Source organism: Bradyrhizobium sp. 160 (genome assembly GCF_023073735.1).
In the GTDB taxonomy this organism is placed as follows: domain Bacteria; phylum Pseudomonadota; class Alphaproteobacteria; order Rhizobiales; family Xanthobacteraceae; genus Bradyrhizobium.
This window is the reverse complement of sequence record NZ_JADPKD010000036.1, coordinates 1-112,724: the sequence shown is the minus strand read 5'-3', so window position 1 is coordinate 112,724 and position 112,724 is coordinate 1. Positions and strand designations below refer to the sequence as shown.

112 protein-coding genes, 1 tRNA gene and 7 pseudogenes (1 of these 120 running past the window's edge) are annotated in these 112,724 nt (G+C 61.4%); 58 read left to right on the top strand and 62 right to left on the bottom strand.

Going from position 1 to position 112,724, the window contains the following annotated elements:
• Positions 1-149: the 5' portion of an ABCB family ABC transporter ATP-binding protein/permease gene (locus tag IVA98_RS16710; RefSeq protein WP_247295698.1), read on the bottom strand. 1,810 nt of this gene lie to the left of the window's left edge; 149 of the gene's 1,959 nt are visible here — the first part of the coding sequence; its start codon is at positions 147-149; its stop codon lies off the left edge, out of view.
• Between the two features lie 201 nt (positions 150-350).
• Here IVA98_RS16710 and IVA98_RS16705 point away from each other — a divergent pair, with 201 nt between their 5' ends.
• A complete protein-coding gene (locus IVA98_RS16705; protein WP_247276820.1) occupies positions 351-956 on the top strand; it encodes an LOG family protein in 606 nt (201 codons plus the stop codon).
• A 3-nt stretch (positions 957-959) separates the two neighbouring features.
• Here the strand turns inward: IVA98_RS16705 and IVA98_RS16700 are convergent, their stop codons facing one another.
• The 4 genes from IVA98_RS16700 to cysS all read right to left on the bottom strand — a co-directional run bounded on the left by IVA98_RS16700 (position 960) and on the right by cysS (position 5,054).
• Positions 960-1,337 (bottom strand): VOC family protein, encoded by a 378-nt coding sequence (locus tag IVA98_RS16700; RefSeq protein ID WP_247295701.1) that lies wholly within the window; start codon positions 1,335-1,337, stop codon positions 960-962.
• A gap of 129 nt (positions 1,338-1,466) precedes the next feature.
• Positions 1,467-3,065, bottom strand: coding sequence for a citramalate synthase (gene cimA / locus IVA98_RS16695; protein WP_247295704.1), 1,599 nt, complete (start codon positions 3,063-3,065; stop codon positions 1,467-1,469).
• The gene (locus IVA98_RS16690; RefSeq protein ID WP_247295707.1) at positions 3,062-3,553 is read right to left on the bottom strand and encodes a GNAT family N-acetyltransferase; all 492 of its coding nucleotides are present in this window, start codon (positions 3,551-3,553) and stop codon (positions 3,062-3,064) included. Before IVA98_RS16690 ends, cimA begins: the two co-directional genes overlap by 4 nt.
• Positions 3,554-3,668: 115 nt before the next feature.
• Complete coding sequence (cysS, locus tag IVA98_RS16685; RefSeq protein ID WP_247335974.1) at positions 3,669-5,054, bottom strand: cysteine--tRNA ligase; 1,386 nt, start codon at positions 5,052-5,054, stop codon at positions 3,669-3,671.
• Positions 5,055-5,343: 289 nt separating this feature from the next.
• Here cysS and IVA98_RS16680 point away from each other — a divergent pair.
• Positions 5,344-5,606, top strand: a pseudogene (locus IVA98_RS16680) (hypothetical protein).
• 147 nt (positions 5,607-5,753) lie between these two features.
• Positions 5,754-6,941 carry a DUF2865 domain-containing protein gene (locus tag IVA98_RS16675; protein WP_247295711.1) on the top strand — a complete coding sequence of 396 codons (1,188 nt, stop codon included), beginning with the start codon at positions 5,754-5,756 and terminating at the stop codon, positions 6,939-6,941.
• A 91-nt stretch (positions 6,942-7,032) separates the two neighbouring features.
• On the opposite strand, the gene IVA98_RS16670 is transcribed toward IVA98_RS16675, so the two are convergent.
• The 9 genes from IVA98_RS16670 to IVA98_RS16630 all read right to left on the bottom strand — a co-directional run bounded on the left by IVA98_RS16670 (position 7,033) and on the right by IVA98_RS16630 (position 14,168).
• Positions 7,033-8,790 (bottom strand): NAD+ synthase, encoded by a 1,758-nt coding sequence (locus tag IVA98_RS16670; RefSeq protein WP_247295712.1) that lies wholly within the window; start codon positions 8,788-8,790, stop codon positions 7,033-7,035.
• Between the two features lie 23 nt (positions 8,791-8,813).
• Complete coding sequence (locus IVA98_RS16665; protein ID WP_247276807.1) at positions 8,814-9,167, bottom strand: diacylglycerol kinase; 354 nt, start codon at positions 9,165-9,167, stop codon at positions 8,814-8,816.
• Between the two features lie 4 nt (positions 9,168-9,171).
• Positions 9,172-10,560 carry a class II 3-deoxy-7-phosphoheptulonate synthase gene (locus IVA98_RS16660; protein WP_247276806.1) on the bottom strand — a complete coding sequence of 463 codons (1,389 nt, stop codon included), beginning with the start codon at positions 10,558-10,560 and terminating at the stop codon, positions 9,172-9,174.
• A 273-nt stretch (positions 10,561-10,833) separates the two neighbouring features.
• Positions 10,834-11,097 carry a hypothetical protein gene (locus tag IVA98_RS16655; protein WP_247295715.1) on the bottom strand — a complete coding sequence of 88 codons (264 nt, stop codon included), beginning with the start codon at positions 11,095-11,097 and terminating at the stop codon, positions 10,834-10,836.
• A gap of 204 nt (positions 11,098-11,301) precedes the next feature.
• Positions 11,302-11,886: a TIGR00645 family protein gene (locus IVA98_RS16650; protein ID WP_247295717.1), complete on the bottom strand. Its 585-nt coding sequence runs from the start codon at positions 11,884-11,886 to the stop codon at positions 11,302-11,304.
• A gap of 32 nt (positions 11,887-11,918) precedes the next feature.
• A complete protein-coding gene (locus IVA98_RS16645) occupies positions 11,919-12,554 on the bottom strand; it encodes a TerC family protein (RefSeq protein ID WP_247295719.1) in 636 nt (211 codons plus the stop codon).
• The gene (locus tag IVA98_RS16640; protein ID WP_247295721.1) at positions 12,551-12,913 is read right to left on the bottom strand and encodes a hypothetical protein; all 363 of its coding nucleotides are present in this window, start codon (positions 12,911-12,913) and stop codon (positions 12,551-12,553) included. The genes IVA98_RS16645 and IVA98_RS16640 overlap by 4 nt, the downstream gene beginning before the upstream one ends.
• A gap of 2 nt (positions 12,914-12,915) precedes the next feature.
• Positions 12,916-13,383, bottom strand: a complete 468-nt coding sequence (locus IVA98_RS16635; RefSeq protein ID WP_247335972.1) for a tellurite resistance TerB family protein — start codon at positions 13,381-13,383, stop codon at positions 12,916-12,918.
• A 404-nt stretch (positions 13,384-13,787) separates the two neighbouring features.
• The gene (locus IVA98_RS16630; RefSeq protein WP_247355222.1) at positions 13,788-14,168 is read right to left on the bottom strand and encodes a nuclear transport factor 2 family protein; all 381 of its coding nucleotides are present in this window, start codon (positions 14,166-14,168) and stop codon (positions 13,788-13,790) included.
• A gap of 131 nt (positions 14,169-14,299) precedes the next feature.
• Here IVA98_RS16630 and IVA98_RS16625 point away from each other — a divergent pair, with 131 nt between their 5' ends.
• From IVA98_RS16625 to IVA98_RS16615, 3 genes are all read left to right on the top strand, one after another.
• A complete protein-coding gene (locus IVA98_RS16625) occupies positions 14,300-15,127 on the top strand; it encodes a class II glutamine amidotransferase (protein WP_247335970.1) in 828 nt (275 codons plus the stop codon).
• Between the two features lie 20 nt (positions 15,128-15,147).
• The gene (locus IVA98_RS16620; protein ID WP_247295728.1) at positions 15,148-16,374 is read left to right on the top strand and encodes a carboxylate-amine ligase; all 1,227 of its coding nucleotides are present in this window, start codon (positions 15,148-15,150) and stop codon (positions 16,372-16,374) included.
• A gap of 61 nt (positions 16,375-16,435) precedes the next feature.
• Positions 16,436-16,621 carry a hypothetical protein gene (locus IVA98_RS16615; protein ID WP_247295729.1) on the top strand — a complete coding sequence of 62 codons (186 nt, stop codon included), beginning with the start codon at positions 16,436-16,438 and terminating at the stop codon, positions 16,619-16,621.
• On the opposite strand, the gene IVA98_RS16610 is transcribed toward IVA98_RS16615, so the two are convergent.
• From IVA98_RS16610 to rpiA, 4 genes are all read right to left on the bottom strand, one after another.
• A complete protein-coding gene (locus tag IVA98_RS16610) occupies positions 16,606-16,947 on the bottom strand; it encodes a hypothetical protein (protein WP_247295731.1) in 342 nt (113 codons plus the stop codon). The genes IVA98_RS16615 and IVA98_RS16610 overlap by 16 nt on opposite strands.
• A gap of 86 nt (positions 16,948-17,033) precedes the next feature.
• Positions 17,034-18,422, bottom strand: a complete 1,389-nt coding sequence (gene gor / locus IVA98_RS16605; RefSeq protein WP_247295733.1) for a glutathione-disulfide reductase — start codon at positions 18,420-18,422, stop codon at positions 17,034-17,036.
• Between the two features lie 126 nt (positions 18,423-18,548).
• Positions 18,549-19,088: a DUF2059 domain-containing protein gene (locus IVA98_RS16600; RefSeq protein WP_247355221.1), complete on the bottom strand. Its 540-nt coding sequence runs from the start codon at positions 19,086-19,088 to the stop codon at positions 18,549-18,551.
• Positions 19,089-19,090: 2 nt separating this feature from the next.
• Positions 19,091-19,804 carry a ribose-5-phosphate isomerase RpiA gene (rpiA, locus tag IVA98_RS16595; protein WP_247295737.1) on the bottom strand — a complete coding sequence of 238 codons (714 nt, stop codon included), beginning with the start codon at positions 19,802-19,804 and terminating at the stop codon, positions 19,091-19,093.
• A 166-nt stretch (positions 19,805-19,970) separates the two neighbouring features.
• On the opposite strand from rpiA, the gene IVA98_RS16590 reads away from it, so the two are divergent.
• From IVA98_RS16590 to IVA98_RS16575, 4 genes are all read left to right on the top strand, one after another.
• A complete protein-coding gene (locus IVA98_RS16590) occupies positions 19,971-20,663 on the top strand; it encodes an HAD-IA family hydrolase (protein WP_247295814.1) in 693 nt (230 codons plus the stop codon).
• Between the two features lie 367 nt (positions 20,664-21,030).
• Positions 21,031-22,083, top strand: a complete 1,053-nt coding sequence (gene moaA / locus IVA98_RS16585; protein WP_247295739.1) for a GTP 3',8-cyclase MoaA — start codon at positions 21,031-21,033, stop codon at positions 22,081-22,083.
• Positions 22,084-22,254: 171 nt separating this feature from the next.
• On the top strand, positions 22,255-22,836 hold the full coding sequence (locus IVA98_RS16580) for a TRAP transporter small permease subunit (protein WP_247295741.1): 582 nt from the start codon (positions 22,255-22,257) through the stop codon (positions 22,834-22,836).
• A gap of 26 nt (positions 22,837-22,862) precedes the next feature.
• On the top strand, positions 22,863-24,518 hold the full coding sequence (locus IVA98_RS16575; RefSeq protein ID WP_247295743.1) for a TRAP transporter large permease: 1,656 nt from the start codon (positions 22,863-22,865) through the stop codon (positions 24,516-24,518).
• A gap of 69 nt (positions 24,519-24,587) precedes the next feature.
• Here the strand turns inward: IVA98_RS16575 and IVA98_RS16570 are convergent, their stop codons facing one another.
• From IVA98_RS16570 to IVA98_RS16540, 7 genes are all read right to left on the bottom strand, one after another.
• Complete coding sequence (locus IVA98_RS16570; protein WP_247295744.1) at positions 24,588-25,928, bottom strand: sensor histidine kinase; 1,341 nt, start codon at positions 25,926-25,928, stop codon at positions 24,588-24,590.
• On the bottom strand, positions 25,929-26,603 hold the full coding sequence (locus tag IVA98_RS16565; RefSeq protein WP_247295747.1) for a response regulator transcription factor: 675 nt from the start codon (positions 26,601-26,603) through the stop codon (positions 25,929-25,931).
• Positions 26,604-26,842: 239 nt separating this feature from the next.
• Positions 26,843-26,983 carry a hypothetical protein gene (locus IVA98_RS16560; RefSeq protein WP_247295825.1) on the bottom strand — a complete coding sequence of 47 codons (141 nt, stop codon included), beginning with the start codon at positions 26,981-26,983 and terminating at the stop codon, positions 26,843-26,845.
• Positions 26,984-27,270: 287 nt separating this feature from the next.
• Positions 27,271-27,597, bottom strand: coding sequence for a hypothetical protein (locus IVA98_RS16555; protein ID WP_247295749.1), 327 nt, complete (start codon positions 27,595-27,597; stop codon positions 27,271-27,273).
• Between the two features lie 64 nt (positions 27,598-27,661).
• Complete coding sequence (locus IVA98_RS16550; protein ID WP_247295750.1) at positions 27,662-28,024, bottom strand: SPW repeat protein; 363 nt, start codon at positions 28,022-28,024, stop codon at positions 27,662-27,664.
• A 92-nt stretch (positions 28,025-28,116) separates the two neighbouring features.
• Positions 28,117-28,602: an Hsp20/alpha crystallin family protein gene (locus IVA98_RS16545; RefSeq protein WP_247295752.1), complete on the bottom strand. Its 486-nt coding sequence runs from the start codon at positions 28,600-28,602 to the stop codon at positions 28,117-28,119.
• Between the two features lie 99 nt (positions 28,603-28,701).
• Positions 28,702-29,154 (bottom strand): Hsp20 family protein, encoded by a 453-nt coding sequence (locus tag IVA98_RS16540; protein ID WP_247355220.1) that lies wholly within the window; start codon positions 29,152-29,154, stop codon positions 28,702-28,704.
• Positions 29,155-29,753: 599 nt separating this feature from the next.
• Here IVA98_RS16540 and IVA98_RS16535 point away from each other — a divergent pair.
• From IVA98_RS16535 to IVA98_RS16515, 5 genes are all read left to right on the top strand, one after another.
• A complete protein-coding gene (locus IVA98_RS16535; RefSeq protein ID WP_247355219.1) occupies positions 29,754-30,083 on the top strand; it encodes a sigma factor-like helix-turn-helix DNA-binding protein in 330 nt (109 codons plus the stop codon).
• 55 nt (positions 30,084-30,138) lie between these two features.
• Entirely contained in the window at positions 30,139-31,254 is a 1,116-nt protein-coding gene (locus IVA98_RS16530; RefSeq protein ID WP_247295758.1) for a glycosyltransferase family 4 protein, read from the top strand.
• Between the two features lie 214 nt (positions 31,255-31,468).
• Complete coding sequence (gene groES / locus IVA98_RS16525; protein ID WP_247295761.1) at positions 31,469-31,783, top strand: co-chaperone GroES; 315 nt, start codon at positions 31,469-31,471, stop codon at positions 31,781-31,783.
• Positions 31,784-31,821: 38 nt separating this feature from the next.
• The gene (gene groL, locus IVA98_RS16520; RefSeq protein WP_247295763.1) at positions 31,822-33,441 is read left to right on the top strand and encodes a chaperonin GroEL; all 1,620 of its coding nucleotides are present in this window, start codon (positions 31,822-31,824) and stop codon (positions 33,439-33,441) included.
• A 189-nt stretch (positions 33,442-33,630) separates the two neighbouring features.
• Positions 33,631-33,975 carry a hypothetical protein gene (locus IVA98_RS16515; protein ID WP_247295766.1) on the top strand — a complete coding sequence of 115 codons (345 nt, stop codon included), beginning with the start codon at positions 33,631-33,633 and terminating at the stop codon, positions 33,973-33,975.
• A gap of 228 nt (positions 33,976-34,203) precedes the next feature.
• Here the strand turns inward: IVA98_RS16515 and IVA98_RS16510 are convergent, their stop codons facing one another.
• The 5 genes from IVA98_RS16510 to IVA98_RS16490 form a co-directional block, all read right to left on the bottom strand.
• Complete coding sequence (locus IVA98_RS16510) at positions 34,204-34,569, bottom strand: YunG family protein (RefSeq protein WP_247295769.1); 366 nt, start codon at positions 34,567-34,569, stop codon at positions 34,204-34,206.
• A 386-nt stretch (positions 34,570-34,955) separates the two neighbouring features.
• On the bottom strand, positions 34,956-36,044 hold the full coding sequence (locus IVA98_RS16505; protein ID WP_247295771.1) for a TRAP transporter substrate-binding protein: 1,089 nt from the start codon (positions 36,042-36,044) through the stop codon (positions 34,956-34,958).
• A 163-nt stretch (positions 36,045-36,207) separates the two neighbouring features.
• Complete coding sequence (locus IVA98_RS16500; protein ID WP_247295773.1) at positions 36,208-37,296, bottom strand: TRAP transporter substrate-binding protein; 1,089 nt, start codon at positions 37,294-37,296, stop codon at positions 36,208-36,210.
• Positions 37,297-37,501: 205 nt separating this feature from the next.
• Complete coding sequence (locus tag IVA98_RS16495; protein WP_247281409.1) at positions 37,502-38,638, bottom strand: Mrp/NBP35 family ATP-binding protein; 1,137 nt, start codon at positions 38,636-38,638, stop codon at positions 37,502-37,504.
• A gap of 52 nt (positions 38,639-38,690) precedes the next feature.
• Positions 38,691-39,128: a VOC family protein gene (locus IVA98_RS16490; RefSeq protein WP_247281429.1), complete on the bottom strand. Its 438-nt coding sequence runs from the start codon at positions 39,126-39,128 to the stop codon at positions 38,691-38,693.
• 197 nt (positions 39,129-39,325) lie between these two features.
• Here IVA98_RS16490 and IVA98_RS16485 point away from each other — a divergent pair, with 197 nt between their 5' ends.
• From IVA98_RS16485 to IVA98_RS16465, 5 genes are all read left to right on the top strand, one after another.
• Positions 39,326-40,198, top strand: a complete 873-nt coding sequence (locus tag IVA98_RS16485; RefSeq protein ID WP_247335957.1) for an NAD(P)-dependent oxidoreductase — start codon at positions 39,326-39,328, stop codon at positions 40,196-40,198.
• A 120-nt stretch (positions 40,199-40,318) separates the two neighbouring features.
• Complete coding sequence (gene nhaD, locus IVA98_RS16480) at positions 40,319-41,599, top strand: sodium:proton antiporter NhaD (protein WP_247295777.1); 1,281 nt, start codon at positions 40,319-40,321, stop codon at positions 41,597-41,599.
• Between the two features lie 170 nt (positions 41,600-41,769).
• On the top strand, positions 41,770-43,365 hold the full coding sequence (locus tag IVA98_RS16475) for a sensor histidine kinase (RefSeq protein ID WP_247355218.1): 1,596 nt from the start codon (positions 41,770-41,772) through the stop codon (positions 43,363-43,365).
• Positions 43,366-43,409: 44 nt separating this feature from the next.
• The gene (locus IVA98_RS16470; protein WP_247295781.1) at positions 43,410-43,613 is read left to right on the top strand and encodes a DUF1289 domain-containing protein; all 204 of its coding nucleotides are present in this window, start codon (positions 43,410-43,412) and stop codon (positions 43,611-43,613) included.
• Between the two features lie 28 nt (positions 43,614-43,641).
• Positions 43,642-44,196, top strand: a complete 555-nt coding sequence (locus IVA98_RS16465; RefSeq protein WP_247295783.1) for a TIGR02281 family clan AA aspartic protease — start codon at positions 43,642-43,644, stop codon at positions 44,194-44,196.
• A gap of 6 nt (positions 44,197-44,202) precedes the next feature.
• On the opposite strand, the gene dusA is transcribed toward IVA98_RS16465, so the two are convergent.
• Complete coding sequence (gene dusA, locus IVA98_RS16460; RefSeq protein WP_256466506.1) at positions 44,203-45,210, bottom strand: tRNA dihydrouridine(20/20a) synthase DusA; 1,008 nt, start codon at positions 45,208-45,210, stop codon at positions 44,203-44,205.
• A 134-nt stretch (positions 45,211-45,344) separates the two neighbouring features.
• Here dusA and IVA98_RS16455 point away from each other — a divergent pair, with 134 nt between their 5' ends.
• Positions 45,345-46,499, top strand: coding sequence for a tyrosine-type recombinase/integrase (locus IVA98_RS16455; protein ID WP_247335952.1), 1,155 nt, complete (start codon positions 45,345-45,347; stop codon positions 46,497-46,499).
• A gap of 467 nt (positions 46,500-46,966) precedes the next feature.
• On the opposite strand, the gene IVA98_RS16450 is transcribed toward IVA98_RS16455, so the two are convergent.
• A complete protein-coding gene (locus IVA98_RS16450; protein WP_247355229.1) occupies positions 46,967-47,608 on the bottom strand; it encodes a T6SS phospholipase effector Tle1-like catalytic domain-containing protein in 642 nt (213 codons plus the stop codon).
• The gene (locus IVA98_RS37255) at positions 47,571-48,209 is read right to left on the bottom strand and encodes a phospholipase effector Tle1 domain-containing protein (RefSeq protein WP_247355217.1); all 639 of its coding nucleotides are present in this window, start codon (positions 48,207-48,209) and stop codon (positions 47,571-47,573) included. The genes IVA98_RS16450 and IVA98_RS37255 overlap by 38 nt, the downstream gene beginning before the upstream one ends.
• A 225-nt stretch (positions 48,210-48,434) precedes the next feature.
• Between IVA98_RS37255 and IVA98_RS16440 the strand changes: the two genes are divergently transcribed.
• From IVA98_RS16440 to IVA98_RS16430, 3 genes are all read left to right on the top strand, one after another.
• The gene (locus tag IVA98_RS16440; RefSeq protein WP_247335947.1) at positions 48,435-48,752 is read left to right on the top strand and encodes an ArsR/SmtB family transcription factor; all 318 of its coding nucleotides are present in this window, start codon (positions 48,435-48,437) and stop codon (positions 48,750-48,752) included.
• Positions 48,749-49,234 carry an SRPBCC family protein gene (locus IVA98_RS16435; RefSeq protein WP_247355216.1) on the top strand — a complete coding sequence of 162 codons (486 nt, stop codon included), beginning with the start codon at positions 48,749-48,751 and terminating at the stop codon, positions 49,232-49,234. The genes IVA98_RS16440 and IVA98_RS16435 overlap by 4 nt, the downstream gene beginning before the upstream one ends.
• A 96-nt stretch (positions 49,235-49,330) precedes the next feature.
• Complete coding sequence (locus tag IVA98_RS16430; RefSeq protein WP_247355215.1) at positions 49,331-49,813, top strand: MAPEG family protein; 483 nt, start codon at positions 49,331-49,333, stop codon at positions 49,811-49,813.
• 629 nt (positions 49,814-50,442) lie between these two features.
• Here IVA98_RS16430 and IVA98_RS16425 read toward each other — a convergent pair.
• A complete protein-coding gene (locus IVA98_RS16425) occupies positions 50,443-50,940 on the bottom strand; it encodes a YkgB family protein (protein ID WP_247335941.1) in 498 nt (165 codons plus the stop codon).
• 263 nt (positions 50,941-51,203) lie between these two features.
• Positions 51,204-53,189 carry a BTAD domain-containing putative transcriptional regulator gene (locus IVA98_RS16420; RefSeq protein WP_247355214.1) on the bottom strand — a complete coding sequence of 662 codons (1,986 nt, stop codon included), beginning with the start codon at positions 53,187-53,189 and terminating at the stop codon, positions 51,204-51,206.
• Between the two features lie 237 nt (positions 53,190-53,426).
• Between IVA98_RS16420 and IVA98_RS16415 the strand changes: the two genes are divergently transcribed.
• From IVA98_RS16415 to IVA98_RS16395, 5 genes are read left to right on the top strand one after another with little or no spacing between them, the layout of a single operon-like run.
• Positions 53,427-54,014 (top strand): TMEM175 family protein, encoded by a 588-nt coding sequence (locus IVA98_RS16415; RefSeq protein ID WP_247355213.1) that lies wholly within the window; start codon positions 53,427-53,429, stop codon positions 54,012-54,014.
• Positions 53,980-54,873 carry an alpha/beta fold hydrolase gene (locus tag IVA98_RS16410; RefSeq protein WP_247355212.1) on the top strand — a complete coding sequence of 298 codons (894 nt, stop codon included), beginning with the start codon at positions 53,980-53,982 and terminating at the stop codon, positions 54,871-54,873. Before IVA98_RS16415 ends, IVA98_RS16410 begins: the two co-directional genes overlap by 35 nt.
• Positions 54,874-54,882: 9 nt before the next feature.
• Positions 54,883-55,746: a DUF427 domain-containing protein gene (locus IVA98_RS16405; RefSeq protein ID WP_247355211.1), complete on the top strand. Its 864-nt coding sequence runs from the start codon at positions 54,883-54,885 to the stop codon at positions 55,744-55,746.
• 54 nt (positions 55,747-55,800) lie between these two features.
• A complete protein-coding gene (locus tag IVA98_RS16400; protein ID WP_247355210.1) occupies positions 55,801-57,564 on the top strand; it encodes an MOSC and FAD-binding oxidoreductase domain-containing protein in 1,764 nt (587 codons plus the stop codon).
• A 17-nt stretch (positions 57,565-57,581) separates the two neighbouring features.
• Positions 57,582-58,037 (top strand): VOC family protein, encoded by a 456-nt coding sequence (locus IVA98_RS16395; protein WP_247335928.1) that lies wholly within the window; start codon positions 57,582-57,584, stop codon positions 58,035-58,037.
• Between the two features lie 749 nt (positions 58,038-58,786).
• Here the strand turns inward: IVA98_RS16395 and IVA98_RS16390 are convergent.
• Entirely contained in the window at positions 58,787-59,524 is a 738-nt protein-coding gene (locus tag IVA98_RS16390; protein ID WP_247335925.1) for an IclR family transcriptional regulator, read from the bottom strand.
• Between the two features lie 440 nt (positions 59,525-59,964).
• Here IVA98_RS16390 and IVA98_RS16385 point away from each other — a divergent pair, with 440 nt between their 5' ends.
• From IVA98_RS16385 to IVA98_RS37665, 6 genes and pseudogenes are all read left to right on the top strand, one after another.
• Entirely contained in the window at positions 59,965-60,810 is an 846-nt protein-coding gene (locus IVA98_RS16385; RefSeq protein ID WP_247355209.1) for an amidohydrolase family protein, read from the top strand.
• 16 nt (positions 60,811-60,826) lie between these two features.
• Complete coding sequence (locus IVA98_RS16380) at positions 60,827-62,038, top strand: CaiB/BaiF CoA transferase family protein (protein ID WP_247355208.1); 1,212 nt, start codon at positions 60,827-60,829, stop codon at positions 62,036-62,038.
• Positions 62,039-62,089: 51 nt separating this feature from the next.
• Positions 62,090-63,262, top strand: coding sequence for an NADH:flavin oxidoreductase/NADH oxidase (locus tag IVA98_RS16375; RefSeq protein ID WP_247335916.1), 1,173 nt, complete (start codon positions 62,090-62,092; stop codon positions 63,260-63,262).
• A gap of 69 nt (positions 63,263-63,331) precedes the next feature.
• Positions 63,332-64,543 (top strand): ABC transporter substrate-binding protein, encoded by a 1,212-nt coding sequence (locus IVA98_RS16370; RefSeq protein WP_247355207.1) that lies wholly within the window; start codon positions 63,332-63,334, stop codon positions 64,541-64,543.
• A gap of 177 nt (positions 64,544-64,720) precedes the next feature.
• Complete coding sequence (locus IVA98_RS16365; RefSeq protein WP_247355206.1) at positions 64,721-65,890, top strand: NADH:flavin oxidoreductase/NADH oxidase; 1,170 nt, start codon at positions 64,721-64,723, stop codon at positions 65,888-65,890.
• A 105-nt stretch (positions 65,891-65,995) separates the two neighbouring features.
• Positions 65,996-66,307 (top strand): annotated as a pseudogene (locus IVA98_RS37665) (hotdog family protein); the annotation flags it as partial.
• Positions 66,308-66,433: 126 nt separating this feature from the next.
• On the opposite strand, the gene IVA98_RS16355 reads toward IVA98_RS37665, so the two are convergent.
• The 5 genes from IVA98_RS16355 to IVA98_RS16335 form a co-directional block, all read right to left on the bottom strand.
• Complete coding sequence (locus IVA98_RS16355) at positions 66,434-68,371, bottom strand: B12-binding domain-containing radical SAM protein (RefSeq protein ID WP_247355204.1); 1,938 nt, start codon at positions 68,369-68,371, stop codon at positions 66,434-66,436.
• A gap of 15 nt (positions 68,372-68,386) precedes the next feature.
• A complete protein-coding gene (locus tag IVA98_RS16350) occupies positions 68,387-69,166 on the bottom strand; it encodes a class I SAM-dependent methyltransferase (protein ID WP_247355203.1) in 780 nt (259 codons plus the stop codon).
• 580 nt (positions 69,167-69,746) lie between these two features.
• Positions 69,747-70,982, bottom strand: a complete 1,236-nt coding sequence (locus IVA98_RS16345) for a type II toxin-antitoxin system HipA family toxin (RefSeq protein WP_247355202.1) — start codon at positions 70,980-70,982, stop codon at positions 69,747-69,749.
• Positions 70,975-71,559, bottom strand: a complete 585-nt coding sequence (gene relB, locus IVA98_RS16340) for a type II toxin-antitoxin system RelB family anti-toxin (protein ID WP_247355201.1) — start codon at positions 71,557-71,559, stop codon at positions 70,975-70,977. The genes IVA98_RS16345 and relB (IVA98_RS16340) overlap by 8 nt, the downstream gene beginning before the upstream one ends.
• Before the next feature lie 127 nt (positions 71,560-71,686).
• Positions 71,687-71,764: transfer RNA gene (locus IVA98_RS16335), tRNA-Pro, on the bottom strand.
• 111 nt (positions 71,765-71,875) lie between these two features.
• Between IVA98_RS16335 and IVA98_RS16330 the strand changes: the two genes are divergently transcribed.
• Positions 71,876-72,319 carry a hypothetical protein gene (locus tag IVA98_RS16330; RefSeq protein WP_247355200.1) on the top strand — a complete coding sequence of 148 codons (444 nt, stop codon included), beginning with the start codon at positions 71,876-71,878 and terminating at the stop codon, positions 72,317-72,319.
• Here the strand turns inward: IVA98_RS16330 and IVA98_RS16325 are convergent, their stop codons facing one another.
• Complete coding sequence (locus IVA98_RS16325) at positions 72,320-72,463, bottom strand: HNH endonuclease (protein ID WP_247355199.1); 144 nt, start codon at positions 72,461-72,463, stop codon at positions 72,320-72,322.
• A gap of 668 nt (positions 72,464-73,131) precedes the next feature.
• Here IVA98_RS16325 and IVA98_RS36970 point away from each other — a divergent pair.
• Both IVA98_RS36970 and IVA98_RS16320 read left to right on the top strand, forming a co-directional pair.
• Entirely contained in the window at positions 73,132-73,254 is a 123-nt protein-coding gene (locus tag IVA98_RS36970) for a hypothetical protein (RefSeq protein ID WP_256467090.1), read from the top strand.
• 502 nt (positions 73,255-73,756) lie between these two features.
• Entirely contained in the window at positions 73,757-73,972 is a 216-nt protein-coding gene (locus IVA98_RS16320) for a hypothetical protein (protein WP_247295791.1), read from the top strand.
• Positions 73,973-73,990: 18 nt separating this feature from the next.
• On the opposite strand, the gene IVA98_RS16315 is transcribed toward IVA98_RS16320, so the two are convergent.
• From IVA98_RS16315 to IVA98_RS16305, 3 genes are all read right to left on the bottom strand, one after another.
• Positions 73,991-74,245, bottom strand: coding sequence for a PilZ domain-containing protein (locus IVA98_RS16315; protein ID WP_247337002.1), 255 nt, complete (start codon positions 74,243-74,245; stop codon positions 73,991-73,993).
• Positions 74,245-74,562 carry a PilZ domain-containing protein gene (locus IVA98_RS16310; protein ID WP_247295795.1) on the bottom strand — a complete coding sequence of 106 codons (318 nt, stop codon included), beginning with the start codon at positions 74,560-74,562 and terminating at the stop codon, positions 74,245-74,247. Before IVA98_RS16310 ends, IVA98_RS16315 begins: the two co-directional genes overlap by 1 nt.
• 899 nt (positions 74,563-75,461) lie before the next feature.
• Positions 75,462-75,785 (bottom strand): low affinity iron permease family protein, encoded by a 324-nt coding sequence (locus IVA98_RS16305; protein ID WP_247295818.1) that lies wholly within the window; start codon positions 75,783-75,785, stop codon positions 75,462-75,464.
• Positions 75,786-76,951: 1,166 nt separating this feature from the next.
• Between IVA98_RS16305 and IVA98_RS16300 the strand changes: the two genes are divergently transcribed.
• Together IVA98_RS16300 and glgX are read left to right on the top strand one after the other, a co-directional pair.
• Complete coding sequence (locus IVA98_RS16300) at positions 76,952-77,233, top strand: DUF3606 domain-containing protein (protein WP_247295797.1); 282 nt, start codon at positions 76,952-76,954, stop codon at positions 77,231-77,233.
• 23 nt (positions 77,234-77,256) lie between these two features.
• Complete coding sequence (glgX, locus tag IVA98_RS16295) at positions 77,257-79,494, top strand: glycogen debranching protein GlgX (RefSeq protein ID WP_247295799.1); 2,238 nt, start codon at positions 77,257-77,259, stop codon at positions 79,492-79,494.
• Between the two features lie 24 nt (positions 79,495-79,518).
• Here the strand turns inward: glgX and IVA98_RS37660 are convergent.
• The 7 genes and pseudogenes from IVA98_RS37660 to IVA98_RS16265 all read right to left on the bottom strand — a co-directional run.
• Positions 79,519-79,734 (bottom strand): annotated as a pseudogene (locus tag IVA98_RS37660) (NADH-quinone oxidoreductase subunit D-related protein); the annotation flags it as partial.
• Positions 79,691-79,927, bottom strand: a complete 237-nt coding sequence (locus IVA98_RS37655) for an NADH-quinone oxidoreductase subunit D-related protein (RefSeq protein ID WP_524536382.1) — start codon at positions 79,925-79,927, stop codon at positions 79,691-79,693. The gene IVA98_RS37655 and the pseudogene IVA98_RS37660, both read right to left, overlap by 44 nt.
• Positions 79,928-80,119: 192 nt before the next feature.
• Complete coding sequence (locus IVA98_RS16285; protein ID WP_247295820.1) at positions 80,120-80,353, bottom strand: tautomerase family protein; 234 nt, start codon at positions 80,351-80,353, stop codon at positions 80,120-80,122.
• A gap of 47 nt (positions 80,354-80,400) precedes the next feature.
• Positions 80,401-81,111 carry an SDR family NAD(P)-dependent oxidoreductase gene (locus tag IVA98_RS16280; RefSeq protein ID WP_247337008.1) on the bottom strand — a complete coding sequence of 237 codons (711 nt, stop codon included), beginning with the start codon at positions 81,109-81,111 and terminating at the stop codon, positions 80,401-80,403.
• A gap of 57 nt (positions 81,112-81,168) precedes the next feature.
• On the bottom strand, positions 81,169-81,759 hold the full coding sequence (locus tag IVA98_RS16275) for an NADPH-dependent FMN reductase (protein WP_247337031.1): 591 nt from the start codon (positions 81,757-81,759) through the stop codon (positions 81,169-81,171).
• Positions 81,760-81,846: 87 nt separating this feature from the next.
• Entirely contained in the window at positions 81,847-82,512 is a 666-nt protein-coding gene (locus IVA98_RS16270) for a VOC family protein (protein ID WP_247295804.1), read from the bottom strand.
• 40 nt (positions 82,513-82,552) lie between these two features.
• Positions 82,553-82,777, bottom strand: a complete 225-nt coding sequence (locus IVA98_RS16265) for a hypothetical protein (protein WP_247295806.1) — start codon at positions 82,775-82,777, stop codon at positions 82,553-82,555.
• A gap of 285 nt (positions 82,778-83,062) precedes the next feature.
• On the opposite strand from IVA98_RS16265, the gene IVA98_RS16260 reads away from it, so the two are divergent.
• The 4 genes from IVA98_RS16260 (at position 83,063) to IVA98_RS16245 (ending at position 87,359) form a co-directional block, all read left to right on the top strand.
• Positions 83,063-83,911 (top strand): enoyl-CoA hydratase/isomerase family protein, encoded by an 849-nt coding sequence (locus tag IVA98_RS16260; protein ID WP_247337012.1) that lies wholly within the window; start codon positions 83,063-83,065, stop codon positions 83,909-83,911.
• Between the two features lie 72 nt (positions 83,912-83,983).
• Positions 83,984-84,454 carry a (2Fe-2S)-binding protein gene (locus IVA98_RS16255; RefSeq protein WP_247295823.1) on the top strand — a complete coding sequence of 157 codons (471 nt, stop codon included), beginning with the start codon at positions 83,984-83,986 and terminating at the stop codon, positions 84,452-84,454.
• Between the two features lie 3 nt (positions 84,455-84,457).
• A complete protein-coding gene (locus IVA98_RS16250; protein WP_247295807.1) occupies positions 84,458-86,626 on the top strand; it encodes a xanthine dehydrogenase family protein molybdopterin-binding subunit in 2,169 nt (722 codons plus the stop codon).
• A 13-nt stretch (positions 86,627-86,639) separates the two neighbouring features.
• Complete coding sequence (locus tag IVA98_RS16245) at positions 86,640-87,359, top strand: hypothetical protein (RefSeq protein WP_247355198.1); 720 nt, start codon at positions 86,640-86,642, stop codon at positions 87,357-87,359.
• Here the strand turns inward: IVA98_RS16245 and IVA98_RS16240 are convergent.
• Positions 87,278-90,259, bottom strand: coding sequence for an ATP-binding protein (locus IVA98_RS16240; protein WP_346657721.1), 2,982 nt, complete (start codon positions 90,257-90,259; stop codon positions 87,278-87,280). The two genes, IVA98_RS16245 and IVA98_RS16240, sit on opposite strands and share 82 nt — an antisense overlap.
• Positions 90,260-90,594: 335 nt before the next feature.
• Between IVA98_RS16240 and IVA98_RS16235 the strand changes: the two are divergent.
• The 7 genes and pseudogenes from IVA98_RS16235 to IVA98_RS16205 all read left to right on the top strand — a co-directional run bounded on the left by IVA98_RS16235 (position 90,595) and on the right by IVA98_RS16205 (position 98,903).
• Positions 90,595-91,913, top strand: a pseudogene (locus tag IVA98_RS16235) (alpha/beta fold hydrolase).
• A gap of 39 nt (positions 91,914-91,952) precedes the next feature.
• Positions 91,953-92,363 (top strand): cupin domain-containing protein, encoded by a 411-nt coding sequence (locus IVA98_RS16230; protein WP_247337021.1) that lies wholly within the window; start codon positions 91,953-91,955, stop codon positions 92,361-92,363.
• Positions 92,364-92,856: 493 nt separating this feature from the next.
• Positions 92,857-93,963 (top strand): HlyD family secretion protein, encoded by a 1,107-nt coding sequence (locus IVA98_RS16225; RefSeq protein ID WP_247355197.1) that lies wholly within the window; start codon positions 92,857-92,859, stop codon positions 93,961-93,963.
• The gene (locus IVA98_RS16220; protein WP_247355196.1) at positions 93,960-95,567 is read left to right on the top strand and encodes a DHA2 family efflux MFS transporter permease subunit; all 1,608 of its coding nucleotides are present in this window, start codon (positions 93,960-93,962) and stop codon (positions 95,565-95,567) included. Before IVA98_RS16225 ends, IVA98_RS16220 begins: the two co-directional genes overlap by 4 nt.
• Positions 95,568-95,841: 274 nt before the next feature.
• Positions 95,842-96,798, top strand: a complete 957-nt coding sequence (locus IVA98_RS16215) for an alpha/beta fold hydrolase (protein WP_524536383.1) — start codon at positions 95,842-95,844, stop codon at positions 96,796-96,798.
• Between the two features lie 377 nt (positions 96,799-97,175).
• Positions 97,176-98,234, top strand: coding sequence for an alpha/beta fold hydrolase (locus IVA98_RS16210; RefSeq protein WP_247300650.1), 1,059 nt, complete (start codon positions 97,176-97,178; stop codon positions 98,232-98,234).
• 54 nt (positions 98,235-98,288) lie between these two features.
• Positions 98,289-98,903 carry a hypothetical protein gene (locus IVA98_RS16205; RefSeq protein ID WP_247355195.1) on the top strand — a complete coding sequence of 205 codons (615 nt, stop codon included), beginning with the start codon at positions 98,289-98,291 and terminating at the stop codon, positions 98,901-98,903.
• Positions 98,904-99,074: 171 nt separating this feature from the next.
• Here IVA98_RS16205 and IVA98_RS16200 read toward each other — a convergent pair whose 3' ends face one another.
• The 6 genes from IVA98_RS16200 to IVA98_RS16175 form a co-directional block, all read right to left on the bottom strand.
• Entirely contained in the window at positions 99,075-99,860 is a 786-nt protein-coding gene (locus tag IVA98_RS16200) for an ABC transporter permease (protein ID WP_247300646.1), read from the bottom strand.
• Positions 99,857-100,669: an ABC transporter permease gene (locus tag IVA98_RS16195; RefSeq protein WP_247355228.1), complete on the bottom strand. Its 813-nt coding sequence runs from the start codon at positions 100,667-100,669 to the stop codon at positions 99,857-99,859. The genes IVA98_RS16200 and IVA98_RS16195 overlap by 4 nt, the downstream gene beginning before the upstream one ends.
• Before the next feature lie 69 nt (positions 100,670-100,738).
• Complete coding sequence (locus tag IVA98_RS16190; RefSeq protein WP_247300644.1) at positions 100,739-101,785, bottom strand: ABC transporter substrate-binding protein; 1,047 nt, start codon at positions 101,783-101,785, stop codon at positions 100,739-100,741.
• Between the two features lie 22 nt (positions 101,786-101,807).
• Positions 101,808-103,115 carry an NAD(P)/FAD-dependent oxidoreductase gene (locus IVA98_RS16185; protein ID WP_247300642.1) on the bottom strand — a complete coding sequence of 436 codons (1,308 nt, stop codon included), beginning with the start codon at positions 103,113-103,115 and terminating at the stop codon, positions 101,808-101,810.
• 14 nt (positions 103,116-103,129) lie between these two features.
• Positions 103,130-103,846 (bottom strand): HAD family hydrolase, encoded by a 717-nt coding sequence (locus IVA98_RS16180; protein WP_247355194.1) that lies wholly within the window; start codon positions 103,844-103,846, stop codon positions 103,130-103,132.
• 36 nt (positions 103,847-103,882) lie between these two features.
• Complete coding sequence (locus IVA98_RS16175) at positions 103,883-104,965, bottom strand: ABC transporter ATP-binding protein (RefSeq protein ID WP_247355193.1); 1,083 nt, start codon at positions 104,963-104,965, stop codon at positions 103,883-103,885.
• A gap of 209 nt (positions 104,966-105,174) precedes the next feature.
• On the opposite strand from IVA98_RS16175, the gene IVA98_RS16170 reads away from it, so the two are divergent.
• Both IVA98_RS16170 and IVA98_RS16165 read left to right on the top strand, forming a co-directional pair.
• Complete coding sequence (locus tag IVA98_RS16170; protein WP_247300636.1) at positions 105,175-106,131, top strand: LysR family transcriptional regulator; 957 nt, start codon at positions 105,175-105,177, stop codon at positions 106,129-106,131.
• A 43-nt stretch (positions 106,132-106,174) separates the two neighbouring features.
• Positions 106,175-106,465, top strand: coding sequence for an FAD-binding oxidoreductase (locus IVA98_RS16165; protein WP_247300635.1), 291 nt, complete (start codon positions 106,175-106,177; stop codon positions 106,463-106,465).
• 342 nt (positions 106,466-106,807) lie between these two features.
• Here IVA98_RS16165 and IVA98_RS16160 read toward each other — a convergent pair.
• Positions 106,808-106,995: pseudogene (locus IVA98_RS16160) on the bottom strand (D-amino-acid oxidase); the annotation flags it as partial.
• A gap of 817 nt (positions 106,996-107,812) precedes the next feature.
• On the opposite strand from IVA98_RS16160, the gene IVA98_RS16155 reads away from it, so the two are divergent.
• From IVA98_RS16155 to IVA98_RS37650, 3 genes and pseudogenes are all read left to right on the top strand, one after another.
• Entirely contained in the window at positions 107,813-108,313 is a 501-nt protein-coding gene (locus IVA98_RS16155) for a hypothetical protein (protein ID WP_247355192.1), read from the top strand.
• Between the two features lie 855 nt (positions 108,314-109,168).
• Positions 109,169-109,498 (top strand): annotated as a pseudogene (locus tag IVA98_RS16150) (integrase core domain-containing protein); the annotation flags it as partial.
• Positions 109,499-109,501: 3 nt separating this feature from the next.
• The gene (locus tag IVA98_RS37650; protein WP_524536381.1) at positions 109,502-109,720 is read left to right on the top strand and encodes a DUF3768 domain-containing protein; all 219 of its coding nucleotides are present in this window, start codon (positions 109,502-109,504) and stop codon (positions 109,718-109,720) included.
• A gap of 8 nt (positions 109,721-109,728) precedes the next feature.
• Here IVA98_RS37650 and relB (IVA98_RS16145) read toward each other — a convergent pair whose 3' ends face one another.
• Positions 109,729-109,932, bottom strand: a complete 204-nt coding sequence (gene relB, locus IVA98_RS16145; RefSeq protein ID WP_247300630.1) for a type II toxin-antitoxin system RelB family anti-toxin — start codon at positions 109,930-109,932, stop codon at positions 109,729-109,731.
• Between the two features lie 142 nt (positions 109,933-110,074).
• Here relB (IVA98_RS16145) and IVA98_RS16140 point away from each other — a divergent pair, with 142 nt between their 5' ends.
• A complete protein-coding gene (locus IVA98_RS16140) occupies positions 110,075-111,019 on the top strand; it encodes a dienelactone hydrolase family protein (RefSeq protein ID WP_247300628.1) in 945 nt (314 codons plus the stop codon).
• 60 nt (positions 111,020-111,079) lie between these two features.
• Entirely contained in the window at positions 111,080-111,985 is a 906-nt protein-coding gene (locus IVA98_RS16135) for a dienelactone hydrolase family protein (protein ID WP_247355191.1), read from the top strand.
• Positions 111,986-112,575: 590 nt separating this feature from the next.
• Here the strand turns inward: IVA98_RS16135 and IVA98_RS16130 are convergent.
• Positions 112,576-112,724, bottom strand: a pseudogene (locus IVA98_RS16130) (IS3 family transposase); the annotation flags it as partial.

Sequence of the window (112,724 nt, the reverse complement as noted above, 5' to 3'; positions counted from 1 at the left end):
ACCACCCGCATCTTCAGGTCGAAGCGGTCGCCCGGCCAGATATAGGGCCACAGATGCGCCAGCGTGCCCATCAGCGTGGCCCGCTCCAGCCGTTCCCCCGCGGGAGGATCAGGAACGTCGGCTCCGTCGAACGATTGAGGTTGGTCCATCAAAAAGCCTGAAAGCCCGCCGGATGCGGGCGGCGTTACGATTTTCGATTTTCGCCCGTCATATAGAGCCTTCCCGATGCCAGCGCACCCCGCCAGATGGCGAATCTTCGATTGTTTGTCGCTATTTGCCGGTAGATTTGCGGGAGTCCCGAATCACCGATTGGACTTGACGCCTCTTCGCTGCAATGCATCATGGCACCAATGAGCACAATCAAAACCGTCTGTGTCTATTGCGGCTCCGGCCCCGGAACCAATCCCAACTTTACCGAAGGTGCCAAGGCATTCGGCAAGGCGCTCGCCGAGAACAACATCCGCCTGGTCTATGGCGGCGGCTCGCTTGGCCTGATGGGCGCGGTCGCGACCTCCGTGCTGGATCACGGCGGCACCGTCACCGGCATCATCCCCGACTTCCTGCGGCTGCGCGAGAACGCGCTGACGCGAGTGCAGGAGATGATCGTCACCCCCGACATGCATGAGCGCAAGCGGCTGATGTTCGAACGCTCCGATGCCTTCGTGGCGCTGCCGGGCGGCGTCGGCACGCTGGAGGAGCTGGTCGAGCAGATGACCTGGAAGCAGCTCGGTCGTCACGCCAAGCCGGTGCTGCTCGCCAACATCGACAATTTCTGGGAGCCGCTGTTCTCGCTCTTGTCGCATATGCGCCAGACCGAGTTCATCCGCGCCGGCCTGTCGATCGACATCCTCAAAGCCGATCGCGTCGAGGATATTCTACCGAAGCTGAAGGCAGCCGCCGCCCAGGTCGCCGAGGCGGAAAAGCAGATGGCTCCGGAAGTGGCACGCCGGCTGTAAGGATTACGCGCTCGGAAACGTCACCGCCTCGATGCGATTGCCGTCGGGATCGCTCACGAACGCCGCATAATAGCGCACGCGATCGTGGGGGCGAAAGCCCGGCGCGCCATCGGAGGCACCGCCGGCGGACAGCGCGGCGGCGTGAAACGCATCGACCTCATCAGTCGTCTTCGCCCGCAGGCAGATGTGCACGCCGCTCTCCGGCGGGACGTGCGGCATGCCCTCGCGCAAGTTGATCCAGAACTCCGGATAGGCCTTGCCGAAGCCGACCGTCCGCGGCCGCGTCACGAGGCGCGTGAGGCCGAGCGCGGATAGCGCGGCCTCGTAGAATTTTGCGGCGCGATCGAGATCGCTGACGCCGACGGAAATGTGGTCAATCATTGGTCGCTCCCCCTCTCCGCTATCATTCCGGGCACGCGAAGCGTGAACCCGGAATCTCGAGATTCTCAGGTGCGCAATTGCGCACCTTAGTTCGGCCCTGCGGACCGCCCCGGAATGACTCCCTGATAGCTACGCCGGCGCCCCCGACTTCACCAGCTTGTAGATCACCGAATCCATCAGCGCCTGGAACGAAGCGTCAATGATGTTCGGAGACACGCCGACCGTAGTCCAGCTATCGCCGTTCTCGTCCTCGCTTTCGATCAGGACGCGCGTGACCGCACCGGTGCCGCCGTTCAGGATACGCACGCGATAGTCGATCAGTTTCAAGCCCTCGATGTAGGTCTGGTACTTGCCGAGATCCTTTCGCAAGGCGACGTCGAGGGCGTTGACGGGACCGTTACCCTCGGCGGCTGAAATCAGGCGCTCGCCGGCGACGTCGACCTTGACCACAGCCAAAGCGACGGTGACGCGCTCGCCATGCGAATTGTAGCGCTGCTCGACATTGACGTCGAACTGCTCGACTTCGAAATAGTGCGGCACCTTCCCGAGCGTCCGGCGCGCCAGGAGCTCGAACGAGGCGTTTGCGGATTCGTAGGCGTAGCCCGCCGCCTCGCGCGCCTTCAATTCCTCGACCAGGCGCGTCAGCTTCGGATCGCTCTTCTCGTAAGGAATGCCGGCGCGGTCGAGCTCGGCAATGACGTTGGAGCGTCCGGCCTGGTCGGAGACCAGCACCTTGCGGTGGTTGCCGACCAATTCCGGCAGGACGTGCTCGTAAGTCTGTGGATCCTTCAGCACGGCGGAGGCGTGAATGCCGGTCTTGGTGACGAAGGCGCTCTCGCCGACATAGGCCGCATGCCGGTTCGGCACGCGATTGAGCATGTCGTCGAGCGTGCGCGAGACCTTGACCAGCGTTGCCAGCTTCTCGGCTGTGACGCCGATCTCGAAGGCGTCGGCAAAGCCCTTCTTCAACCTCAGCGTCGGGATTAGCGAGCAGAGATTGGCGTTGCCGCAGCGCTCGCCAAGGCCATTCAGCGTGCCCTGGATCTGCCGTGCGCCGGCGCGCACCGCAGCGAGCGAGTTGGCCACCGCCTGCTCGGTGTCGTTATGGGCATGGATGCCGACGTGATCGCCGGGGATGTGCTTCGTCACTTCGGTGACGATGTCCTCGACCTCGTCAGGCATGGTTCCGCCATTGGTGTCGCACAGCACCACCCAGCGCGCGCCGGCCTCATAGGCGGCCTTGGCGCAGGCGAGCGCGAACGCCGCGTCTTCCTTGTAGCCGTCGAAGAAGTGCTCGCAGTCGAGCATCACCTCGCGGCCGGCGGCATTCGCGGCCGCGACGCTGTCGCGAATCGAGGCGAGGTTTTCCTCCTTCGTCGTCTCCAGCGCAACGCGCACCTGATAGGCCGATGACTTCGCCACGAAGCAGATCGCGTCGGCCTTTGCTTCCAGCAGCCCGGCCACACCAGGGTCGTTGGAGATCGAGCGCCCGGCCCGCCGCGTCATGCCGAAGGCGGTAAAGCGCGCATGATTAAGCTTGGGCTTGGTCGCAAAGAATTCGCTATCGAGCGGATTGGCGCCGGGATAGCCGCCCTCGACATAATCGATGCCGAGATCATCGAGCATCGCCGCGATGACTTGCTTGTCGGCCAGCGTGAAATCGACGCCGTTGGTCTGCGCGCCGTCGCGCAGCGTGGTGTCGAACAGATAGAGACGCTCCTTGCTCATTGCGGCGCTCCGAGCGTCTTCTTCATGGTGGTGTTGGCGAGCCACTCGTCATTGATGGCGACGCTGTTGCGCTGCTGGGCGGTGTAGCCGCGCTTGGCGAAGAAGCCCTGTGCGGTGTCGCTGGCATCGACCGACAGGCTCGTCGCACCGCGACCGCCGGCAAGCTTCTCCAGCGCATCGACCAGCATGGTCGCAACGCCCTGCCCGCTCACTCCGGGATGCACATAGAGCATGCGGATATGATCGTTGCCGCGCAGCGAGGCGAAACCGATGGGCGAGCCTTCCAGCGTCGCGACCAGGGTCAGGTCGGCGGCGAGCCCCTTGCCGAACTCTTCGCTTTCCGCCGTCTCCATCCAGGCCTGCTGCTGCGCCTCGCTATAATCGTCGCCGGTCAGCTCCTCGATGCTGGCGGTGAAGATCGCGGCGAGCACCGGCACATCATCAGGCAGGAAGGGCCTAAGTGCGGGCTTTGGCAAAGTCTGTCCCATCGTCCTCACCACATCCCATAGAGTTTCAGCACGATCGCCACGGCCGCGCCGAGCAGTGCGATCTTCAGCGCGATGTAGTAGAGCCAGTGCCGCGGAAAAGGCGTGTCGGGCCGCTTCATCGCTTAAGCTTCCAGGTAGTCGTGCCGTCTTTGTGATCCACGAGTTCGATTCCCATCGCGGCAAGCTCATTTCGAATACGATCGGACTCCCCAAAGTCCTTACGGCGACGGGCGGCCGTCCGTTCCGCGATGAGGCGTTCGACTTCCTTCGCATCGATGCCGCTCGCCTGTTGCTTGCGGCCTTCCCATTGCGCAGCGCTCTCGGAGAGAAAACCGAGCAGCCGCAACGATCCCGCCAAGCCGTTCACGTCGCTGCCGCGCAAGCCGTGCAGCGCCGCGATCGCAAGGGACGTGTTGAGGTCGTCCAGCAGCGGCTCGACCACGGATGCTGCCGGCCTGCCGGGTTCGACGTCGGCCGCAACGCGATACCAGTCGTCGAGCGTCTTGGCGCTCTCCTCCAGCGACTTCATGGTCCAGTCGATCGGCGAGCGGTAATGCGTCTTCAGCATGTTCAGACGCAGCACCTCACCCGGCCAATCCGCCAGCAGCTCATGGATGGTGATGAAGTTGCCGAGACTCTTCGACATCTTCTCACTCTCGACCTGCAGGAAGCCGTTATGCATCCAGTAGTTCGCCATGCGCTGCTGGTGGAAGGCGCAGCAGGTCTGCGCGACCTCGTTCTCGTGATGCGGGAACACGAGATCGATACCGCCGCCATGGATGTCGAAATGCTCGCCGAGATGCTTCCAGGCCATTGCCGAGCACTCGATGTGCCAGCCCGGGCGTCCCTGCGCGGCGATGCCCGCCGGCGATGGCCATGACGGCTCGCCCGGCTTTGACGGCTTCCACAGCACGAAGTCGGTGTTGCCCTTCTTGTAGGGCGCGACATCGACGCGGGCGCCGGCGACCATCTCGTCCAGCGAGCGATTGGACAGCGCGCCGTAGCGCGGCAGGCCGGCATTGGCCGCGTTCATTGCCTGCGGCGAGAACAGCACATGATCCTCAGCGACATAGGCAAAGCCGCCGGCGACGAGCTTTTCGATGATCTCGCGCATCTCGCCGATATGCTCGGTCGCGCGCGGCTCGACGCTCGGTCGAAGCGCGCCCAGCGCATCGACGTCGGCATGAAACTGCCGGCCCGTCTCCTCAGTGACCTTGCGGATCGCCTCGTTCAGCGGCAGGCCGGGAAAATCCCGCGCGGCGCGGTCGTTGATCTTGTCGTCGACGTCGGTGATGTTGCGGACATATTTGACATGCGCCTCGCCATAGAGATGGCGCAGCAGCCGAAACAGCACGTCGAACACGATCACGGGTCGCGCATTGCCGATATGGGCGAAGTCATAGACGGTCGGTCCGCAGACATACATGCGCACGTTGTTCGCATCGAGCGGTACAAAGGTCCGCTTTTCCCGGCTCAGCGTATCGTAGAGGCGCAATTCCATATGGATACCCGTCGGCTGTTGGCCGGGCGTCCAAGGCTCTCAATGTTTTTGAGAAAAGACGGCTCCAGCCAGCGAATCGCTAGCTCGTAATCTCGCGGCAAATGGCGCAAATGGCGAGGAGACCGTTCATGCGGCCACATATGGGCTATGAGGCGGCTCCGCGTCAAGAGAGCCGCGAAAACGCCGCTTTATCTCCGCAAAGCGCGCGCCTCGCCCTGCTGGTTCATGATCCTTAACCACTTGAGCCCATTCTGGAACTGGCGGTTCCATTTTTCTCACGGGTATTTTCATGCGATCCTTGCTCGCGCTGATTTTGTGCGCCGCCACCCTTACGGCAGCCAGCGCTTACGCCGAGACGCGCGTCTTCATCATTGTCAACCAGGCGGACGGCTATGGGATCGCGCGCACCTATTGCCAGTCACGGGATTTTGCCCAGGCCTCGGCCTATCGCCGGGTCGATCCCGACGAAATTACCGGCTCCGTCCCAAATCCGGCGCAAACTGCTCCCATGGCCGTTGCGACGAATATGTCGCAATCACCTGCCAGCGCTGAATTCGCTCGGAACTGGCGGGCCTTAGGCCCAATCTTTGGCCCCTGAAACGACGTGACGATGCCGCAGGAAGCGGCTATGGGAGGGCGCGCTTCGGCCCTCAAGTCACTTCGGTTTCCCAAGTCACATTGGGCCGTGACCTCGCTAGAATGGCGGATATGCCTGAATTGTTGTCCCTGCCCCGTGCCCGCTTCCTCCTTGTCTGCACCGTGCTCTTGAGCACGGTCGTGCTCGCCACCGGCGCTTTCGCGCAGGTCGGCCCTCCGGGACCGCCGCCTCAGCCCGGCCAGAACGGGCTCGGCTCTAATCCGATGTGCGTGCGGCTGGAAGGCCAGCTCGCCGCACTCGACCGCGGCGGCGGTGGTGACCCCGCGCGCGAAGAGCAGATCCGCCGCTACCAGGATTCCCAGACCCGCCAGCAGGCCGAGCTCGATCGCGTCACCATGCAGGCCAAGCGCATGGGCTGCGATTCCTCCGGCTTCTTCTCCCTGTTCAGCGGCCAATCCGCGCAATGCGGCCCGGTCAACACCCAGATCCAGCAGATGCGCGCCAATCTGGATCAGATCACTGGCAATCTCGAGCGCCTGCGCGGCGGTGGCCCGGGAGGCTTCAGCCCCGAGCGCGACAATCAGCGCCGCTCGGTGCTGGCGGCGCTGGCGCAGAACAATTGCGGCCCGCAATATGCCAACGCGGCGCAGTCGCAAGGCGGCGGCAACTTCCTCAGCAATCTGTTTGGCGGCAATAACGCGGGCAATCCGCAAGCCGTTCCGCCCGCCGATCTCGGCCCGCAATCCGGCACCTTTCGCACCGTGTGCGTGCGCACTTGCGACGGCGCCTATTTCCCGATCTCGTTTGCGACCGTGCCGGCGCGCTTTCCCGACGACGAGAAAACCTGCAAGGCGCTGTGCCCGGCCGCGGAAGCCGTGCTCTACACCCATCGCAATCCCGGCGAAGACATGAACTCGGCGGTCTCGATCGGCGGCCAGCCCTACACGGCGCTGCCGACAGCGTTCAAGTTCCGCAGCGAGTTCAACCCATCCTGCTCCTGCAAGGCCGCAGGCCAGACCTGGGCGGACGCGTTGAAATCGGCGGACGACAAGGCCGCAGTCGAGCAGCAGGGCGACATCATCGTCACCGAAGAGAGCGCCAGGAAGATGCAGCAGCAGCGGCTCAACAAGGGCACGCCCGCGAATGCCAAGAAGGGCGCAGCTTCGGCGCCGACGACGGCCAATACGCCGGCCACGACGCCGCCGGCAGATACCCCCACCACCGCTAACTCCGAGAACAAGCCGATCCGTTCAGTCGGCCCGACCTTCCTGCCGCAGCAGCAGAAGTAGTCACAAACTCAACTGTCATGCATCCGCCTTCGCGGATGATAACAGCGTGTTATGTGGGGAGAGCGTTCGTCCATCCGGCCGAGCTAGGTTCCTACCCCTCGAACGCGTCGATAGACGCCTTGCTGCCGCGCGTCACCAGCGCCTCATCTGCCGCCGGCAACGGCTCGCCCTTGTCGCGGAATCTGTTCGTGATGGGATAACGGCGATCGCGGCCGAAATACCGGGCCGTCACCTTCACGCCGGGCGCGGCCTGGCGGCGCTTGTATTCGGCGACGTTGAGAAGATGGTCGATGCGGGTGACCGTCTCGCGGTCAAAGCCGGCTGCGATGATGTGATCAAGTGGCTCCTCGCGTTCGACCAGACGTTCCAGGACGGCATCGAGCACATCGTAGGGCGGCAGCGAGTCCTCATCACGCTGGTTCTCGCGCAATTCCGCGGTCGGCGGGCGCGTGATGATATCCGGCGGAATGACCTCCCCGGCCGGTCCGAGCGCGCCCTCCGGCTTCCAGGAATTGCGCAGTGTCGCCAGCCGAAACACCTGCGTCTTATAGATGTCCTTGATCGGATTGAAGCCGCCGTTCATGTCGCCATAGAGCGTGGCGTAGCCGACCGACATTTCCGACTTGTTGCCTGTCGTCACCACCATCAAGCCGGTTTTGTTGGAGATCGCCATCAAGAGCGTGCCGCGGGTGCGGGCCTGAAGATTTTCCTCGGTGATATCTGGCGGCAGATTCTTGAAGAGGCCGGACAGGATGGTCTCGAACCCGTTCACCGCTTCGGCGATCGGCAAAACCTCGTAGCGGATGCCGAGATGGCCCGCGAGCTCGCCGGCATCCGCAATCGAGTGTGGTGCCGTGTAGCGATAAGGCAGCATCACGCCATGCACCTGATCGGCGCCGAGCGCATCGACCGCGATCGCCGCACACAGCGCGGAATCGATGCCGCCGGAAATGCCGAGCAGCACGCCCGGAAAGCCGTTCTTGGCGACGTAATCGCGGAGGCCCAGCACGCAGGCGGCATAATCGGCCTTGTCGCCCTCGGGCTGCTCGGCGATCGGCCCGGTGCAGCGCCAGTCGTCACCATTCCTGGTGAAGCGCAGCGTGACCATGCTCTCCTCGAACGCCGGTAATTGCGCCGCAAGCGAGAGGTCGCCATTGAGCGCGAAGGACGCTCCGTCGAACACGAGCTCGTCCTGCCCGCAGATCTGATTCAGATAGACCAGCGGCAGGCCGCTTTCGGTGACGCGCGCCACGGCGACCGACAGGCGAACGTCATTCTTGTCGCGGGCGTAAGGCGAGCCGTTCGGCACCAGGATGATCTCGGCGCCAGTCTCCGCCAGCGTCTCGACCAGGTTTTCGTAGTCCTCGGACTCTTCCAGCCAGATGTCCTCGCAGATCGGCACCCCGATGCGCACGCCACGCACGGTCACGGGTCCTGCTGCGGGTCCCCGCGCAAACAGTCGCTTCTCATCGAACACGCCGTAGTTCGGCAGATTGCACTTGAAGCGTAAGCCGGAGACACGGCCGCCATCGAGCAGCGCACAGGCATTGTAAAGCCTGCCCTCCTCGACCCAGGGCGTGCCGACCAGCATCGCCGGACCACCGTCCGCGGTCTCGCGCGCGAGGCTTTCGATCGCGGCGCGGCAGGCGGCCTGGAACGCCGGCTTCTGCACCAGGTCCTCCGGAGGATAGCCGGCGATGAACAATTCCGGAAACAGCACGAGGTCGGCACCGTCGGCGGCGGCTCGCGCGCGCGCCGAGCGTGCCTTCGCAGCATTGCCCTCGATGTCGCCCACGGTCGGATTGAGCTGGGCGAGCGTGACCGCGAATGCGTTGAGACGTTCGGTCATGGACCGCCCTTGTTCGATCGTCGCTAGACGAAACCCAATCGCTCGATGAGCGCAAAGATCCAGAACGCGCCGGCCATCAGCAGCGCAACGCCGACGGCGGCCGAGCCCATGTCCTTGACCCGGCCGATCTGCTTGTCGTGGTCCATGGTCAGGCGGTCGGCGAGTTTTTCGATTGCGGTGTTGAGCAGCTCGACGACCAGCACGAAGGCGACTGCACAGACCAGCTCGACCGCGCGCATCGCGGTCGCGCCGATGAACCAGGCCAGCGGCAGCGACAGGAGGAGCACAAAGATCTCCTCGCGGACGGCCTGCTCCGAGCGGAACGCAAAGGCCAGACCGTTCCGGGAATTGATCGTCGCCTTCCAAATTCGCAGCAAGGTTCTAGAGCCCCGCTGCGGCGGGCATCGGCCTGGCTTTGCCGGCGCGTTCCTGCTTCAGCAGCTCGGCAATCAGGAAAGCCATGTCGATGGATTGCTCAGCATTGAGACGTGGATCGCAGACCGTGTGGTAGCGGTCGTTGAGATCCTCGTCGGTGATGGCGCGGGCGCCGCCGAGGCATTCGGTGACGTCCTGGCCCGTCATCTCCAGGTGCACGCCGCCGGCATGGGTGCCTTCCGCGGCGTGGACCGCAAAGAACGACTTCACCTCGGATAGGATGCGGTCGAACGGGCGGGTCTTGTAGCCCGACGTCGAGGTGATGGTGTTGCCGTGCATGGGATCGCAGGACCAGACCACCACCCTGCCCTCGCGTTGCACGGCGCGGATCATGTTGGGCAGATGCTCGCCGATCTTGTCGGAGCCGAAGCGGCCGATCAGCGTCAGCCGGCCCGGCTCGTTGTCGGGGTTGAGCACGTCGATCAGCTTCAGCAGTTCGTCGGGCTTGAGTGACGGGCCGCATTTGAGCCCGATCGGGTTCTTGATGCCGCGGAAATACTCGATATGCCCGTGATCGAGCTGGCGGGTGCGGTCACCAATCCAGATCATGTGGCCCGAGGTCGCGTACCAGTCGCCGGTGGTGGAATCGACGCGGGTCAGGGCCTGCTCGTAGCCGAGCAGCAGCGCCTCGTGGCTGGTGTAGAAATCCGTGGCGCGCAGCTCGGGATGGCTTTCGAGATCGAGGCCGCAGGCGCGCATAAAGTTGAGCGCGTCCGAGATGCGGTCGGCCAATTCCTTGTAGCGGCGGGACTGCGGGCTATCCTTGAGGAAGCCGAGCATCCATTGATGCACGCTGCCGAGATTGGCGAAACCGCCGGTGGCGAAGGCGCGGAGCAGGTTCAGCGTCGCGGCCGACTGGCGGTAGGCCATCAGCTGGCGCTGCGGGTCCGGCACGCGCGCTTCCTTGGTGAAGGCGATGTCGTTGACGATGTCGCCGCGATAGCTCGGGAGCTCGACGCCGTTCACCTTTTCCGTCGGCGACGACCGCGGCTTGGCGAACTGGCCGGCGATGCGGCCGACCTTCACCACGGGGACGGCGCCGGCGTAAGTCAGCACCACCGCCATCTGGAGCAGCACGCGGAAAAAGTCGCGGATGTTGTTGGCGCCGTGCTCGGCAAAGCTCTCAGCGCAGTCGCCGCCCTGGAGCAGGAAGGCCTCGCCGGCCGCAACCCGTGCCAACGCCTTCTTCAGATTGCGCGCTTCGCCGGCAAATACCAGCGGCGGAAAGGTCGCAAGCTGCGCCTCGACGTCGGCCAAGGCCTTGGCGTCAGGATAGTCGGGCACCTGTAGCACCGGCTTGCTGCGCCAGGACTCGGGCGTCCACCGCTCGGACATCGCAATCTCTCCGTGAAGCAAAAAGCGCAACCTGATCTGTGGGTTGCGAGGGCCGCCTTATACACAGGCTGGTCTCGTCCCGCCAGTTGTAAATCCATTCCGCATTGCAAACCCTTGCGGGCAAAGTCGAATTCGCAATTGCTAGGAAACGGTCGGCGATCAAACCGGAGGTGTTGACGGTCAAGCCATTCGACGTCGGCGCCACCGCCCCGATCACCGCGATAAGGTGTGGGGCGGCGTCGCGGACTGGACCCAGACCCAGGGGGAATGACGTCAGCGAATGATCGTCGTCAGAGACGAGTAACGCCTGTTCAGCCTGGCTTCGCCCGGCGCGAATTGCGCAAATGCGTCGCTAACACGCACCGCCGGCGGCGTATCGCTAGAAAAGCGAAATTCCTTCGGCCGCGGCGCGTAGAAACTGGTGCGGAAATAGGCGTCGTCGAAGCGTGCCTCGCCGACCCCGAACAATGCGTCGCAGAGAAGCAGGAGCGCGTACACTCCTGCCGCTGCGGCGACGATCTCCCTGAGAATAGACATGCGGATGCCCTGCCCTTTTGCCGGGGAGGATGCACGCTGGTTCCAAAGTCGAGGTTTAAAGCCGCGCGCTTCTTGTTCGCAGGGTTTGCCGCTGCTGTGCGGATTGCAGGCAATTTTATCGATCCGGAAAAGGGAGCCCGCCCGGCCAAGCGACCAGGCGGGCCCAAGCTTGGCCGCTCGGGAGGTATCGGACGGCCGGATTCCTCAGCCGTGGCTTGCCTCCTTGCGATGGCCGCTCTCGCTGAGGCGATCGACCCAGGCGATGCCGATCGCCGAGATGATGAAAGTCAGGTGGATCAGCACCTGCCACATCACGCCGCTTTCGGTGAAATTGCTGCGCGTCGTGCCGAGATTGCCCGCCTCGATGAAGGTCCTGAGCAGAGAAATCGAGGAGATGCCGATGATCGCCATCGCCAGCTTGATCTTGAGCACGCTGGCATTGACGTGACTGAGCCATTCCGGCTCGTCGGGATGCCCAGTCAGGTTCAGGCGGGAGACGAAGGTCTCGTAGCCGCCGACGATCACCATCACCAGCAGATTCGAGATCATCACGACGTCGATCAGCCCGAGCACGACCAGCATGATCTGTTGCTCGCTGGCGTCGAACGAGTGCAGGACCAGGTGCCAGAGCTCTTTGAGGAACAGCAGCACATAAACGCCCTGCGCGATGATCAGGCCGACATAGAGCGGCACTTGCAACCAGCGCGAACCAAAGATGAGCTGCGCAAACGGGCCGATCTGCGGCCCCTCCGCGGCATGCGCCGAAGCTGCTTTCGGTTCAGACGTCATTGATCACTCCGGATTGCAAATGGGAACGCGCCTCACAGACTCGCGATGACAGGCGCGAGCTCGAGCGAGCCCCGATAGATCATCTCGAAGGCGACGTAAACGATGATGGCGAGACCGACATAGGCGATCCAGCGCTGCTTCTGCAGCACGCGGCCGAGCAGGTCGGCGGCAACGCCCATCATCGCCACCGACAATAATAGGCCGAAGGCAAGGATGTAGGGGTGCTCGCGCGCGGCGCCCGCAACCGCGAGCACGTTGTCGAGCGACATCGAGACGTCGGCGGCGACGATCTGCAAGGCCGCCTGGCCGAAGGTCTTATGCGGCGCAGGTGCTCCGGCGCCGCCGCCATGCTCGAACGCGAGCTGGCGCGAATGCGCGGACTGCTCGCGCAGCTCGCGCCACATCTTCCAGCAGACCCACAGCAACAGCACGCCGCCGGCGAGCAGGAGGCCGATCACCTGCAGGAGCTGGGTCGCAACGCCGGCGAAGACGATGCGGAGCGCCGTGGCGGCGACAATGCCGACGACGATGGCGCGCCGGCGCTGTTCGGCCGGCAGTCCCGCCGCGGCAAGACCGATGACGACGGCGTTGTCTCCGGCCAGCACGAGGTCGATCAGGATGACCTGAAACAGCGCGGTCAGAGCATCGGCGGTGATGAATTCTGTCATGATCGATCGTTTTTCGGTACAGACGGATCGAGCCAGTGCGGTTTCTTGCGTTCAACCCAATCCAGGACCTTGGCGCGCGAGGAGCGCAGCAGCGGCACGTCTTCCGCCAGCAATGCAAGACCGAGCGGCAGCATCCAGACGCCGAGCACCGGCAGAAAGGAGAGCACGCCGCCGACAATGAGCAGCAGGCCCGAGGGAATCCTGATCCAGCGGCTGGACGGCTTGAGCAGATAGGTGACGGCGTCGCCCATGCGCGGCGGCAAGCGATGGACGAGCTTGTCGAGGCGCGGGTCGCCGCCGGCCAACTGGCTGGCGGGGCCCGTGGCCCCATTCGTAGGCTCGTCCGAAGCTGCGCTCATGCTCACTCCTCTGCCGCCACGGGCTGTTGAGCGCGCGCAGCACCCGATGCGACCTGCTTTGCACGCGGCAGGGCCAGCGTCAGCAGGCGCAACAGTTTGATCGCCTGCACCTCATGCGGATGCACGTCCTCGTCGGCAGCGGCGACCCGCTCCGACAACTCCATCAGATGCGACGACAGCGGCATGTCCGAGACCGGCCGCAGCGTATCGATCACGACGTTTGCAAAATCCGGCTCCTCGAGTCGCTCCGCGAGTGTGTCGAACATCGCAAATAGCCTTTCATCCTCGATATGAGGTGCCAATCCGCGATCGCGAATGAAGCGAATCACCTCGTCGCGCTCGACCGGCGAAACGCGCCGGTCGGCCACGGCGACGAGCGCGCCGGCAATGACCAGCGCCGCCGCAGCCTGCTCGTTCAGGCTGGACGGATCGGCGATCTCGATCGGATTTGAATGCTTGGCGTCAGACATCGTTGCTCCCTAAGCTTGCGAAATGGCCGCACGGAGCTGCGATGGAACGACTGGTCGGAGAGAACCGAAGAAGGCCCGACGATCGGCCGATCCATCGCATTCGCGCGGGACAGGTCATCCGACATCACGAGGTTTGCCGACATGGTCGGCGTCCTCGCCAGAGGGGCCCGGATTCTTGTTCCTCTCAGACATAAAGACGGGGCTGTCGGAATCAAGGCGATACGGCTGCGACCAGCCGCCGCATTGGGTTCCATATGGCCATGGAAGCGGGCTGGAGTCGATCTTTCGTGGCTCGCCAAGTGATGCAATGCGCTACGCGGTCACACACCTCAGGGCGACGGTGTCGGGTTGGCGCTCGTTGCATAGCGAGCCAGCATGAATGGATGCACCTGGCGAAGTGCTCTTCATCCTACCCGCTCGACGAGATGCGCACGCGAGGGCGACGGCTCGAACCTGTCACCAAAATACTGCGTTTCGTGCGCCACCAGGCCTTCGCGGAATTCCATGATACTCACGACGTAGGATGGCACCCCATCATAGCTCAGGACGAATTCGCTCACCCAGAAATCGCCTCCACCGGCAATCCGCCGGACCGTGAATCGCTTCCTGTTCGGCTGCGCGAATCGACTCTCCTGAATGTTCCTACCACCGCGGATGCGCTCGCCGGACTGCGGATAGTCGAGCACGGCATCCTCGCAGTAAATGTCATGCTCCGCCTCGAAATCGCTCGCGTCCGAAGCATCCCAATGGCGCTTGAGCGCGGCTAGCTTGGCTCGATCATTCATCTCGATCTCCATCGATTTTCTCGCATCCTAGCAACGAAGCCGGCCTTCGTCGCGCTCCCGACATCACCGGGAACCATGAGGGAGTCAGAGCTGTTGGTGCAGCTCAAGACATATCCCCGAGAGGATCCCTCATGTGCCGCTGGATCGCATACCGGGGCGAGACCACGTCCTTCGAGCCCTACGTCACCGAGCCCGAGCATTCGCTGGTCGCGCAGAGCATCCGCTCACTTCAGTCGACGGCGGGCTCGAACGGTGACGGCTTTGGCCTCGGCTGGTACGGCGAGCATCCGGAGCCAGGTCTTTATCGCGAGACGCGCCCGGCCTGGTCGGACGAGAACCTGCGCTATCTCTGCCGCCATCTGCGCTCGCATTTGTTCTTCGCGCATGTGCGCGCGGCCACCGGCACGGCCGTGACGCGGCAGAATTGCCATCCCTTCGCCTGCGGCCAATGGATGTTCATACACAATGGATTCGTCGGGAGCTGGAATCGGCTGCGGCGCAAGGTCGAGGCATTGATTCCCGATGCATATTACCCATCGCGGCTGGGCACGACCGACTCGGAAGCCGTATTCCTCGCCATGATGGGCGCGGGTCTGGATAGCGATCCGCTCGGCGCAACTCACCGCGTGCTGCAAGCTCTCGTCAGTCTCGTCAACGAAGGCCACCTGCGCGAACGGCTGCGCTTCACCAGCGCGATCGCCAACGGCCACGATCTCTACGCGTTCCGGGTTGCGGTCAACGACGCCGCGAACACGCTGTATTTCCGCGAGGCCGGCGGCCAGGTCGTCGTCGTGTCGGAGCCGTTCGACAAGGATGAGGATTGGGCCGAAGTGCCGCCGAATCACACGCTGATCGCGCGCGCGTCCGAAAGCGTGAAGATTGTTCCGTTCACTCTTGCAATTACGGGTGAGTGCGAGGCGGAACCCGTCCCGTCCAGAAGGATTGTTGCCGGCAGGTAATACCTCGGCCGGGTGGGATGATGACATTTGCTTCAGACGTTTTGAAACTGCTGCGGCTCGATCCGTCCGACGACAGGCAGCACTTCGTCATTCGCTCCGCCGGCGGAGGCGGCAAGGCGGCGGAATATTCGTTCGGCATCGAGGAGGAATATTTCCTCGCCGATCGTCGCAGCCTGGAGGTCGCGATCGAGACTCCCAACGAGCTGTTCGAATCGGCGAATTGGTCGACCGGCGGCCAGGCGATGCGGGAAATGCTGCAATCCCAACTCGAGGTCGCGACCAACATTCACGTCGAGGTCAATGACGCGCGCGAAGAGCTCCGCTTCCTGCGCCGCGAGGTCGCAAACGTCGCCGCGCAATACGGCTTCGTGATCATGGCCTGCGGCACGCATCCGACCGCGGTCTGGCGCATGTCGCAGCCAAGTCCGAAGCCACGCTACGAGGAGATGATCGAGGATTTGCGCAGCATCGGCCACCGCAACATGATGTGCGGCATGCATGTGCACGTCCAGCTGCCAGATCCCGAGAAGCGCATGGCGGTGATGCGGGCGATGCTGCCGCATCTGCCGCTGTTCATCGCGCTCTCCGCCTCGTCGCCATTCTGGAATTCGCACAAGACTGGACTAAAGGGCTACCGGCTCGCCGCCTACTCCGAGCTGCCGCGCACCGGCCTGCCCGAACTGTTCGAAAGCAAGCAGGACTTCGACGACTATGTCGGCGCGTTGCAGCGCTCTGGCGTGATTCCCGACGAGAGCCACATCTGGTGGGCGATGCGACCCGCGATGCGGCACCCGACCCTCGAGCTGCGCGCGCCCGACACCTGCACCTTCATCGACGACGCCGTCGCAATCGCCTCGCTCTATCGCTGCCTGACGCGGCACCTCTACCTGCGGCCCCACCTGTCGAAGGAGGTCACCGCGGTCGAACGCGCGATTGCGGTCGAAAACAAATGGCGCGCCCAGCGCTACGGCACCGATTGCATCTTCGCCTCCAAGGACGGGCCCGTTACGATCTCGGAGCTGCTCTCCCGCGTGATCGACGACATCGCCGGGGACGCAGCGGCACTGAACTGCGCCGCGGAGGTCGAGCACTGTCGGACCATCGTTGCGCGCGGCAGCTCCGCAGAATTCCAGCTTCGCGCCTATCGCGAACATGCCGAGGACATCGGGGCAGTCTCGCGCTGGATCGCAGCCTCGACCATCTCAGGTACGAGCGCTCCGATTGGCAGCGTTCCTGCTCCGTCATAACGCCCGCGCAAGCTTCGGCAACGAAATGTCGTCCTGAATTCGGGCATCGTGGAGGAACCTCATGAAACGCATCACGTCTTGCTCCGGCTGCGGCCATGGACTTGTCCCGATGCTTTCGGCCAAGGGCCGCGCGGAATTCAGCTGCCTCTGGTGCGAAGGCATCGACGTGCGAACGATGGACATGGCGAAGTGGGCGGACAGCCCGTCCGGCAAGCCTGAGCGGGCTGCCCGTCAGTCGCTCGAATGAGCGGTCGCCCCGTTCCGGTCAGATCCTCGCCGCCACGCGTTGCGGCGGAATATTGCCGGCTCCGGGAGGCGATCAGCCGATGATTTTCGCGGCTGCCGGCGCCGCCGGAGATAGAGGCAGTTGACGAGGATCGGCTCGTCATCGCCGAGCGTTGCACGCTCCTTGACGAGCAGGCTCATGACCGAACGCATCTTGAGGATTTCCTGCGCGATGAAGCTGCAGTCCTCGTCCCGATCGACCTGCTCACGCATGATGGACTCGGCCTCGAGCATGCTGACCCGCAGCGCTCGAATGGTTCTGCGGATTTCGTTGACACGGTTGTCCATCGCTGCCTCCCTGACGGTCGCAGCATAAGAACAAAACGTGAACAGACCGTCAAGGCCTCACAGGCCGAGACCTCACAGTCGAAAGGCTACTCCGCCGCCTGGCGCACGTGGCGTGCGGTCGGCGTGCGCATGGTAACGAGCTCTTCGGCCGCGGTCGGGTGCAGCGCGATCGTCGCATCGAAATCGGCCTTGGTCGCCTTCATCTTCACAGCGATCGCGACCGCCTGGATGATCTCGGCGGCGGCATCGCCGACGATGTGGCAGCCCAGCACGCGCTCGGTCGCCCCGTCGACGACGAGCTTCATCAGCACGCGGGTGTCGCGGCCCGACATCGTCGCCTTGATGGGGCGGAACGTCGTCTTGTAGATGTCGACGTGGCTGTACTGCGCCCGTGCCTCCGTCTCGGTGAGGCCGACGGTGCCGACCTCTGGCTGCGAGAACACGGCGGTCGGGATATTGGCATGATCGACCCTGACCTCGCGCTTGCCGAACACGGTGTCGGCAAAGGCGTGGCCCTCGCGGATCGCTACCGGCGTCAGGTTGAAGCGGTGGGTAACGTCGCCGATCGCATAGATGCTGTTGACCGAGCTCTTCGAGAAACCATCCACCGCTATGCCGCCATTGTTCGGATTGATGGCGACGCCGGCGTTCTCAAGACCGAGATTGGCCACCGCAGGATGGCGGCCGATCGCGAACATGACCTGATCGGAGGCGAGGCTCGACCCGTTCGACAGATGCGTGGTGAACTCCTCGCCGTGCCGATCGACCTTGGCCACGGTGCAGCCGGTGAGGATGGTGATGCCCTGCTTCTCCATCTCGGCGCGAACGTGGGTCCGAACATCCTCGTCAAAACCGCGAAGGATGTTGTCGCCGCGATAGATCACCGTGACGTCCGAGCCGAAGCCGGCGAAGATCCCGGCGAATTCCAGCGCGATGTAGCCGCCGCCCTGAATCACGATCCGCTTCGGCAACTTTTTCAGATGGAACGCCTCGTTGGAGGAGATCACGTGCTCGATGCCGGGTATCGTCGCGCCATGGTTTGGCGCCCCGCCGGTGGCGATCAGGATGTACTTCGCCGTGATCTTGCGGTCGTTCTCGAGCAGGCGGACAGTGTGCTCATCCTCGATCACCGCCCGGCTCTTGACGATCTGCGCACCCGACTTCTCGACATTGGCCGTGTAGGCCGCCTCGAGCCGCGCAATCTCCTTGTCCTTGTTGGCGATCAGCGTCGGCCAGTCGAAGGTGGCTGGCGGGACTGTCCAGCCGAAGCCGGCGGCGTCCTCGAGCTCGTGACGAAAATGCGAGCCGATCACGAACAGCTTCTTCGGCACGCAGCCGCGGATCACGCAGGTGCCGCCCATGCGGTACTCTTCGGCGATCATCACTCGGGCGCCGTAACCAGCCGCGATGCGGGCGGCCCGCACGCCGCCCGAGCCGCCACCGATGACAAAGAGGTCGACGTCGAATTCAGCCATTGTCCACTCCGACCTCTTTCAGAGCATGTTCCGGAAAAGTGTGGAGCGGTTTTCCGAAAAGATCTTGCTCAAATAACAACCTGGAGCGCGATGACGCGCTTTAGGACTCCTATCAGATAGGTGCGCTCAGATCTCCTTGCCACGCTTGCGCATCTCGGCGCGGAAGGCTCCCATCACTGTCTCGGAGAAGTTCTGGGCCCAGGAATTCATGAAGGCCATGCTGAGGCCGATGGCGCGCGGCTCGGCCTCGATCAGCTTCTTGCCGAGCGGCGACCTGTAGAAGGTGACGAGGTCCTTGAGCTCCTGCTCGGTGAACTCGCTGGCATAGATCTGCGCCATGCCTTCGCCGATTTCGTTCTGGCGGCCGTTGAGCTGCTGGGCGACGATCGGCGCGACCTCGTTGAGGTCCTTCTGGTAGCTGAGATTCTGCTGGATCAGCGCGATCTTGGTCTTCTCGACGAGGCCGGGCACGGCGCCGCTGTACATCGCAGTCGCGTTCTTGATCTGCAAAATCTCCTTGGCCGCCGCAATCGCCGCAGGCGAGGCTTTCGGCTGGGCCGGCGCGGCGGCCTTTGGCGCAGCCTGCTGGGCCATTGCCGGGGCGCCTGAAAGGGCCAGTCCCACGGCCAGGGTCGCAGCCGGCAAGAATTTCAACACGATCTTCATTCCTAGTCTCCTTTCGGCTTGCGCCGTTCAATCACGCGGATTCCCTCGCCGCCCGCCAAAACGGCCGAGCCGGCCAAGCCGATGAACAACCCATGTTCGACCACGCCCGGAATCGCGCTCAACGCTTTGGCGAGACCGGATGGATCCATAATACGTCCGAGCTGGGCATCGACGATCCAGTGGCCGCCATCGGTGACGAAAACGTGGCCGTCTTTGGCCTTGCGGACCGCCATCTGCCCGGAAACGCCGCATTCGGAAAACGCCGTCTCGATCGCGCGACGCGTTGCCCCAAGCCCGAACGGGATGACCTCGACCGGCAGCGGAAAGCGGCCGAGCGTCGGCACCCATTTGCTCTCGTCGGCAATCACGATCATGCGATCCGACGCAGCCGCCACGATCTTCTCCCGCAGCAGCGCCCCGCCGCCGCCCTTGATGAGGTTGAGCTCGGGATCGATCTCGTCGGCGCCGTCGACGGTGATGTCGAGATGGTCGATCTCGTCGAGCGTGGTCAGCGGCACGCCGCAACGCTCGGCGTCCGAGCGCGTCGCTTCCGAGGTCGGTACGCCGATCACCTTGAGCCCGGCGGCGACGCGCTCGCCGAGCAGCTCGACGAAATGTTTTGCGGTCGAGCCGGTGCCGAGCCCGAGCTGCATGCCGTCACGCACCTCCTCGAGGGCGCGCGCGGCCGCCTGCCGCTTTAACTGGTCCATGTTCACGTTTGCGCCCGCCTTGGATCGAGAATGTGCCGCCGGGTGTGGCCGGTTGCGGCGGCCTATGTAGCCTCGTTTTTTCCCGGAGAACAGGGTCTGGGATCGGGTCTATAAGCGGATCTTATGGTCCCGCCCCTTGCTTCGGTACGACCGGGCCGGTAGCGCTTCGCTCATGACCTACCCTCACACCATCGTCTTCGATCTCGACGGCACGCTTGTGGATACGGCGCCCGACCTGATCACAGCGCTGAATCACGTCCTCGACCGCGAAGGGCTGCCGCCGGTGCCGATGGCCTCGGCCCGCAACATGATCGGCGCCGGGGCCCGCAAGCTGATCGAGCGGGGCCTCGAGGCCGAGGGGCGCACTGTCACCACCGCCGACATGGACCGAATGACGGCGGATTTCATCGCCTATTACGCCGACCATATCGCGGTGGAATCCCGCCCCTTCGAGGGACTCGAGGCCGCGCTCGACCATTTTGCCGCCCAAGGCCACCGCCTCGCGGTCTGCACCAACAAGCTGGAATGGCTGTCGAAGCGGCTTTTGGACCAGCTCGACCTCAGCCGCCGCTTCGCGGCGATCTGCGGCGCGGACACGTTCGGCGTCCAGAAGCCGGACCCGACCATTTTCCGCGAGACCGTGGCGCGCGCCGGCGGGGAGGTCAAAGCCTCCATCATGGTCGGTGATGCCGGAACCGACGTTGGCGTGGCCCGGCGGGCCGGGGTGCCCGTGATCGGGGTCAGCTTCGGCTATACGGACGTGCCGATCGCCGAACTGAAGCCGGACCGGCTGATCCATCACATGCGCGACCTGCCCGCCGCAGCGCGCAGCCTGATGACCGCCAAGGCTCCAGCAAACCAATGATTAATCTCAGTTATTCCCGATAACCCTATGTGATCGACGCGCAGTCCGCGGTTGCCTGCCCAAGCGGCACTCGTTAGGTCCGGCTGGGCGATATAGCGGTTCCATCACCGCGCCAAATCCGGGGTTTGCAGAGCTTCAGCCGGCCACTCCGCCCAAACCGGGTCCGTAAGCCGCAGCGGCCGAAGAAGCCGAAACCGGCGGCAGCCGCAGCCCGGCGGATGCCGCACGGGCCGCGTCCCCCCGAGCCAAGCGCGGGAGGCGCTGACCTATCGAACCCGATTGTCCTTTGCCTCTCCGATGCTTAGATTGCTTCAGAGCACCGCTGAAGCGTCGGTGCGCGAGTTGCCCGAAGTACAAGGCCTCCCGTATGAACGGATCTTCCGCCAGTCCCGCCGCCACAGCGAGCCCCCTCGCCGCGCTGTCGAGCCCCATGACCGATCCGTTCGGGCGGACTATCAGCTATTTGCGCGTGTCCGTGACCGACCGTTGCGATTTGCGCTGCTTCTATTGCATGTCAGAGGACATGACGTTCCTGCCCAAGGCTGACCTGCTGACGCTGGAGGAACTCGACCGGCTCTGTTCGGCCTTCATCGCCAAGGGCGTGAAGAAGCTGCGGCTCACCGGCGGCGAGCCCTTGGTCCGCCGCAACGTGATGATGCTGGTGCGCTCGTTGTCGCGGCATCTTTCCAGCGGCGCCTTGAATGAGCTGACGCTGACCACCAACGGCACCCAGCTTGCGAAGCATGCGCGGGAGCTCGCCGATTGCGGCGTCCGCCGCATCAACGTCTCGCTCGACACGCTCGATCCCCGGAAGTTTCGCGAGATCACCCGTTGGGGCGAGATCGACAAGGTTCTGGAAGGCATCGAAGCCGCCCGCGCCGCAGGGCTCAGCGTGAAGATCAACGCGGTGGCCCTGAAGAACCTCAACGAGGACGAGCTCCCCGATCTGATGCGCTGGGCCCATGGCAAGGGCATGGGCCTGACGCTGATCGAGGTCATGCCGATGGGCGAGATCGGCTCGGGCCGGATCGACCAATATCTGCCGCTGTCCCTGGTGCGCGCGCGTCTCGCCCAGCAATTCACACTGACAGACCTAGCCGAGAGCACGGGCGGACCCGCGCGCTATGTCAGCGTCGCCGAGACCGGCGGCAAGCTCGGCTTCATCACACCAATGACCCATAATTTCTGCGAATCCTGCAACCGGGTGCGCATCACCTGCACCGGAACGCTGCACACCTGCCTCGGCCACGAGGATGCTTCCGATTTGCGCAAACCTCTGCGTGCATCGAACGAGGATGTGCTGCTTGCGGATGCGATCGATCGTGCCATCGGGCTCAAGCCCAAGGGCCACGATTTCATCATCGACCGTCGCCACAACCGTCCCAGTGTCTCCAGGCATATGAGCGTCACCGGCGGGTAGTCCTTAACCTGCCGCGGGTGTTATTCCCCTTAACTATCAACAAACTTCCAATTGACTGGCGGCACGCCCGCTGGTTTGGTGCGGCTGCCTCATGCCTGCGCGGCGAGACAAGCCACGCGCCAACTCGGCGCAGTCAAGACGGCCGGGGCACAATCGGGGGAGGACCTATCGTTGCAAGCGCTCCTAAAGTTGAGCAGCAGGATTGACGCGTTCACGCGCTGGACGGGCAAGCGCCTGGCATGGCTGATCGTGCTCGCCGTCATCATCTCGGCGGTCAACGCCGTCATCCGCAAGACCTTCGATACGTCCTCCAATTCGTGGCTCGAGCTGCAATGGGTGCTGTTCAGCATCGTCTTCCTGCTCTGCTCGTCATGGACGCTGCTCGACAACGAGCACATCCGCATCGATATCGTGAACAACGCATTGCCGAAGACGGCCCGCAACGTGATCGACGTGATCGGTCACTTGTTCTTCCTCATTCCGCTGTGCATCGTGATGATCATCACCGGCGTGCCGTTCTTCCAGCGCTCCTTCCACATCAACGAGCAATCTGGCAATGCCGGCGGCCTGCCGCAATGGCCCGCCAAAGCCCTGATCATGATCGGGTTCGCTCTCCTGCTCGTGCAAGGCATCTCCGAGCTGATCAAGCGGATTGCGGTGATGCGCGGACTGATGCCCGATCCGCATGAATCCCAGGTGTCGGCGCTCGAGGCGGAAGTCGAGCATCTCGTCGAAGCGATCGAGAAGAAGTAGCCGTTGGCGACGGTTTAGGGGGAATCATGACCGCGTTTATCATCGCCAATATGGCGCCTATCATGTTCGCGTCGCTGGTCGTCGTGCTGCTGCTCGGCTATCCCGCGGCATTCTCGCTCGGCGCCGTCGGCCTGTTCTACGCCATTATCGGCGTGCAGCTCGGCCAATTCCACCCCGACTTCCTCCAGGCCCTGCCGGAGCGGGTCTACGGCGTGATGAACAACGACACGCTGCTCGCCATTCCGTTCTTCACCTTCATGGGCCTGGTGCTGGAGCGGTCGGGCATGGCCGAGGACCTGCTCGACACCATCGGCCAATTGTTCGGCACCATCCGCGGCGGACTTGCCTACGCGGTGGTATTCGTCGGCGCGCTTTTGGCCGCGACGACCGGCGTGGTCGCCGCCTCGGTGATTTCGATGGGGCTGATTTCGCTGCCGATCATGCTGCGCTACGGCTATGACCGCCGGGTAGCGACCGGCGTCATCGCCGCGTCAGGCACGCTCGCCCAGATCATTCCGCCCTCGCTCGTCCTGATCGTGATGGCCGACCAGCTCGGCAAGTCCGTCGGCGACATGTACGAAGGCGCCTTCATCCCGGGCCTCGTGCTCGCCGCTCTCTACGCCGGTTATGCCTTCCTCGTCAGCATGATCTTCCCGAAGGCCGTGCCGGGCCTGCCGAAGGAGGCCATCGGCTTCCGCGAGGAGGACGGCAGCCGCGGCCTGGTCTCGCTCGGCATGCTGTTCCTCGCGAGCTGTGTGTTCGGATGGTTCATGATGCGCAATTCGAGCACGCATGGCGCCGACTACGTCGTGCTGAGCATGTTCTACGGTATCATCTTCGCCTTCGCCGTCGCCGTGCTGAACTGGGTCATCGACAAGCTCACCGGCTTCCGTTTCCTCTCGAAGATGGCGCAGCAGACCACCTTCGTCATGGTGCCGCCCCTGTTCCTAATCTTCCTGGTGCTGGGTACGATCTTCATCGGCATCGCGACGCCGACCGAAGGCGGCGCGATGGGTGCCGCCGGCGCCCTCATCCTCGGTGCCGCAAAGCGGCGGCTGAGCTGGGACCTGATCCGGCAGGCCACGGAATCGACCGCCAAGCTGTCGGCCTTTGTTGTGTTCATCCTGGTCGGCGCCCGCGTGTTCTCGCTCACCTTCTACGGCGTCAACGGGCATGTCTGGGTCGAGCACCTGCTCACCTCCCTGCCCGGCGGCCAGGTCGGCTTCCTGATCTTCGTCAACGCGTTCGTGTTCGTGCTGGCCTTCTTCCTCGACTTCTTCGAGCTCGCTTTCATCGTGATCCCGCTGCTCGGACCTGCGGCCGAGCATCTGGGCATCGACCTGATCTGGTTCGGCGTCATCCTCGGCGTCAACATGCAGACCTCGTTCATGCATCCGCCGTTCGGCTTTGCGCTGTTCTATCTGCGATCGGTCGCGCCGAAGGATCGATATACTGATCGCGTGACCGGCAAGCGAATGGAGCCTGTCACCACGGGCCAGATCTATTGGGGGGCGGTGCCATTCGTCGTGATTCAGATGATCATGGTGGGTCTGGTGATCGCGTTCCCCTCGATGGTGATGCACTACAAGGGCGTGCAATCGAACATCGACCCCAGCACGATCAAGATCGAAGTGCCGCAGATCGACTTGCCGCCGCTCGATCTCGGTCCGCCGCAAAAGTAGCGCAGGAGGGCGCGACTGCCCTCCTACCCTCCTCTAAAGGGACTCTAAAGGGGCGAGCGAAGCGTCAGCTCACTTGCCCGCCAACCTGAATCGTAGCGTGAACTCCGCGCCGCCGCCGGGAAGGTTCTCCACCGCGACGGTCGCGGCGTGATCGTCCGCGACGCCGCGCACGATCGAGAGCCCCAGGCCTGCACCGTCGCTGCGCTGGCGGTCACGGCGCCAGAAGCGCTGGAAGATCAGCTCGCGCTCGGCCTCCGCGATGCCGGGACCGCGATCGCGCACCCGCACTGAGCCGTCCTCGCCCACCTCGACCTCGACGGCGGTGTCCCTCGCCGTGAACTTGATGGCGTTTTCGGCGAGGTTGAAGATTGCACGCTGAAGCATCTCCGAATTGCCGTGGATCATGACCGGTGCGTCGCTGCCCCGCAGGGCGATGTCCTTGTGCTGCGCGATCGCGAACGGGGCGATCGAACCGACCACCTCGGCACAGACGGCGCGCAAGTCAGCGGTCTCGCCGGGGTCGAGCACCAGCGTGTCGAGCTCGGCGATCTCCAGCAGCTGGGCGACGATGCGGCTCATGGCTTCGATGTCGGCATGCAGCGCCTCACGTGCCGCGCCGTCACCAAGCGTCTCGATCCGCGCGCGCAGGATCGTGAGCGGCGTACGCAGTTGGTGAGCCGCGTCGGCCGTGAACTGCCGCTGTACCCGAAAGCCGTCCTCGAGGCGGTCGAGCGCCTGGTTCACTGCCGTGACGAGCGGCATGATCTCGCGCGGGATCTGCTTCGTCGGCAGGCGGATGTCGGTGCGCGCCGGGCCGATATTGCTGGCCTCCTCCGATGCCTTCCACAACGGCGCGATCGCACGGCGGAAGATGATGATGTCGGTTGCGAGCAGGACCAGAAGGACCGGGATGGTGATCCACCCGACCCGTCGGAAGAAGTTCGAGACGATGTCGTCGATGATGACGTCGCGATGCGCGAGATCCTCGGCGACCTGGATGCGCAGCGTCTTGCCGTCGATCACCCGGGTGACGCCGGCGCCGGAAATCGTCTCGGGTGGCCGAGGAGCCGCCGCTGCGGCCCGCCGATGCGAGGAAAACAACAGCCGGCCTTCGCCATCGCGAATGTCGTACTGATAGCGGCCGTAGGCGTCCGAATAGAGCCCGCGCAGACTGTCGGGCAGGTTGAACGTCAGCGAACCGTCCGGCTGGGCGACGATGCGCTCCGCCAGCACCTCGGCCTGGGCGCGCATGCCGTCGTGGTGCAACTGGTCGATCTCGGAATTGAGCAGCCAGAACAGCACCAGCGGCAGGACGATCGCGACCATCGCGACCGCCACGATGTGCAGGAAGACGATCCGCCAGATCAGCGATTTGAACGTGAGCGATCTGACGTGCCCTTCGGCAGCCACCTATTTTTCCTCGGCCATGAGATAGCCGACGCCGCGGATGGTGTGGATCACCACCTTGGCGCCGTGTTCGCTGAGCTGCTTGCGCAGCCTGGAGACATAGACCTCGACCGCGTTGGAGGCGACCTCGCCTTCGAGCCCGAAGATGTGATCTTCGACGTTCTTCTTCGGCACCACCCGGCCCTGCCGGCGCAACAGGATCTCCAACACGGACGTCTCGCGCGCGGAGATGATCCGCGGCTGGTCGTCGACGAAGATCTGGCGGCTCTCGGTGTCGTAGACCAGATTGGCAAGACGCAGCGAGCGGCCGAGCAGCTGGCCCGGCCGGCGCAGGATTGCCTCCAGCCGCGCCACCAGCTCCTCCATCGCGAATGGTTTTGTGAGATAGTCGTCGGCGCCACTGCGCAGGCCCGTGACGCGGTCTTGCACGCCGCCGCGCGCGGTCAACACCAGGACCGGCAGCGGCTCCATCTTGAGGCGCAGCTCGCGCAGCACCGCCAGGCCGTCGCCGTCTGGCAGGCCGAGATCGAGGATCATCGCGGCATAGCTGACGCTGCTCACAGCCTCGCGCGCCTCGGCTGCGCTGCCGACGATGTCGCTCTCATACCCGGCAGCCGCCAGCCCGCCGGCCACGAGCCGCGACAGCTCGGCATTGTCCTCGACGATCAGAAGGCGCATCAAATTCCCGCCGAATGTTCCGGTGTCACCGCACGGCTCGCGCCGCATCTGCGTTCTTTTCCAGCATTCGCGGCGCTGCGGCCAGCGAAAAAGCACCGGGGCGGCGGGTCGGCCTTCTGTCAGGTTCGCGTAAGCTTCGATGACCGGTCCTTTCTCTCAGACCAAAGGATGAACTTCTTGAGCAGGCCTATGAAAACCGAAAGCGAACTCATCGCCATGGCGAATCCCGAGTTGAAGGTTCATGCCGACTGTCCCGATGGAATGACCATTTCGATCTCGGCGATGGCAGTCCAGAGCCGGCCGGTCCAGGTCGCCAGGACAACGCCGGCAAGTCTCGCCAGCACATGAGGGCCTTCAACGACGAAGTTCAGATCCCGCAATTGGGCCTGCGGCCGGTATGTTTATTGAGCGGTCCTTTGCGCGGCCTTCTCAATCCTTCTGGAAGAGAACAATCATCCTGGGGACCATCGTGTCCCGAGGCCCCGGGCGGCGCCTTCTGCGCGACGATCGGCGGACGTGGTTGCTGCAGCGCATCCTCGTTCACTGTGCTGAGTGAACGGCTTTTCTCGCGCAAGCCGCCGGCGAACAGGCTCCTTGCCCAAGAGACTATTCCTGCGAAGGACGTGTATTTTGGCCAACCCTCCATGATCAGCACGCGCAATCGTCTTCAGGCAGCGGTCTGCTTCCGCGCGGCCTCCATTCTTCGGAATAGCTCCAGCCACCGCTGCTCTTTCGGAGAGAGCGGTAGCTCGGAATGTCGCCAAGCCGGCTTGCCATCCAGCGGAAGCTGAGCATCCAAAAGTTCGAATTCGGTCGTCTCCTCAGGGGTAAGGCCTGCAAGGACCCGGCGACGCTTCTTATCGAGCGTGTACAAGCGCGAGGTCAGCACGATCTCTCCGCTTGGCGCAAACGTCGACGGAGAAACTATTGGCGTGTTCCCTTTCACTGCAGCACCATCATCGTTCATCTCGCGGGCAACAAGCTTGGCCAGCAAAATGGCGCACTCGCGCAGGTCAGTTGCGAAGGGAGGCTGGCCGCAGCCTCCCCTCACCGAGCATTCACGCTGTCACACGTGGATGACCCTGATGCAGTTGCCAGACTCGGAGAGCCGCAACAGCGGCGACGAGGATTCCGGCGATGACGTGGAGCGGTGCCACCGTTGCCTTGGCCGAGAAGTGCAGCACCCAGGGTGACACGGCGACCCAAACGCCGGCGGCCAGAGCTATCCACTCCTGCCATTCGGCGAACATCGCCAGCGCCGCCACGGCCAGCGCAGCGATCAAGATGCCGCTCAACCAAGCATTCCAGTTAGTGGGACTTTCAGCGGCGAACCCGAAGGCCCACGGCGAGATGAACAAGCCGAGGCCGATCACAAGGTTGACCCCATCGGCGATCATGTCCTTTTTCCAGATGGTGTTCATGTTGCAACTCCTTACATTGGCTCCTTTCCCTCACTCTCTTTGCACAGGCCAGTCCGGCGACGTGCGAAAGCGAACTCCCGCCCGTCCCGCGGTTACTTGCCGTTGATGGCGATCCGTTTCACCTTTTGCTGCGCGGTCGGTAACTTCGGCAGCGTCACGGCGAGCACGCCATTCTTGAAAGACGCCTCGATCTTGTCCTGATCGACATCGTCGACCGGGACGGAGCGCTCGAAGCGTCCGTAGTAGCGTTCGCTGAAGCGGCGCTCCTTGTCTTCGGTCTCGCTCCTTTTTTCGCCGCTGATGGTCAACAGACCGCCCCTCAGTTCGACGTTGACGTCCTTCTCCTCGAGACCGGGAAGCTCGGCGAGGACCTTGACTTCCTTCTCCGTCTCATTGACTTCGATGTTCGGCCATCCGGTCGCTTGGGAGCCAAACGGAGTGACGTCGAACGTGCGGAACGCATCATCGAACAGCCGATTCATCTCGCGATGAAGCGCGAGGAACGGATTGGCTTCGCTGCGGTGCGGACTCAGATCGCGAGAGCCGCTATTCCGGGGAATGAGATCACGTAGTGGCATAGCTTTCCTCCTTCGTGTTTTCTTCATGCTCACTTGACAAAATTCGGCCGCGCGCGGCCACGCCGCGCAGGCGGTTTCGACGGCCCGAACGGAACTCCGTCAGGCGGTCTGCTTTCCTTCGATTTGCTGGTTGTCGTTGCCGGCGACTTCGATCGCGATACGACGTGGCTTCATCGCCTCCGGGATTTCCCGAACCAGAGCGATCTTCAGCATGCCGTTTTCGAACGTCGCATCCTTGACCTGGACATAGTCCGCCAGGTTGAAAACGCGGCGGAACGGCCGCAGGGAGATTCCCTGGTACAGGTAGTCTTGATCACCTTTGCTGGGCTTGCGCCCCTCAACCGTAAGCGTCGATTGCTCGGCGGTGATGGTGATCTCCTCGGGACTGAAGCCTGCCAGTGCCAGCGTGATCCGGTACTGGTTCTCACCGATACGCGCGATGTCGTACGGCGGATAATTGTCGTCCGCATTCGTCGCGTTATTGACGAGGTCGAACAGACGATCGAAGCCGACGCTCGAGCGCCAGAACGGGGGCATTTCGTAAGTTCTCATAACCACATCCTCCTTGGAGCAACATGGATAGGAGCAACGCCGGTTTTCCGACGGCCTTGACCGGACCCTGAGGGCGTCCGGCGCCACACATGTGGCAACCAAGAGCTAGAACGGCGCCGATCGTTTTCAAGAGCGCCATGCGCCCTCGAATTGTATTTTTGCCGTCCCGACCTCGGCTTCGGTAGATTGTTGTATTCGCATCAGCCGCCGCTGCAGATGGCCACCTTCGCGCTTGCGCCACCAGCCCCATGCTTGGCCGGCCCACACCTTTGGAGTCGGCACGGGAGCTCCGTAAATCGAGGCCGTTAAGGCCATTGTCGGATTCACCGCCTGCATTTCCCTGCTCACACGGGCCCGGCGCGGCTGTTATTTCTCGAAGGAACAATTCGGAAGATACGACATTTTGTGAGCGCCGCCGGCATGGCGCGCCTGGGCGCCGCTTCTGGGCCCAGGCGCATGCTGGGGGAGCTCACCCGCTTTGCTCCGAGGAGGAATTGGAAAATGAGCACCCTGTCAGTCCGATCGAGTCTGCCCGCCACCTGCTCCGGAGCAGGTCGAATATCACCGACAAAAAAGTAGCCTCGCGCGAGGTCGTCGAGATGAACGGCTGGATACGGGGTGATACTTCGCTCAACCTGCCCACGACGCGGGAGCACGGGGCCGAGCAAATCGAGGACTGGCTGATCGATCCGGCGCCCGACCCGAAGAGGCTGCTGTCGGAGGCGGAGGATCGTAGCGGGGTAAGAAGCGCACCGGAGGACGCGCTCGCTCTCCTTGACCTCGGTGAGCGCCATATCGTCGGGGCGCGATTCCTGGCCGAACAGCCGAAGACCCTGGCGGAGCTTGCCGGCACTTTCGGCGTATCGCGCGAGCGGGTCCGCTCGCGCACTGCAAAAGGTCAGGAGCGCGATGCGCTCCCGTTTGGATGATCTGCGCGCCGTCCCGATCGGGCCTGGCGCAGCGGTTAATCGCGGAGGGAAGAAGATGAAGATTGCGCAGATTGCCCCGCTGTTCGAGAGCGTCCCGCCCCGGCTTTATGGGGGAACGGAGCGGGTGGTTTCGTGGCTGACCGAGGAGCTGGTGCGACAGGGTCACCAAGTGACGCTGTTTGCGAGTCAGGACTCCATTACCTCGGCCGAGCTCGTTCCCTGCACCACTCGTGCGCTGCGCCTCGATCCCGACGTGCAAGATGCTATTCCCCATCAGATGGTCATGCTCGACAAGGTGCGCGAGCGCGCGGATGAGTTCGACATCCTGCACTTCCACACCGACTATCTGCATTTTCCGCTGTTCCGGTCCGAACGCGGCCGGACGCTGACAACGTTGCACGGCCGGCAGGATCTGCTGGACCATATGCCGTTCTACCGCCGATTTTCCGACATGCCGCTGGTTTCGATTTCGAACGCGCAACGGGCGCCGCTCTCAGGCGCGAACTTCGTGGCGACGGTGTACCACGGCCTTCCGCTCGATCTGCACACCCCCAGCTTCAGCCCGAAAGGCGGCTATCTCGCGTTTCTCGGCCGCATCTCACCGGAGAAACGTCCCGACCGCGCTATTGCAGTTGCGCGGGCGGCGGGGCTTCCGCTCAAGATAGCTGCCAAGGTCGACAAGGCCGATGAAGCCTATTTTCGCGGTGTCATCGCGCCGATGCTGAACGAGTCGGGAATCGAGTTCATCGGCGAGATCAATGAGAGCGCCAAAAGCGAATTTCTCGGCAATGCGGCAGCGCTGCTCTTCCCGATCGACTGGCCGGAGCCTTTCGGTCTGGTCATGATCGAAGCCATGGCCTGCGCCACGCCGGTGCTCGCCTTCCGTTGCGGATCGGTCCCGGAAATCGTCGACGACGGACTGACCGGCCGTATCGTGTCCGACGTCGATGAGGCGGTGCGGGCCATTCCCGGATTGCTGGCACTCGACCGCAAAGCCATCCGCGCCCGGTTCGAGGGACGTTTCTCGTCCGCCCGCATGGCGACGGAGTATACCAGGATCTACCAGAGGATGCTTCGCAGCCTTACCGCCAACTCCGGCTATCGGCACTCGCTGCGCGTTCGGCCGACCTCCACGGACACCGCTCCGGGAGCGCCGCCCACGGCCGCGTAAAAGGATAATTGAAGGGGCGGACCTGCGGCACTGCGGAAAGCCGGCAAGGGCGCCGCTCCGTCCCGCCGTGCACGGCAAGTCGTCGCCGGCGGTGTCGAAAAATTTTCGTAGCCCCTCTTGACCTCATCTTTGCCGCGCCTAGGTCGATTTTGCCGGACGGCCGGTTGCGGCCCCCGGTTCTTATGACATCGCTGAATTGTAGGGGAGGATGTGCATGCATTTCCGTCCATTGCATGATCGCGTGCTGGTGCGACGCATCGATGCCGAGGAGAGGACCGCCGGCGGCATCATCATTCCGGACACGGCGAAGGAAAAGCCGCAGGAGGGCGAGGTGATCGCCGCCGGGCCGGGTGGCCGCAACGAACAGGGCCAGTTGGTGCCGCTCGACGTGAAGGTCGGCGACCGGGTGCTGTTCGGCAAATGGTCCGGCACGGAGGTGAAGATCGACGGCAAAGAACTTCTCATCATGAAGGAAAGCGATCTACTGGGCGTGATCGAGAAGGCCGCCGCGACGAAGAAGGCCGCGTGAAGCGCTGACACTCATTGAACGGCAAAGGAGAGAACGTCATGGCTGCCAAGGACGTCAAATTCTCGACGGAAGCCCGCGACCGCATGCTGCGCGGCGTCGATACGCTGGCAAACGCTGTCAAGGTGACGCTCGGACCGAAAGGCCGCAACGTGGTGCTGGAGAAATCGTTCGGGGCGCCGCGCATCACCAAGGACGGTGTCACCGTGGCCAAGGAGATCGAGCTCGAAGACAAGTTCGAGAACATGGGCGCGCAGATGGTGCGCGAGGTGGCGTCGAAGACCAGCGACGTCGCCGGCGACGGTACGACGACTGCGACCGTGCTGGCGCAATCGATCGTCAAGGAAGGCGCCAAGTCGGTTGCAGCGGGTATGAACCCGATGGACCTCAAGCGCGGCATCGACCTCGCAGTCGAGGCGATCGTCAAGGACCTCCAATCGCACGCCAAGAAGGTCACGGCGAACGACGAGATCGCCCAGGTCGCGACGATCTCCGCGAATGGCGACACTGAGATCGGCCGCTTCCTCGCCGAGGCCATGAAGAAGGTCGGCAACGAAGGCGTCATCACCGTGGAGGAGGCAAAGAGCCTCAACACGGAGTTGGAGGTGGTAGAGGGCATGCAGTTCGATCGCGGCTATGTGTCGCCCTATTTCGTCACCAATGCCGAAAAGATGCGGGCGGAGCTCGAAGACCCGTACATCCTGATCCACGAGAAGAAGCTGTCCGCACTGCAATCGATGCTGCCGCTGCTCGAGTCGGTGGCGCAGTCGGGCAAGCCGCTGCTGATCATCGCCGAAGACATCGAAGGCGAGGCGCTGGCGACGCTGGTCGTGAACAAGCTGCGCGGCGGGCTCAAGATCGCAGCCGTCAAGGCGCCGGGCTTCGGCGATCGCCGCAAGGCAATGCTGGAGGACATCGCGATCCTCACCGGCGGCACGATGATCGCCGAAGATCTCGGCATCAAGCTCGAGAACGTCACGCTGAACATGCTCGGCCGGGCCAAGAAGGTGGTAATTGACAAGGAGAACACGACCATCGTCAATGGCGCCGGCGCCAAGAAGGACATCGAGGCGCGCGTTGCCCAGATCAAGCTGCAGATCGAGGAGACCACCTCGGACTACGATCGCGAGAAGTTGCAGGAGCGGCTTGCCAAGCTCGCGGGCGGCGTGGCCGTAATCCGGGTCGGCGGTGCCACTGAAGTCGAGGTCAAGGAGCGCAAGGATCGCGTCGACGACGCGATGCATGCGACGCGCGCTGCGGTGGAAGAAGGCATCCTGCCGGGCGGCGGAGTGGCGCTGTTGCGGGCGCTCAAGGCGCTTGAACGCGTCAAGACCGCCAACGCCGACCAAAAGGCCGGCGTCGACATCGTGCGCCGGGCGATCCAGATGCCAGCCCGCCAGATCGTCGAGAATGCTGGCGAGGACGGTTCGCTGGTGGTCGGCAGGCTGATCGAAAACGGCGACTACAATTGGGGCTTTAACGCCGCGACTGGCGAGTACCAGGATCTGGTGCGGGCCGGCGTGATCGACCCGGCCAAGGTGGTTCGCACAGCCCTGCAGGATGCCGCGTCTATCGCCGCCCTTCTGATCACCACCGAAGCGCTCGTCGCCGAGAAACCAAAGAAGGTGGAAGCCCCAGCCGCGCCGCAGATGGACTTCTAACTTAGCAAGTAACGGACCCACGTCTCGACCAGGAAAGGAGACATCGACGTACGAGGAGCGGTCAGATGAGCAGAGATCGTCAGCAAAGGCTGCGTAGAAACGGAGCGGCGGCCGTGCACTGGCTGATGTTCACCCTCAGCTGCGCCACGATCGCCTGGATCAGTCTTTTTCGAACGATAGGAGGATGAGATGATCAGCGATCACATCATTATCTCCGCTCGGGCGGAGAAATCCCGCGTAGTGCTCGCGCAACGCCTGGCCCGCCGGATACTCACGGCGTCGATCGCTGCGATCCTCCTGCTGCCGTCGCTGGCGGCTTGGGGAATGGATCGTATGCCGGGCAAACCCCTTCCGGCCGACGCGTTCGAAAGGAAGATCGCGCTCCCACCGATTCCTCATCTTGAGTCGATGCCATGGATGAAGTGGAACGCTGGCGTGAATACCAGGGTCGATAGCTTGATGACGGCGGATACGCCTTCATCCTGGTTCATGCTGGCGCCGCGCGAGCTTCCGGCACCGTCGTTCGGCTCTTGAACCCGAACATCCCCGGCGTCGGTGAACTCCGCGCCTGAGATCGCTTGCAGCCTCGATGCTTAGATCGGTGGCTGCAGCGGCGTGAAACTCCGCCTCGCGGGAGGGAGCCTCGTGCTTGCCTTGGGCCCCCGAGAACCCTCCGCGGTATTGTCGCCTTATCCTCGAAGCCGGCGTTCTCGGGCTCGATTGGCTCATGCCCAGCGCAGAGGACGCGGCAGGCGTTGTTCGCTAAGGCATTGAACCCTTGCCTCGCTTGGCATGATGTTCCTGAAATGCTGTTCTGAGTTCCGCTAGTTCGTCGTTTGTTGCACCAAGCTCCGCTTCCGCACGACTTGCCAACAAATCCAGGTAAACGATCGGCCGATCGAACTGGCTCGCCGTGAAGTCGTACCTCACGCCTTCGATCCGGTTGTAAAAATGGTCCGCGGCAGGCAGCGGTGTCCTCAGCAACTGGCCGCCGAACAGTTCATGAATGAGCAGCGCAGTGACATTGCATTGCCCGGCCGCCGGATTGTCCGCGGTCCATTGGCTGGCTGTCGATGACGACCATGCCTTTCGCAGTGCGTCTTGAACTTCATCGGGATCAAAGCTCATGGCCATTCCCCCCAGATCGGCGCGAACCCAAATTTCGGATTATACGATTTTCGCTTTTTGCCACTGTTTTGCCCGACGAGTCAAGCGGGCTCCGTAATTCACAGAATCGGAACAGCAAAACGAATCCGTCGCTCGGCATCCCTAGCGCTAGTTTCGCGCCCAAAATCGCGGCGCGGACGCCAGCTGCCCGCCGATCGTCTCATCCCGCTAATTAGCTCGACATATCAGCCTATTGGCAGCACCGACAGGCAATCCCGCTATCACCCCTCGTCTACTGTGCATGGGGTTGTTTTCGCTGTTTTTGTTTTGGACGTGCTTCGGAACGCCGCAACAACAACGCCCCGGAGCCTTCCGCTCCGGGGCGTTGCAGGCAACACGTGGCGTGATCAGCTCTGGGAGCGCCGGGCCATGAAGATGTCGTAGCCGACCTCGGCGACCTGGAACCAGGCGTAGCCGTCGCTCGTGAACTTGGCGAGGGAATCGTGGACCTTCTTGAAGTTGGCGTTGGTGACGCCGACCTCGGCGTGCAGCTCCTTGGCGGCCTTATGGCAGGCGTCCATGATCGGCGGCGAGAAGGCGTGCAGCTTGGCTCCGCCGGCGAGCAGCTTCTTCAGCGCCAGCGGATTGGCGGTGTCGTAGCGCGCCATCATGTAGTTGTTGGCGTAGTGGCCGGCCTGCTCCAGCACGCTCTGGTAATATTTCGGCAGCGCGTTCCACTTGTCGAGATTGACGAAGGCCAGCAGCATCGGTCCGCCTTCCCACCAGCCGGGATAGTAGTAATGCGGCGCGATCTTGTAGAAGCCGAGCTTCTCGTCGTCATAGGGGCCGACCCATTCGGCGCCGTCGATGGTGCCCTTCTCCAGCGCGGGATAGATGTCGCCGCCGGCGAGCTGCTGCGGCACCACGCCGAGCTTCTGGAGCACGCGTCCGGCAAAGCCGCCAATGCGGAATTTCATGCCCTTGAGATCGTCGGGCGTGTTGACCTCTTTCCTGAACCAGCCGCCCATCTGGCAGCCGGTGTTGCCCGCGAGCAGCGAGATGACGTTGTAGTTCTTGTAGAACTCGTTGAGGACGTCGCGCCCGCCGCCCTGCATGTACCAGGCCTGGTTGATGCGCATGTTGGGACCGAACGGCACGGCTGAGCCGAAGGTGAAGGTCGGATCCTTGCCGAAATAGTAGTAGGACGCGGTGTGGCCGATCTCGCAGGTGCCGTTCTGCACGGCATCGAGCACCTGGAGACCCGGCACGATCTCGCCGGCGGCGAAGATCTGGATCTGGAATTTGTTGTCGGTCGCTTCAGCGACCATCTTGCACATCATCTCGGCGCCGCCAAACAGCGTGTCGAGCGATTTCGGCCAGCTCGTCGGCATGCGCCATTTGATTTCCGGCATCGACTGCGCGATCGCAGGCGCGGCGAGCGTGGCGGCACCGGCCGCACTAAGTCCCGTGACCTTGATGAAGTCTCTTCTCTTCATGATTTCCTACCCTGATGGATCTGATTGTGGGCCTTCTTGTCGAGGCTTGGGGACAGCATGGAACATCGCCGGGCCGAATGCCATCCCGATCGCACTGCGGCAAAGAAAAAGCCCGGCCTCGCGAGCGAGGCCGGGCGATCCGTCTTACGACTTAAGCCGTAGATCAGCCGCGCGTGCGGGAGCGGATCATGAAGCTGTCGTAGGTATATTCGGCGACCTGCCACCACAGATATTCGTCGGAGCGATAGGCCTGCATGGCGTCGATCGACTTCTTGAAGTCGGGGTTCTTGGCCGAGACTTCCGCCCAAAGCTCGTTGGTCGCCTTGAGGCAGGCTTCCAGCACCTCGTTGGTGAAGGGACGAAGCTGGGTGCCGCCGGCGACGAGACGCTTCAGCGCCGATGGGTTCTGCATGTCGTAACGCGCGGCCATCCAGGTGTTGGCATTGGCCGTCGCGTTGGTGAGGATCGCCTGATAGTTCTTCGGCAGCGCATTCCACTTTTCCAGGTTGGCGAAGGCGTGGACGGTCGGACCACCTTCCCAGAAACCCGGATAATAGTAGTACTTGGCGACCTTGGCGAAGCCGAGCTTCTCGTCATCGTAGGGACCGACCCACTCGGCCGCGTCGATGGTGCCCTTCTCCAATGCCGGGTAGATGTCGCCGCCAGCGAGCTGCTGCGGCACCACGCCGACCTTCTGGAGCACCTGCCCGGCAATGCCGCCGATGCGCATCTTCAGGCCGGAGAGGTCGGCAACCGTCTTGATCTCCTTGCGGAACCAGCCGCCCATTTGGGTGCCGGTGTTGCCGCAGGGGAAGCCGACCACGTTCGACTTCTTGAAGAACTCGTTGGCGAGTTCGTTGCCGCCGCCCTGATAGAGCCACGAATTCTGTTGGCGCGCATTGAGGCCGAACGGCACCGAGGCGAAGATCGCGAAGGTCGGATCCTTGCCGACATAGTAGTAGGACACGGTATGGCACATCTCCACCGTGCCGCTGGAGGTCGCATCGAGCGCCTGCAGGCCGGGGACGAGCTCGCCGGCCGCAAACACCTGGATCTGGAATTTGTTGTCGGTCATCTCGGCGACATACTTTGCCACCTGCTCGGCGCCGCCATAGATGGTGTCGAGCGACTTCGGGAAGCTCGAAGTCAGGCGCCACTTCACCTCAGGCGAGGATTGCGCGATCGCCGGCGAGGCCACCGCGGTTGCCGCCGCGCCCGCTGCCGACACTTTAAGAAATTCACGACGCTTCATCTTCATCTCTCTCCTTGCTGGGGCGTTTCCCCTCAACTTCTCTTTTGCCGCCGCTCATTCCGGCGACGCGTGAAGGCCGCGTCGAACCGAAGGGGCTTGACTGCCGTGGGCGTTTAACACGGAAGCCCCGCTTGCGGAACGCGACAATGGCATGACGGGACTCTACGAAAGTCGCATGTCCCCGGAGCTTGCCGTGGCGACCGGTTCAGGCCGCGGCGATCACACCCTTGAGCTGGTCCCGGACCTGGCCTGCAATGGCGCGGTAGATCGCCGCATGAGGTCCGTCCGGCTCGCTGTCGACGACGGGATTGCCGGCATCCGAGGTGGCGCGAATCGCCATGTGCAGGGGGATCTCGCCCAGGAACGGTACTCCGAGCTTCTCCGCCTCGTGCCGCGCCCCGCCATGGCCGAATATATCCGACTTGGTGCCGCAATGCGGGCACTGGAAGTAGCTCATGTTCTCGACGATGCCGAGCACGGGCACGTTGACCTTCTTGAACATGGCAAGCCCCCGCCGTGCATCGATCAGAGACAGGTCCTGCGGGGTCGAGACGATCACGGCGCCCTTCAGCGGCACGTTCTGAGCCAGCGTGAGCTGGGCGTCGCCGGTGCCAGGCGGCATGTCGACCACCAGCACGTCGAGCTTGCCCCATTCGACGTCGCGCAGCATCTGCGTCACCGCCGACATCACCATGGGGCCGCGCCAGATCATCGCGGTCTCCTCCTCCACCAAAAAGCCGATCGACATGATGGCGAGGCCGAAGCGCCGGAGCGGAATCATCTTGCGCTCGTCGTTCAGCTCCGGCTTGTCGCGCAGGCCGGTCAGCCGCGGCACCGAGGGGCCGTAGATGTCGGCGTCGAGCAGCCCGACCTTGAGGCCGAGGTCGCGCAGGCCGAGCGCCAGATTGAGCGCGGTGGTCGATTTTCCCACCCCGCCCTTGCCGGAGGCCACCGCGATCACGGCGGCAACGCCCGGGATCTCAGACTGCCGCGCCATCGGCGATTGGCCGGCCTGCGGCGGCTTATGGGCGTGGGCCGGCTGCACGCCGGGCGTGCCGCGGCTCGGCTGCGGTGGTGGCGGCGGCGCGGAGCCCGGCTTGCGCTCCGCGGTCAGCGCCACCATCACGGTGGTGACGCCGGGAATGGCGCGCACAGCGGCTTCCGCTTCGGCCCGGATGGACTCCCAGGCTCGCGCCTCGGCGGCATCGACATTGATCGAGAAGAACACCTTGCCGTCGGAGGCGCTGATTGCGCTCAGCACATTGGCGTTGGTGAGCGCGACCCCGCGCGGCGACTTGATCCGGCCAAGGCTGTCGAGAACCTGTTGCTGCGTCACGCTCAAAGCGCATCTCCTGATTTCAAGATGCCCCATTAGAGCGGAAACGCCCAAAAGGCTACTGCCTGCCGATATCGTCGGCCATCTCCGCGGGCGCGGCTCCCTGCTCCCGGGCCGCCTCGTAGTTCAGCTCGATCATGACCCCGTTGGGATCGTGGACGAAGATCTGCCAGAGGTCGCCGCCGGGCACCTGGCGGGACTCGAACTTCATCCCCTTGGATGCGAGCCGCTGCTTCATGGCGTCGAAGCCGCGGCTGACGAAGGCGACATGGTGGACAACGCCGGAATCCGGCTTTTGTGGCTCGGCGGTCGGAGAAATATCGACGAGGTGCACCACCGGCTTGCCCTCGCTGTACATCCAGGCGCCCGGAAAGGCGAAATTCGGCCGGGCACCATTTTCCAGGCCCAGCACGTCTTCGTAGAAGCGGACCGTCTCCGCCAGTTTCCGGGTTCGGATGTTGAAATGATCGAGCACGCCCACGCTCACGCCGCCCAAACCCATGTCCATGCCTTCGCTCCCTTTTTTGAAGTCCTTGAGGTCGGCCATCCTAGCACAGGGGACCGCCAAACGAAGCCGTTGCCCTCTGGCCTCAAGGGTTTATGGTGCGCCCCAATCCGCCCTCACGGCGGAACCAGGCGCCCTGCTCGCCCGGCAAGAACCGTAAAACCCAAACTACGGACAAGGTCCCATACATGGCAAAAGTCGCTTTCCTCGGTCTTGGAGTCATGGGCTTCCCCATGGCCGGACACCTCGTGAAAAAAGGGGGCCATGAGGTCACCGTCTATAACCGCACCGCGGCGAAGGCGAAGGAGTGGGCGGACAAGTTCGGCGGCAAGACCGCAGCGACGCCCAAGGCCGCCGCTGAAGGCCAGGATTTCGTGATGTGCTGCGTCGGCAACGACAACGATCTGCGCGCGGTCACAATCGGCCCCGACGGCGCGTTTGCCGGCATCAAGAAGGGTGCGACCTTCGTCGACCACACCACCGCCTCGGCGGAAGTCGCGCGCGAACTCGATGCGGCCGCGACCAAGGCCGGTTTCAGGTTCATCGATGCACCGGTCTCCGGCGGCCAGGCGGGCGCCGAGAATGGCGTGCTGACGGTGATGTGCGGCGGCGCGGAGGACGCCTATGCCGGCGCCGAGCCGATCATCACGGGGGCCTATGCGCGGATGTGCAAACTGCTCGGGCCCGCCGGTTCCGGCCAACTGACCAAGATGGTCAACCAGATCTGTATCGCCGGCCTGGTGCAGGGTCTTTCCGAGGGTATCCATTTCGCCAAGAAGAGTGGTCTCGACGTCGCCGCAGTGATCGAGACCATCTCGAAAGGGGCTGCGCAGTCCTGGCAGATGGAAAATCGCTACAAGACCATGAACGAGGGCAAGTACGATTTCGGCTTCGCGGTGGAATGGATGCGCAAGGACCTCTCGATCTCGCTGGCGGAAGCCCGCCGCAACGGCGCCACTTTGCCGGTGACCGCACTCGTGGACCAGTTTTACGCCGAAGTCGAGAAGATGGGCGGCAAGCGCTGGGACACATCGAGCCTGCTCGCGCGCCTGCAACGCTGAGGAGCGCGAGGCGGTCGCGGCCGGGCAGCTGCGGCCGTCACCCGCCTTGACGCGGCGCCATGCCGCATCAAAGCCTGACAAGCGCATTGGGTGAAAGAACTAATCTCCGGGGGGACTGACTTGCTGAGCGTGATAGCCGCCGTTTTCATCGTTGCATATGCTGCGATCGCGCTCGAACACCCGCTCGGCATCAACAAGAGCGCTTCGGCTCTTCTGGGAGCGGGCCTGCTCTGGACCATCTACGCGCTGTCCGTGGGCGACGCATCCCTTGTCAACCACCAGCTCGACGAATCCGTCTCCTCGACCGCCCAGATCGTCTTCTTCCTGATCGGCGCCATGACGATCGTCGAGGTGATCGACGCCCACAATGGCTTCGAGGTCATCACGTCCGTGATCCGCACCACGAAGCAGATCACGTTGATGTGGATCATCGGCTTCGTGACGTTCTTCCTGAGCGCGATCCTCGACAATCTCACGACAACCATCGTGATGATCTCACTGATCCAAAAGCTGATCGGCAACAAGAACGACCGCCTGCTCTTCGCCTCTCTCATCGTCATCGCGGCCAATGCGGGCGGTGCCTGGACCGTGATCGGCGACGTCACGACCACGATGCTCTGGATTGGAGGGCAGATCACGCCTGTCAGCATCATGAGAGCGGTGTTCCTGCCGTCCCTGCTCGATCTGCTGATCCCGCTGCTCATCATTGGCTACTCCGTCAAGGGGAAGGACATCGTCCCGCCGCCGCAGCGGCAAGCGCAGGCTCTCAAGGTCGAGGTGTTCGAGCGCAATCTGATGTTCTATCTCGGCCTCGGTACGCTGGTCGCCGTTCCTGTGTTCAAGGCCGTGACGCACCTCGCCCCCTTCATGGGGATCCTGTTCGGGCTGGGCATCCTCTGGCTGGTGGGCGAGATCGTTCACCGCCACAAGGACGAGGATGCGCGTCGCCCCCTCACCCTCGTCCATGCGCTGACGCGCATCGACATGAGCTCCATTGTGTTCTTCGTCGGCATTCTCATAGCCGTCGCGTGCCTGGAGCACGCCCACATCCTGGAGCTGCTGGCTAAATGGCTCGACACAACTGTCGGCCGTCTCGACATCATCGTCATCCTGCTCGGCCTGTTGAGCGCCATCATCGACAACGTGCCGCTCGTCGCGGCGACGATGGGCATGTACAATCTGGCGCAATATCCGCCCGACAGCTTCATCTGGGAATTCATCGCCTATTGTGCCGGCACCGGCGGCTCGATCCTGATCATCGGCTCGGCCGCAGGCGTCGCCGCGATGGGGCTCGAGAAGATCGAGTTCTTCTGGTACGCCCGCCGCATCGCGGGTCCCGCGCTCGTGGGCTACCTCGCGGGTGCACTGGTCTACATCGCGCAGCACTCGCTGCTGCATTGATCTGCCCGTCGTGACGCCCTCGCCAGTGCCGGTTCCCATCACGGAAGGCGTTTCTTAATCAGGCGTTAACGTAATTCTTTAGCTCCTTAAGGCACCTCTTAAGGATTTCTTGCCAGAGATAGACAATGCAGAAGGCCCGCGTCCGGCGTGGGCAGGAATCGTGTTGCTTGATGAGTAACCCCGCTGAAAAGCCTGAGGTTGTGCAGCTTCCGGCCGAGCCGGTGAGCGCTCCATCGGCGAGCAGCCGCAGGGCTGCGGCGCAGCGGGTACGCGAGGCCCGCGACAAGTTAACGTCGACCAGCGGAACCCGGCCGGCGTTCGACGCCGAGATGTTGCGTCAATATGCCCTGACGCGGCTGTCGGCTTCCTATGTGGTGATGCTGCTGGTGGTCGCCACCGGCGTGCTGTTCGGGCTCTGGTTGCAGCCGATCCCGGCGGCGGCCTGGACCGCGGGCATGCTCTGCATCCACAGTGCGATGATCCGCAGTTGCCGGCGGTTCCTGACAGAGCCCACCTCTCCGGCCGCGACGCGCGCATGGCGAACGCGTTTCGTCGTGCTCGACCTGCTCTATGGCCTGTGCTGGATGGCGATCTTGATCCACCCGGTGCTCGACATGGTCACGGAATCGCTGATGATGTTCCTGATGCTGCTGGTGATCGCAGTATCGAGCATGCTGGCCGCCAATCTGCCGATCGCTGCCCTTGCCGCCACCGCGCCGGTCGCTGTCGCAATGGCGCTGAGCTTCGTGATGACCGGCTCCCTGGACAACTACGTCCTGGCGGCACTCGCGCTGGCGGCCGAAGGCTATTTCGTCCTGCTGGCTCACCGCCTGCACTCCTCGACCTTCGCCACGCTCGAGGCGCGCGCCGAGAAGGACGCGCTGATCGGCGAACTCGAACAGGCCAAGGCCATCTCAGACGAAGCGCGCCACCGCGCCGAATCCGCCAACGTCGCCAAGTCGCGCTTCCTTGCGCAGATGAGTCACGAACTGCGCACGCCCCTGAACGCCATCCTCGGCTTCTCCGAGGTGATGAAGAGTGAGATTTTTGGCGCACACGCGGTGCCCGTCTACAAGGAGTACTCGGCGGACATCCATAATTCCGGCGTGCACCTGCTCAACCTCATCAACGAGATCCTCGATTTGTCGCGGATCGAAGCCGGCCGCTACGAGCTCAACGAGGAAGCCGTGTCGTTGGTCGGCATCGTCGCCGACTGCCATCATTTGATGAAGCTGCGCGCCTCGAGCCGTGGCATCACGATCCACGAAGTGTTCGAGCAGGCCATGCCGCGGCTCTGGGCCGACGAGCGCGCGATCCGCCAAGTCGTGCTCAACCTGCTCTCCAACTCGATCAAGTTTACGCCGCAGGGTGGCGAGATCTGGCTCAAGGCGGGGTGGACCGCTTCGGGCGGACAATATCTCTCGGTGAGGGATTCCGGCTCCGGAATCCCCGAGGACGAGATCCCGGTCGTGCTCGCCTCGTTCGGCCAGGGCTCCAACTCGATCAAGTCGGCCGAACAGGGCGCAGGCCTCGGCCTGCCCATCGCCAAGAATCTGATTGACCTGCATGGCGGCACGTTCACTCTGAAATCGAAGCTGCGCATCGGCACCGAGGTGATCGTCACCTTCCCTCCGGAGCGCGTGATGAGCGCGCTGGCGCCGCTGTCGGATGATTCTCCGCCGCTTCAGCCCGAGAGTTCGCTCATTCCGGACGAGAAGCGCCGGCCGCGCCACAAGCCGATCATGAGCGCAGGCACGGGCTCTTAACGAGATGCTTGCAGAAATGCCCGACGATCCCTCACAATATCCGCATGAGCAAAGAAACGCCGTGCGTCGCCGTCTGCATAATCGATCCCAAGACCAAGCTTTGCTTCGGCTGCGGCCGGACCTTGCCGGAGATCGCGCGCTGGCACGCCATGCACAGCGCGGAACGGCTGGCGGTCATGGCGCTGTTGCCGGCGCGCATGAATCAGGCAGGACTCGCGCCGATCGCAGTATTGCCGAAGCGTACCTGATCGGCACGAACGCCTCTGGAGGCGCGCAATGATCCGCGTCCTGCTCGTTCTCCTCATGCTCGCCGGCACCGCAGGCGCCGTCGTCGCCTATGGCGATCCCGATCAGATCGTGCGTGCCAGTCACAAGGTTTCCCACATCTTCCGGGCGCAGACCGCCGCCCCGGCCCCCGCCGTGCATATCCCGCGCGGCCAGGGTGGCGAATTTGCGCTGCGTGCGAAGATCAACGGCGTCACTGCGCCGATGGTCATCGATACAGGTGCAACTTCCGTGGTGCTGACCTGGGAAACCGCGAAAGCGATCGGGCTGCCGCTCGAGATGCTCGAATACGATGTCGACCTGGAGACCGCGGGCGGCCACACCAAGGCGGCACGGCTCACGCTAGACCGTCTCGCCGTCGGCAAGCTGGTCGAGAAGTCGGTGCCGGCCCTGGTCGTGCAACGCGGCCAGATGAAGACCAATCTGCTCGGCATGAGCTTCCTCGACCGCCTGGAAAGCTGGGGCGTGCGCGCCGACACGCTGATGCTGACAGGTTATCCGGAGCTCCAGAGCAGCCCCCGCCGCTCGCGGATCGCGGCCGACTAGACAACTCTACGCCGCCTCCGCTGGCACGCGTGCACCGACATGCGCGATCGCCTCGCGCAGCACGTCGAGACCGGCGCCCGGCTTCACCCCCTGCTCGGCAAGATGGCGGCGGAAGGCGCGCGCGCCGGGCACGGCGTGGAACGCGCCGACGAAATGTCGCGTAATCGCGTGCAGCCGGGTGCCGCGCGCGAGCTGCTCTTCGATATAGGGCATCATCGCCTCGAGCGCGTCCTGCATCGACGCGTGCGGCGCCGCGTCGCCGAAGATGTCGGTATCGACGCTGAGCAGCCGCCACGGCTCCTGATAGGCGGCGCGGCCGAGCATCGCACCGTCGACGTGGGCAAGATGCGCCTTGGCCTCCTCGATGCCTGGGATGCCGCCATTGATGATGACAGGCACAGCAGGCATCGCGCGCTTGAGCCGATAGACGCGATCATAATTGAGCGGCGGGATGTCGCGGTTCTCCTTTGGCGACAGGCCAGTGAGCCAGGCTTTGCGGGCATGCACGATCAGCGCATCGCAGCCGGACGCCGCCACCGCACGCGCGATCGTATCGAGCGCCACTTCAGGGTCCTGGTCGTCGATCCCGATACGGCACTTCACCGTGACGGGAACGGCGACCGCGCGCTTCATGGCCTCAACGCACCGCGCCACCAGTTCCGGCTCCGCCATCAGGCAGGCGCCGAAACGGCCGTCCTTGACGCGATCGGACGGGCAGCCGACATTGAGATTGATCTCGTCATAACCAAATCCTTCGCCGATCCGCGCGGCCAGCGCGAGGTCGTGCGGATCCGACCCGCCAAGCTGAAGCGCCACCGGATGCTCGCACGCGTCGTACCCAAGCAACCGCTCCCGGTTGCCATGGATAATGGCGCCGGTGGTCAGCATCTCCGTATAAAGCAGCGCCCGCCGCGTCAGATGACGGTGGAACACCCGGCAATGCCGGTCAGTCCAATCCATCATTGGCGCGACGGAGAAGCGAAAATCGTAGAACTTCGTAGTTTTTTCGGCCATTTCAGTCACTTAGGAACATTCTTGAATTTCTTGTTGTAGCTCGTTTTTTAGCCATTTTCCTCCATTTTGGTACCCTCAGTACTGCCGCGCAGTACCGAAGACGTCCATGCAGTACCGAAAATGGAGCCTCCACGATGGGGACAGTCGTACCACGCAAGCGAAGCGATGGCTCTACGGGCTACCAAGCCCAGCTCCTCATCAAGCGAGCCGGTAAAATCGTTCATCGAGAAAATCGCACCTTTGACCGGCGGCAAGCTGCCTCTGCCTGGCTCGAAAAACGGGAGAAGGAACTTGCCAAGCCCGGCGCGCTCGAACGTCTCGAAGCGCCGGACCCTACGCTAACTGCTGTTATCGACCGCTACACAGATGAATCAATAAGGAAGATTGGACGCACGAAGGCGCAGGTTCTGCGAGCGATCAAGAACTACGACATCGCGAACAAGAGATGCTCCGAAATCACAAGCACCGACGTCGTGGCGTTTGCCAATGAACTGATAGTCAATGTCGCTCCATCAACAGTCGGCAACTATCTTTCACATTTGGGCGCTGTCTTTGCCGTGGCAAAGCCGGCATGGGCATATCCACTCGATCAAACCGCAATGAAGGATGCTTTTGTAGTCGCGAAGCGTCTCGGTATTGCGAGCAAGAGTCGTGAGCGTGATCGGCGTCCGACGCTCGAAGAGCTCGACAAAATCCTCGAATACTTCGGAGAGCGGCTGAAGCGCCGACCCTCCTCCATTCCGATGCAGAAGATCATTGGCTTTGCAATGTTTTCAACGCGCCGCCTAGAGGAGATTACGCGGATCTCTTGGAAGGATCTTGATGCGGAAGGAAGTCGTGTTTTGGTCCGGGATATGAAGAACCCCGGTGAGAAGTTCGGGAATGACGTATGGTGCGATCTTCCGCCCGAAGCGCTTCGGATCATTCTCTCAATGCCGAAAAGGCGCGAAGAAATCTTTCCGTATTGCGGCGACACCATTGGAATTAATTTCACGCGCGCGTGCCGATTCCTGGAAATCATTGACTTGCATCTGCATGATCTTCGTCACGATGGTATTTCTAGACTATTCGAAATCGGCCGGAATATTCCGCAGGTAGCTGCGGTGTCGGGTCATCGTTCTTGGTCAAGTCTCAAGCGCTACACACACTTGCGTCAAACCGGTGACAAATATGCGGGGTGGAAGTGGTTCTCAGTGCTGACAAGCTCAACCAATGCTGTCCGCGCTTCACCGAAGCACGTCTCTACCGAGGATTTCGCAACCAGGTGGTTGGATCCGACTGCGGGGTGACGGGCGATGGCGCACCTTCCAGTGAGCGGTAGACCGAGTTGGAGTAGGTGAAGCGGCTCCGACGGAGATATTTCTGACGACTTTTCTTTGTAATTCCATGCGACGGCGGGCTAATTCTCTTGTCGGACGTTTTGTTGGACGCTTCTTCGCGGTTAAAATTGTCCCGGTACCGCTCGAAAGCCGTTTCTGCCCCTACGGAAACCCATGAAGTATTGGCGGTAGCGCCTGGATTAGTAAAACAGCGCTTCCGCCCAACACGCTGGCTCCCACGACCAGCAAGGGCAGGACGCGCTCCCGAAGTATCCCGTTGCTCTCGACGTCGTTCGAATCTTGCATCCGTGCACCCGCTTTTTTCGTGCGACGAAGGCGTCATAGACTGAGTCGGGGAATCGGCAAGCGCCGAAATTTGCCGGAAAATTAACTCGTGATTCACCGACTCGACTACCCTGCGCCTAACTATTGTTTCTTCAGGTCGCAGTTGGCCCAGACGTTTGCGTTTGATCTTGAGAGCTTTGGCCGGTGCGGGGGCCCTTCTGCGTCGAGGTCGGTTCGAAGAACACTTTCGCCCTTCGATGATTTCGCAAAGCGGCGGGCCTGTACGGACCGAAACTCGTGTAGTTGCGCACCGACTTCATCGCGAGCCGATCATAGACCGACTCGTGAAGTTGCGCGGTGTCTGTCACAGCGCGGACCGCTTTCGACCAATGGAGCGCAGTCCCGCCAATCCCAACCATGCGTTCGTCGTGCATCATTCCATCGGCCGACGGATAAAGCCGCAGCAGGCTCTTGTCGACGATCACGCGACCAGCCTCAGGAATCTTATCGGCGATGAATTCCACCATCCACTCGAGCGTGATGTCTGACAGCCGAGACTCGTTCTCAGGATAGCTTCCACCGATGTCCGCGTGGTTACCTGCGAACCAAATTTGATCGAACTGTTCCGGCTCGTCCTGCCTGTCGGGCCACTTGACGGTCCCGCTCCCTCCCCATGGCACCCGCTTAAAGTCCTTTCGGCCTTCATCGATCGATTGCAAATGACGCGCGTACTGGACGTCCGAGGTGAAATGCCGGTCATAGGCCCAGTCGGGGAAGAAGCGCTGCCAGCCAATCGCAGCGACAGCATCCCAGATCCCGATGAAATAGGGGGAAGCACCGGCCCAGAGTCCGACTTCCGATTTGTAGGCAGACCGAAACCTGCTCCGCTCTCTTGTCCACTTCCTCCCGGCTCCGTGGCATTCCGAGCCGACAAACGCAAGAGACCGCCTCCTTGGCAACCCGCCGCAACGATTTGGGATCGAGGCTGATGGATTCGCCATTCCGCTCATTCCGCGGAACGCCGCAGAGCTCAAGCACGTGCGCGAGACATCTGGCCGTGTAGGCACCGCGGCTGAAGCCGAACAGATAGATGCGGTCTCCCGCCTCCCACACGCCGATGATCGCCACGTAGCAATCGATAATCTTCCTCGTGATTCCGAACGCGAACATCTGCTGAACCGTCTCCTTGAGACGGTCCCAGCCGTTGTCGTGCCTCGGCGCCGGCGTCCCGATACCTGGGACGTATAGTGCGAGCTGCTTCTTGGGGTCGATGATTGAGTCAGGGCCCGTCCTCGTCGCCCGGTACAGCTTATAGACGTTGGTGCGGCTCTCGTCCGGCAAGAGGCCGCCCTCGTTTCCTGTGCCGTCGGCGAAGACCAGGATGTTCTTAGGCATACCGGCCTCCTTCAAATGATAATTTCTGCCGGCGCAAACTACTCGGCGACGGTGAAGCTCCTGGTAGCATGGTTCGGTCTATCCGAGCGCGGTCGGGCCATGGGCCTGCTGACGATGTAGATGATGACTTCCGGCTGCACCTTCGGACTGCGCAAGGTGCGCACGGAGGCCAGCGGGGATGGCAGCGCGTTTGACATAATAATCAGTTTATACTAATCATAAGTGGTGACTGCTGATAGCACACAGTTGACCGCTCTGGGTGACCCGACCCGCCGCACGATCTTCGAGCTGATCGCGGAGCGTCCGCGCTCGGTCGCCGAGATCACCCGGCACGTTCCGGTCTCGCAGTCAGCCGTTTCCCAGCATCTGAAAGTGCTGCGCGACTCACGCCTAGTCCGCGCGGAGCCAAAAGGCGCGAGCAACGTCTATCACATCGATCCGCACGGGCTTGGTCAGATGCGTGCTTGGCTTGACCGGTTCTGGAGCAAAACGCTGGCGGCCTACAAGGTCGCCGTCGAGCAACCGCCAAGGGAGTCAAAATGAACACGCATGTATCACCCGCGCCCGTGAAGCAGTCTGTCGTGGTCGAGGCGCCGATTGAGCACGCTTTCAAGGTCTTCACCGAGCAATTCGGTAGTTTCAAGCCCAGCGAGCACAACTTACTCTCCGTCCCGATTGCCGAGACGGTTTTCGAGCCCCGCGTCGGTGGCCACGTGTATGACCGCGGGGTCGACGGCAGCGAGTGCCGCTGGGCACGCGTCCTGACCTACGAGCCGCCCAACCGGGTACTGCTGAGTTGGGACATCAGCCCACGATGGCAGATCGAGACCGATCCGGAAAAGACCAGTGAATGGGAAGTCCGGTTCACCGCCGAGACGCCACATCGGACCCGCGTCGAGCTTGAGCATCGGGAGCTGGACCGCCATGGCGATGGCTGGCAACGCGTGCGCGACGGGGTTGGCGGCGACCAGGGTTGGCCGCTGTATCTGCAACGCTATGCCGACCTGTTCGGACGCGCAGCCTGACAGACGCACATTGGATCTGTCGGACAGAGGCAAGCACTTTCCGGGATCGCCCTGTCCGATTGACATCGCGATCCATGCAGAATGACGGAGATCAGCATGGAAGCCTACACTCTGAGCATCATTGGAGTGCTCGCGCTGTGCCTTCTGTCCATCCTTTTGGCGATCTATTCGGGATCGTCCAAAGGACGTGCTGGGGCACTCTCCGGTCCAGTGCTACCGGCCGATGATGGAAACCTCCTCTATCGCATCGACCGTGTACACATGAATTCTGTGGAGGCGCTTGCCCCCTTCGTCGTGCCGGCCGTACTGGCGATGATTGTAGGTGTCGGGCCGACCACATTGGCGGCACTGGTATGGGTCTATGTCGTAATCCGCCTGATTCATCTGGTGATCTATTTGCGCGGCGGCAACGCGGCGAAAGGCGGCAGCGTAAGAACCATTCTATGTCTCAGGCGCGTTGGTCACGGTGATCCTTATTGTCGTAACCGGCGGGGTAGCCGTCTACTGAGGCATCGCGAGCCCAATCCACCGGTTGCGTCTCCCTGCAGGCGAAACCTGAGCCTCGTCGAAAATTGGTGAGGTCAAATTCGAGTCTCTCAAACGCGATGCATGTTCATTGAGAGGTCGCCCTGCGCGTACCCGCTCTCGGGCGCGAATAAAAGATGACCGCGAGCGTTCGAGATCAATCGCTGTCGATCGAAGGAGCGAACTACGCCAGAGTACTCTATGGTATTCTAGGTTATCCGCCGCAACGCCACTGTCGCGCCCATTCAATCATTTCGAAGGACGTTTCGTGGTTTTGCAAGCACAACTTTCTAGCTCTGACGGACAAATGCCGACGGTATACACCGCCGCATTTTTCTGCTCTTGAATTCACAGAAACATTTGCACCTCATGAAGCACTGGCAATTCCGCGATCAATCGGAGTCTATCGACCGGGTGGCCCGCTGCGTGCGTGACTAAGACTGACATTGCCTCGCACTGGCACAGAGCCTCGGATATCGTCAGAGATCAGGAAAGCGCCTTGGCCCCGCGCGCCGTCCACTCCCACCACTGTGTGTCGGGCATAGTCCGCTTCGCATTAAAAGCGGCCCGCTCCATCAGTTCGGTTCGTGGCCCCATAGTCGACACGTAGAAGCGGTCCCTTGTTGACACAGTTGAAGACCCAACAGCGGGCTTTCACTCCTCGCCCCGTCGCGTTGAGGGCCCTACGGCGACGATTTGGTGCGTAACCACGTCCCTGCTCGTGGCAATGACGCTAGAAACAGAACGACACAGACGCATAGCAAGACAATATCCTTGAACAGGAACTCTCCTGCCAGATTCCAGGCCATCGGATCGGTCGAAAGGCTCCACTTCACGACGCCTGGCGTCGTAAAGAAAAAAGACCATGTAATCGCGAACGTAATGATGCCAAGAAGTGAACCCATGGCTGAAAGAAGTGCGTTGAACGCACCTCCGATCAAGAGAGCCGCGATGACGAACTCCGCAACTCCCAAGAAGTATGCCTCGCCCCTCAAGCCGAGCACCGAGAGCCAAGAAATGAAGGGGCTATTGGTTATGAACTGCGCGATTCCTTGTGCCGATTGCGGCGTAAACTTCTGCATTCCGAACGACACGAATATGATGACCATGACCCACCGCAAGATGGCCAGGAATCGATAAGATCCCGCGCCGCTCTCGGCTATATTGAACATTTCCTTCATCAGATCCCCTCACAGCCAGTTGGCACGCTGCGATCTACCGCGTCACAGCTACACTCTGTACGCGGGCTCCGCCGACTCGTTACGCGTGGCGCCGCTGATGAAGGGTCACGATTTTGTGCAGGTTATGTTGGGAATATTACATCGACAAGCCATACGACGGCGTTTAGCGCAGATCGCGGCGTCTTAGCCAGCGCGGCTAATTCCCCGTCTTAGAGAACCCCTGTTTGTTTCTCTTCGTTGCAGCGTGCTGAGTTGACCGTGCCTTACTCGGGGATCTCTAGCAACTTCGCGGCACTTCGATAAAAATCCGTAAGATCGTCGAGCATGTGAAGGACCCCTGTGAATTGCCTGAAATTGTAATCCGGCCGAAGATCGCTGATGCGTCGACGCTCTGCGCTCGCTTCGTCTAGTCGTCCGGCTGCCGCAAGTGTCAGCGCCGACACTGCATGCGCATGAACATGATCGCCGGCATTTAGCCCAACAAGCTTGGCACATTGAGCTGCCTCTTGAACTTTGCCGAGACGAAGCAGCGCGAACGTCCGCACCCTATAGGTTCCAAACATCATCGGATCGAACGGGCTGAGACGAGCCGCGATATCCGCAGCAGCGATTGCGCTCTCGGGAGAGCCCGTCTGGCATTGCACAAATGCAAGAGAGTAGTGAGCGAAAGCGTAGTTTGGACTTAAATCGATGGATCGATTGAGGCCGTCGACGGCGCCCTCGTGGGAATACGCGAGCCATTTTGCCCGACCACCGGCGCAATGTGCCGCCGGGTCGCTGGGATCTGCCTGGAGCGCTTGCTCGGCAGTCTCCAATGCCAAAGCTATCTCGCGTTTTGATTCACGCACGTTCAGATGAAAGGCGTTATGAAAATGCGTGAAAGACAATCCCGCATAGCTTCTCGAGAAAGTTGGATCGCGGGCTATCGCTCTGTTGAAAAAGTGCTGAGCCTCGAGGTTACCGTCCCTCGTGAAGCGAGACATGCTGGCCAGGCCTCGATGGTATGCCTGCCATGCATCGAGCGAAGCTGGCGGCATGAGCAGCGCGCGGTTTCGTTCAATGACATGAATCTCCGCGTCAAGACCCGTTATGATGCGCGCGGCCAGCAAGGGAGGTACGGCGTAGGAGTCATCGGCATTGCAACTGAACTCGTCAACCCAGAAGATGCGATCGCTCTTGGGGTCGATCAATTCTACCGAAACAACATAGCCTTTTCCATCCCGTCGCAAATGGCCGGACGCCACGTATTCCGCATTCACCAGGGCGGCTGCCGTTCCTGGAGGCAAGCTGCGCAGTGAAAAAGCCGTTCCTCGGGCAAGAACGCTGAAGCTTCGCAATTTCGCAAAACCGAAAATGATGTCGCTGGTGATGCTGTCAGCGTCCGCAACACTTTCCGGTGCCGCCGTAAAAGGCAGCAACAGTAGAGTAGGTTTCCGCGTGTTCGCCGTTGGGGAGCTCGAAGGAGTATCAAAACGGGCGTTATCGATCAAGCTTACGACGGCAGACTTTGAGGTGAATCGTTGTGCTGCTGCGAAAGCTGCCTCAAGCGGTCCCGGATCGATGGCTTCAGTGCGAAAGCGCGCCACGGACAGGTCGATCTGGCGCTGAGCCTCCGCATAAAGACCGCGGCGGAGCAGCGTGCGAACGAGTTCGAGGTGAGCCGCTTCGTCGAACGGCGCCACTTCGATGCATTCTCGCAGGAATTCGATACGATCATCGCTCTCCGGCGGTAGGACCGAACTGAGCCGTTCGAGAAGCTGCTGGCGCATCTGACTGAAGCGGTGCCGCTGGCCGGCAAGCCAGTTTTCGATCGATGGAGCGCCATCTACTGAAAGACCTTCGAGGAAGTCACCCCTGAATAACGCTAATAGCGCCCGAAGCTCTCCGGGCGACGCATCTGCCAGAGACTTCTGCATCCGCAGCGTGACAGATTGGGCATCGACATCGAGCGAACCTATATCGATCCAAACCTGCTTGCGGTCGGCAACAATCCGCTTCTTCGTCGGCCGGTCCAGGAGGGAGCGTAGCTTGGAAAGGCACCAGCGCAACTCGCTGCGTGGGTCGTCCGCAACGTCCCAAAACAACTCGCACAGCTTTTCGCGGGCGACAGGGCGCGGCGACATTGCGAGATACCCAAGAAGGGCCCGGACTTTACGCGAAGGCGGCTGGTTCGAAGGGACACCATTGTGGATGACCTGAAGCGGTCCCAGCAACAGCACCCGATCCGTCAACTGACTCACCATTTCCATGATCACTCCAACGCTGGCTCCAACGAGGACCGCGTACAGCGGGGAGTAGGATATCTTCTGGCTGCCGAGCAATTTAACACACGCCAGCGATGCCAAGAAGAAGAAAGTTCCACGAGATCAGGCGCATGGCTCCAAAAGCATTCTTGGCCGGATACTCGGGCAAGCGGCTAACCTGCCGTGATCAAGTGTCCAGGATGCGCGGCGATGGCGAATAGAGAGACAGCCACGCCGGATAGGATGAACACCTTTTCCGATGGGGTATTCGCCGTGATCATCACGATTCTGGTGCTTGAACTACACCCTCCAAGGGAGGCCAGCTTTGGAGCATTGTTGGAACTATGGCCAACCGCAATCAGCTACACGATAAGCTACCTATTCATCGCAATCGTTTGGGTAAACCACCATCACCTATTGCGATTTCCCGATGCTGCAACACAACGCTTAATTTGGGGAAACTTTGCGCATCTGTTCGCCGTCTCGTTGATCCCGTTCGCCACCGCATGGATCGCGACCACTCGATTGAGCGCCGCCGCCGTCGCGTTCTATGCGGGCGATTTCTTTCTGGTCAATTTAACGTATCTGCTGCTGTGCCTCGAGGCCGTCGACAGGTCCGCGCCTCACAAGGTTGAGCCGGGAGTCCGATCGATGATGCGTATGCGCTCGTTTGCGACGCTGGCGGTGTTCGCCGCCGCAGGAATCGCAGCGCTTCGCTATCCGATCGCAGGCATGGTGCTGATCTGCCTTTGTCTATTCGTTTACCTGAGTCCAGCGCGAATAATAGGAGCGGCTGATGAGTCCGGTCAGATACAAGACAGTCGAAGTTAGCGGCATCAGGATTTTCTACCGCGAAGCGCGGAATGCGGGCGCGCCGAAGCTGCTTCTCTTGCACGGTTTTCCGACCGCAAGCCATATGTTCCGCGATCTGCTCCCGCTTGTTGCCGAAAGGTTCGACGTGATCGCGCCGGACCTTCCCGGCTTCGGCCAATCTGAGATGCCAGCGCGAGAGAAGTTTCTTTACACATTCGAGAACATCGCTCGGGTGATTGAGCGCTTTACGGAGATAGTCGAATTCGATCGCTTCGCTCTTTATGTTTTCGATTACGGTGCGCCGACCGGCTTTCGAATGGCCGTCCGTCATCCGGAGCGGATCACAGCGATCGTCTCACAGAACGGTAATGCTTACGAAGAGGGTCTCAGTGACGGGTGGACCCCGATCCGAGCGTACTGGGAGAATTCATCGCAAGCGAACCGGAGAGCGCTTCGCGCATTTCTCACACCCGAAACGACGGCCTGGCAGTACGCGCAGGGCGTACCCGATCCCACGATCGTATCGCCGGACGGCCGAAACCTTGACAACTACTACTTGGCTCGTCCCGGAGCAGATGAAATTCAGCTCGACCTTCTGGGCGACTATAAAAGCAATGTCGCGCTGTATCCCTCATTCCAACGATATTTCCGGACACATAAGCCGCCGTTTTTGGCGGTGTGGGGCAAGAACGATCCGTTCTTCCTCCCGTCTGGCGCCGAAGCGTTCAAGCGAGACATTCCGGACGCAAAGGTTCGCTTCTTCGACACCGGCCACTTCGCGCTGGAGACGCACTGCACTGAAATCGCGAAAGTCATCAACGATTTCTTGGGTGACCAAGCGGGACAACATAAAATGTCTCAGGGCCTCGAGCATTAGGAGAAACTCATGGGATTGTCCTGGCAACAAGGCCCGCTGTCACCGGGCGCGGTCGGCCGGTTCCTCCTGCCCGAACCATTGCCGAAGCGATTGCTTTATGTCGAGCGGCTGCGCCGGCGGATGCGGGTGCGTTTCGGCGGCGCCTGGGTCGGCGACAGCGAAAACGTGCTGCTCCTGTTCGAGCCGGCCCGTTACCCGGTCGCCTACTTCCCCGAGGCCGATATCGCGCCCCGCGTCCTCGAGCGCGCCGAGCAAGTCACCCAACACGCCGATCTCGGAGCAACCGCCTGGTACAACGTCCGCGCCGACGCGCAGCACGTTGCGGCGCGCGGGGCATGGCAGCACACCGGCCTGCCGGCCCACGCCAGCGATCTGCAGGGGCGCATCGCCTTCGCCTGGCGGGCGATGGATGCGTTCTACGAGGAAGACGAGCGGATCGTCGGTCACGCCGCCGATCCCTACCACCGCATCGACATTCGCCAGGCCTCGCGCAATCTCGTGGTCCGCCACGGCGACCGCGTCGTCGCTGACACCAAGCGGCCGCTGGTGCTCTACGAGTCCGGCTTTGCGCCGCGCTGGTACGTTCCGCGCGAGGACATCGACGAAGCGGCGCTCGCGCCGGTGAAGCTGCAGACCTTCTGCCCCTACAAGGGGCTGTGCAGCTACTTCTCCATCGGCGACACGCGTCAGGCGGCCTGGTCATATCCCGACCCCTATCCCGAGGTGCGCCGCATCGTCAACCTGGTCTCGTTCGAGCCTGACGTGGTCACGGTCCATCTCGACGGCGTTCAGCTGCGTCTCGAGCCGGGCCAGTCTGTGGTGCCGCACGGCCCCGACCGCAACCTCGATGTCGAAGAGTTCGCCCGCGCGTGAGCAGCCACGCGCAGCCCGTGCCGCGAGGCAGACCCATCTCAAGCGGAGCAGAACATGGCGCGACTGCTGTCGGTGAATGTCGGACTGCCGCGCGACATCGCGTGGAAGGGCCGTACGGTGCACACCGGGATCTGGAAGGATCCGGTGCAGGGCCGCTGCAAGGTCGGCCGGCTCAATGTCGCCGGTGACGGCCAGGGCGACCTCGCCGGTCATGGCGGCGAGATGCGCGCCGTGTTCGTCTACCAGATCGAATCCTATCGCCACTGGCAGGATCAGTTACAGCGGACCGACTTCGTCCACGGCCAGTTCGGCGAGAACTTCACGATCGAAGGCCTGCCGGACGACGCCGTATGCATCGGCGACCGCTACCGCATCGGCAGCGCGCAGTTCGAGGTCACGCAGCCACGCGTGACCTGTTATCGCGTAGGCATCCGGGTCGGCGAGCCGCGGATGCCGGCCCTGCTGACCTCGAGTGGACGGCCGGGCTTCTACTTCCGCGTCCTCGCCGAGGGCGAGGTCGGTGCCGGCGACGCGATCGTCAAGGTCGGCGAGGCGGAGGAGCGCATGACCGTCGCCGAGATCAACGCCCTGCTCTATTCGTCGGAGCATCCGCGCGACCGCCTCGAGCGCGCCTTGCGGATCGGAGCGCTTTCGCCGGGATGGCGCTGGTCGTTCGAGGCCTTGCTCAAGGGCCAGGCGACCGGCAGCGCAGGCGGTAATGCGGGGCTCGCGCCTGCGTCGGCCGCACATCCGGTCGCGCCAGGATTTCGCCGGCTCGCAATCGCCGCGATCGATCAGGAGTCCGCCGACGTGCTCTCGTTGTCGTTGCGCGATCCGGACGGCCGGCTGCTGCCGCCAGCACAGCCCGGTCAGTATGTCGTGCTGCGCCTGCGAGCGGCCGGCGATGGCCCGCCCCTGCTCCGCAGCTACTCGCTATCGGGTCCGCCTTCGACGGAGCGGCATCGGATCAGCGTGAAGATCGAGCCGAACGGAGCTGCGGGCGCCTATCTGCGCGACCATGTCCGAACAGGCGATATCATCGACGTTTCGACGCCACGCGGCAGCTTCCTGCTGCAACCCGGCGAGCGGCCCGTGGTGCTGCTCAGCGCGGGGATCGGCGCAACGCCGGTGCTGGCGATGCTGTCCGCGCTGGCGGAGGCGCGCTCGACACGGCGGATCCTGTGGCTGCATGCGGCGCGCGACAAGCAGCACCATCCCTTTGCCGCTGAAGTCCGCCGCCTGATTCGCGCGCTCCCGCAAGGCCGCCTCTATGTCTGCTACAGCCGGCCCGGCCCGCGTGACAGGATGGGCGAGGATTTTGACGCGGCCGGTCACCTGTCGCGATCGGCGTTCGATGCGGTAAGCATGCCGCGAGAGGCCGATGTCTACATCTGCGGGCCCAATCGCTTCATGACGGACATGAAAGTGGAGCTGACCGCCTATGGCGTGGCGCCGGAGCGCCAACGCATCGAAATCTTCAGTGGCGGCGAGTCGCTCAATCCAGGCATCGTCAGCGGAGCGTCCTCCGCGCCGCATCCGCCTGCCGACGATGCCGATACCGGCCCCATGGTCTCGTTCGCGCGCAGCGGCATCGCCGCGCACTGGAACGCTTCGGCCTATCAAAATATTCTGGATCTCGCCGAGGCTTGCGACGTACCGGTGCGCTGGTCGTGCCGGACCGGCGTCTGCCACAACTGCGAAAGCGGACTGATATCAGGCACGGTCGCCTATGAACTGCAGCCGCTCGACATGCCGCCGGAAGGCAACCTGCTCATCTGCTGCTCGCGGCCGACGGGCGACATCGTTATCGATCTATGATTTGGAAAGGTCAGGCGATGAGTACAAAAAATACTGAGGTCGTAAAGTACTCAGTTGAGGTCATCACATTACCTGTAAGCGATATTGATCGTGCGCTGCGATTCTACGTCGATCAGGTTGGCTTTGCGCTTGATGTCGATTATGCGCCGAGCGATTCTTTCCGCGTGGTGCAGCTCACACCGCCGGGCTCCGGCTGCTCGATCCAAATCGGTCAGGGACTGACCGATGCACTCCCCGGATCTCTACGCAATATCTACCTCGTGGTGACCGACCTCGAGACAGCGCGGAGGCGCCTGCTAGAACGCGGTGTCGCGGTCAGTGCAATTCGGCACAAGTCTCCCATTGACGCCTGGAACGGAGGTTTTGCGGCGGGGCTCGACCCTGCGCGCAGGGATTACGCAAGTTTCGCTGACTTCTCGGACGCAGATGGCAATCGCTGGGTGCTGCAGGAACGGGGCTACCGAAATTCGTAGGGAATTGTCGAGCCCCGAGCCAATCGCTGATAGCCCATCAGGACGCGCTGCCGAATGCCGACACGCCCTCATGGCCCTTCTGAGACATCCGGGACCGGCCGAACGACCGGCTTGCGCCGAGAGCTGCCTCCCTTCAACTGAGCCTTGGGCCCCAAGCTCCGACCTTTCTGCACGTTGCAATGCGCCACAGTACGCACCTGGCGAAAGCAAGATGAAAGTCTGACCGCGATCAGGTTAAATGAAAGTCACAACTTTGGAGAGTGCCCGGCTATGAAAGGAAGTGGAGGACTGCCCTCAACAAAACGTACGCCAAACCACGCGGTAGCAGCCGTTACCACTACTCCCACTCGATCGTTTAGCACGCCGGCTCGTCATTGATTTCTAAGAAGAAATTCTCAACTCCGACGGACCAATGCCGCCGGTATACCCGCTGCAAATTTTTGCTCTTGAATTCACAGGAAAAATTCATCGACCCGAAGCGCTGGCAATTCCGCTACCTATTGGGGTCTATCGACAGGATCGCCCCTCGCTTGCGTATCCAAGACTGATACAGGCTCACAGGCACGGAGATTTCAGATACCGTCAAAGACAGAAAGGTGCCCGTCCCGTTGCCGTCCGGCAGCAGTGGAGGAAAGCTCCGCGCCAGAAAACGCCCTCTTCTTGGTTCGGTGCGGGCTCAAGGCTGAATCTGGAGTCGCGGCGAACGCGAGTGTTCATTCAAGGTCTCTGAGCGCGCCCATCATCCGAGTTCACGCCAGGAACCGCGCAACACCTTCGCGGATACAAGCTATGATTTCGTCCTGCCGCTCCTCAAGACGGGAGACCGGCCCGCCGACACCGAGGACCAGATTGCGTCCAAAGTCGCGCTTTGGCAGCAGGACTGCAATCACACCCGCATCCTGGACGATGATGTGCTTTGAAAACATGTAGCCGTCGCGCCGGATGCCGTTAATTATCTTCATCAACGCTTTCAGTTCGAAGTGCTCTTCCGGCGGGCAAACGGCATTGATGCGGCGCAGGAGCCGTTCAATCTCGACGTCGGTATGACCACTGAGCAGCGTGCGTCCGATTCCGCTGATCGCAAGCGGCCGGACATCACCGGGTTTAACTTCGAAGCGCAGGCGCTTGCTGGTTTGCAGGGCGTGAATGTACTGAGCATGCAGATCAGATTGTGTGCTGATGCTTACAAGCTCGTCGAGCTTCCCATGAACGAAATCAACCAAGGCAAGGATGGCGCTGTCGCCGAAGAGCCCGGTGTCCAGCCATCGGCCCATCTGCGCAATGCGCATCGTCGGCATATAGGTGCGATTGTAGCTGTCGTAGAACAGGTATCCGAGCATCGCCATGCTTTTAAGCAAGGCCGCGGCACTGGACGTCGGATAGTCGCACTTCGTCGCGACTTCCTTGAGTGAGATCGGGCGCTTCACATCCTCGAAGTACTCGAGGACTTCGAAGATCCGCTTGGCCGACTTGATGCTGGAATCCATCACTTTCACGTATGTGGAAAACTTTCCCCGCTCTGGGACGGCTCCTCGATAAAGCGGTCCCCGAGCGTTGCGCAGCACTACCAATTCTCCGGCCTCATTCGCAACCACTTTTCCATATCTATGGAAATAGAACTACATATATGTAATGGATGGACTCTGAGCCGCGCCGCTCCTAGTGTTCGTCCCGGTCGACAAGGCCTCGGCGTCATAGCCGCTCAAAAAACACAACGTCCCACCCACCGGTGGGCGCAGGGAGAACGTCATGGAGTCGGGAATCGAATGCTGCGATCGACTGATGTCGATCGGCCGCTGCGCGGGCGTCCCGTCGCCAAGTTGAACCTCCTCGCGACCATTCTCCTCGATGCCGACCGTTGCATTCACGTCGGTGACGCTGACCGGGCCACGCCGGCAACATTAGGACCGAACAGGGATTTGCTTGCATGGACTACAGATTGCCTGAAGGCAGCTGCGATTGTCATTTTCACATCTACGGCCCCTTCGATCGCTTTCCGCAGGGAGACGAGGGACGATTTACCGCCGCGAAGCCGTTCACCATCGAAGACGCCTTTGCCATTTGGGACAAGCTCGGCATTACGCGTGGTGTCATTGTCCATGCGGTCGGCTCGGGAGACGACAACGCCGTCACTTACGACGCGCTGCGTCGCTACCCCGACAGGCTTCGCGCCGTCGCGATCCTGCGGCCTGACGTCTCGGATCGGCGGCTCGATGAACTCACCGACGCCGGCTTCAAGGCGGTGCGCGTGACCATGATCCGGCAGGACGGCAAGCCAGTCTCGACGCTCGGCACCAGCTACGACGATCTGGTCAAGCTCGCCCCTCGCATCGCGGAGCGCGGCTGGCACGCCCAGCTCTGGATCGAGAGCTCGGATCTGGCCGCCGCCGCGGCCGAACTCGAGAAGCTGCCACTCGACTACGTGATCGACCACATGTCACGGACGATGGCTGACAAGGGCCACGAGCACCCGGATTTCCGGGCCTTCACCGACCGGCTGAAGACCAGGCGTTACTGGACCAAGATATCCGGTGCCGACCGCAACACGCGCATCGGCCGTCCCTATGCGGACACGGCGCCCTTCATGCGCGCCATCGTTCAGGCGGGGCCCGACCAGGTCGCGTGGGGCAGCGATTGGCCCCATGTCGGCCACAGCGCCGAGACGATGCCCGACCTCCAGGACCTGCTTCGTCTGTTGCACGAATGCGTACCTGATGAGGCCACCCGCCGAAAGATCCTGATCGTCAATCCGGCGCGGCTCTACAATTTCTGACAGGACCGGGGACACTTTGGACAATAACAAAACATTGCCGCTCGACGGCGTGATCGTCATCGACCTCGGCCAGGTGTATCAGGGTCCGTATGCCGGCTTCCTGATGGCGCAGGCCGGTGCGACCGTGATCAAGGTCGAGCCGCCGAACGGCGAGCCGGTGCGTCATCGCGCCCGCATCAGCAAGGGCAACGCCGTCCCCTTCGCGATGCTGAACGCCAACAAGCGCAACATCAGCCTGAACCTGAAGTCGCCTGATGGAGTCAGGGTCCTGAAGGAGCTCGCGGCGAAGGCCGATGTGCTGATTGAGAACTACGCGCCGGGCGTGCTCGATCGATTGGGCATCGGCTATGCCGAGCTCAGCGCGATCAATCCGCGGCTGATCTACGGCTCGGCGACCGGCTACGGCCTGTCGGGTCCGAGCCGCGACAATCTGGCGATGGACCTGACGGTGCAGGCCGTCTCGGGTATCATGAGCGTGACGGGCTTTTCCGATGGTCCGCCGGTCAAGGCCGGCCCGGCTATCACCGACTTCATCAGCGGCGTACATCTTTACGCGGGCATCCTCACCGCGCTCTACGACCGTGAGAAGAGCGGCCGCGGCCGGCTGGTCGAGATCGCGATGGTCGAGACCGTCTATCCGGCAATGGCCTCGAATCTGGCCGATGTCTTCAATCGCAAGGCGGCGGCTCCCCGCACGGGCAACCGTCACGGCGGACTGGCCGAGGCGCCTTATAATGTCTACCCCGCATCCGACGGCTACGTCGCCATCATCAGCGTCAACGAATCCCATTGGACTGGACTGACGCGCGCGATGGGGCGGCCGGAACTGGCCGACGACGTGCGCTTCAAGACGGTGCTTGACCGTTTGAAGCACATCGACCTGACCGACCAGATGGTGTCCGACTGGTCCTCGCAGCTCACGCGCGACGAGATCACCGAGCTCTGCCGCGCCAACCGGGTTCCTTGCGCCGCGGTTCGCGACCTGCGCGAGGTGACCGAAGACAAGCATCTCCACGCCCGCGGCATGCTGCGCGAGATCGCCCACCCCGAATACGGCGACATCCTCGTTCATCGCAGTCCACTAGTGCTGCATGATACAGCGGCGCCGGACTACATCCCGTCCGCGCGTCTCGGTCAGCACAATGGCGAAGTGCTGTCGCAATATCTCGGCCTGTCCGACGGCGAGATCGATGCGCTCCGCCGCGCCGGCGCCATCGCACAAGCATGACGAACATCGAGGGGCGAATGTCTCGGTCCGCGAATTCAGGGGGAGATCACAATGGTCAAGCTGTTTGAAAGCATCGCATTCCGTGGCGTCGAGCTGAGCAACCGCATCGTCGTCTCGCCGATGGGGATGTATTCGGCCGTGAACGGTTACGTCACGCCGTTCCATCTGGTTCACTACGGCAAGTTCGCCCAAGGCGGCGCCGGTCTCGTCTTCGTAGAGCAGACATCGGTCAGCCGGAAGGGGCGCATCACCAACGGCGATCCCGGATTATGGGAAGACGGCCAGATCGACGGCATGCGCCAGATCGTTCATGTCATCAAATCCGGAGGCTCAAAAGCCGCGATCCAGATCAATCACGGCGGACGCAAATCCAGCCAGCAGCGCGCGTTCCGGGGCAACAGCCATCTGACCGACCGCGATATCGAGATGGGCGAGGAAACCTGGGTGCCCACGGGCCCGTCGGATGTCGCGTTCTCCGATGGTTTTCAGACCCCTATTCCTCTCAGCAAGCAAGGTCTCGAGGGCGTGCGCGATGCCTTCGTCGCGACCGCGCGGCGCGCGGTGCTCGCGGGTTTCGACGTCATCGAACTTCATATGGCGCACGGCTACCTGCTGCAATCGTTCCTGTCGCCGCTCGCCAATTTCCGCAACGATGAATATGGTGGCAAGCTCGAAAATCGGATGCGTTTTCCGCTCGAAGTGACGCGCGCCGTAAGGGCTGCGCTTCCTTCATCCACGCCGTTGTTCGTGCGCATATCCGCGACAGACTGGATCGACGGCGGTTGGGAGATCGAGGACAGCGTTGTCTTCTCCCGCGAATTGAAAAAGCTGGGCGTCGATCTGGTCGACTGTTCGACGGGCGGCAATCTGCGCGCCGGATCGACCAATGCCAATCTCGGCCGCGGTCCCGGCTACCAGGTACCCTTTGCCGAACGCATTCGCCGTGACGCCGACATTGCGACCGGCGCCGTCGGCATGATCCGGACCCCTGACTTCGCCGAGAAAGTCCTGCAGGACGGGCGGGCCGATCTCATCTTCCTCGCCCGCCAGATGCTCTACGATCCGTTCTGGGCTCTCCACGCCGCAGAGCATTTCGGGTTGACCGGCAATTTCGAAAAATGGCCCGAGCAATATGGCTGGTGGCTGGCGAAATGGGGCGGCGCCCTTCGAGCAAATGGCGAAAGCCTGGACGCGGTGGAGCGATACCGCGAGGCGGCCGAATAAGACCTCGCTCGCGCGGATCTCGTCGCGATCGAAGTTCAAGAAACAGACATTTCCAAAGGGAGTGAAGAAATGAAAAGTGCGCTGGCAGCATCGATGGTTTTCCTGAGCCTTGCTTCGGCTCACGCGCAGGCGCCTGCATCGAAGCCGGTCAAGCTCGGCGTGCTCAACGATCAATCGGGGCAATATGCGGATGCCGCCGGGCCTGCGGCGGTCGAAGTCGCCAAAATGGCGATCGCCGATTTTGGCGGCAAGCTGCTTGGTCAGCCGATCGAGCTCACCTTCGCCGATCACCAGAACAAGACCGATATCGCCTCGGGAATCGCGCGGCGTTGGATCGATACGGAAAACGTCGACGTAATTCTCGACATCGGCAACTCCGCGGTCGCGCTGGCCCTGGCGGACCTCGTCCGCGACAAGAACAAGATGATGATTGTGTCGTCGGCGGGCGCTTCGACGATCACCAACGAAAAGTGCTCTCCCAACACTTTCCAGTGGACATACAATACCAACACGCTGGCGCGCAGCACAGCGAAGGCTTTGATGAACCAAGGCGGTAACGAATGGTTCTTCCTGACGGCCGATTATGCCTTCGGTCATGCGTTCGAAACGGATGCTTCGGCTGTGGTCAAAGCGAACGGCGGCAAGGTCGTCGGCTCGGTGCGCCACCCCTTCAACACCAGCGACTTCTCCTCCTTCCTGCTGCAGGCCCAGAGCTCCGGCGCCAATGTGCTGGCGCTCGCCAATGCCAGCGGTGATACCTCCAACTCGCTGATGCAGGCTCACGAATTCGGCTTGCTCGGTCTCAAGAGCAAGATGAAAGTTGCGGCGCTGCTGTTTCAGATCACCGACGCCAAGTCGGTCGGCCTGAAGAACATGCAGGGTCTGTACACGTCGGAAGCCTTCTACTGGGATCGCAACGATGCCTCGCGCGCGTTCGGGAAGCGGTTCTTCGACAAGGTCGGCCGCATGCCGACCATGGTTCAGGCCGGCATGTACTCGGCGACCATGCACTACCTGAAGGCTGTCCAGGCGGCCGACACGCTCGACACCGCTGCGGTACTAGCAAAATTCCGCTCAATGCCCGTGAACGACTTCTTCTCGGAGAAGGGCTATGTGCGCGAAGACGGCATGCACATCCACGACTACTATCTGCTGCGGGCAAAGACGGTGGAGCAGTCCAAGACGCCGTGGGATTTCTATGACGTCGTCGCAACCGTCCCGGCCGAAGACGCCAACATTCCGCGCGAACAAAGCAAGTGTTCGCTGATGAAGAAGTCGTGATCGCCAGGTATTGTGAGAAAGCCGGGCGGCGGACGCAGTGCTGCCGCCTGGCGCTCGCGGATGTCGTCAACGTGCGTCCCTTTTCACATCCATGGAAATGCTGCGCCGTCAGTGACACGCATTGGCACGCGAACACCGGCCCCCTAATCTTCCCCGCAACAAACAAGGGAGTCCGGGATGAACGAAACGCTGCTGTTCTCGCCGCTACGCATTCGGGACGTCGCATTCAAGAACCGGATCGTGGTCCCGCCGATGCTGCAATACGTTGCGGAGCGCGGCTTTCCGACCGCCTGGCATATCGCCAACGCGGGCAAGTTCGCCGCAGGCGGCGCCGGCATGGTGATCGTGGAGTCGACCAAGGTCGAGCGCCGCGGCTGCGGAACGGTCGGAGACCTCGGCATCTGGGATGACAAGTTCATCGCTCCGCTCCGTGACATCGCGAGCTTCATCAAGTCGAACGGCGCCACAGCCGGCATCCAGCTCGGTCATACCGGCCGGAAAGGAAAGGCCCGGCGGCCCTGGGAGGGAGATGGCACCCTCTCCGCCCGGGACCTTGCTGACGTCGATGACGTTGACGGCTGGGACCTGATCGGTCCGAGCGCGCTTGCGTTCGGCAACGGCTATTTCACGCCCCGCGCGCTGGAGCGCAGCGAAATTCCCGATGCGATCGACGCCTGGGGCAAGGCGGCCGCGCGCGCCGATCGGGCCGGCTTCGACGTCGTCGAGCTGCACGCCGCCCATGGTTATCTGATCCATTCGTTCCTCTCGCCCGAAGCGAACCAGCGCACGGACGATTATGGCGGCAGCGAAGCCAACCGCATGAGGTTTGCCATCGAGGTCGCCGAGTCCGTGCGCGCCAACTGGCCGGCGTCGAAGCCGTTGTTCGTCCGCCTGTCGATAGAGGACGAGGCCGGCTGGGGTCCGGCGGAGAACGCCAGGCTAGTGCGCATCCTCAAGACGAAGGGCGTCGATGTCATCGACTGCAGCACCGGCGGGCTCAACAGCAAGGTCCCCAACTTCTTCCGCCTCAACGAGTACGGCTATCAGGTCCAGTTCGCGGACTATATCCGCCGCGAAGCCGATATCATGACCATGGCAGTCGGTCTCATCATTCACGGCGACCAGGCCGAAGCGATCCTTCAGGACACGAAGGCCGACCTCGTCGCCGTCGGCCGCGAGTTCATCCACAACCCGAACTGGGCGATGGATGCGGCGCAGAAACTCGGCGTCGACCCGACTTTCAGCGCGGTCCCGCCGCAAATGGGTTACTGGCTCGAAAAGCGGGCCCGCCGCGGCTTTGGCGGAAATCACTCCACATGGCAGAAAGGCATCGCGGCGGATAGCTGATAACCGCCGGGGGTGGTTGCGCAGCGACATTGCCTGTGCTGATTGCTTGCGGAGCGTGCTGCGGCTCGCCTCGTGAACATCCAGCAATGCGAGCCATCACCAGACATGTCGTACCAAGATTTGATCAAGCAGACCGAGGCCCGGCGGCCAGCGGCTTGGGAGTTGCTCGGCGTCGGCGCTGTCGCCTACGATCAGACACGCGATCGCGTCGTGATCGAATGGCATGCCGAGCCGCGGCATTGTCATTCCACTGAAGGCCATCCCAAGGGTGGCATCGTGCAAGGTGGAATCGTCACGGGCTGGCTCGATGCGGCCATGGCGACCGCCAGCTTGCTGCGCGGTGAATACCTGATCACGGTCGCGAGCCTGGAGATCAAGGTCGCATTCCTGCTTCCGGCGCATCCCGGCCTGTACCGCACCCATGGCAAGGTCGTTCGGCAGGGCCGCAGCATCGGCTTCATTGATTTCAAAATTCGTGGCATCCTCCGTTCCTTCGGTCTTTTGCTTGTCGTCTCCGGTCGCCATTGTCACACCTCATCGTCTCTAGGAGACAGTGATCGTCTCCAATTCGCTATTGCCGTCGAAGTCTTCCACGTAGACGAGTCCGGCGGTGAGATACTGGGAGTACATCCGCTCGAGAGGGATTGGCGTGTCGCTATGCCCGTTGGCGCTCTCGAAGCGGCGTCTGATCTCACCAATGCTCAATCCGCTAGCGGAGAGCTCCCAAATCAGAGCAGCTGTATCGCTCAACTCAGCACGCACGCGGTCTTTCGAAACCAAATAGTACCGGTTCCTGTCGTCCCTCAGGATACGAGCGGATCTGTCAGTCGGCTTCAGAATAGTTGCATCATTCAGTGCAAAGTCCTCAACCTCCTCTCTGAAATTTACTCCAGGCGCTCGGTAGACGAATTGTTGAAGCAACTCGGAACGCAGGGACTTCTCCTGGACCGGGAGGTCACTGGTCCATCGGATAGAGATATCAGCTAGAGCATCCGCGAAATGAGAAAGCCCGCTGGGCAACCGTGGCTTAAATGGCTGGAGCGTGATCCCAAACTCGGAAGGAGACGTAAACATCCGAGCATACGGTTCCACCCGTATGATTGATCCAGCATCTATGCTTAGTCGGGACAGCGCCTCATGACCGAGTTCATCTTGAACTTGCTGAGTCAGTTGGTGGCAGAAGCGCACCGACTCCATGAAGTGCTCCTGCGTCTCTCCAGGGAAGCCGCACAAGACCGTAATGTCTGCGTGGAGACCAACGGCCAACGTATCAAGTATGACCTGCCGAATTTCCGCTACGTCCGTGCCCTTCTCAGTTCGGTCAATTAACGCCTGGCTAGCGGTCTCCATCCCAAAATAGAGAATGCGAAAACCTGCTTTTGCTATCTTCTCGAGCAGGTGCCGGGGCAGTTTTGTCGGCCGAAAGTATGCCCATGCAAATTGTACATTGAGAGGCGCAACTTTCTCACAAAACTCCTCGATCCATCGAGGGCTGCCATTTAGGAGGCTATCACAAAACTGGAAAAGGCGAACGCCCCAGGTCTCGCTGAGTTCGGCGATCTCAGCAACGACAGCGTCCACCTTCCGAAGTCTATAGCGCTGCCAGTAACTTTGCTCGGCACAGAACGTGCATCTCTTTACGCACCCCCGCGTCGAGGCCACGGGCAGAGCAACGCCGTACCAGCGCGAGGTCAAATTGGGATTGGACCGATAGTGCGTAACATGGTGGCCAGGCAGGGGGAGCCCGTCGAAGTCTGGCGTCCGTAACTCGTCAAGATTGAGCAGTGGTAAGGGAGCGTTTCGCTGAAACACGTTATTCACAAGACAGCTGACGCCGGGAACATCCTTCGGTAGTTCTCCCGACATCAGTACCCTTGCCAGTACGGACGCTATTGCTTCCCCCTCGCCGGTCGCGCAACAATCTACGCATTGAAATCGCAGCACGAAGTGTTGTGTTTGCGCCAGTCCTACCCCTGGACCGCCGAAGGCAATCCCTATAGTCGGATCAATCCGCTTTAATGCTCTCGCGAGCAAAAGGCTGGGTAGCAGATTGCTTGCGTAAACAGAGAACATTGCGACGCGGATAGTGCACCTCGCGATGACAGCAGCCCATTTTGATAGGAACTCCTCAAGGCGAGCGACGATTTCGAGATCGCCGCGGAGAGTTTCCTTGTCGGCATCGGTATAATGCTCGGGAAACAGCGACATTAGCGTCAACTGAGGTCGCACGACAAATTGTACGTGCTGAACGTCGTCGCGGTGGCCGATGTTGTATACGGCATAGAATGCGCGGAACATCGCCGCATCATACCGCATCAGAGCAAAATCGAGGTCATATGTGCTCGTCTTGAAACCTGCGCCACGCAAGACGGTCTGAAGCGACGCAAGTGCGAGAGGCGGGGTACCTAGGGTGAAGGTCGGACAGAGGATCAGGGCAACATCTGTCCTTGCTAGCGGGCGGCCGAGGGTTGTGTCGAGCATACCGCATCCCTTGCCTTAATGAGAGTTGAGCCGTCTCAGGGCAAGGATCGGCCGTTTCATTGGTCCGACGCCCCCCAGCCGATGAGTGAGGTCCCAGCCGTCCCACCAATCAAGAAACTCATACTGACCTGAGCGTTCGACCAAAAGCCGAAACTCCTGAGGGTAGAACAGCTGGAAGTGATCTATGGAGCGGTACTGAGTTCTCTGTCCCCGTTCGTTCATTGCGACGAAAAGCTCATAGTCGACCGTCTGGCGGGCGACGTCAAATTGGCGGGGCCCCGTCATAACTGACAACCTACGCGCGCCCACATGCAATTCGTAGCAGTGAGACTCCATCGGATCGGTTCGAGGGCACTGAATACAAGAATCAAAAACGACAAGGCCGCCCGGTACGAGCGCGCGCGCAACCGAGTTCAGAATAGCGAGCGCGTCGTCGGCATCGCCTGCAAGGAAGGAGCCGGCAATGATGACAACTGCTTGGACCGGCAGCGGCAGCGAAAAATGACGCATATCTGCAAGAATGAACTGAGCCGCACTTCCGAGTGCAGCGTGCTTTCGTCGACAGTATTCCAGCATTGAGGAACAGATATCGAGTCCAATGTAGTTGTATTCGCGGATTACAAACTCTCCAGCGTTGGGTGCCGGACCGCAGCCGAGTTCCAAAACACTCCGGACCGGTATCAACGCAAATTTTTGGAATAGGCGGTGCAAGCCATCAGGCTCTTCCTGCAGGTTCCGGAAGGAGCAGCAGGCAAGATCGTAAACGTCCGGATGCTCGTAGAGGTCTTCGGCCATTGACCGCTGTCCTCCCATCCCTAAAGCCGGTCTAGCGCCCCCATGCAATGGGGCCCCCGAGTTGCGGTACTCTACCGCGGTTTCGGCCGCTCGACCAGCGCCGGATGGCGGTGTCTGCCTCTTGGCAGACCGAGCTCCGAGGAGAAGCGCTTTGGCGAGTAGATCTTACAAGGCGTCTCATAGCAGAATGTCGGCCGCTGCGGGGATTGGGTCAAAACTCCCCTCCGCTACCGCCCCCTTGAACGTGAGCTCTCAAGCGCGCGCGCAACTGCGGCCGCGCTTTCCTTGAGTCTGGAATTTCCTTGCAGCTACAATGACATAGGAGTTCTCAGTTTCATTCTGTCCGGCGCGCCACTTCCGAAAAAACTGAGCACTCCCTCTGTCGTAGCCGCGCCGCCCATCACTTCCAGAACCGATTTCCGGCCAATGATCCGGATTTTCGCGTCATCCACTTGGACCTGATCCCATAACGGAGCGGATATAGGCCCGACGCAAAGGAGACGGATCGTGAGGGCGGCAAGCCGTTCCTGTACTCGCATTTCGATTGGCCTTTGTAGTGAAGCAACGAAAAGCCGAGCGTTCAGCTTTTTTCTGATAGGAGAGCCAAGCCCTTCAAGTGAGTTTCGATAGTCTCAGCGATCTTCGTGTCTATGGGCAAGTCCTTCTTCGCCGCGGCCCATCCATCCCGGAAGTGCGTGACCGTCTCGGACGCCGTATCGACGATCAGCTTCTCGGGAAGTCGCGCTTTCGCAGCAAGATAGCGGAGCTCGTCGAACGAGAACTCGCTCATCCGTTTCGTTCGGGCGTATTTGATGGCCGCGAACTCGTCCGGGATATAAGAAATGGTCGAGACGAAATCGTATGCGGGTGCGAGCGTAGCTGTTCTGCGGTCGGGATAGATCAGCGACCAATTCTTCAGGTGCATGTCGGCGTTGCCGATGAGTGTATTGAACACTAGTCTGCGCACGAACTCCGCCGCTGCGTCGTCGCCTGCTTCGACGCCGATCACCGTCGCGATGGTTCTTGCGCTTGCGCGTTTATATTTCTCTTCGGGCCACACGCCGAATACTTGCGCGAAGTCCTCGATATGGAATGGTCCGGCTTCTGTTCGGTCGAAACGCCGGACCGCCAATGCCCGGCCCTTCAGATGACCGATGCCCTCGGGAAGTCCTTGGATGGCATCCAGATCGAGGAGCTGCACTTCCGGCACGTTCATGCCTAGCCTTGCCGCCAGCGTCATCATCGAGAATTCGTTTTCCGGCACGGCTGCATATCGCTCGGACGGAAGCTTCACGATCCACGAGCCGCCGACACCTTCTGCCGGAATGGTCAGGCCGCCGTTCTTTCCGGCGTTCTTCACCGCCGAGAATTTTAGCTGCACGCCAGCGAGAGAGAACCTCAGTACGTTGCTCCGGCGTTTACTTCGAGCTTCATCGGCTTGCTTGTCTCCACTCGGAGGCAGCGCTTCGCCGTCTGCCGGACGGATCGTCAGCGCCCCGGGCAGGTCCTGACCCAGGACCCACAGTAGGAAGAACTCGCGCTTCTCGTTCACCCCTGCCTGTTTGGCGAGATAGTCACGAAGAGGGCCTTCGGGCAGTAAGTTCGCGAAGAACTGCGGGACTCTCGTGTTTGTGGGCGGAATGTCCGTCAGCAGCTTTCCAAACTGGTCCTTGAAGGAGAGGCTCAGCGTGGGTCGTTCATGATTGTCGATGTACGTCTTGTTGAAGGCGAATAGCGTTCGGGTGCCTTGGACGAGTGTCAGGGTTCCGATTTGCTCCCCATACAGCAGAACATCGAGGACGGAAACGTCAGGCATCGTCCTCCTCCTCGTCGAGTGCGTAAGCCGGGCGCGGCGCCTCCGGCACGGCGTGAGCGATGCGGTTGCGCAACTCTCTCAATTGCTTTGAGGCGCTCTGAATCACTGGGAGCGCGTTCGGACCCATTGGCAGCTTCATTATCCGGTCGGTGATGCGCCGGATCGCTTCAAGTTCTGAGCTTCCGAGCTGGAAATTTGCGAGTTCGCGTAAGGCTTGGTTAAGGCCTTCCAGGCCCGGCGCATCTTGATGCAATCGATTTAGCCTGGTTACGGCTGCCTGCGCGCGGTTCAGCACGCTCAAGCGCAAACGCGCGTCATCGGATAGTGCAGACGAAGCGTTCCGGACGATAGCCTCAACCGCCGGCAAAAGCTTACGCGGCACCAGAACCACTTCATGGTCGAGCGCGCGCGCAAGCTCGACGAGGCTGGAGAGCCTCAGATCGGCGCCGCCGCTTTCGATTTTGGAAATGTGGCTCTGTGGTACTCCGATCCGAGCGCTCAGATCGCGCTGACTCAAGCCGGTGGCCCCACGGGCCGTCCGGAGGGTATGCAGAAGTTCGTCAGTAGAGTAAGCCATGATATGCCTCTACATATCAGATCGATTATTTGATATATTTTTATATATCAAAATCCGAAGCTGATTGCAAGCTTGATCTATAAGAATAGATCACTCCCCCATACCTGATCTGCTATAGCAGATCGGCTGGCAAGGACCAACAGGATTTGAACCTGCGACCCGAAGTTCCCGAAATTTCCGCGCTGCCAGACTGCGCTATGCCCCGGATGCCTAGCCACGTGACATACGCCGGCTGGCTTCGCCGCGGCAGGCCAAACTCTGGCCAAGCCCGGTCTGCATTCGCCCTGCTCCCATTCAGCCCAGCGAGGAGGGCGTGATGAAAAGCAACGCAAAGCGAAAGCCAGCGTTGAAACTGCCAGACGTTGAGCCGGGCGACTGGCGCGGTGAAATTCTTGACGGCTGTACCGTCAACTTCGGTCAGGTTGTTCAGCCAGGGCCGCCGAGGCAGTCGGTCGAATTCACGTACATGATAATGCCCGCAGCTCTCACGATGCCGAGCGGACGCTTCACTTGGCCAGGTGTCATCATGATCATGACGCCAACTCCAATGAAAACCGAGCATCCGGACGCAGGTCATCTTTTCAAGGCAGAGCACCTTCCTTCGCTGCACTTGTCGCTCGAAGTCACCAGAGGACAATTTTCGGACGTGCTTGCGATGCTGGAAGCGAAACGCCTGAAGCAGTTTCATTTCACCGTGGAGGAAGCAATCGGCGGTTCGTGGCCGGTGTTCAGCTGGGGGATGGCAACGGCGCTGTCCTGATTAGCTCTGTGCCGCGCCTCCCTTTAGAGCTCCTGCATTCTTTCCGAAATTGCATTCATAACATTCTGCCTGGATGTTACTGATCTCGTCTGTGCCGCCGTGATAGACGGGCAGCTTGTGGCTGCCGCTGAAAGCCTTGGTCATTTGTTCCCTCGAGCCAGGTGTTCGTTTGGCGGTACCGGCGCAGTCTTTTGCTTCGCGCCGCTACCATTTTAGCCGACCTACGAGCATCTTCAGTCCGCAAATTCCATCAAGTGAAACGCCTCCCTAGCCACTTCGCCGATGCGAGGGATACCTCTCGGAAAGGACATCGAATGCGATGCCGCCGGCATTGCTACTTTCGCTATTTGCACTCTCGCTGATTGCGACATAACAGCGGTTGCTCAAGGGACACGTCTGGACCACGAACAGCCGATCGCCGTGCCCGGCGATCCCCGAGGCCTTCGGTTGCTGCCTCTCCCCACACCATCCAGACGTACGCCTTCGCGCGAAGGGCGCCTCTCCGCGAGTACGGCTCAAACTGAGGGTGAGACGCGAAAAGGAGATCAAGGCCAATAGGAGCGGCGGTGCGAGCCGCCGCTCCTCCCACGACGAGAACCGCCAATGAGAGCGATCGATCGCCAGAGCAGATTGAAGCGAGCCAAAAAGCTGGGCCGGATGGCGTACGATATTCTCCGGTTCGAGCACATCTGTTGTGTCATCGGGATCGAGGATGAAGAAGCAGCTTCCGAGACGATCAGCGAGAGGTCTCAGGCTCTCTCGTTACGCTGTTCCGGCCCAAGGCGCCCCCGGACGAGTTCTCGCGAATTCAGGTGCGCCGCCTGGGCCTGACGGTTCTTGAGCTGCGGTTGGTGATGGTCGGAAACTTTCAGATGGCCGCTTATGAGCCTGACGACTGGGAGGAGCTGCTGGAGTGCGTCGCGACGGTGTTCTGAACTGCAGTCAGTTCTGTGATGGGTGCGTGTGGCCGAGCGCCGCTCGAGCGGCTCAGGCAGCAGGAGAGGTGGCAATCCAGCCGACCCAGATCAGGAGCACAACGAATATGGCTACGCCGATCGCGATGTATGATGGATCACCTCGCCTCACAGCCGCCACTCGCACGCCTAAAGTTGGACCTGCAACTCAGGCGCCCTTAAGATGTTCCGCGGTGAATAGGACGGGCGGCTCCCGCGCATCTTGGGATGGGTAAGCCGAAGCCGCCCTGACCGGAAACGGAGGCGAAGCCAAACCGGATGCGACAGACGATAGTCGGCACGGGCGAGGGGCCAATGTTCAATTTTGAACATTGCAGAGGCGATCTTCATGTAGATGGTTTCTGAACAGTGCTCCCCGTCTGCGACGTGGACGGCAGCTGGTGTTAACGCTCTTGCCGCTTTGCTGTTGTGCGTGAGCTCCGAGGCGGCATGCTGTGCACTTCCTTAAAGCCCGGAGGGAGACATGGGCGAACTCAGCTCGCGCACGCAGGCCAATATGGATGTTATCCTCGAGCAAGTGTGCCGAGAGCTTCCGAACGGCGGAGATCATGATAGCCGCAAGTTCATCGCAGAGCAGTTGATCCAGGCTGCGCAGGCAGGTCACGTTTCTCTCGGTGAACTGACCGCGGTTGCGCGTCGCGCAATGATCGAGCTGAAAAACCGCCCGATGTCGGCCTGACGCCACGACGCCGCTGGTCTATTCGCCTTCACGAACGAACTCCACTCCGATCCGGTTACCCATTGACCAGATCAAGCGGCACTCCCTGACCATGCGACTGCACTCGAGCATCAGAGTAAACCGCGCTCTCATAAAGCGGCTGTCCGGCAGCTCGATAGCAGCGCCATAATCGGAGATGTTCCGCACCCGACAGCGAAGGCTTGATCCGTCACCTGAAATGTACGCAACCTCGTCGACTTCGCTGCGCTCCTGTCTGCGACGATCGGTTGTCATCACTTCACCAGCGTTTCGCCGCGTCGCGCTCTCTTCGAAACTCGACCGCGATTGATGAATTGAACGCCGGCGAACTCTCCGTTGACCCAGGAGAGCTCGCAGTGTCGGTAGGCTAATCCGATCGGCGACAGTACGAGGAAAAATTCCTTCTGGCCGATACCTGTCACCGCACCGTCAATCACTAGCTTTGCGCCAAATTCGCAAACATCATGAATTTTGGAGGCGCGCTGCCATGTGCCGTCGATCGCCATCAACCGCGCTTCGATTGGCCGTTCGAAGACGACGCGCCTGTCGGATCGTTGTTCCGCCTCACTCATGAACCACCCCGTGTGGCCTTCGGGCAGCCGCTCAGAGTAAGGCAAGAGCGTTGACGGTCTGTGAACGAACAGTTGGGCCGCTGCGAGCGCCCAACACGCGCGTCTGGGTAGCGCGCTATCGCTGACTGCCCGGCTCGGTTGATGCCTACGATGAGCCGCCGGCTCAACGCGCGAAGCTGACGGCGAAGCGGAAAACCCGCTTATGAGGCCCGCCCGCCCGGAGACTACGCTCCCGACCGCGCTTCGTCGCATGGCCGCCAGCATCAATCCTAGCACTGGGCGGGGCCGCCGGCCGAAGGGCCGGCGCCCCCTCGCCGCGAAGACGCCAGTACGCGAACAAGGGCGACTTCGCGACTGCATCCGGCATCGGCGCGCCCGCCGGCAAGCGCAATGAGATACGATCGTTAGTGTTACTTGGGTCGGTTAGTGGTGACTGGTCGCTTCGCTAATGACCTGCGCGAGGTGATCGCCTCCACCTTCTTCAGCGTCTGTGCAAACTCAGATTGGAGATGCTGTTCGTGCTTCGGGTCTGTAGGCTCCGAGAGGAATGCAACCTTCACGAGGAAGCGGTTCAGTAGCGATGCTATCGCAAGGTTTTCCGAGTGCTGTGAGCGCAGGACCGTGAGTTGCCGACGCATCTCGATAAGGTCAAGTTTTCCGCCGTCTGACTGCTGTTTCAAATACAATGGCCTGCAATCAAACGAAGCCGCCGCGTCGAATATAATGGCGCGACGGCTCCGCCATTGGGGACCCGGACCAAGGGCAATGTCCGGCCATAAGAAGCTAGCGCTCCGCAGCTTCGGTGCAATCAACCTCTGGAATTAAGCTTGATGTCGCGGTGGCGAGTTAATTCTGGAACCAGGAAGGAGGAGCATTCAACGTGGTCAGACCGCCAGGGCTCACGACGCACGCGCCTGGGCTCGTTCCCGCTCGACTTCCTCAGCGTCCTTGTCATCGATGTTCATAAGGGAGTTTTTGGCATCGCCGTGAACCTTCAGCAGCTCGTCGAGCTTCGCATGAATGGCTTGCGTGTCGCGGTGCTCGGCGCGCTGGATCACGAGGGTCATTCCCCAGGTCGCGAGAGTGGCAAGCGAATGCCACTCTAGGCCATTGCCGAAGGCGAACCAAAGCGCGGCATAAGCGAGAAACACCACGAACGCGGCTGGCCGCGAGGCCAGCACGCCTATGTTGGTCAACCAGCCTCGGATTTCCTTCAGCGCCATGACGATCAACGTGGCGCTGCTTTGGTCGGTTCCAGAAAGCTCTACAACTCGCGATCCATTGCGCAAAAGCGTCAAGGGCTCATTAAGCGCGCGCGGTTGTTCCACCTGCCTGGATGGGTGGATCAGATCGGGCTCCAGACCGCCAACTGCCGGTTCGTAAGCCTCGAGGCGAAGGAATCGAGCGCCGCTTTTTCTTCAGCAAGCGCCGAATCTGGTATGGCTCGTCGTAGCCTGTGGTCGACCCGTCGGCGTTAAGAATATCAATGCCCAACAGATAAATCGTTCCATCCGTTAAAGTTGTCGATGGGACATTGCCACTGGCGTCGACATCCGGTCAGTCCCCGAAAAGGGGTGGTCGGCAAGTTGATAGATCTCAAACTCGCGCGTTCCATCCGCGTTGTCGATTTCACGGTGGATCACATTGGCCGTGGCATCGGTTGTTGTGTGATCGTGGTAACGCCGTTGGTGAACGTCGATGTGGTTGTGTTAGGCGCTCCGGTGCCGCGGGGAGTATGCTCGTGTGAGAACTGGTGATAGGCGATGCCAAGCACGTCCATTTCCACCCGGAAGTCACCAGCGCGATGGTTGGATCTTCTCATGTCGCTGATTTAACGCGATCAACGTAAGCGCAAGCACCGCTCCGACCACGTTCGAGGACGATGATCCAGTCTCGCTTCAAGAACCCATAAGCAATCCAGAGGATAGCCCGCTGGCGAGCGCGACCAGCATCTTCAGGGAAAGGTCCTCGGTCGAACCAGGCGCACGTGCTTTACGCACTTGCTGCAAGTAAGACAGAGACGTCAAACCCGCGGCGAGAACTCCCATGGCCTGAATGGCAGTTTCCACGCCGGTCAGTTCTCGTGATGAACCCGAACGACGATATCATCTGGAAAAAAGTCGGTGGTCGGGCCGGCACGTGATCGCCACAGGTCCTTTCCTCGAATCAATGATGGGATAACTAGTTCGCGCTCGGCAATGCTCGCCACAATGCACCGGGCCGCCATGGACCACGTCTTCAGTTGGGCCGTTCAGCGAAGTCATGCGCGGCCTGCCCAAAGCATCGAACAAGGGGGCGGGCCGACCAGTGCGCCTTGTTGCATTCAGCAAGCGATTTCTGGAACAGAAGGACCGGCCGCTGGTTGCTCCGATAGACAGGAGCCGTCGCCATGCAACGCTCGAAGCCACAACCCATCCGCAACAAGCTGGACCTGACGGATCGTACCCAGGTGCGCCACGTCAGAAAGCGACTACGCCTTTCTGACGCCGAACTGATCGCGATCGTCGGTCGGATCGGAAATTCCATTTCGGCGATCAGCAAGGAAGCGACGCTGCAGAAGGCCAGCGTGGCAACGCAGGCCGCCGATGCGCTTCCTGCCGCCGTGGTCGCCTGCGCGCCCGGCACGGAGCAAACAGCAACCGAGCCTTTGCCAACCGCGCCGGTTTCTTAAATAGATTCCTCTTGGGGGCGGACATGGATCAATCAGCGCGTTCGGATGAAGCCCTGACGCGGACGGCCTCGAGCCTGCGCCGCTCCCGGATCACAGAAGGCAGGCCGTTTCCGCTCGGCGCCACCTGGGATGGGCTCGGCGTCAACTTCGCGCTGTTTTCGGCTCACGCCACCAAGGTCGAGCTTTGCCTGTTCGATGACACCGGCGAGACCGAACTGGAGCGTATCGAACTTCCGGAATACACCGACGAAGTTTGGCACGGCTATCTTCCCTCCGCCCGTCCCGGCACCGTCTACGGCTACCGCGTCCACGGTCCTTATGAACCCGACGCGGGACACCGCTTCAATCCCAACAAGCTCGTGCTAGATCCTTATGCGAGACAATTGGTCGGCCAGTTGCGCTGGGGGTCTGAGCTGTTCGGCTACCAGCTCGACCATGCTGACAAAGATCTCTCCTACGACGAACGCGACAGCGCGTCGCTGATGCAGAAATGCCGCGTCATCGACCCCGCCTTTACCTGGGGCGTGGCGCGCAAGCCGGAAGTGCCGTGGGAGCGTACTATTATTTACGAAATGCACGTGAAGGGCTTTACGCAGACGCATCCACTGGTTCCTGAAGCAGACCGCGGCACATTCTCAGGGTTGGCGCACTTTGAAATTCCCTCTTATTTGCGCTCGCTTGGCATAACCAGCGCCGAGCTGTTGCCGATCCATGCTTTCGTCGACGACGGTTATCTGGTGGAGAAGGGCCTTCGCAACTATTGGGGGTACAATTCCATTGCCTTCTTTGCACCGGAGCCACGGTATCTCAAGGCGCCGCTCGCGAACGAATTCAAGACTATGGTTAACCAGTTCCATGCCCATGGCATCGAGGTCATTCTTGACGTCGTCTACAATCACACTGCGGAGGGGAACGAGCTCGGCCCGACCCTGTCATTCAAGGGCATCGACAATGCCAGCTATTACCGCCTGCTGCCGGACCAGAAGCGCTACTACATCAACGACACGGGCACCGGAAATACGGTGAACCTCTCGCACCAGCGCGTGCTCCAGCTGGTCGCCGATTCTTTGCGCTATTGGGCCAGCGAGATGCGGGTCGACGGCTTCCGTTTCGATCTAGCCACTATCCTGGCGCGGGAGCCCTATGGCTTTGACGAAGGCGGCGGCTTCCTCGATGCATGCCGCCAGGATCCTGTACTCTCCAGCGTCAAGCTGATCGCCGAGCCTTGGGACATCGGACCGGGCGGCTATCAGGTCGGCCAATTTCCGCCGGGATGGGCGGAGTGGAACGACAAATTCAGGGACACTGTGCGTGCCTTCTGGAAGGGCGATCCCGGCACGATTGCCGACTTTCCCAAGCGTATCTCAGGATCGGGCGATCTCTTCAACAAGCGCGGACGGCGGCCATGGGCCAGTGTGAATTTCGTGACGGCCCATGACGGCTTCAACCTCAACGATCTCGTCGCGTACAACGACAAGCACAACGAGGCGAATGGCGAGGAGAACCGCGACGGCCAGAGCAACAATCATTCCTGGAACTGCGGGGTCGAGGGTCCGACCGACGATCCCGCGATCACCGCGCTACGCGAGCGCCAGAAACGGAATCTGTTCGGGACGATGCTGCTCTCCCATGGTACACCCATGCTGCTCGGCGGCGACGAGTTCGGACATACCCAGAAGGGCAACAACAACGCCTACTCCCAGGACAACGAGACCACCTGGCTTGACTGGATGGGCATGACCGCTAACGGCCGCAACCTTCGCGAATTTGTGCGAAAGCTGATCGCTACACGCAAGGCATTTCCCATTCTCTACCGCAGCCGCTTCCTGGTCGGCTCTCACAACGAGGAGCTCGACGTGAACGACGTGACCTGGCTGTCTCCAACCGGCGAGGAGATGATGACGGACCAATGGGAGGACGGCAACGCCAAGTGCTTGGGGATGCTGCTTGACGGACGCGCCCAGGAGACCGGAATCAAACGCCGTGGCTCGGATGCGACCCTGCTACTGGTCTATAACGCGCACCATGACGTCGTAAACTTCATCTTGCCGGCCGTCGCCGACGGGCTCAGTTGGCTAGGCCTGATCGACACCAACCAGCCGGACGCGCGCATGGTCGAGTTCGAGTTCGGGCACGCTTACGCGGTGACCGGGCGATCCTTGTTGGTGTTTGGGCTTGCCAACGATAACCTCGCAACGCGCCGCCTGCGGCACGGTCTCGGCGCGCTGTTAGACATCGCTGACACGCCTCTATCTCGCTAGATTCATGAGCCTCGACACCGCCGCTCAGCGGTCCACCTCGCCGAACACGATGTCCAGCGATCCGAGGTCGCCGAGACGTCGGCGAGCAAGTGGCCCTTGCACAGGAAGTCCATCGCGCAGATGGGCAAATCCCGGCGACCGGATCTTGCACTTGTAGGCTTTGTTAGTCCCGTCCGAGACGAGGAACACGCCGAACTCACCTTTGAGTGCTTCGACTGCGACGTAGATCTCGCCGGCAGGAAGATGAAAACCTTATGCCCGAGAATCCCCATGCCGATGCCTGCACGAGCGCCACTCTGTCGATACCCACGTTGCCCGCCTTGAAGATCCGGTTGAGCGAGAGCAACGAGTCCAGGTCGTCGACGACACGCAGGAATGGATCGCACCAGGCCTCGCTGTCATCGATCAGCTTGGGCGGAAGGTCCTGATGCACGCCGCCTGGACGGAATCGTTTGTATGCATCCGGCTCCCGGAGGCACGCTCCTAGAACAGCATGAGTCTTTTGCGCCTAAGTGCCTGAGATTGCTGGCGCTCCCTAGGGCACTTTAAGTTCCGAGGCAAATCAAACACTTAGGGAAGGTGGGACAGAAAGCGTTTCTACAGTTTCTCGACACTCGAGGGAAGCTCATCGCTCCTTTGCGAGCTTCTTTCGATATTCAAGCGCAGGAAGCCCACCCCAGCCCCAGTTGTCCGTATCGACTTCGTCAATGATCACGAATGTTGACTCAAGCGGCTTCTTCAGCACATCGAACAGCAGCTCGCTCGCGCCCTTGATCAGCGCGGCCTTTTCGGTCGCGGAGACGGACTGGACGCCAGTCGTAGTGCCCTCACGCGTAACCTGTATCGTCACAATCGGCATGGTCATATCCTTTCCCTAGAGCAATTTGACGTCGCGATAGGTGCGCGTTAGTGGCCAGCGCTTTGCCCGCCATCGACGTGCAGGATCTCGCCAGTGACGAAGGCTGCGTTCTCCAGATAGAGCACCGCATCGACCACGTCGCTCGCCTCTCCCATTCTCCCGACTGGATGTAGTTTTGAGAGAAACGCGTGCGTTTCCACTGGGTGCATCGGAGTCTTAATGATGCCCGGCGAAACGGCATTGACCCGGATGCCTCGCGACGCGTACTCGATGGCAAGCGACCTGGTTGCGGCATTCAGTCCGCCTTTAGTCATCGCCGCGAGCGCTGACGGAACGCTGCTGTTGGGATGATCGACCAGACTGGTCGTGATCTGCACAACATGTCCCGAGCCCCGCTTCAGCATCTCGGAAGCGACGCGCTTCGTGAGGCGGAAGAACCCGCCCAGGTTGATCGCAACAATCGAGGCGTAGTCATTTTCGCTGTAGTCGACGAACGGCTTGGCGATGAAGATCCCCGCGTTGTTGACCAGAGTGTCAATGCGACCGAAGCGATCAAGACCCTGGCGGACGATGCGCTCCGCCGTCTCGGGGGCGGCGATGTCGCCGGCGACGTTTAGAACCTCCGGATCCGACGACGGCTTGATCGAGCGCGAGTTGGCGATAATGCGGTAGTTGCGATCGCGAAATCCCTTGACGAGATCCGCGCCGATGCCTTGCGTCGCACCGGTGACGATAGCGACCTTCTGTTCAGTGCTCATAGTTAGCTCCGTTAGGTTGCGTCAAGTTGGTCTGGTATTGTCTGTGTTCATCCTCGATCAGTACGGCGGCGCCTTGCGTTGCCGCTGCGCCTTGCCGGCTTCGACCCACCACATCAGATCGTTGGCGAAGCGCGGGAACGCCTGCTCCAGCGCGGCGCCGGCTTCGCCCGTGGGTTCACCTTCAGCCGACAGTGCCTGCCCGATTGGACCGACAGCAACCGTGCTTGAGATCACCACCATCCCCATCTCGGAGAGGGTGCCGTGCCACGCAGTTCCGGCGCGTGCGCCTGACAAACGGCCGGCCGAGTAGCTGACGATGGCGGCCGGCCGCCAGAACCATTCCTCCAGGAAATGGTCGGTCAGGTTCTTCAGTCCAGGCTGAACGCCCCAATTGTATTCGCCGGTGACGAAGACAAACCCGTCAGCGGCGCGAATCTTTTGCGCCAGTTGCTCGAGAGCCGCCGGGGCTTCGCCCTTCGGATACTCTTTGTACATACGGTCGAGCATCGGTAGGTTGATCGTCTTGGCGTCGATCAGCTCGACATCGTCGCCGCGGCGCCGCAACCGCTCGACGACGAATTCGGCCAAGCGAATACCCATTCGGTCCGATCTATAGGAGCCATAGAAAACGAGAATTCGATTATTCATCGCATTCACCCAGCGGCCGAAATTGAGAGAGCGTGCGGTTCGCCGGCCGCCGGCGAACCGCAGCTAATGATGGAGACGCCGTCGCAGTTATTGCGGCAGGGGCTTGCCGGCCTGCTCGTTGACGATGTACTCGGCGTACCAGTCGGGCCAGTTGACATCGTGCTCACCGGTTCGCTTCTCGTGTTCGCCATGCGCTGCCGCAGCGCGGCGGAGCGCAGCCGCAACATCGGACATCGAGGCGAAGGTCGTGTCGCCTTCCACGCGTCCGGGAAGGCGCGTCGTCACCTCCTGCAGCAGCCAGCCGTTACCGTCCGGATCATTGAATGAGGCCAGGGTAAAATAGCTGCGGCGTTCGGGATCCGGGCCGCTGACTCGGACGCTTCCGAATAGGTGCGGCTCGTCGGCGCCGCGGTAAACGTCACCGCCGCCGTGAAACGTTTCACTGACCTTCACACCGCGCCTGAGTAATTCCTCGCGTGCCGCTTCGATATCGGACACGATCAAGTAAAGTCCCTTTGCGGAGCCGGGCGCCGCGCCGGTGACCTCCGTGCCGAAGATGACGGAAGCTGCGGAACCGGGTGGCGTGAATTGGACGATGCGGAAGCCGTTCTCGAAGGCGAAATCGGCGTCTAGGCGCCAGCCAAGGCCTGCGTAGAACTGCTTGGAGCGCTCCACATCGGAAACAGGGATGACGATTAGCTCGAGCTTCATGTCCGCCGCACGGACCTTGGCGGGATTGACAGTGACAGTCATGGTTCTCTCCTTGATGTTGTAGTGGCAGATTCCACGCACGCTATCGGGCCCCAGCGCGCATGTGAGTTGAGCTGGCCGCTTCTGACTCGAAGACGACCGCGGGACCGAATTGCACGAGAATGAGAAGAAGGCTCGCACCCAGCACTATAAAGGCGAGCAGCTTGCGCACCTTCATCATCCCGTGTGCAGCGGTGCCGAAGAATCCCGGCGGCCATGCCTGATCTCGGTTGACATCTTCTTGCTCCCGCTCGTTGTTGGCAGACACGCTGCTCTCCTGTTCGGTCGCATACTGCACCCCGACCCAGCGTGTTGGCTCGTTAACCGTTGTTAGACGTTGTCAGCAGGAATTCGCCCCGTCAGAGGCCGGCGTCAGAGCGCGGTGACAACGAGAACGTCGGGGGCGTCTCGGACTGCACAGAGACCACCGCTTAACCAACTGGACTCACGAGTCTTTGCTGCCCGTCAGGACTGCCCAACAGCGTTTAACATCACCTAACGGGCCATTTGCCGCCATTTGCGCCAGTGTTTGCGGGCAACCAAGGAGTGCACCATGACCCGTCTGGAAAGAACGCTTACCGCACAACGCATCCGCCTCGAGCGTCGCCTGCCCTCTTACTGGCGGGTCACGTTCGACCATCCGCCGCTGAACATCTTCGGCCCGGAAAGCATCCCACAGCTGAATGCGATCATCGCGGCTCTGGAAACCGATGAGCAGGTGAAGGTCGTTGTGTTCGACAGCGCCGTCGAGGGGTTCTTCCTGACCCATTACGACTTCCTCGCGCCCCTCGAGGACTCGACGAGCATTCCGCCCGGACCGACCGGCCTGCAAGCTCTTCCGGATATGCTGGTGCGGCTCAGCCGCGCGCCGGTGGTCTCGATCGCCTCGATCCGTGGGCGGGCCACCGGCGTCGGCAGCGAGCTCGCGCTGGCGAGCGACATGCGTTTCGCGAGCCGCGAAAAGACCATTCTTTCCCAATGGGAGGTCGGTGCCGGCCTCGTGCCCGGTGGCGGGCCGATGGCGCGATTGCCTCGCCTGGTCGGGCGCGGACGCGCGCTGGAGATCCTGCTCAGCGCGGATGACGTTAGCGGCGACCTCGCCGAGCGTTACGGATATGTCAACCGCTCGCTTCCTGACGCCGAACTCGACAGCTTCGTCGATGCCCTGGCGATGCGGATCGCCTCGTTCGACAAGGATGCGATTGCCGAGACGAAGCGCCTTGTCGACAAGGCAAGCTTGCCTGCTGACGCGGACATCGCACCAGAGTGGGACGCCTTTATTGCCTCGCTCGGACGGCCTGCCACCCAGGCCAGGATCAAGGCGCTGATCGCGCGCGGCTTCCATCGCCCCGGCGATGTCGAGAACCGCCTCGGGCACTACGTCGGCCAGCTCGGCAGCTGAAACGCTACGGCTCGATGAAGAAGCGGGCGCGCCATGTGCGCGCTCATCTGGCAACTCAAATGGAGATCACCTATGGCCATCACCATTCAAGTCAATGGATCAGCACGCAGCGCCGATGTGGATGGCGAGACACCCTTGCTCTGGGTACTGCGAGATGTCCTCGGCATGACCGGCACGAAATTCGGCTGCGGCGCGGCGCTTTGCGGTGCCTGCACCGTTCACATTGACGGGGTCGCCACGCGGTCCTGCATCACGCCGGTCGACAGCATCGGCAACTCGCAGGTCACGACGATCGAAGCTGTCGGCAAGATTGATGCCGGCGCAAAGATTCAAAAGGCGTGGCTCGAGCATGAGGTCGTGCAATGCGGCTACTGCCAGTCGGGACAGATCATGTCCGCTACTGCGCTCCTGACGAGCAATCCACATCCGACCGATACCGACATCGATGACGCCATGAGCGGCAATATCTGCCGTTGCGGCACCTACGTCCGCATCCGCGAGGCCATCAAGCTCGCCGCGCAATCGACAGCAAAGGGAGGTTGAACCATGACCCCCGATCGTACCGGTAAGACCCACACCGTGTTCTCGCGCCGGGGCTTCCTGGCCACGGCCGGAGCAGCGGGCGGCGGCTTGATGCTGAGCCTGAGCCTGCCTTTCGGCAGAAGCGACGCTGCCGCCAGCGACTTCGCTCCGAACGCGTTCATTCGCATTCAGCGTGACGGCCAGGTCGTTCTGACGATGCCCTATGTGGAGATGGGTCAAGGCACCTACACCTCTATTCCCATGCTGATTGCCGAAGAGCTCGAGGTGAACCTCAAGCAGGTGCGCCTGGAGCACGCACCACCCAACGAAAAGCTCTACGCCAATCCGTTGCTCGGTGTGCAGGCAACCGGTAATTCGAATGCAATACGCGGTGCATGGAAGCCGTTGCGCGAAGCGGGAGCCACCGCAAGGACCATGCTCATCGCCGCGGCAGCCGGCCGCTGGGGTGTCGATCCGAAGTCCTGCAGCGCGCAAGACGGTGAGGTGATTCACTCCCCGACAAAGCGCCACCTGAAATATGGCGAGATCGCAGCTGACGCAGCGAAGGTCCCCGTGCCGACCAGTGTCATGCTCAAGACGTCCGAAGCATTCAAGCTGATCGGCACTCCGGCCAAGCGTCTCGACGCAGCGGGAAAGGTCAACGGAACGGGCGTCTACGGCATCGACGCAAGACCGGACGGGGTCAAGTTTGCGACGCTGGCGCAATCGCCGACGTTCGGCGGCCGACTGAAGACTGTGGACGATGCGGCAGCCATGGCAGCCAAGGGCGTGCGCCAAATCGTGAGGCTCGACGACGCGGTTGCGGTCATAGCCGACCACATGGGAGCCGCCAAGAAAGGGCTGGAGGCGCTCAAGATTGAATGGGACGATGGTCCCCACGCCGGGCTCACGACTGAAGCGGTTGCGCGCGAGCTTGAGCAGGCGACGCTTGGTGCAGGCGCGGTCGCGCAGAATATCGGCGACTCGGAGGCCGCCCTGGCGGGCGCCGCGACCAGGATCGAGGCGAAGTACCAACTCCCGTTTCTGGCTCATGCCACGATGGAGCCGATGAATTGCACGGTTCATGTCAGCAAGGATGGATGTGAAATCTGGGTTGGTAGCCAGGCGGTCGCGCGTGTGCAAGCCGCCGCGGCGAAGACTGCCGGCCTGCCGCTCGAAAAAGTCATCGTTCACAATCATCTGATCGGTGGTGGCTTCGGCCGCCGGCTGGAGGCCGATGGCGTGATTCGTGCCGTTCAGATCGCGCAACAGGTGGATGGGCCTGTGAAGGTGGTTTGGACGCGCGAGGAAGACATCCAGCACGACATGTATCGGCCCTACTGGTTCGACCGGATCACCGCCGGGCTCGATCATCAAGGTAGGCCGGTAGCTTGGCGCCACCGCTTCGCAGGCTCCTCTGTGATTGCGCGCTGGTTACCTCCTGCCTTCCGGAATGGCCTCGATCCCGACTCGACTGAAGGCGCGATCGATCTCGTCTATGGGGTACCGAGCCTTCACGTCGAGTATGTCAGGGTAGAGCCGCCTGGCATTCCGACCGCGTTCTGGCGCAGTGTCGGTCCGTCGCATACGGTGTTCGTGGTCGAAAGCTTCATGGACGAGCTAGCAGCGGCGGCAAAACAGGATCCGGTCGCCTACCGCAAGGCTCTCCTAGACAAGTCTCCGCGCGCCAGGGCGGTGCTCGATCTCGCTGCCGAAAAGGCGGGCTGGGGACGGCCCTTACCTAAGGGAATGGGCCGCGGCGTCTCGGTGCAATCCGCCTTCGGTACCTACCTGGCGCAAGTTGCCGAAGTCGAGGTCTCGAAGGATGGAGCTGTGCGCGTACGGCGAGTCGTATGTGCCGTTGATTGCGGCACCGTCATCAACCCCGACACCATCGAGGCTCAGATCCAAGGCGGAATCGTCTTTGGCGCCACAGCCACGCTCTACGGCGAGGTCACGCTGAAGAACGGACGTGTCGAACAGACGAACTTCGACACTTATCAGATGCTGCGCATGAACGAAGCCCCAGCGGTCGAAGTTCATATCGTCAACAGCTCGGAGCCACCAGGAGGCGTGGGCGAGGCCGGCACCTCAGCGATCGTGCCGGCGATCAGCAATGCCATCTTCGCAGCAACCGGCAAGCGTCTGCGGAAAATGCCCGTTGATCGCGGTTTGCTGAAGCAACCAGGTTGAGGTGGGAGGGGAAATGATTCCACTATTGAGCGACGCAATCCAGGCCCATGGTGGCCTGGATCGCTGGAGGGCTCGGCGCAGCCTCGCTGCATCCATTGTAACCGGCGGCGAGCTGTGGGCATTGAAGGGCATCGATCAGGATCGAAGCCCGCGCACGATGCGGATCGATCTTCATCGCGAATGGGCTTCGGTCGAGCCTTTCGGGAAGGCGGGCCAGCGCACCGACTTCACTCCTGAGCGCATCGCGATCGAGGCAGAAGATGGACGAGTTATCGCCGAACGACGACATCCCCGCGCATCGTTTGCACGACACGATATGCGGACACATTGGGACCCACTGCACCGAGCCTACTTCAATGGATACGCGCTCTGGACCTACTTGACCACGCCCTTCCTGCTTGCAACGGACGGGTTCAAGGTCCGCGAGATCGATCCGTGGCGCGAGGGAATGGAGACGTGGCGAGGATTGAGGGCCATCTTCCCTCCGGAGATCGCGAGCCACGGCACCGAGCAGGACTTCTATTTCGGGCCGGACATGTTAGTCCGCCGGCACGATTATCGAGTGGAAATCGCGGGGGGGTTTGCAGCCGCCCAGTACATTTCTGATCCGGTCAGGGTCGATGGGATCAAGATGCCAACGAAGCGGCGTGCCTACCTGCGTGACGAAGATCTCGCGCCAGTGCTCGATACCCTCTTAGTATCGATCGACCTCTCCGACTTTCGCTTCAGCTGAACAGTTGGGTCAAAGGATGCCTCTTCCAGCAGGCGCCGAGCAGCTTTCAGGTCGTTGGTCTCAAAGCCTTCTGAAAAGCGAGCATAAGTCTCGGCAAGACCCTCCAACGGTCTCGCGACGCCTTGCTGGAGTCGAAGCCGGGCAAGAGACATCTCGGTTCGCAACTTCCAAGACAGCGCCCCCTGCTGTTCGGCCAGCGCAACCGAGGCGGCCAGGCTTGCTTCCGCTGCCCTGAGGTCCCCGCCGACGACTTCGAGCTCTCCGCGCAGGCGCAGAAGCTCGGGCGTGTCGAAGGTTTCCCCTTCCGTATCGACGCGTGCGATGGCCTGGCCGAGGATCTTCAGCCCTTCGGGCAGCTCGCCCGAGGCAGCCAATGCCTGGGATAACTCCCCCACAAAGGAGGAAGCATAGAGTTCATAACGATCCGCATGCAGGCGTGGTAGCACGGTCCGCAACAGCTCGATTCCCGGCTTCAATTCCCCTCGGGCGATCAGCGTCTGCGCACGAAAGCCGTCCGCGACGGCTTGATAGGGCGTCAGTCCATGCGCACGGGCATGAGCCGCCAGGCGACTGGCCATCGACTCGACCGCGGCCCAGTCACCTACCCACCCGAACACAGACGCGGACCAGCAAAGCGCAATGCTATGCATCACGGCGTCCCGCGGCGCTGCCGCGGCAATCAGCGGGCCAACGCAGTCCACCGCTCGGTCTGGAAAGCCGCGCAGCCACAAAACGCGTGCGAGCGGAATCTGCGGCGTTCTTGAGTAAGCGAAGTGGCCGGGCTGCGCCTCGCGAAGTGCCGTCTCGCCCGACACGCCTTCGTCCAGATGGAGCTGGGCGGCGGGTTGGTTGCCGATGAGATGGTAAGACACGCCGACCAGAGCCTTGGCCCCCGCGATCCCTGCGGTGTCGCCGATCGCTCGCGCGACCCGCTCAGCCTCGAGGGCAATCGGAAGCAGATGGCGGTACTGACCTGTTCGTCGATAGAACATGTTCAGCCGCGCCAGCAGCCTGAACTTGCTGAAATTGTCGCCCAGCGCTTCGGCGATATCCAGGCCGCGACGGAGCGCGGCTTCGGCCTGCTCGCCATTGCACTCGGTAAACATGAAGGCATGTCCGAGAGTCGCCTGAAGTTCGAGTTCCCACGCGCTGCCGCGGGTCTTGTCGTCGAGCATCGTCAGCGCGCGGCTAGACCAGAGCCGCCCCTCGTTTAGCAGATTGAGTTCGACGAACAATCTGGCGCAGGCGCCGGCCAGCGGCACACGCAGTTCGCCGCCGTCGTCGTTCGCGTAAGCCCAGCTCAGGGCCGCGCGAGCATCGGCAAGCAGCCCTGCGCGCTCCTGCGAACGGGCGACCTGATCGCCACCGCTCGATTCGGCCGTGGTCGTCTCAAGTGCGTGCTGAACATATTTGACATGTCGGCGGGCGATGCTCATTGCCTCACCTGCCTCGGCGAGCTTCTGCATGGCATAGGCGCGGGTGGTGTCCAGCAGGCGATAGCGGGTGGAAGCGCCTTCAAGCCGGGCCGAAACCAGTGACTTGGCGAGAAGCTGCTCAACCATTGCGACGACGCGATCCGCCTGTCCACCCTCCTCGCCCGCGACCGCCACCGCACCCTGCAGCGTGAACGGTCCGGCGAAAACGGCGAGACGCCGAAGTGTGGTCCGCTCGCTCTCGCTGATCAGACCGTAGCTCCAGTCCAGCGCCGCTCCGAGCGTCTGCTGCCGCGGAGGTGCTGTCCGCCGCCCGCGCCACTCCAACTTCAGCCGGCCGTCGAGCAGGCTTGCGATCTCCCGCAGCCCGTGCGCGCCAACCCGAACCGCGGCAAGTTCGATCGCCAGTGCGATGCCGTCGAGCTTGCCACAGATCTCGGCCAGAACATCTGCATCCTCGTCCAAAATGTCCGCACGATGCCCGGCCGCCGCCGCTCGTTCCACAAACAGGCGCGCCGCAGGATAGCTCAACACCTCACTTGCGCTCAGCCCGGCTCCTTGTGGGGGACCTTGGAGGGGAACGAGTTCAAAGATCTGCTCTCCCTGGACCAGCAATGATTCACGGCTAGTCGCCAGAAGGCTCACGCCGGGAGCCTGCTCGTAAATGCTCTCTGCAAGCCCTGCGACGGCCTCGATGACGTGCTCGCAACTGTCGAGGACGAGAAGCAGGCGCTTATCGCGCAAAAAATTGATGATGCTGTCGGTTGGATCGGCATGGTGCACGACGAGGCCCAGAGCCGATGCGACTGTGCTGGCGACGAGCGCGGCATCTTTTAGAGTGGCCAAATCGAGAAAACGCACCTGGCCCTCGAACGCCCTCCACATGTCGTGTGCCACCGCGACTGCGACTGTGGTTTTTCCGATACCGCCGGCTCCCCTGAGAGTGACGAAGCGCTTATCCAGCAACAAACTCGACAGTTCCTGCAGAATCTCCTCGCGCCCCACCATCCGCTCAAGACGGTGAGGCAGTGAAACCGGCGCCACTTGGTCAGGCGTGCTGGTCGCTAATAGGGAAGCTGGTATCGGTACCGGTACGCTTCGTTGCACAGGAGCAACAAAGCAATAGCCACGGCTCGGCACGTTCGTGATAAAGCGCGCGCCCGCCTTGCCGTCACCGAGCGCCTTGCGAAGTTCGGCGATGTGCACGCGCAAGCTGATTTCCTCGACAACAAGGCCGGGCCACGCGTGAGCCAGCAGTTCGCTCTTTGGGACGACGTCGCCGGCTCGGTCGACCAAAAGCCGGAGGATATCAAGCGCTCGGCTGCCCAGCTTAACCGGCACGCCATCCTTTTCGAGCAATCGCGTTCTGTTGTGGAGAGTGAACGGCCCAAAGGCGATAGCGTCCGGCGCATGAGACGTCCCGGCGGGGTTCATGCGCGAAGCATCTGGTGTTTCATGTCCCGTCACGCGCGACCACCTGCAGCGCCTTGATCAGCGGATGTCAGGAACACGCGACGACGGCCGCTCTCGTTCGAAACAGATTGCGACAAAATCCCGGCCATCTGAACCCATACGATCGCCAAAACTGCTCTCGAAAAAAACGCCGCGTCCCCCTTGAGAGCAAGCTTAGCCAACGAAGGGGCCTCTGGATATCCCAAATCTACGCGAAATGCGGCTGCGGCACGGCCCCACGCTGATCCATGCAACGCCGCTTAACAAGACGTAACAAGCTATTGGCCGCCTCCTGATCCATAGTCATAGGGCTAAGCGCAGGATTTTCCCGCAGACGCAGGCACCGTTCGATGAAGGAGAGCCCGATGATTACGTCACGAAAGTCCCAGATCATCGATCAACAGCGGCGCTCAATTCTGAGCAACGCCGCAAAGGGGATAGCGCTTGCCGGCGTCGCGAGCCTGTCCCTCTTTCCACCAGTCACTCAGAGCAGAGCCCTGAAATCCGACCTTTCCGCGTCCATTTTCCGGAAGAAGCTGTTCTCGATCTCCGCCGGCGCATCAACGCCACGCGATGGCCCGACGGGGAGACGGTAGACGATGGATCGCAGGGCGTACAACTCGCGGCATTGCAGGCGCTCATGCGCTATTGGGGCACGGATTACGACTGGCGAAAGGCCGAGGCCAGGCTCAACGCACTTCCGCAATTCATGACGAAGATCGATGGCGTGAACATTCACTTCATCCACATCCGCTCGGGTCTTCCGAATGCCCTGCCCCTGATCATGACTCACGGCTGGCCCGGTTCGGTATTCGAGCTGCTCAAGACTGTCGGCCCGCTCACCGATCCGACGACCTATGGTGGACGCCCGGAAGACGCTTTCGACCTCATCATGCCGTCGATTCCAGGCTTTGGCCTTTCCGGAAAGCCCACGTCCACTGGCTGGAATCCCGATCGGATCGGCCGAGCCTGGACAGAGCTGATGAAGCGCCTCGGTTACACTCACTACGTCGCCCAAGGCGGCGACTGGGGATCTCCCATTTCGAGCGCCATGGCGCGTCAGGGGCCTCCTGGACTGCTCGGCATCCACATCAACTTGCCGGCGACCATTCCATCCGAGGTGGCCGCCGCGCTCGCGGGCGGAGGACCCGCCCCACACGATTTTTCCGACAAAGAACGCGCGGCCTTCAACGCACTCAGCACCTTCAACGAGAAGTACAGGGCATATGCTGCCATCATGGGCACACGGCCGCAGACCATCGGCTACGCCCTGGCGGATTCTCCCGCTGGCCTTGCTGCCTGGATGTTCGATTATAACAATGGCGAGCCGCAGCGCTTGCTCGGCAAAGACGACATGCTGGATAACGTCACGCTGTATTGGCTGACGAATACCGCAACGGCATCGGCGCGCATCTACTGGGAGACAAGCGGCCAGAGTGTTCTTCTCTCGACCGCGCAGAAGACCGCGGACATCTCGATCCCTGTCGCGATCTCGGTCTTTCCGGTGGAGGTCTATCGGGCTCCGGAGACGTGGGCCCGGCGCGCCTATCGGAATCTGATCTACTTCAATGAGGTCGAGAAAGGCGGTCACTTTGCGGCATGGGAGGAGCCTGCGCTTTTTGCGGCCGAGCTTCGCGCCGCGTTCAGGTCGCTCCGGCCTGCACTTTAATCATTCGATGCAATTCAAACGACGAAAAAGGAGATTCACGTGAGAAAAATCACAGCGTTGACAGCAGCGGTACTGACCGTCGCCAGCGTGCTGACGCACACAGCCTCAGCGCAGCAGCCGGGTATCAAGCGCACAGACCTGCAGCGGCACGATCTCAGCGTACCAGGGCGCGAGGTGAACCAGGTGCTTGTCGAGTTTGGGCCGGGCATATCGTTTCCGAAGCACTCACATCCGGGCGAAGAGGTCGTTTACGTGGTCGACGGTTCGCTCGAATACGCGCTCGATGGCAGACCCCCGGTAACGCTGAGGGCCGGCGAAGCGCTCTTCATCCCGGCCGGAACGCCTCATGCAGTGAAAAACGTCGGCAGCGGCACCGCCGCCGAGCTCGCCACCTACATCGTCGAAAAGGGAAAACCGCTGCTCGTTCTGAGCCCGACAAGCCCCAAGTAAGCGGCCCAATGCATCATTATGTGAAATGAGCTACCCCGCAAGCGAGCGGTCGTTAAGCCCAACGTAGTGGTGAGAGATCCACCGCAGTGCAGATCAATTGCCGCGGGGTGCATGGTCGTCGCCGTGAGCGCGGGCGAGCGCACGTACAAGCTGATGCTTGGAAAACCCTGAAGGTCCAGGCAGTGCCCGCGCGAATGAGATACGCACGTCTCACCACCCGCAAAACTCGGACCAACAGCGCTTAGCAACACACAACAAGCACTTTTGCGCACGTTGCGCGAATGTGAGCTCGCTGGCGGAGCCCCGCTGGGGCGTTCTCGCCTAATAGAAGCTGGCCTGAAATTGAGGGGTGCGGCGGACGGGTCATCGACATTTCGCTAAGCGCCGCCTCCTAACAACGTCTCACAACTCGTAACGGGCGTTCTCTGCGAGGAGAAGCTAGTTCTTAAGCAGCCGAAAACCAGTCGGTTCTCTTGCTTGAAGGATCACGACCATGCACGGTACCATCCCCGCCAAACTCGCCGAAAAGCAACTAGTCGGATGGTTGAAGCGCGTCAGCAAGCGCGCAGCCCTCGTGGGAAGTGCCGCGCTGATCGGCACTGCCGCTGTCTGTTACAGCTGGTATTGGCTCACGGAGGGCCGGTTCATCGAAACGACAGATGACGCGTATGTCGGCGCCGAAGTGACAACGCTTGCCACGAAGGTCCCTGGCTTCGTGCAAACCGTTGCGGTCACGGACAACCAGCAGGTCAAGACTGGAGACCTTCTGATCAAGCTCGATGACCGAGACTACCGCGCTCAGCTCGATCGTGCAAATTCTAGCGTCGACGCGCAGAATGCGGCGCTTGCGAACCTCGATGCGACTGTCCGCTTGCAGCACGCGGCCATCGAACAGGCCAAGGCGGAGATCTCTGCGACGACAGCCGAGGTGGAGCGCGCCAAGTTCGACGCGGATCGCTATCGCACATTGTCTGACGGACAGAACGCCTCCCTGCAGCGGTTTCAGCAGGCGGATGCAGACTATAAGAAGGCCTTAGCGGCCGACTGGAAGGCGCATGCCGGTCTCGAAGCGACCGAGCGCAACCTGGACGTCATCGAGGCTCAGAAGCGGCAGGCGCGCGCCGCGCTTGGCCAGGCTCTCGCCGAACGCACTCTTGCGCAGATAAACGTCGGCTACACGGAAATCCGATCACCGATAGACGGAGTGATCGGCAACCGTGGCGCCCGGGTGGGCTCTTATGCCACCACCGGAGCGAGGCTGCTATCAGTCGTGCCGAACCAGGGTCTTTGGGTTGATGCCAATTTCAAAGAGAGCCAACTGGCCCAAATTCGTGAGGGCCAGCCTGTTACCATTGCACTCGACTTGCTGTCAGGCACTCATCTAAGAGGCCGGGTCGTGAGTGTGGCACCAGCCACTGGTGCCCAGTTCAGCGTGATCCCACCAGAAAACGCAACCGGCAACTTCACCAAGATCGTCCAGCGCGTGCCGGTGCGCATCGCGATCGACCAACACGATCAGGGGGTGAAGCTGCGGCCCGGACTTTCGGTCGTTGCGCGTGTCGACGGGCGCCCGCGGCGTGATTCCGAGGTGCTGCAATGAACACCGTCGCGACATTTGCGCAGGCGGCCCCCATCTCACCAATGGCGTCCCCCTTCGATCTTCCGACCGGCCACAAAGTGCTGGCGCTCGGAATCATGTGCGTCGGCTTTTTCATCGCCTATCTTGACATTCAAATTGTCGCCGCGTCGATCAAGGAAATCGGTGGTGGGCTCTCGGCCAGCCAAGATGAGGTGGGCTGGGTGCAAACATCCTATCTAATCGCCGAGATCATCGTGATTCCCCTGTCCGGCTGGCTCAGCCGCGTAATGTCAACCCGCTGGTTGTTCACTGCCTCTGCCGCGGGCTTCACCCTGGCGAGCCTGCTCTGCGCGTATGCCTGGGACATCCAATCAATGATCGTGTTCCGGGCGCTGCAGGGCTTTCTCGGTGGCTCGATGATCCCAATGGTGTTCACCTCCGCGTTGACCTTTTTCCAGGGTAAGCAGCGGGTGGTGGCCGCGTCCCTGGTCGGCGCTTTGGCCTCGCTCGCACCGACATTCGGCCCCGTCGTCGGAGGATGGATCACCGATAACTGGTCTTGGCACGGGCTCTTTTACATCAATGTCGCGCCGGGCCTGCTCGTGACGGTGCTGGTACCGGTCCTAGTCAAGATCGATCGGCCGGATCTGACGCTGCTCAGGGGTGCGGACTATCTCGGTATCGTGCTCATGGCACTATTCCTGGGATGCTTCGAATACGTTCTCGAAGAAGGACCGCGCTGGGACTGGTTCAGTGACGAAACCATTCGATATTGCGCCTGGATTTCACTGCTGGCCGGCGCAGGATTCGTCGTCCGCAGCCTGACCCACTCTCAGCCGGTGGTTGATCTCCGAGCCTTGAAGATCCGCAATTTCGCGCTCGGCAGCTGGTTCTCGTTCGTCACCGGTCTCGGAATCTTCAGCACGGTCTATCTTACTCCGCTGTTTCTCGGTCGCATCCGCGGCTTCGATGCCTGGCAGATCGGAACGGCATTGCTATCCGCCGGTGTGTTCCAGATCTTCGCAGTTGTCTTTTACAGCACAGTGGCCAACCGGATCGACCTTCGCTGGCTGATGATGTTTGGGCTGGCCTGCTTTGCTGTGGCGATGTGGCTGCTCGCATCCGTAACCCACGATTGGGGCTGGCGTGAACTGCTCATACCGCAGGCGTTTCGTGGCTTCGCCCAACAGTTCTGCGTCGCGCCGGTCGTGACGCTCACCTTGGGAAGCTTGCCGCCGGAGCGACTGAAATCTGCAAGCGGACTGTTTAACCTGATGCGTAATCTTGGCGGCGCGATCGGCATCGCCGCCTGCGGCACGGTCCTCAATGACCGGGCCAACCTGCACTTTCAACGAATTGCCGACCACCTGAGTGCCGTCAATTCGAACGTCACGGAATTGTTAAACTCTGCAATCGCTGCCTATAACCAAGCCTGGGGCGACCCAGTCCAGGCGCAAGCCGCCGCATTGAAGAACCTTTGGCTTCTGGCGTTTCGGGAAGCGCAGGTCCAGGCCTTCGCCGACGCGTACCTCGTCATCGCGGCGTGCTTCGCATTGGCTTTCGTCATGGTGCCGCTGATGCGTAAGGTCGCGCCGCCGAAGGGCCCGTCCCCAAGCGCGCATTGAGGCCTCACTGGCGAACCAGAACCGGTTGGCCTCGTCCGCCCACGCGGGAACGGACACTAACAACACTTCACAACGCATAACGAGCAATGGTCGTCTGATCGACGTAACTTTTGGTGGCGGCGAACCACAATAGGCAGAGGGCCAAACGAACATCGCCAAGCCGTCAAGATAGCGGTGTTGCTAGGCAGCTTGCATACGCAATAGGAGAGTGATCATGACAAACGGTCCGAAACAATTCGACTTACATCGCCGCCGCCTCATCGGAGCCGCGACCATGACAGCGGCTGCAGCCCAGCTTGGCGCCCTCGCCCACAGAGCAGCGGTTGCTTCCAGCGCGCCGGCAGATCCACGGGGGCACCATGGGCGCGAAGAGAAACTCCACGTCGGCTTTCTCGAAGTCGACAACGATGTCACGCTGAGAAGAATGGTGGCGCAGAACGCAGATCCGAATGGGATCGTTCTCTTCCTGCACGGGTTTCCAGAGACCCTATATGCTTGGAAGGATATCTCCCTCGCTCTCGCAGATGAGTATGAAGTCCACGCTTTCGATTGGCCAGGCTATGGCTTTTCGGCACGGCCCTCCGTGGAGAAGTTCTCTTACTCCCCCAGGGATTACGCACGCGTTCTGGACGCCTATATAGCGAAAGCTGGCATCGATAGTTCGAAGCTCGCGATCTACGCAACGGATATCGGAGCGCTGCCAGCCCTTCTGCTCGCGCTGGAAAAACCCGGTATCGCAAGATCAATCATCGTCGGCGACTTTGCTCCGTTCAACAGGCCAGCCTACATGTACGAGAGCTTGCAAAAGCTGAAGTCGCCCGCGTCCATGGACCAAACCCGAGCCATCTTTAACAAGAATCGCGACGAAATTCTCGAAAATACCTTCACGAGAGGTTTGCCCAAGGAAACGCGCTTCGACGTTTCGCGGGAATTCAAGGACGACATGTCGCGGGGATGGACCCAAGGCGCGATGACAACGGCCGACGCGTTCTCGCACTACTACTCGCACTTTACTCGCGATCAGGATCACTTCGAGTCGCAACTGGCCCGGCTCAAGGCACCGGTGAAGGTGGTCTGGGGCGAGAAAGACCTCTACATCAGTAAAGAAATGGGTGTCGAGTTGGCCGAAAAGATTCACGCTGAACTTACAGTTCTCCCCGGGATCGGGCACTACCCTCATCTCCAGAACCCGAAACAAACCATCGATGATGTTCGGGCCTCATTCCGATAGTGAGAGCTCATGATATATCGACGGACGAAATGATGAGCAGTCGCGTGGTCGCTTCGCGAGGCAATCACGATCTTGTTCAGGAAGGAATTACCATGAACACGTCCGAAGTCTTGCCGGCCGCGCTCCTGGCCGCGCCTGGCGCAGCACCCGATCGCGGTCTACTCAGCGAAGCCAAAGGTCAGCCGGTACACGCTCATCGGCCAATCTGGCGCTGTCGTCGACCACGATTTCGAGGTTGAATCCCTTGGCGCCGGCGCGGAGGTCTTCGCCTTCACGTTCGCCTGATCGGCAGGGGTACGGCTAACCGCCTCACCGCATAAAGAACGTATTGCGCCCTCAGCGGACTGGAGGGCATCAGGAATCTGCCAGGAGCGACCATGGATACTCCCACAACCATAGAAAGCATCAACCCAGGCCGCCGAACCTTCCTAAGCAGGGCAGCCGTGGCCGCCCTAGCTACTACGTTCGGCATGCCGGTTTCATCGAAGGCGCAGCGAGCCGAAACGACGCTGCCGCCTGTCGAACCGGGCAGGAATTTTTCACTTACGGCACTGAAGCACATCAATGCTGGTGTCCTGGAAGTTGCTTACGCGGAGGCCGGTCCACCCGATGGCCCACCGGTTATCCTCCTACACGGATGGCCGTACGACATTCATAGCTTCATTGACGTCGCCCCAATGCTGGCGTCGGCCGGCTATCGCGTGCTGGTCCCCTATCTGCGCGGTTACGGGTCGACGCGCTTTCTTTCGAACGACACTTTCCGCAACGGTCAACCGTCGGCGCTCGCCGTCGACCTCATCGCCTTCATGGATGCGCTAAAGATCGGGAAAGCAGTCCTCGGCGGTTTCGACTGGGGTGCGCGATCGGCCGACATCGTCGCCGCTCTTTGGCCGGAACGCGTCAAGGCGCTCGTCGCCGTTAGCGGCTACCTAATCGGTAGCCAGGAGAGCGGCAGGATGCCTCTGCCGCCGAAGGCTGAACTTGAATGGTGGTACCAATTCTACTTCGCCACCGAACGTGGACGGATCGGATACGAGAAGAACCGGAAGGATTTTAATAGGTTGATCTGGCAGCTCGCTTCCCCCAAATGGAGCTTCGACGACGCGACGTTCGCTCGCACTGCGGCAGCATTCGAGAACCCCGATCACGTCGACATCGTCGTCCATAACTACCGCTGGCGGCTTGGCCTGGCCGAAGGCGAGTCCAAATACGCGAACCTGGAAAAGCGACTTGCCGAATTCCCGGTCATAACGGTCCCCACCATCACGTTGGAAAGCGACTCCAATGGTGTGCCACACCCGGACCCGAAGACGTACGCCAAGAAATTCGTGGGCAAGTATGAGCACCGAGACATCGAGGGCGGCATCGGGCATAACCTGCCTCAGGAGGCTCCGAAGGCTTTTGCCGATGCTATCATCGATGTCTCTCGGCCATGACGAAGATGGGCCCGAACGTTACCCGAAGGCCGCGCGCTCAGCGCCGCCCAGGCGATGCGCGCGCTCGGCCGGCCCGACAAAGCGCACGAAAGTGCGCAAGCAAAGGGGATACGGCGCAACGTCGAGGTGGCGATCAAGATGACTGCGCTGGTACACACTGACCCTTGGTTTTGGGGATCGTGGAATCGAGAAGAAAATAGCACAGCGTTAATTGAAGTGGAGTTGGCTAGGTCAGGCAGCGTCACCCTGAGCTGCGAGCCACTCACGGCAACTCCCGAAGTGGTGGAGCGGCGCGACCAATTGAACGCCTCTTCATCCACGCCGAACCGATCAGCTGAGGCAGCCTTCACGTCTCGCAATCGTTTAGGCGTGGCTCGGCGGGACAAGTCCGCATCGCGCAAGATGCAAATGGATGATCGCGACGCAGGAGGATTCGCCCCGAAAGCATGGTCGGTCGGGTTATCGACAGCGATTTGCCCATTCTCTCAATGGCAGTCAAATAGGTTGCAGTCGCCTGGCCGTTATCACGATTGCGAGACTGGCTTGGCAACCCGTCCAGGAAAACACCGTTTGGAAAACCGTTTTAGTTCGGCTCGCTCAAACGGTTTTCTTGCTAACCTCTTGATCTATATGGTGGGCGCACCAGGGCTCGAATCTGAGACCCGCTGATTAAGAGATAGCGACGGGTTGGGCACAATCAATGACTTACTGGTCGCACCACTGGACTTATCCGGCCGAAGATGGGCATTCGTCGCACAAATCCGCATTGTCAACGCGCAGCTGAACTAGGGCCCACCCTCCTATACGATTCAATCTACCGGACCTCAGGTGGGGTGCGCCCTACGTTTTCTTTCTCGGTCGACCAGTTCCGAGCAGCACGAGGAAGAAGGAAGCCGCCGTCATCAGCGTCGATATCGCCGCAATTGTGGGATCAATCTCGTCTCGAAGCGACGTGAACATGCGCTTGGTCAGCGGCTGGTATTGCCCGCCGGAGATGAACAGCGCGACGATGGTCTCATCCATCGCCGAGATGAAGGCGAAGATGCCGCCGGCGACCACGCTGGACTTGATCTGCGGCAGCGTCACCGCGAAGAAGCTGCGCAGGCGATTCATGCCGAGGCTGCGCGCCACCATCTCCTGCGCGGGATCGAAGCTCTGCAGACCCGCCAGCACCGAGATCACGACATAGGGCAGGCCCAGCATCACGTTGGCCAGCACAAGACCGGGCATGGTCGCGACCAGGCCGATCCTGGCATAGACGAAGAAGATGCCGACCGCGGTGATGATGATCGGCACCACCAGCGGCAGCAGCAGCGTCATGTGGATCAGCCGCATGGTCCGCAGCTTCGACTGGCTGATGGCATAGGCGGCGGCCACGCCGAGCGGGGTCGCCATCACGACGGTCAGCAGCGCGACCGTCAGCGTCACCCGCGTCGCCTGCATCCAGGCCGGATTTGAGAAATATTGCTGGTACCAGCGCAGTGAGAAGGACGGCGGCGGGAAGGTCAGAAAGCGCGCGCTGGAGAACGAGATCGGCGCAATGATCAGCACCGGCAGCATCAGATAGACCAGCACCAGCGCGCTGACCACGTAGAGGACGATCCGGGCGGGCGAGGCGCGCATCATTTCTGCCCCAGCACGCGATCGAGCGAGATGAAGCGGCTGACGACGAAGAAGATCGCGAGCACGCATAGGAGCAGCACCACGGCGACCGCGCTCGCGGCGCCGAACTGGTTGTAGAGCTCGACATTGCGGCTCACCAGGATCGACACCATCACGGTGCGCCCGCCACCGAGCAGCTCCGGCGTGATGTAGAAGCCGAGGCAGAGCACGAACACCATGGTGCAGCCCGCGAGCACGCCGGGCAGCGACAACGGCAGGAAGACCCGCATGAAGGTCAGCGACGGGCTCGCGCCCAGGCTGGCGCCGGCCTGCATGAGATCGTTCGGAATCTTCTGCATGGTGGCATAGAGCGGCAGGACCATGAATGGCAGCAGGATGTGCACGGTGGCAACCACCGTGCCGAACGTGTTGTGGACCAGCGCGAGCGGCTCGCTGATGACGTCGAGATAGCGCAGGAACTGGTTGATCACGCCGGTGCGCTGCAAAAGCGCCAGCCAGGCATAGGCGCGCACCAGCACGCTGGTCCAGAACGGCAGCACGACCAGCGACAGGATCAGGATGCTCCACCCTTTCGGCACCGAGTTGGCGAGGTAGGCCACTGGATAGCCGAGCAGCAACGCGATCACCGTGACTGCGAGGCTGATCTCGAAGGTCAGCGCAAAGCTGCGCCAGTAGACGTCTTCGGTGAAGATGCGGCGATAGTTTTCCAGCGTGAAGCCGTCATGGTAGATCGACTGCCAGGCGAGCCAGCCGACCGGCAGCACGATCAGCGCCAGGATCACCAGCAGCGCCGGCGACACCAATGCCAGCATCAGGCCGTGCTCTCGGCGCTGATGCTTCTGGGAGGGATCTAGCACGGATGCCGCCAACGCTGCCTCGCTTTACTTCTGCATGAACGATGCCCAGCGCTTCTCGGCGGCCTCTCCGGCCGGCGAGGACCACCAGGCGTAGGACATCAGCGCTTGCTTCGCCGCATTGGCCGGCTCGCTCGGCAATTGCGCCGCGCGCTCGGGCTTGACCACGCCCGTCTCGAAGGCCTTGGGGTTGCCCGGGCCATAATCGATGTGCAGCGGCAGATTGGCCTGGTGCACGGGATCTACGGCCTCGTTGAGGAATTTCATCGCGGTCTCGAGATTCGGCGCGCCCTTGAGGATGCAGAGCGAAGTGCTCTGCAGGATGCCCTGGTTGTAGGTAAAGGCGACCTTGGCGCCCTCCTTGGCGACGGCGCTGACGCGGCCGTTCCAGGCCATCTCCATGTCGACCTCGCCGTCATTAAGCAGCTGCGCCGACTGCGCGCCCGAGGTCCACCACACCGTGATATGCGGCTTGATCTCCTCCAGCTTCTTGAAGGCGCGGTCGACGTCGAGCGGATAGAGCTTGTCGGGCGCGACGCCGTCGGCCATCAGCGCGGCCTCGAGCGTCGCGAACGGGTGGTTGCGCAGCGCGCGGCGGCCGGGGAATTTCTTGACGTCCCAGAAATCGGCCCAGCTGTTCGGCGCGTCCTTCGGGAAGGTCTTCTGGCTGTAGGACAGCACGCTGGAATAGAACTCGTAAGACACCGAATAGGGACTGCGATAGGCCTCCGGCATCGCCGCGCCCTTGGGAATCTTCGAAAAGTCGAGCTTCTCGATCAGCCCCTGCTCGCCGCCGCGCAGGCAGTTGCCGGTCGGGGTGTCGACGACATCCCAGATCGGCTTGCCGCTGCCGACCTGCGTTTTGATCGCGGGCCAGGCATCCGGAATGGAGTCCTGGTTGATGGTGATGCCGAGCTTCTTGGCGGAGGGATCGAGGATCGCCACCGTCTGCGCCTGCTGATAGGCCCCGCCCTGCGAGACGAAGGTGATCTGCTCGGCGGCATCGGCCGCACTGGTCAGTCCGATTGCGCCCAGCAGCACGCAGCCCAACCCAATAGTCCGCTTCATGGTCATCCTCGCCTCCTCCAAATAGATCTTACTGACCGATCGCATCGAGAAACTGGTACCAGCCCGCGACCATGCGCACGGCGGGCTCACGCAGCGGATAGAACGGTATAGCCTTCATGCGCCGCGCATCGAGCAGGCCGACGTTGGGCGTCTCACCACGCACGAAGGCGGCGAGATAGCGGCCCATCAGGCTCGACATCGCAACGCCGGCACCGTTGTAGCCGATCGAGAACAGCGTGCAGTCGTCGAGCCGGCCGATATGCGGCACCGAATCCAGCGTCATCGCGACGAGCCCCGACCATTTGTGTGCGAGCGGGACATCGGCGAGATCAGGGAAGATGCCGACCATCGCCTTGCGCAAGGCGTCGAATGCGGCTTGCGAATCCTGCTTGCCGAAGGCGCCGCGGCCGCCGAAGATGACGCGGTTGTCGACCATGCGGAACCAGCGCATCATGCGCTTGGTCTCGGTATAGGTGCGCCCCGTCGGCATCAGTTTTCCCGCGAGATTGCGCGGCAGCTGCTCGGTCGCGATGATGGCGCTGCGGAAGGGGATCAGCGTGCGCTGTATCTGCACGGTGGCATCGGTCAGATCCGAATAGCTGTTGGTGGCGATGATCGCCTGCTTCGCCCGCACCGCGCCTTGCGGCGTTTCGGCGACGATGCCGTCCTTCTCGCGCCGGAGCTTGACGACGGGCGACTCCTGAAAAATCGGAACGCCGCGGCTCGCCACGCCATTTGCGAGGCCGCGCAAATAGTTCAGCGGATGGACCCCGCCCGAGCCGGGATTGAGCACGCCGCCGACAAAGATGTCCGAGCCGGTCTCCTCGCGCACGGCGTTCTTGTCGAGAATGCGAACCGCGGCCGAGCCCATCTCGCGCGTCATCCAGTTGGCCTCGTCGATCGCGGCCCGGAGCGTCGTCTCGTTATGGGCGGCCTTGACCTGGCCGGTGCGCACAAGGTTCGCGCTGGTGATGCCAAACTCGGAGACCAGCTCCTCGACCATGTCGGTCGATTCATGCGCGATCTCGTACATGCGCCGTGCCATGTCGCGGCCGTGCACGGCATCGATCTCGCGGAAGGACAGGCGGAATTTCGCCGTGATCACCCCGCCATTGCGCCCGCTCGCGCCCCAGCCGGGGCGGTTCGCCTCGAGCACGACGGGGCTGAGCCCGCTTTTGGCGATGTGGTGCGCGGCGGAGAGGCCGGTGTAGCCGGCGCCGATGACCACCACATCCGCTTGGCTCTCGCCCGACAGCACGGGAAACGCGCGCGCCGGCCCCGCCGTGGCTTCCCACAGCGAATTGACCGATGGCAGCGTGCTGGAGTCCCGTGTCATGCCGCAGCTCTCCGTTACGCCGCCGGCCCGATCGCGGCGTCGGCAAGCGCCTTCAAGGTGGGATAATGGAAGTCCGGCTTGGTCAGCCTCTCCACCGCCGGCGTGCCGCCGAAGCCGGCAATGCCCTGGCGGCGCTCGATCCAGCACACCTTGTAGCCGAGCTTCCGCGCGATCCCGATGTCGTGATACTGGCTCTGCGCGACGTGCAGGATGTCGGATTGCTTGTAGCCGAACGCCGACTGGCGGCCCCTGTTGTAGGCGAAGAATTCCGGGTTCGGTTTTGCAACGCCCGTGTCGTCGGCACAGACGGTGTCGTCGAAGGGATTGCCCAGCGCGTGCGCGTAGCAGGACAGCGCGACGCGGTCTGCGTTGGTCATGGCGACCAGGCGGAATTTAGTGCGCAGGCGCCTGAGCGCTTCGACCGAATCCGGGAACGGTCCCCAGCGCAGCACCGAGAGCTGGAACATGTCGCAGGACGCATCGTCCGCTGGCAGCCCGAGTTCGGTGGCGAGATGGCGATAGACGTGGAACATCACGTCGCTCGAGCGCTCGTAATGCTTGTCGCGGCCACGCTTGTAGGGCTCGAATATCTGCTCGTCGCTCAGCTCGGCCGCCTTCTTGCCTCCGATCTTGCGCACGGCTTCGAGCACGCCGGTTTCGAAGTCGATCAAGGTGCCGACGACGTCGAAGGTGAGAACCTTGAAATTGCTGAACGCGGCTTGGGTCGACATATCAGTTTCTTCTCTCGGGTTGGATGAGGCTTGAGTTCAGTCCCCCACCCTGGGCACGATGATGGTGTCCTCGGGGTGGAGCGTGACGGTGAGGCTGCCGCCGGGCGGTGGGATGCGGTGATAGGCCTGGTGGTAGCTCGGCTGGCGCAGGCTGAGCGCGATGCCATCGGCGAGCGCGAGGAAAATGCGCAGGCTCTCGCCCTGGTAGACGATGTCGGTGACAGTCCCGGTCAGCCGGTTACAGGCCTCATCCTGCGCACCGTCGTCGATCAGCAGCTTCTCGCTGTGCACGGCCAGCATCAAGGCATCGCCATCGCGGATGGCGCGCGCACTGCGCAGCAAGGCATTGCCGAGCGCGACGCTGGAAGCATCGACGCGGCGGACCGGCAGCATCGTCGCTTCGCCGATGAAGCTGGCGACGAAGGAATCGGCGGGATGATCGTGCAGGCGCTCAGGCTTGTCGATCTGGACCAGCCTGCCATCCTTCATCACCGCGACGCGGTCGCTCATGGTCAGCGCCTCGCGCTGGTCATGGGTGACGTAGATGATGGTGGCGCCGATTCGCCGGTGCAGCGCGCGCAACTCGATCTGCATGGATTCGCGCAGCTGCTTGTCGAGCGCGGAGAGCGGCTCATCCATCAGGATCAGGCGCGGCTCGAAGATCATGGCGCGTGCCAGCGCCACACGCTGCCGCTGGCCGCCGGAAAGCTGCGCAATGCCGCGCTCTTCATATCCGGCAAGGCCGACCATGCTGAGCGTCGCGCGCACCTTGTCCGGCCAGGAGGACTTCGGCAGGCGCCGCGCACGCAGCGGAAAGGCGACGTTCTCGCCGACGCTCATATGCGGAAACAGCGCGTAGTTCTGGAAGACGACGCCGATATCGCGCTTGTGCGGCGGCATATAGGTGACGTCGCGGCCACCGAAGAGAATGGTGCCTGAGGTCGGCAGGATGAAGCCGCCCAGAATGCCGAGCAGCGTGGTCTTGCCGGAGCCGGATGGGCCGAGCAGCGAGACGAATTCACCGGCGCCGACAGTGAGCGAAACGTCGTCGAGGGCGCGAACGGCGCCATAGGCCTTGCTGGCGGACCTGATCTCGACGCTTTCGGCTCGCTTGTCCAATGATCGACCTCGCGTGTCCCTAGCTGGCGTGCCTCGCTGCGCGCCATAAGCCTGCATTATATACAGGGAATTTGTGCAGCCACCGCCGAAGCGTGCGCTGCAGCAAATCGCCGTTCAGAGCCCCTGTATTTGGGCTGTCCTGTCGATGACACCAGACTTGCGAAAACTCGGCAATTGCCAAATTCTCACCGTGCCCATAACATGACGTTATGCCCGAGCTGCGCCGCATGCTGCCTTCCAGTAACGCCTTGTTCGTCTTCGACGCGGCGGCGCGCAATGGCAGCTTCACGGCTGCGGCCGCCGAGCTGAACGTCACGCAGCCGGCGGTGAGCCGCATGCTCGGCCAGTTCGAGGAGCATCTCGGCGTCCGCCTGTTCGATCGCACAGCGGGGCGCGCGGTGCTCACCGAGGAAGGCGAGCTCTTGTATCGCCGCGTGCTCGAAGGCTTCCGCAGCATCGAGAGCGGGCTCGTCGAGATCGAGCGGCGCCGCAAGGGCACCGAGACGGTGACGCTGTCGGTCTCCTCCGCCTTCACCACACACTGGCTGATGCCACGCATCGACAAGCTGCAGAAACAGTTTCCGCAAGTCGATCTGCGCTTTCAGCTGATCTCCGGCGCGCTGCGCGGGCCGGTCGAGAATGTCGATCTCGGCATGCGCTTCCGCGATCGCGACGAGCCGTCCTCCGGCGGTACGCTGGTCATGAAAGAAGTGATGCTGCCGATGTGCAGTCCCGGCTATCTCGGCGAGACCGATCCTACCGAGGGCAACACCATCATTCGTCTCGCCGAGACACCGGGCGATTGGGCCGCGGATTACCCATCGCTTCTGACCGGGCGCCGCGGCGTAGCCAAGGGACTGAGTTTCACGGATTATGCCGTAGTGGTGCAGGCCGCCCTGCTAGGTCAGGGCATCGCTCTCGGCTGGCTGACGGTGACCTCGTATTGGCTTCTGACCGGCGCACTGGTGCCGGCCTCCGGCACACTGGTCACCACACGCCGTCTCTGCGAGTTTCTGCCGCCCCGCCACCGGCCCATGCGGCCCATCGCCGCCGAAATCCGAGATTGGATCGTCGCACAGATGCGAAAAGAAGTGGCCACGATCGACCGGCAATATCCGCAACTTGGATTGATGTCCGCTTGCTACGGCTTGAGCGTTACACGCTAGAATTGATAGCTCATTGAGCTGTCCATCTACGGTTATCTCGGCGATGGAAATCTGCACAACGTGCTCGTTCCTACCGGCCTCGAGCGGCTGGAGTTCACCAAGCGGGTGGAAGGAAGGCATCCTGTCGCTGCAACTCTACGACACGGCCGCGGCGCTCGGCGGCACGTTCAGCGCGGAGCACGGCGTCGGTCGATTCAAGAAGCACCTTCTGGAGCGGTACGGCGATCTCGGACGCATCGCGGCGATGCGCCGGATCAAGACCGCCTTTGATCCGGCGGACATCATGAACGCCGGCACGATCGTTCGCCCATTGGGAGAGAAGTCTGCCTGTTGAACCATCGGCCGGCGAGCTGGCGATGCTTTCGTCCAGGTCCAAACGGTGGGTCTTCGGCCGAGGCACCTCGATCAGCCAAATCATCTTGTCCATAAAGAAAGAGCCACTCCGAAAGAGTGACTCAAGTTGGGCAGGAAACGCCGCTTTGGGACTGCTAAATCGCGATCAGGCCGCGACCTGTTCGATCGGTGAGGATGGCAGACCGAGGCTCTCGGCCACGGGCCTTGAAGTTAGCTGTCCGCGATGGACATTAAGTCCTGCAACGAGATGGCGATCTTCGAGCACAACTCCGAATCCTTTGTTCGTCAGGGTGCGCGTCAGGCCTGACTTCCGGCTCGATCTTCAGATGGCGGCGATGTCCAGCTTCGAGCCGTCGACCAGACGCGACAGCCGGAATGGTGTGGGATCGACGCAAGGCGTGTCGTGACGACAAGCTGCGCGGCCAGATAGCCGAGCCCCGGGCCCAAACCGAAGCCGTGACCCGAGCAGCCCGCCGCGAGGACGAGGCCTTCCACCCCGTCCACCTGCGACCTTCCAAATTTGCAGGCCCAGTGACAGTCGAACTCAGGATTGACGATCATGATGCTGAATTCCGAGCGGCCGCCATCAGTATTTGCGTGCTAGGGCGGCATGGAGTGGACATGCGAGATGTGCCGGTCGATCGCCTGGCATCGCCCATCATCACGGCGTTGCTTCACGACGGAGAGCACAATGGTCGCGCTGGTCGTCAGCGCTACCGATAAGGGGTACAAGTCGTACGAAATCGTAGTTTGGCGTAGAAAATCGTACGATTGGTAGCGGGGGAGCACTACCGCCATTTTCCCCCACGATCCAAACCTACGATATCTCAGGCTTGAGCAGATCGATGACGACGGGCATTTTCTCTGCGGACACGCCTTTCGGCACCGCAAAGCAACATTGCGTCGGCGACGGGATCGGCCAAGACTTGGCGCAGTTTGCGTAAATCCTTCGAATTGGTGATCCGACGATCGGCGACCTTCTGCACCACGGCATCGATATCGACGATGGCCGTAGATGTCGAAATGGGAACTGTGCATTGTTTCGACGCTGCGACCGCAAGCCTCTACGGGACTGACGTTTTGTCCTGACGTCCCCCACGCACGAGCTCAACTAGCGCGAACGCCGCGGATTGATGCTTGGCTGTTCAGATTTTGAGGAGGGTATTCATGCCGACAGAAATAATTCTGCCTCGTCTCTACGAAAGAGATATCGATGTGTTGCTGCAGGAGGAGTTGATATTCAACGAAGCAGTCTGCAACGTTTTTTCCTCGGCTTTGGGCGTAAACGCTCCGCTGCGGATCAGCGAGTGTTCATTGTCTGTCGTGGATGAGCGAAACAGATTTGTTTGCGCGCTTTCGAGTCGAAGATAGGATTGGCGTTCTCCTAATTGAAAACAAGATCGATGCGGCGTTCCAGCCGACGCTGCCGGAACGATATAAGGCTCGCGCGCGCGAGATGGCAACTAACGACCATGCAGCATATTGCGTCTTGATTGCTCCAGCGAAGTACATGAACGGCAATACAGCCGCCGAGCATTTTGATGCGTGTGTCACATACGAGGACCTCGCTCGGGCTATCAACGCCCAGGACACGGAGCGAGGAAAACACCGAGCTGCGCTCCTGCTTCGAGCTGTGCAGCAGTCCAAAAGCTCATACATGGTCATTCCCGCACCTAACGTTACGGCCATGTGGCAGCGGATCTATGAGATCGCTAGAGCTGAATTCCCGGCGCTAGGGATGAAGGCACCAACCGATAAAGGTGAGCAGTCGTGGTGGGTGATCTTCAAAGGAAATCTTCCGCCACGCATCACCGTGGATTGGAAGTGAAGAATGGGTTGGTGGACCTCTCGTTCTGGAACGGCGCGCCCCACAAGCCTACCGCCAGTTCTGAGGTGCCACCTGGAGCATCGTTTGTGACTAGTGGAACGACGACGATGTTTCGACTCATTGTTGAAAAGCCGTCAAAGGATTGGGTCGAGCTAACCGACCCTCTAATTCGCAAAGCACTAGCGGTCGCGGAAAGCTTGATCAGTTTCCACAACACGAATGCGCCTGCTTTCGAACCCGCCGCAGTGAACCCAAAACCCTAACTACCCAGCTCGACCGAGAGGTCGCTCCGGTTAAGCATTGGAAACCATCATGAGGCCCATCCGGGGCCTCTTTTGATTCAAGGGAGAAAGAAGATGTCAAAGAAGCCGACCAAATCGAAAACGACGAAGCCCGCAACATCGAAAACGCCGCGGCTTCCAACCAGGACTGTCGCATGTTCGGTTTAGATAAAGACCGAAAGCCACACGCGGCACGCTTCTCGGGAGAGAATGAAGCGTGCTGGCAAAAGCCGCAGCCACAATGGGAATGCGGCTCGCGGTGCCGATCTCGAAAAAGCACTTGGAAATTGTGAGCAAACTGCCGGTCGGTAAGATCCATGCGACCGGCAACGGTCTTGTGCCGAACGTGGATCAGAAACTTTATGACCAGATCAATGCACTAGTCGGCGGAGACACTGGCTCGATTTCTTCGTCTCTCCCAAAGTCTTGGAAGGAGCTTGTACCTGGCCATGTGGTCCTTGCTCAAGACGGTCTGGAAGACGGCTGGTGGGAGGCGATCATTGTCAAAAAAAGTGCTGACGCTTTAACGCTTAGATGGCGAGACTATCCTGGGCAATCCGAGTTTGTGCGCCCCATCGCCTGGCATTACATCGCGCCCGGCAAGCCGACGCAGAATGCCTTCATCGAAAGCTTCAATGGCCGTCTCCGAGACGAATTGTTGAACGAGACGCTGTTCACGTCGCTGGCCCAGGCACGGGTCGAACTCCGACATTGGCGGGCCGACTACAACGATACGCGACCTCACTCGCAACTCGGATGGAAAACACCATCGGAGTTTGCCTTCACCTGCAACCCGCGACGGGATCTGGCGCTGCGCTATGCCGATGGCTCCGCACCAGCTCCCGTCGCTACCACCGCCCATTCGCATAAATCCAACAGCCGGGGCGAACTCAGGACTGGATAAAACTTGGGGGCAAGGTCAGAGGCCATCACCGTACACGACGATTTTTGCAAAGATTCCGATCCCTACGGAGAGCATGATTTCGGCTCGGTGAAAGTCGACGGCCACACGATCCTTTTCAAAGTAGACTATTTCGTCGAACGATATGACTCAAGGGTCGCCCGACCCATCGGATCCTACCGTTACAAACGAATTCTCACAATCATGCTGGCGGAAGAGTACTAGCGGCCCAGTCAGTCGTCCTTAGTTGCCACCCTTCGCTTGATGGCTTCTCGGGTGTCGAAACCAATCGCTTCTGCAAACGCGATAAGCTGCACGACATCGAGCTTCCGCTGGCCGGTCTCGACGGAAGCGACAAAAGACTGGTACCGCTTCAACTTCGCAGCGACTTCGGTCTGCGTAAGACCGGCCTTCTTCCTCTTCTCAATCAGAAACAATCGAAGCGCCTCGTGCCGCGTCGATTGGAGTGTCCGAGACATCGATTCGCCCACCAGGTAAGGGGGCAAACAAATAATCCGGGTTCCGGATTATCTAAAAAACAGATATTATTTCAAACGCATGATTGGCTGCGGGGTTCAAATGGGTAGGACGGCAGAAGTTGAAGAACATGTTGAGCGCGGCGAAGTAACACAAGCCCAAGGCAAAGGCCGAGGAGATTGGTTAAGACGCTGCAAACTGCCGGTGATCTTAAGCGCACCCGGACTTCTGGTTCTATACAGCGCCAGCTTCTTCGCCGCTTTCGGAATAGCTTCCAACGCGCAAGGCAGTGAGAACGTCCGGTACCCTAACGTTGTGTTGCCAGGCTCCAATGTCGAGCGGACAACTGTGCATGCAGAGGTATACCGCCCCCCCGGCACCGGCACCTTTCCTGCGATCATGGTCCTTCATGGTTGTGGCGCCGTTGACGCTCATCACAAGCGGTGGGCTGAGAGGCTGGTCTCCTGGGGCTATGTTGCCGTTGTCATTGACAGCTTCTCGCCGCGGGGCTTCGGAAACATTTGCAAAGAGACTACCTCTGTTACCCCCGAGATGCGCGTTTCGGACATCTATGGCACCGCGGAATATCTCCGGAAACTCCCTTACATTGCTAAGGACAGGATCGGCTTGCTCGGCTTTTCGCACGGAGCTTGGACAATCATGAAGGCCGTTCAAGTGAAGTACCAATTAAAGCTGTTTGGAGTCCGCGGTGCAGTGGCCTACTACCCGTATTGCAATCCCAAACTTGACGCCAACATTGACGTCCCTCTCCTCGTTCTCATCGGAGAAGATGACGACTGGACGCCCGCACCGCTGTGCCGCGAATTGCAGGCCGCTATATCGAAAGTCGCTCCGTTTGAGATGGTATTTTATCCTGGAGCGCGCCATGCCTTTGATCGCCCACAGGGCGCGACAGAAGTAAGCGGCTGGAGTGTGGGAGGCGGCGTGAGGAAACACAAAATAGGCGGAGATCCGAAAGCCGCCGAGGATTCATTCAAGCGAACAAGGGAATACTTCAAACGAGCGTTTGACAGAGCTACGCCGTAGTACACAAATTTCGATTTTTGGTGGGCTCTATTACTGAGTTCGGCCAAGGGGGCAGTTTGGATGATCCGCAATGTTATCACGGTAATAATCGTCGCTCTGAGCGTCTCAATGGCCGACGCTGAAGAAGTGACAATCCCTTGGAAGCAGAATTTTACGTACACGACCGATGAGGTCTTTGATTCCAGCAAGCCGCTTACCGTAGGCCGAACAGGCCGAACCATTCGTTTTATGAATGGCGCTCCCGAAGAGGGGAGGAAAGTACAAAAGACTGGCAATCTTAGGGGCGAGTATAGTCACCCCAAGAGAGTGACGGGACCAGTGCCTATCGTCATTCTGATGCACGGTTGCTCTGGCTTAACCAAGCCGGTTCTCGACTGGGCCAAAGAAAAAGGAAGGATGCTTCTAGACAATGGCATGGGCGTGCTCGTCCTCGACAGCTTTGGCCCTCGTCAGGTTAACAAAACCTGCGGTCCGCCCAATTACCACTGGGGATGGCGTCGAGTAGAGGATGCATACTCCGCATTGGCTTGGCTTATTGATACTAAACGAGCTCTCCCGGATAAGGTATTTGTCATAGGCCGCAGCAATGGCGGAACCACAGCAATCATGATCGCAACAAAGTCCGCTGTTGCCGGTCATCAAGAATATAAGTTCGCTCGGACATTTGCTATCTCCCCCGCCTGTAACGAGATGGAAAAGTTCGACTTTGCAATCCCGGTTACCATTTTCATCGGCGACAAGGATATGGCCAACGACTTCAAGCTATGCACCGCTATCGATGGGAAGGACAGCCTGATCAAAACAGTTCTGTTCAAAGGGGTTCACCACGGCTTCGAGGATAGGGCGCCTCCCTACGTCTTCAACGGTTGGCGCATGGAGCACAATCCAAAAGCCGATAAAGAATCTATGGATGAAATTCTGAGGGTCATCCAATCCGGCGATACTAAGCGCGCATCTCATCAATAGGATGATGCGGCCGCCTCTCTCATTCAGCAGTTTCAAACAATCTACAGAAAATCAGCGTTCTAAAGTCTTCGCGTCGCGGCCACGTTTCGCCTCGACCATCGCCTGAAACGTCGCAGGCGATTCTAATTTACAGCATCTCAACTTTGGAGGTGCTTATGAAAAAGTCAGCAGCGTCGTTGGGGAGGTCGAGCCGTAAGATTGTCGCCCGAATCCAAAAGGTGCGGAGGGCTGCTGAAAGAGCTGCGAAAAGAAAACAACGGTTCGCGGATTACAGATACCTGCGAGCCGTTTTGCGTGCATACAGCTATTTCGACGACGAGGATCTATTATCCCATCTGTTGGAAGTCGCCCCGAGCACCCTGATGACACCAGTCCGAGTGGGTTGGCATCCTTTGCGGGTGATCATCGAAGCTAGTTGCATTCAACCCGATCTGCGAATGCGGAGCCGATGGACGCGAGCTTTGGAATATGCAGTCGCGCAAGACATTGATCCGAACGACCTAGTGCGGTTCATCCGAGCGCATAACGGGATCGCCGGATGTGCGGATCTCGCGAGCAAGATCAAGGCGAGATGACCTGCCACTGAACTTTCATCCGGCAGCGGTTAGAGTCTCGGGGGTTTGTACGCCGAGTGGCGCAAGTGGAGCAACGGGCGATCGGCGGAGCTGGTCGGGGTTGCGCAGCCGATCGCCCGTTGCGGTGAATGTGGCAGCGTAGGCCGCCGGGGTGAGGTATTTCA

Excerpts from the sequence above, each read along its gene's own strand:
- IVA98_RS16705 (WP_247276820.1), top strand. The coding sequence starts at position 351 with ATGAGCACAATCAAAACCGTCTGTGTCTATTGCGGCTCCGGCCCCGGA.
- IVA98_RS16700 (WP_247295701.1), bottom strand. The coding sequence starts at position 1,337 with ATGATTGACCACATTTCCGTCGGCGTCAGCGATCTCGATCGCGCCGCA.
- cimA (WP_247295704.1), bottom strand. The coding sequence starts at position 3,065 with ATGAGCAAGGAGCGTCTCTATCTGTTCGACACCACGCTGCGCGACGGC.
- IVA98_RS16690 (WP_247295707.1), bottom strand. The coding sequence starts at position 3,553 with ATGGGACAGACTTTGCCAAAGCCCGCACTTAGGCCCTTCCTGCCTGAT.
- cysS (WP_247335974.1), bottom strand. The coding sequence starts at position 5,054 with ATGGAATTGCGCCTCTACGATACGCTGAGCCGGGAAAAGCGGACCTTT.
- IVA98_RS16675 (WP_247295711.1), top strand. The coding sequence starts at position 5,754 with ATGGCGGATATGCCTGAATTGTTGTCCCTGCCCCGTGCCCGCTTCCTC.
- IVA98_RS16670 (WP_247295712.1), bottom strand. The coding sequence starts at position 8,790 with ATGACCGAACGTCTCAACGCATTCGCGGTCACGCTCGCCCAGCTCAAT.
- IVA98_RS16660 (WP_247276806.1), bottom strand. The coding sequence starts at position 10,560 with ATGTCCGAGCGGTGGACGCCCGAGTCCTGGCGCAGCAAGCCGGTGCTA.
- IVA98_RS16655 (WP_247295715.1), bottom strand. The coding sequence starts at position 11,097 with ATGTCTATTCTCAGGGAGATCGTCGCCGCAGCGGCAGGAGTGTACGCG.
- IVA98_RS16650 (WP_247295717.1), bottom strand. The coding sequence starts at position 11,886 with ATGACGTCTGAACCGAAAGCAGCTTCGGCGCATGCCGCGGAGGGGCCG.
- IVA98_RS16645 (WP_247295719.1), bottom strand. The coding sequence starts at position 12,554 with ATGACAGAATTCATCACCGCCGATGCTCTGACCGCGCTGTTTCAGGTC.
- IVA98_RS16640 (WP_247295721.1), bottom strand. The coding sequence starts at position 12,913 with ATGAGCGCAGCTTCGGACGAGCCTACGAATGGGGCCACGGGCCCCGCC.
- IVA98_RS16635 (WP_247335972.1), bottom strand. The coding sequence starts at position 13,383 with ATGTCTGACGCCAAGCATTCAAATCCGATCGAGATCGCCGATCCGTCC.
- IVA98_RS16630 (WP_247355222.1), bottom strand. The coding sequence starts at position 14,168 with ATGAATGATCGAGCCAAGCTAGCCGCGCTCAAGCGCCATTGGGATGCT.
- IVA98_RS16625 (WP_247335970.1), top strand. The coding sequence starts at position 14,300 with ATGTGCCGCTGGATCGCATACCGGGGCGAGACCACGTCCTTCGAGCCC.
- IVA98_RS16620 (WP_247295728.1), top strand. The coding sequence starts at position 15,148 with ATGACATTTGCTTCAGACGTTTTGAAACTGCTGCGGCTCGATCCGTCC.
- IVA98_RS16615 (WP_247295729.1), top strand. The coding sequence starts at position 16,436 with ATGAAACGCATCACGTCTTGCTCCGGCTGCGGCCATGGACTTGTCCCG.
- IVA98_RS16610 (WP_247295731.1), bottom strand. The coding sequence starts at position 16,947 with ATGGACAACCGTGTCAACGAAATCCGCAGAACCATTCGAGCGCTGCGG.
- gor (WP_247295733.1), bottom strand. The coding sequence starts at position 18,422 with ATGGCTGAATTCGACGTCGACCTCTTTGTCATCGGTGGCGGCTCGGGC.
- IVA98_RS16600 (WP_247355221.1), bottom strand. The coding sequence starts at position 19,088 with ATGAAGATCGTGTTGAAATTCTTGCCGGCTGCGACCCTGGCCGTGGGA.
- IVA98_RS16590 (WP_247295814.1), top strand. The coding sequence starts at position 19,971 with ATGACCTACCCTCACACCATCGTCTTCGATCTCGACGGCACGCTTGTG.
- moaA (WP_247295739.1), top strand. The coding sequence starts at position 21,031 with ATGAACGGATCTTCCGCCAGTCCCGCCGCCACAGCGAGCCCCCTCGCC.
- IVA98_RS16575 (WP_247295743.1), top strand. The coding sequence starts at position 22,863 with ATGACCGCGTTTATCATCGCCAATATGGCGCCTATCATGTTCGCGTCG.
- IVA98_RS16565 (WP_247295747.1), bottom strand. The coding sequence starts at position 26,603 with ATGCGCCTTCTGATCGTCGAGGACAATGCCGAGCTGTCGCGGCTCGTG.
- IVA98_RS16550 (WP_247295750.1), bottom strand. The coding sequence starts at position 28,024 with ATGAACACCATCTGGAAAAAGGACATGATCGCCGATGGGGTCAACCTT.
- IVA98_RS16545 (WP_247295752.1), bottom strand. The coding sequence starts at position 28,602 with ATGCCACTACGTGATCTCATTCCCCGGAATAGCGGCTCTCGCGATCTG.
- IVA98_RS16540 (WP_247355220.1), bottom strand. The coding sequence starts at position 29,154 with ATGAGAACTTACGAAATGCCCCCGTTCTGGCGCTCGAGCGTCGGCTTC.
- IVA98_RS16535 (WP_247355219.1), top strand. The coding sequence starts at position 29,754 with ATGAACGGCTGGATACGGGGTGATACTTCGCTCAACCTGCCCACGACG.
- IVA98_RS16530 (WP_247295758.1), top strand. The coding sequence starts at position 30,139 with ATGAAGATTGCGCAGATTGCCCCGCTGTTCGAGAGCGTCCCGCCCCGG.
- groES (WP_247295761.1), top strand. The coding sequence starts at position 31,469 with ATGCATTTCCGTCCATTGCATGATCGCGTGCTGGTGCGACGCATCGAT.
- groL (WP_247295763.1), top strand. The coding sequence starts at position 31,822 with ATGGCTGCCAAGGACGTCAAATTCTCGACGGAAGCCCGCGACCGCATG.
- IVA98_RS16515 (WP_247295766.1), top strand. The coding sequence starts at position 33,631 with ATGATCAGCGATCACATCATTATCTCCGCTCGGGCGGAGAAATCCCGC.
- IVA98_RS16510 (WP_247295769.1), bottom strand. The coding sequence starts at position 34,569 with ATGAGCTTTGATCCCGATGAAGTTCAAGACGCACTGCGAAAGGCATGG.
- IVA98_RS16505 (WP_247295771.1), bottom strand. The coding sequence starts at position 36,044 with ATGAAGAGAAGAGACTTCATCAAGGTCACGGGACTTAGTGCGGCCGGT.
- IVA98_RS16500 (WP_247295773.1), bottom strand. The coding sequence starts at position 37,296 with ATGAAGCGTCGTGAATTTCTTAAAGTGTCGGCAGCGGGCGCGGCGGCA.
- IVA98_RS16485 (WP_247335957.1), top strand. The coding sequence starts at position 39,326 with ATGGCAAAAGTCGCTTTCCTCGGTCTTGGAGTCATGGGCTTCCCCATG.
- IVA98_RS16475 (WP_247355218.1), top strand. The coding sequence starts at position 41,770 with ATGAGTAACCCCGCTGAAAAGCCTGAGGTTGTGCAGCTTCCGGCCGAG.
- IVA98_RS16470 (WP_247295781.1), top strand. The coding sequence starts at position 43,410 with ATGAGCAAAGAAACGCCGTGCGTCGCCGTCTGCATAATCGATCCCAAG.
- IVA98_RS16465 (WP_247295783.1), top strand. The coding sequence starts at position 43,642 with ATGATCCGCGTCCTGCTCGTTCTCCTCATGCTCGCCGGCACCGCAGGC.
- dusA (WP_256466506.1), bottom strand. The coding sequence starts at position 45,210 with ATGGCCGAAAAAACTACGAAGTTCTACGATTTTCGCTTCTCCGTCGCG.
- IVA98_RS16455 (WP_247335952.1), top strand. The coding sequence starts at position 45,345 with ATGGGGACAGTCGTACCACGCAAGCGAAGCGATGGCTCTACGGGCTAC.
- IVA98_RS37255 (WP_247355217.1), bottom strand. The coding sequence starts at position 48,209 with ATGCCTAAGAACATCCTGGTCTTCGCCGACGGCACAGGAAACGAGGGC.
- IVA98_RS16435 (WP_247355216.1), top strand. The coding sequence starts at position 48,749 with ATGAACACGCATGTATCACCCGCGCCCGTGAAGCAGTCTGTCGTGGTC.
- IVA98_RS16430 (WP_247355215.1), top strand. The coding sequence starts at position 49,331 with ATGGAAGCCTACACTCTGAGCATCATTGGAGTGCTCGCGCTGTGCCTT.
- IVA98_RS16425 (WP_247335941.1), bottom strand. The coding sequence starts at position 50,940 with ATGAAGGAAATGTTCAATATAGCCGAGAGCGGCGCGGGATCTTATCGA.
- IVA98_RS16420 (WP_247355214.1), bottom strand. The coding sequence starts at position 53,189 with ATGGAAATGGTGAGTCAGTTGACGGATCGGGTGCTGTTGCTGGGACCG.
- IVA98_RS16415 (WP_247355213.1), top strand. The coding sequence starts at position 53,427 with ATGAACACCTTTTCCGATGGGGTATTCGCCGTGATCATCACGATTCTG.
- IVA98_RS16410 (WP_247355212.1), top strand. The coding sequence starts at position 53,980 with ATGAGTCCGGTCAGATACAAGACAGTCGAAGTTAGCGGCATCAGGATT.
- IVA98_RS16405 (WP_247355211.1), top strand. The coding sequence starts at position 54,883 with ATGGGATTGTCCTGGCAACAAGGCCCGCTGTCACCGGGCGCGGTCGGC.
- IVA98_RS16400 (WP_247355210.1), top strand. The coding sequence starts at position 55,801 with ATGGCGCGACTGCTGTCGGTGAATGTCGGACTGCCGCGCGACATCGCG.
- IVA98_RS16395 (WP_247335928.1), top strand. The coding sequence starts at position 57,582 with ATGAGTACAAAAAATACTGAGGTCGTAAAGTACTCAGTTGAGGTCATC.
- IVA98_RS16390 (WP_247335925.1), bottom strand. The coding sequence starts at position 59,524 with ATGGATTCCAGCATCAAGTCGGCCAAGCGGATCTTCGAAGTCCTCGAG.
- IVA98_RS16385 (WP_247355209.1), top strand. The coding sequence starts at position 59,965 with ATGGACTACAGATTGCCTGAAGGCAGCTGCGATTGTCATTTTCACATC.
- IVA98_RS16375 (WP_247335916.1), top strand. The coding sequence starts at position 62,090 with ATGGTCAAGCTGTTTGAAAGCATCGCATTCCGTGGCGTCGAGCTGAGC.
- IVA98_RS16370 (WP_247355207.1), top strand. The coding sequence starts at position 63,332 with ATGAAAAGTGCGCTGGCAGCATCGATGGTTTTCCTGAGCCTTGCTTCG.
- IVA98_RS16365 (WP_247355206.1), top strand. The coding sequence starts at position 64,721 with ATGAACGAAACGCTGCTGTTCTCGCCGCTACGCATTCGGGACGTCGCA.
- IVA98_RS16355 (WP_247355204.1), bottom strand. The coding sequence starts at position 68,371 with ATGCTCGACACAACCCTCGGCCGCCCGCTAGCAAGGACAGATGTTGCC.
- IVA98_RS16350 (WP_247355203.1), bottom strand. The coding sequence starts at position 69,166 with ATGGCCGAAGACCTCTACGAGCATCCGGACGTTTACGATCTTGCCTGC.
- IVA98_RS16345 (WP_247355202.1), bottom strand. The coding sequence starts at position 70,982 with ATGCCTGACGTTTCCGTCCTCGATGTTCTGCTGTATGGGGAGCAAATC.
- relB (WP_247355201.1), bottom strand. The coding sequence starts at position 71,559 with ATGGCTTACTCTACTGACGAACTTCTGCATACCCTCCGGACGGCCCGT.
- IVA98_RS16330 (WP_247355200.1), top strand. The coding sequence starts at position 71,876 with ATGAAAAGCAACGCAAAGCGAAAGCCAGCGTTGAAACTGCCAGACGTT.
- IVA98_RS16325 (WP_247355199.1), bottom strand. The coding sequence starts at position 72,463 with ATGACCAAGGCTTTCAGCGGCAGCCACAAGCTGCCCGTCTATCACGGC.
- IVA98_RS16320 (WP_247295791.1), top strand. The coding sequence starts at position 73,757 with ATGGGCGAACTCAGCTCGCGCACGCAGGCCAATATGGATGTTATCCTC.
- IVA98_RS16315 (WP_247337002.1), bottom strand. The coding sequence starts at position 74,245 with ATGACAACCGATCGTCGCAGACAGGAGCGCAGCGAAGTCGACGAGGTT.
- IVA98_RS16310 (WP_247295795.1), bottom strand. The coding sequence starts at position 74,562 with ATGAGTGAGGCGGAACAACGATCCGACAGGCGCGTCGTCTTCGAACGG.
- IVA98_RS16305 (WP_247295818.1), bottom strand. The coding sequence starts at position 75,785 with ATGGCGCTGAAGGAAATCCGAGGCTGGTTGACCAACATAGGCGTGCTG.
- IVA98_RS16300 (WP_247295797.1), top strand. The coding sequence starts at position 76,952 with ATGCAACGCTCGAAGCCACAACCCATCCGCAACAAGCTGGACCTGACG.
- glgX (WP_247295799.1), top strand. The coding sequence starts at position 77,257 with ATGGATCAATCAGCGCGTTCGGATGAAGCCCTGACGCGGACGGCCTCG.
- IVA98_RS16285 (WP_247295820.1), bottom strand. The coding sequence starts at position 80,353 with ATGCCGATTGTGACGATACAGGTTACGCGTGAGGGCACTACGACTGGC.
- IVA98_RS16280 (WP_247337008.1), bottom strand. The coding sequence starts at position 81,111 with ATGAGCACTGAACAGAAGGTCGCTATCGTCACCGGTGCGACGCAAGGC.
- IVA98_RS16275 (WP_247337031.1), bottom strand. The coding sequence starts at position 81,759 with ATGAATAATCGAATTCTCGTTTTCTATGGCTCCTATAGATCGGACCGA.
- IVA98_RS16270 (WP_247295804.1), bottom strand. The coding sequence starts at position 82,512 with ATGACTGTCACTGTCAATCCCGCCAAGGTCCGTGCGGCGGACATGAAG.
- IVA98_RS16260 (WP_247337012.1), top strand. The coding sequence starts at position 83,063 with ATGACCCGTCTGGAAAGAACGCTTACCGCACAACGCATCCGCCTCGAG.
- IVA98_RS16255 (WP_247295823.1), top strand. The coding sequence starts at position 83,984 with ATGGCCATCACCATTCAAGTCAATGGATCAGCACGCAGCGCCGATGTG.
- IVA98_RS16250 (WP_247295807.1), top strand. The coding sequence starts at position 84,458 with ATGACCCCCGATCGTACCGGTAAGACCCACACCGTGTTCTCGCGCCGG.
- IVA98_RS16245 (WP_247355198.1), top strand. The coding sequence starts at position 86,640 with ATGATTCCACTATTGAGCGACGCAATCCAGGCCCATGGTGGCCTGGAT.
- IVA98_RS16225 (WP_247355197.1), top strand. The coding sequence starts at position 92,857 with ATGCACGGTACCATCCCCGCCAAACTCGCCGAAAAGCAACTAGTCGGA.
- IVA98_RS16220 (WP_247355196.1), top strand. The coding sequence starts at position 93,960 with ATGAACACCGTCGCGACATTTGCGCAGGCGGCCCCCATCTCACCAATG.
- IVA98_RS16215 (WP_524536383.1), top strand. The coding sequence starts at position 95,842 with ATGACAGCGGCTGCAGCCCAGCTTGGCGCCCTCGCCCACAGAGCAGCG.
- IVA98_RS16210 (WP_247300650.1), top strand. The coding sequence starts at position 97,176 with ATGGATACTCCCACAACCATAGAAAGCATCAACCCAGGCCGCCGAACC.
- IVA98_RS16205 (WP_247355195.1), top strand. The coding sequence starts at position 98,289 with ATGCGCGCGCTCGGCCGGCCCGACAAAGCGCACGAAAGTGCGCAAGCA.
- IVA98_RS16200 (WP_247300646.1), bottom strand. The coding sequence starts at position 99,860 with ATGATGCGCGCCTCGCCCGCCCGGATCGTCCTCTACGTGGTCAGCGCG.
- IVA98_RS16195 (WP_247355228.1), bottom strand. The coding sequence starts at position 100,669 with ATGCTGGCATTGGTGTCGCCGGCGCTGCTGGTGATCCTGGCGCTGATC.
- IVA98_RS16190 (WP_247300644.1), bottom strand. The coding sequence starts at position 101,785 with ATGACCATGAAGCGGACTATTGGGTTGGGCTGCGTGCTGCTGGGCGCA.
- IVA98_RS16185 (WP_247300642.1), bottom strand. The coding sequence starts at position 103,115 with ATGACACGGGACTCCAGCACGCTGCCATCGGTCAATTCGCTGTGGGAA.
- IVA98_RS16180 (WP_247355194.1), bottom strand. The coding sequence starts at position 103,846 with ATGTCGACCCAAGCCGCGTTCAGCAATTTCAAGGTTCTCACCTTCGAC.
- IVA98_RS16170 (WP_247300636.1), top strand. The coding sequence starts at position 105,175 with ATGCCCGAGCTGCGCCGCATGCTGCCTTCCAGTAACGCCTTGTTCGTC.
- IVA98_RS16165 (WP_247300635.1), top strand. The coding sequence starts at position 106,175 with ATGGAAATCTGCACAACGTGCTCGTTCCTACCGGCCTCGAGCGGCTGG.
- IVA98_RS16155 (WP_247355192.1), top strand. The coding sequence starts at position 107,813 with ATGAGCGAAACAGATTTGTTTGCGCGCTTTCGAGTCGAAGATAGGATT.
- IVA98_RS16140 (WP_247300628.1), top strand. The coding sequence starts at position 110,075 with ATGGGTAGGACGGCAGAAGTTGAAGAACATGTTGAGCGCGGCGAAGTA.
- IVA98_RS16135 (WP_247355191.1), top strand. The coding sequence starts at position 111,080 with ATGATCCGCAATGTTATCACGGTAATAATCGTCGCTCTGAGCGTCTCA.